This is a genomic window from Deinococcus deserti VCD115 (genome assembly GCF_000020685.1).
In the GTDB taxonomy this organism is placed as follows: Bacteria; Deinococcota; Deinococci; order Deinococcales; family Deinococcaceae; genus Deinococcus; species Deinococcus deserti.
In genome coordinates, this window is sequence record NC_012527.1 from 20,001 (window position 1) to 135,343 (window position 115,343).

Below are 115,343 nucleotides of genomic sequence, written 5' to 3' on the forward strand. Positions count from 1 at the left end.
ACTCCTTCAGCCACGCACTCCAAATTCAGGTGCTGCGCGAGTCCTACAATGGCCTGCACCACGGAGCGGGAGGTAGCGTTCACGCCGAGATTCTGGATGAATGTCCGGTCAATCTTAAGGACGTTGAGTGGCAACCGTTGCAGGTAACTCAGGCTTGAATATCCTGTCCCAAAATCATCCACAGCGACAGAGACGCCTAGCGCACGCAGGCGTTCCATGCGCTCGACGGATTCTTTCACGTCTTCCATGACTGCACTTTCGGTCAATTCGACCTCCAGGCGGCCGGCTTCAAGTCCGGTCGCACGGAGCGTCGCAGACACTGTGTCCACAAAATCTGGGCGGGCAAACTGTAACGCGGAGACATTCACGGCCACCCGCATGGCGCCATGTCCAGCAGCGGCCCACGCAACGGCCTGACGGCACGCTTCTTCCATCACCCAGGTACCCAGCGGCACGATCATTCCGGTGTCTTCAGCGACTGGAATAAACTGGGCGGGAGAGACCATCCCCAGATGCGGATGCCGCCAGCGAACGAGGGCCTCGGCACCCACTACCTGCCCGTCGTGCAGGCGAACCTGCGGCTGGTAGTGAAGTTCCAGGTTAGCGCCCGGTTCACGCAGTGCCTCACGAAGATCCGAGGCAAGCTGCAAGCGCAACTGCGCCTGTTGATTTAACTGCGCTTCAAATACGGCGAAACCAGATTTTTCGCGTTTGGCCCTATACATGGCCAGATCAGCATGCCGGAGGAGTGTCTGCCCGTCGCGGCCTGCCTGTGGAGACACACTGATTCCAATGGACGCCCCCAGATGAAATGCACGCCCCTGCACTACAAATGGACGCGTCAGTTCATTCAGGACACGCCTGGCAACCGTGATCGCATGGGGTTCTTCTGCGAAGGGTAACACCAGCGTAAACTCATCTCCGCCTACCCGAGCCACCACATCACCGCGTCGGGCACATCCCAGCAGACGGTCTGCTACGGCCTGAAGCACATAATCGCCAACATGATGCCCGACCGTGTCATTTACGCCTTTGAATTCGTCGAGATCCACAAAGAGCAGCGCCGTGGACGCGCGGCTGCGCTCTGATTGCTCCAGTATCTCGGCGAGACGTTCGGTGAACAGTGACCGGTTGGGCAGGCCTGTGAGAGCGTCGTGCTGTGCCTGATGCCGCAATTGCGCCGTGAGTTGATGATGTCGCATTGCCAGGGCTGCCAGGTCGCGTGCGCGCACCAACTGATCCATATGGGCTGCGCCACTCATTGCTCCTGAGCGTTCGTACAGGGCGAAGGTGCCCAGAACTTCCCCGTGCTCATCCAAAACCGGCAGTGACATACAGGAGCAGAGCCCATGAATCCCAGCCAGTTCTCTGAACTGTGCCCACGCAGGGCTCGCGGCGATGTCGTGGGTCACAACAGGCTCACGAGAAAATGCCGACGTGCCACAAGAGCCCTGGTCTGGGCCGATCAGCAGTCCATCAATAGCGCGGCTGTACGTATCTGGCAAGGACGGCGCGGCTGCTGTAAATAACCGGTCTTCCTGACGCAACAGCACAGAGCACAGCACACCTGGGCACTGCTGTTCGACCAACAGCGCCACCTCATGAAGTACCTGTTCAAGGGGGGTGCCCTGCACGGTCAGCTCGAGAATTCTGCTGCGTTGCCGTTCGGCGCGCTCTGTCGCTTTGCGCGCACTGATGTCCTGGAACGACACAGACAGGCCCCGCGCAGAAGGGTACAGGTGTGCTTCTGCCCATAACTCCAGGGGCTCATAGTGGACCTCAAATTTCTGAGGCACGCCGGAACGCATGGCTTCGCGGTAATGAATACCGACCAGCGAGTCCACGGATTCCGGAAACACCTCCCATTTCACCTGTCCCAGCAGCTCTTCAGCGGATTTGCCCAGCAGACGCTGCGCGTAGGTGTTGACGTAGACAAAACGCCAGTCGCGATCCAGAACATAAAACGCGTCGGTGATGCTTTCAAGCAGGTCGGTGTACTCCTGGGTGCGAGCCAACAACTCTGCCTTAACGCGAACTGTTTCTGTGACGTCGCGCACAGCCAGGAGGTTTGCGCGGATATCGGGATGCTCCAGGAGGTTGACCACTGTACCTTCCATCCAGCACCAGTGACCGTACGCATGCCTGACGCGGAAGGGCTCAAGAGCCGCGCGGCCACCCGGCCGTGTGTCGTGGATTCGCTTTATTAAAGTTGGCCAGTCTTCCCGATGCACCAGCTGGTAGGCAAATTTGTTTGCCACCGAGTCACACGAATCGTTATAGCCCAGATGCGCGTGTACGGATGGGCTAAGGTACTGAACCTGCCCCTCGGCTCCCAACAGAGCGATAAGGTCAGTGCTGTGCTCAATCAGCAGGCGGTATATAAGCTCACCTGATGGCACAGGCGGTGCCGGCAGAACAGCCGGAGGTGTCCCGGTGGTCATGAAGCCTGCGCTCCTAAGCGTGTGTACGTGACCATATCCTTAGCATTTACAGTACCGGCGCTTCCGTCACATGAAACTGACAGATGCAGGCTGTGTGCCAGATCAGACCGCTCTGGTGGACGGGGGAGTTACCCAAGTACAAGCAACGAAAATTTATGCGGGTACCGCAGCACCTGCTCAAACAGGAAGCCGGGTCCGGCCAGGCAGCAGGGCATCAAAGTCGAGCCCATGGTCCTGGCCGGGTGAGTACTGCCGCGTCCGCATCAGCCCTCTTAGAGCGCCCCTTGTCTGATCTGCCTGCTGTGCCTGTTTACCTGGTCCGTCTCAGCTTGAGGCTGACTCGCGGGGGCTACGAGAACGCTGACTGGTCTCCCTGAAGGTTTTGGCCAGTCAGTGCGGCCGGCGCAGGTAATATGGTCTGGTTGCCCTGTGGATCCGCACCCCGGCAACAAAGGAGCCTATGACCCTGCCTGAATTTTTCACCACCCTGCTGACCGAGCTTGCCTGGAACCTCGCGGTCTGGCTGCCGACCGCCCTGGTCAGCCTGCTGTTTATCCGCGCCGTCTTGGGCGTGCGGATGCGGGAATTGATTGTGGAAATCGAGGAACACCAGACGGCCGCCATCGGTGCCGTGTTCTTCTGGGTATCTCTTGGCTTCAGCCTGCTTCTGAGCCGTACCATTGCCGATCCCGTGGCTGCTGGAGGAGGAACCTGGGCAGAAGCTTTCGCATGGCTTGCCTTGGCCGTCCTGGTGACGATGCTGCTGTTTGCACTGGGCGTGTTCCTGGTGTTCGGTACGCTGGCCCGCCGTAGAAAAGAAAGCCTGCTGGGCTATATCCGGCGCGAAATGCGCCACGAGCATAACCTGGCCTTGTCGTTCATCATGGGAGCACTCTTTCTGGTGCCTGTCGTGGTGACCTACCACCTTACGTTGTCTTCCTGATAGTTCCCAGGCCCGCCCCTCCTCAACCGTTGAGGAGGGGCGGGCCTGGTTCTTACCAGCCCATAAGCACGCCGGACAGCCCAGACGCTAAAACACACCTGCTCATAGTCAGGTAGCGAACCCTACTGAAGCTTCGGCAGGGCCATCCGGATTTATTGAGCAGCCATATTCTTCTTGGGAAGTTGGCATCAGGAAGTCGATATCTCCGTCTCTGGAAGGTAGGTACAACCGCCGGTCAAAACAGACCGCTTTAGAACCCTGATACAGCCAAGAGTACCGCCTTGGGCCCCGCCCGCACCAAGGTGAGAAGGCCCTGGCCATCAGAAAACAGCCATCCCGATAAGAACTGAAAGAAATCTCCTGAGGATCCGGCCATTCTCTCGCAGGCAACCACCTGCTGTTTTGTTGTCACAACTGAGCCAGTTGCACTGAAAATTATCTTGTCAAAGAGCAGGTCGATTCCTTGACTTTCGTAAGGTGTGGTCATGGTGATTCCTGACGACGTGTCATTTTGGCCCGTTATGATCTGGGCACGCTCATCTCAGGAGGCCATGTGAAACACCTCTGCTTCACCGCCGTGCTGTTCACTGTCCTGCTCTCGGGCTGCGACCTGCCCCAGGAGCAGTCCGACCCACAGTCCTCCACCACCCAGACTGCTCCACCTTCTCAGACACCGGAAAATCAGGGATCGTCGCAGGCCGCGTGTGACAACCGCATGGTCCTTCCAGCTGACCAGCGATATATCGCACTCTGTGACGAGATCAGTATTCTGTACGACCCCAAGGCGCGAATTCCTAGAGCGGTCCTTGAAGTCCTGAGCGCTCAGAAGTTAACTGGAGAGGCGACCCGGGAAGACGATCAGTTCCGCGAGGATGACCGCCTGCCAGAAGCAGCCCAGGCCCAGGTTCAGGACTACCGGCGCAGCGGCTATGACCGCGGGCACCTTGCCCCCGCCGCCGATTTCAAGCATTCCGAGGAAGCCATGGCCGCCTCCTTTCTGCTGAGCAACATTGCGCCTCAGCAGGCACAGTTCAACCGCAATGCCTGGGCTGGGCTGGAAAGTGCCACACGCCAGTGCGCCCTCAACCAGCGGCAGCTCAGCGTGGTGACCGGAACCATTGGAGAAGGCGGCACACTCAAAGAGGAGGGCCGGGTGGCCATTCCAAGGCAGTTTTACAAGGTGTGGCTTACATCCCGTGGCTACCGGGCGTGGGTGATGCCCAATGTGGGTGCGGGCGTTCCACAGAAGGAGCTTACCGGCAGCGCATATGCCCGTTTTGAGGTGACTCTTGATCAGCTAAGGCAGGCAACCGGGTTGAACCTCGCCCCTGGTGTTCCTGGAGAGAAAAAGGGTCGCCTGTGCCCAGGGAGCATTCCTCTTTCCCAGTAAACGCTGCCCAAGGAGCCAAGATATGCACGCCGTATCCGGCGGCTTCGTAAAAGCCTGGACATTCTCGTAGGGAGAAGAAACCGGAGGTTGCGTTGTGGCTCCTTTGATACGGCAGCTCTCGCTGATCGACTCACCGGTGCGTCTGTCTGACGGTCAGATATGGCCACAGCCCGCCTAACCACTTTTCCAGGTCACGACTATGGCCGATTTACTGATCTGAGCGTAAGTGATAGCGCCCCTGATTCTCCAGTCGAAACCCTTGAGGCAAAGAAAATAGGAGTCCGTAGGAGGACGAGCCAGGTCAAGAGGGAGACTTTCCGCTGCTGCCTGCCGTATCAAGTTGTAGCGTACCTGCTATCCGCTACCTCACCTCTTCAGGAATTTGCATGCCCACCTGGATTCGCAACCACCGCCGCAAGATTACCGTTCTTAGTGCGGTACTGCTCATTGTCCTGCTCGGCCTGACCGGTGTGCTCACCAAGGGAGTGGCCTTAGTCTTAAGCCTGATGGTTCTGACGTTCCTGTACAAACTCCGTCAGCATGGGACGTATACCGTGAATCAGTGAATCAGTTCACCGCTCCTGCTGAGGTGGCGGTGCAGACCGGCGCGGCCGCGGGGGGCGCATCACACGCGAACCACGTTGGCTCTTGCGGTGATGGAAACTGTTGAAGACCTGCCCTCATCCAGGAGGGCAGGTCTACGCCCATTTTTGACTGGTCGTCAGGCCCGAGGTATTTCTATGAGGAGCGTTTCTAGGCTGTCATCGCTGTAAATCATCGTATAGGTCAGTAAAAGCGCTGCTGCATAGCAGATGCCGTCCGTTCACCTCCACGACCAAGTCGAGAGGGGATTATTTTCTGCTGTTGAAGTCTGGAGTCAAAACGGGGCCATGCCCCATTCACCTGATTTATCCCACACGCGTTCAACGGCTGTCGCTCCAGGAAGTCAGCCGGCGGTCTACTTGTGGCTGTTTTTTGCCCGTACCATCTGCAGGCTGATCACAGTCGTGCGCTACACTTCTCAATCCGCTGACTGCTTCTTCCTGTCTTTCTGCGTCATGGGTCGGCAGCAAGCTCAGCCTTAGGGCCCGATTTGAGCCGCTGGTGTCAGGCGCTTAGTGGCTTGGGGTGAAGCTGACGTAATCGACGAGCATGTACTGGGTGCCTGCTGTGCTTTTGCCCCCCCACAGTGTGGAGTTTGTCGGCCACAGGTTGAACATCAGGTGCGCTTCGGTCGCCGGCACCACGCTGGTGATCGTGCGTTTGAGCACGCCGTCGATATAGAAGTCCACCTTGGTGGGCGCCCAGTCCCAGCGGTACGTGTGGAAGTCCTGCGACAGGTCGGTGCCGGTACCGCCGGTGCCGTAGTCATGACGGTTGGTGGTCTGCCAGGTGCCGATCCAGTCGGTGGTGCGGTTTTGCCCTTCGATTTCGTGGTCGATTTCGGTCTGCGAATCATTGACGAAGTTGAAAAAGGCGGTGATGTTGCCGCTCACACCATGGCCACGCACGGCAGGGTTGGCGCTGCTGCTGGCGGCACGCAGTCGGGCTTCATACCGTCCATAGCCGTATTTGGCGTGGGTGGCGAGTTCGGCAGCGCTGGCGACCAGACCAGGGGTGACATCGAGCTTCATGACAAGGTAGCCGCCGCTGACGGTGACGTTCGCGGGGTTCCAGGTGCCGTTCAGGCCGTCTTTGGCCCAGAAGGGTTTCCAGCCGCTGTTCGACAGGGCCCAGCGGGTGGTGTCGAGAGTGTTGAAGTCGTCTCGCCAGCTGCCAGCAATCTGCACAGAGTCAGCTGGGGTTGGAGCTTGAGCTACCGGAACGCTCGGGATGCGAGCCACAGGGGTCTGAACAGGACTTTCAACCACGGGGGCCTCTGGGGCGCTCGAGCACGAAGCGAGCAGCAGGCCCAGAACGGTTACAGCGGTCAGATTACGAAATGCATTGCGCATGAGAACTCCCTTGTCTTCGGTAACTCGGCCGACCTCGTGGGTCCCGGTAGCTTTGCGTCTCCGTCTCGCGGCGGATTTGCCTTTTTCGGTTTCAGGGAGGAACCCACACCTGGGTTCATCACCGCCTGCAGATTAAGCCCAAACAAATAACAAAGTCCTTACACTACGACTTGCCTCAGAATTCCCACATTTAAGGGCTTAAAGAATTCATAAACATAATCGATCCTTTATGATCAGTCTGCTCAATGATGTTGTAGACGCCATTTAGTCGTCAGCTCGTTTGATGGCGCCTCTCAGAGCTTCGCTCTGCCTTCATGAAGTCCCCATTTGTCTACAAGCCCCCCACCAAATGAAAATCAAACAGGTGCGCTTTGTTGTGCGCGACGGGTAAGCTGGAGACATGAAAGTGCTGTTGACTGCCACCGCCCTGCTTGGCCTGGGAGTCTCGGCGGCACAGCCTACAACTTCCGGTTGGCCGCAAGGAAGCTGCCTGCACGGCACCACCATCAATGAAAGTGGCCGGCCGCTGAACCTGCGTGCGCTGGAAGGCCATATCCGGCAACTGCTTCAGCAGGCCAAAGTGAGCCCAGCTGCTGTCTGCAGCAGTTACCTGAACATTCTGGTCCAAGCCGAGTCCCTCAGTCAGCAGAACACACGCATAACGGCACACTTGATTCTGGCCGAACGCGAGGTGTCCCTGACTGATGTCAAACGCAATGACGCAGTTTCCAGATGCAGCCTCACCGTCACTGACGTCGTCCATCAGGATGAAGATTTCTTCGCCAGCGCTCAGGCCGTACTGACACGCGTGTTTGCCCGCGCTCCCCAGTGCACCCGCTGACCAGACAGGGTAATAGGGCGTTGATCACCCCGTGTCTTGCGGTCCAGCACGCCGAACCTGCATGATGACGCGGTGATCCGCCGCATCAAACGTGTTGAATTCACCCTGCGAGGCGCCGACGTGGATGGCCCCACAGACAACCCGTATACACAGAGCACAGACGCTTCAGGCGGGCCGGCTCATTTCATCCGGGTGATACCTGTGGCCGTGCGACCTTCAGGCGTTTCTTGACTGCCCTGTTGATCGACAGCAGCAACGCAATCTGCCGGGCGTATTACGGCAGGGCAGGAGGCCAGGCGCACGCCGTGCCGCAGGTCCTGTGCGAAGTGGTGTGGTCATTGCAGCACCGCTTTCAGGCTGAACATGTCATCGCTGCGCTCGATGACACCCGGAATTTCAGACAGAGCCTGTACGAAAGCTACAAAGGGCACCGGACACCCAAGCCAGCGGATCTCACGCACCTGCTGACACAGGCCGCTGAACTGATGGGCGCAGCCGGAGCGATTCCAGCGCTGGCTCCTAACCATGAAGCGGATGATGTGATGGGCACTCTTGCCAGGCGTGCACCCGGACGGGCCGTGATTGTTACCAGTGACCGGGACCTGTTCTCTGCGGTCACCGAGACCGTGCAGGTCTACGAGCCGCGCTCTCGGACGGTCATTACGGTCGCTGACGTACAGGCACGCTTTGGGGTGTCGCCGGAGCGCATCCCGCTGTTTAAATCCCTTTGTGGAGACAGCAGCGACAATATCCCCGGTGTACGCGGCCTTGGGGAAAAAGCCGCGAGTGTCCTGGCTGCGCAGTGCGGTACGGTCGATGAGATTTTCGAACGCGTGAGCACATTTGACCGGCGGTACCAGAAGGCACTCCTGGCGGCTGACCCTATGGAAATCCGCCTGTTTCATCAATTGGCGACCGTTCGCACGGACGCTCCGGTCGCCCGCGTCCCACTTCGCCGCTGACCATGAGCAGGACACGCCGTGGAGGAGCTTTGCGCCGTGTTTTCGGCGGGTCGGCTCACTGGCTTCTTGTTCCATTGGCGAGCGTACTACAGCCAGGGCCAGGTCAGGCAACCGTGTTGTTTCGCCCAACGCCACACGCAGGCCTGATAGCTTCCTCGGGGCACTTTTGTTTGCTCTGGGCGGAGATTTCTAACGCTGAGAGCGGCTGAGCACCCTTCCCAAGGTCTGCCAGCCGACCTTCACCATGAGTTTCACTCTGCCGCTTCGCGATGAGGCGGCTGCACTTGACCACCTGCCGCGTTGTGGTCATGATGGCGGGCATGCTCGAACAACTCCGCCGCCGCCTACGGGAACTGTGCGATGTAGACGCCATTTCTGGCGATGAACGGCCCATGCTGCGTGCCCTGCGCGACATTCTCGCCGGGCAGGTGGATGAATTCACTGTGGACGTTGCCGGGAACGGGTTCGCTATCAGGCGTGGTGCGCAGCCAGGGCCGACCGTACTGATCGCAGCACACACCGACGAGATTGGCCTGATGGTCAAGAGCATCGAGCCGAGTGGCTTTGTCCGCTTCGAAAAGATCGGAGGTGTCATCGACAACCTCCTGCCTGCCCGGGCCGTGCGCGTACGTGGAGTCAACGGCGTGATCGGCATGAAAGCCGGGCACTATCAGACCGAACAGGAGCGCACCCAGGGGCGCAAAGCGGGTGAACTGTATATCGATCTGGGCTGCGCCAGCGCCGCTGAAGTCGAAGCGCTGGGGATCCGCATCGGAGATCCGGTCGCGTTTGTCAGCCCCCTGCTGGAGATTGGCGGGCAAGGCCATCTCGTCGCCGGGAAAGCCGTCGACAACCGGCTGGGCTGCGCAGTGCTGCTTGAACTTGCCCTGGGAACCGCGCCGCCCTGCGGAACGCTGGTGCTGGCCTTCACTGCCCAGGAGGAAGTCGGGCTCAAGGGTGCGAGGATTGCAGCCGAGCGTTACCGCCCTGACCTCGCGCTTGCGCTGGATACCATGCCGACCGGGGACACACCCGATATGCACGAGTACCGCGACCTGAATATCCGGCTCGGTGCAGGCCCGGCCATGCAGGTGATGGCCGGGCCCGGGGGCCGGTCCAACCTGTTACATCCCCTTGTCAAGGATTACCTCCTGGCGATGTCTCGGGAGAAAAATGTGCCCCTGCAGCTGTGCACATTCAATGGCGGCTCGAATGACTCCGCGGCGATGGCCTGGGCCCATCAGGGCGTCGCTGCCGGCTCGCTGACCATCCCCCGCCGGTACTCACACTCGCCGATGGAGCTCGCGGACCTGCGTGACGCGGTCGGGGCGCTGGAGGTCCTGCGTGGCGTGATTGAGGGCATGGACAGTCTGCCCGACTTTACGTTTCTGGCCGACGAGTAAGGTGCGCGAGGTCTCCCGGGCATGGCTAGGGCACTCCGGTGTGCTTTGCCTGGACATTGCGCCCGCAGTCAGCAGTCAAAGAGAGAGGTTGACCGCGGCACTCCGGCACTGCCCATCTGGGCAGTGCCGGAGTGCCTGACGCTTTCGGGGCCTCGTCACGCGTAATGGCCTGAATAAGCCTGAACTGATCCGCGCGGAGTCCCCGGGCTGACCGCTGCCAGGGAGCGTTGATCGACAACCCCATTTATGCCTCGACTCCAGGGACAGGGCACAACACCGTGTGTTTCAGGAAGTGCCCGGTGTCTCAAGCCAGAATTCCTGGCCAGCCTTTAACCGGAGTGCTCCTGGGCAGAATGATCGGAGTTTTCGCTGGCCGTTTGTGTCCACTCCTGGGTGGCCGCAAGGTCTGTCTGGTCACCAGCAATGTCATGCGGGTGTGGCTCTCAGGGCGATGACCTCCTGAACCGCCCTGATCCAGGAGCAGGGGCCCGTGCCCGTTATCCAGGGCTCAGGCCTCCCGCGGGTGCCGCAGAAGCAGTTGCTGACGCTCCCTGGGGCATAAACCGACACTGGCGTAAATATCCTTCGCGAAATAGTGATCATCTGCCACAATAACCAGCTCACCCGCTCCGAGAGCCTGCTGTGCATGCGTACCAGCAAAGTGCGTCAGGGTGCCGCACAGGCCCTGGCGGCGGTAATCGGGATGGGTGCCTACCGACTGGAACCGCGCGAGGGTTCCGTCCGTGAACACGCCGAGATCGGCAGCAAGGACATCATCGACGAAGGCGCCGTACCAGAATCCCAGGCCGGCTTTCGCCATGGCCCGGTAGCGGCGGAACTGCCCTTCCTTAAACGTCCGGTAAGACGCTTCCGACTCGTTGAGATGAGCCTCACGGCCAGCGACCTGCTGATCAACCACGGCTGCCCAGGCCTCGTCGGTGTTCTCGATCACGCGCAGCTCAGCTTCGCGGTTCGGCCGGGCCGGAGCATGAAGGGCAGCCGCAGACATGATGACGTTTTCTTCCAGCACGTATCCAGCGTCAAGAAACGGCTGCACGTGTGCTTCTCCACGTGGCGGCACGTCCCAGCCGAACAGCGTATGCCGGACGGTGGGGGGCGTGCCGATTAGTTCCGCGAAGCGCGCCTCCCACTCAGGGAGGTCTCCAGGCTTCGAAGGCGAATCGAAAATCAGAAAGTTGCCGAAGTAATGTGTGGGATTGTCAGGGTTCGTGACACGCACAACGTCACCGAGGTCCTCGACAATGCCCTGGAATCGGGCGAAGATCAGGTCAGTCCGGTACCCAAGTGACTGCAGGTGCATCTTCCGACTGTACTGGAGGCGTGCCGCCCAGCCATGCGCCTTACGGCGTAATGCCGCGTGGTGATATTTCCGTCGGGCGTTCCACACCGCCGAAGGGGGAAGCTCTGGGAGCATCACGGCCGGTCACAGCAGTGCCCTGGGCCGACACAGAAGCCGCCTGCCAGCCGTTAAGGTCAGGGTATGACCCAGAACACAGCTGGCCCTGAGCAGGTCCACCGGGACGTCATCGTGATCGGCGCAGGACAGGCCGGCGGTCCGCTTGCCGGTGCTCTGGCCAGAAGCGGCCGATGTGTCTCCCTGATTGAGAGGCTTCACGTGGGCGGCACCTGTGTCAACGAGGGCTGCACCCCGACCAAGACGATTATTGCCAGCGCACGCGTGGCCCATCTGGCACGTCAGGCAGAACAATACGGCGTGAATACCGGGGCCGTGAGCGTGGATTTTGGACGTGTCCAGGCCCGCAAGAACGCGGTGGTTGAAAGCTTCCGGTCTGGAAGTGTCAGCGGACTGCAGGAGGCTGGAGTCGAGGTCATCATGGGCCACGCGCGTTTTGCCAGTTCACACAGCGTGGTCGTGACCAACAGGGCCGGGACTCCGCAGGAGATTCACGCGCCTCTGGTGTTCATTAATACCGGCACCCGGCCGCGCTGGCCCGACATTCCCGGGCTGCGGGACTGCGGGGCGCTGGACTCGACCGGGCTGCTCAACCTTGGCGTGCAGCCTGAACACCTCGTGATCCTCGGCGGCGGCTATATCGGTCTGGAGTTCGGTCAGGTGTACGCACGTCTTGGAAGCCGGGTCACCATCGTGGAGCAGGCAGAGCGTCTGGCCATCAAAGAGGACCTGGACGTGGTCGCGGCACTCACAGATGCCCTTTGTGAAGACGGAGTCGAATTTCATTTCGGCCAGAAAGCAGCGGGGGTCCGCCGGACTCCAGCGGGCATCGAACTGACCCTGGCAGGCCCCCAGGGCAAGCAGATCCTGGCAGGGTCGCATCTGCTGGTAGCCGCAGGCCGCACGGCAAATACAGATGACCTGAACCTCGCGGCTGCTGGCGTGGAGACCGACGATCACGGAAACATTGTCGTTGATGAACACCTGCGGACCAACGTCGACGGCATTTATGCGCTGGGCGACGTGAAAGGTGGGCCAGCGTTCACGCATATCTCCTATGACGATTTCCGCATCGTGCGTGACGCTCTGCTGCACGGGCGGCACAGATCAGTCCACGACCGCCTGGTACCCTACACGGTGTTTACCGACCCGCAGCTGGCCCGGGTAGGGCTGAATGAGACCCAGGCGCGTGAGAAGGGCCTCCGGGCGCAGGTCTATACCCTGCCTATGTCGCGTGTGGCACGGGCCATCGAGACCGGCGAAATCCGTGGCCTGATGAAAGCCATCGTGGACGAGGAGACTGACCTGATCCTGGGCGCCACTGTCCTGGGTGTGGATGGCGGAGAAGTGCTCAGCGTGCTTCAGATGGCCATGATGGGGGGGGTCAGCGCAAGTGCTGTACGCGACGGCGTGTTCTCCCACCCCACCCTGAGTGAATCCCTGAACAACCTGTTCATGGGAACGCCGGTTTCCGTCGAGCCAGAGCAGGCCGCGCGCTGAGCGCAGGTCACGTTCACATCATCGGCGCGCTACCCAGGCGGGAATGTTAGGCAAAGAATGTTGCAAACCATCTGGCTGATGACTCCGGCAGGGATCGTCCGCCACGTCAGGGAAAGCTGCGGCTGTCGTGCAGGACAACCGGTGCCTTTTAGGATGAGACGCTCAGAAGAGCGGGGGGACCGGCTCTGATCCATTAGCGTCGTGGGCTAAAAAGCGGCGCAAAAGCACAGCGGCGTTACACTCCAAGGATGACCAGTTCCCGTCAGCCGTCCCGGGGAATGTGCCGCGCCTGTGGTTACGTCGGCACTAAAGCCAGCATGACCAAACATCAAGCCGGGTGTGCCTCCAGGCAGGCACCAGGCGGGACAACCCACGACGTGTTCCGGTGCCGCATCAGCGGAGCTGACCTTCCAGCGTACTGGCTGGATGTCGAACTGACGCCCAAGGCCACTCTGGATGACCTGGACCGTTTTCTGCGCGACATCTGGCTGGAATGCTGCGGTCACCTGAGCAGCTTCACCATCGGTCCGCACGACAACGGCGACTTTGGCTCGTTCAGAGCATCCAGGCGGACCAGGCAGCCTTCGCTGGCCGAACTTGACCTGCACCCTGGCGATAAGTTCGGTTACACCTACGATTTCGGCAGCAGTACCAACCTGACTGTGCAGGTTCAAGCTTACGAGTCAGTAAGCGGCGAGGCGACCGACAGGATCAAGTTGCTTGCGCGGAACCTGCCTCCAATCAGCGTATGTTCTCTCTGTTCGAAACCGGCCAAATGGGTCCACACCTGGGAGTCTGACGACGCCACAGGTGGCCCGCTGTTGTACTGCGGCTCGCATGGCAAGAAGACCCGTGATGAGCAATTACCGGTCGTCAACTCACCGCGCATGGGAGTGTGCGGCTATGAAGGTGGGAGTGACGAGAGCTGGCCGCCCCATCCATCGAAGCTGACCGCCGAGCACTCACCCTCAGAAGCGGAGCTGCCAGCCCACACCACGAGTCAGGACACCACGCCCGCCGGGAACAGGAGCCTTCTGGAACAGGATGGCCTTGATGAGGCCTTGCTGGCCTACGTCGAGACGCTGCCATTGCAGACTGAAACAGTCTGGCTGGTGGCCATTCAGGAGATGCCTGCCATCCTGCCTCCAGAAGAGGGTAGAGCGGCAGTGGTTCTGGTGGTCGATGCTGCGAGTGGGCAGATCTTGACCAGCGAGGTGATGACCGACATCACGACGCAGGCGGTACAGGAGGCAGTGCTCGAGACGATGCTGGCACCTGAAGCAGATGATATTAAGCCGCAACGTCCCGGCCAGATTTTTACTCTGGACGCAGAGCTGGCATTCTCGCTGCACACCACGCTGGCAGCACTGGGGATCAGGGTCGAGCGGCGGGACAGTCCCGAGCTTGAGGAATTGCTCGCCCACTTAAGAGATGAAGTCGGATCCGGGATGCGGGCCCTGGTCGAAGGTCAGCGTCCGCGTGCTTTCCTGCACGGCGTGCCTGATGTGGACGTCAGGAACCTGATAGAAACCTTCGCGCGCTTCATGAAGGCAAAACCGTGGCGGAACTTTGCTCCAGACAAGCCGTTGCGGGCGAGCTGGACCAACCCAGACGGTACGTCCAGCCAGCTGTACGCGATGGTGCTCGGCGGCCTGGGTGAGGTGTACGGCCTGGCGCTGTATCCCGACTGGTTGAGTTACAACAAGCACGTCCTCAATAGCTTTCATCCCGAACTGGTGTTGCTAGCCACCGGCGGCTTGGAGAGCCTGACGTTGAGTCAGCGGGAAGAGATTCACCCGGAAGATTGGGAGAGGCTGCGGACAGCTGGCTTACCGGCCCGTGCTCAAGCTGGCCCAGCGCTGATCCGAATAGGGCTGACAGGGACTCAACCGCCGACCTTTCCTCTGCAGCCCCTGACAGAGGTGTTGAGGATTCTGTCAGAGCGTGCGGAGCGAAAAGCGAGCCCTGTGACGTCTTTGAAAGCTGAACTCGGCGGGGTCAGCGTGAAGTACCCGGCGGATCCGCGCGATGAGCTGAGCGCTCAGGAGCGGAGTGGAAGTGTTCAAGTGCGGGTGAGGAGCAATGCTGGTCACTTCACGTATAACGCAGAGGTCGTCATGACCGGCCCTCCAGAGACGCTGGTGAGAAATGCCTTTGCCCAGGCCCGACGTCTCCTGGATCAGAAGCCAGGAGAAGGCAGAAATGTTTACCTCCCGTACCGCCTGGAGTCTGCTGGTCAGGCTCTAGAGAACAGCGGTTTCTTCGAAGATTTGCATGTTCTGATCTGGGAGAACCGCCCGGGCAGCCCAGCCCTTACTCTGGCGCACCTCGCGAGCATGGGCCCACTGATCGACGGGGAACTCGCAACGATTGAGGTCGCTCCTCAAGCGGCGGATGTTGCAGGCTTAACAGTGGAGTTGCAGGCGGTTGATCCCGGGTCAGGTGTGTCTTGATTTCTTTGCTGCTCTGTACGCGGCTGGAGCAAGCGGTGCCGTTCCACTACGCCGGAAATTGAGTCTGCGGCCTGCTGACCTCCCCTTTATGCCTGAGCTCCCGGACGCGACACTCTCTGGACACGACCCGACACCGGGTATTGTGTCTGTTCACGCGACCATGAATGGTCAGGCGCTGGTGTGGCGCCGCACCCCGGATGGCGTGATTCTGGAACGTGACTCGTTCAGGCCATGGGTCTACGCGCGCAACCTTGACGATCTGCAGCATCTCGGCGAACAGCTTTCCGTTGACGACGCAGCGGCGCCACTGAGCGTCGAGACACTCCAGGGCCCACCCGGCAGTTACCGTTACCTGCTGACTGCGCGCGACGGCCGGACGCTGCATCAGGCCATCCTGTACGGCTCGCGCCTCCGCAGGGCGCCCGCCAGCAGGATTCAGGATCTGGGGTATATCGCTCCAGGCGTCACCGAGCAGTACCTCATGGCGTCAGGCCGGACGTACTTCAAAGGCCTGCAGTACGACGACCTGCATCGCCTGCAGTTTGACCTGGAGACCACCAGCCTGACCCCGGACACCGGGCGCATCTTCATGATCGCCGTGCGCGACACCCGGGGGCTGCGCACTTTGCTCGAAGCGCGCCGCCCGGCGCAGGAAGCCGACATGATCCGCTCCCTGGTGCAGCTCATTCGGGAGCGTGACCCGGACGTGATTGAAAACCACAACATCCACCGCTTTGACCTGCCGTTTCTGCATTACCGCGCGCAGGTGCATGGCATTCCCCTGAACTTCGGCCGCACAGGAGGAACACCGGAAATCTGGCAGGTTTCGGACGGTTCGCGGCAGCAGTGGCTGTGCTCAGGCCGCGAGATTATGGACACGCTTGATGCGGTCCGACGGCTCGGCCTGCCATCGGCGGGTCTCAAAGCTGCCGCGCAGCACTTCGGGCTTGCTCCTGAAGGACGGGTCTATTTGGAAGGCTCAGCCATTGTCGACACTTACCGGGATGATCCGAACACGGTGAGGCGCTATGCACATCAGGATGTCGAGGAGGTCGACGCTCTTTCCAGGAAGGTTCTGGCGTCCTCGTTTGCTCTGGCGCGCATGGCGCCGCGACCCTTTCACCGCCTGCCGACTGCCGGACCTGCCACTGGCGTGCTCGAACCCATGCTGATCCGGGCTTACCTGAGAGCGCGGGCGGCGCTACCGGCCAGGGAAAGCGCGGTTGAAGAACCGCACCGGGGCGGAGCGGTTCACCTGTTCGTCGAAGGCGTCATCAACCATGTCGTCAAGGCGGACGTGGCCAGCATGTATCCCAGCCTGATCCGCTCGGAGCGCATCGGACCGGCCAGGGACCACCTGGGAGTCTTTCTGCACCTGATGGACCGGCTGACTGCCCTCAGGCTCGAGCACAAGGCGGCGGCGCGGCGCGGGGAAAGTGGTGAGCACGACGCCATGCAGAGCGCCATGAAGCTGATTGTGAATGCCGGGTACGGATACCTGGGTGCTGGGCGGCTCTCCCTGTTTGCTGACCGGGCGGCGGCCGACCGCGTGACAAAGAGGGGAAGAGAAGTCCTGGCCACGGTTCTTCGTGGCCTGAAACAGCGCGGGGTGACCCTGATTGAAGCAGACACCGACGGGGTGTACTTTGCTACGCCTTCGGCATGGTCCGAACACGAAGCGCGCGCGCTGATCAGTGAGGTGAGTGGCCTGCTTCCTGCCGGCGTCACCCTGGAATTTGACGGCAGGGCGCAGGCCATGCTCAGTCATGAAGTCAAGAATTATGCCCTGCTCCGGTACGACGGTACTCTGGACGTGAGCGGGGCAGCCTTCGAGTCGAGTCGAAGTGAGGAATACGGGCGGGGCTTTCTTCAGCGTGCCCTGACATACCTGCTGAAAGGAGACGTTGCCGGAGTCCACCGCACTTTCCAGGACACCATGACCGCCTTGGAGACCCGGCAGTTCCGGAATGAGGATGTGGCCCGTCGCGTGCGCATGACCAAAAGCATGGAGGCGTACCGCCTGAGCCGAGAGGCACGGAAAGACAGCGTGTACGAGGCTCTTCTTGCTTCAGGCTATAGCTGGCAGGTCGGGGACCGGATCCGCGTGTATCACCGGTCAGCACAAGGACTCCGGGTCCTGGAGAACCCGCTGGACTGTGACTACGACATCCGGCACTACACGGGACAGCTGCTGACCGGCTATGCTTCGCGCCTGCGCAAGGCGTTCAGACCCGAAGAGTTCACGCAGGTGTTTCCCCAGGGGCATCAGCCAGGACTGTTTGATCTCCCGCTGCATGCGATTCACACCATCTGGAGGCCCGTTGTCGCGCCCGAAGTGGTGCTGGGAGAGCCTGATCCGGACTTTAATCCGAAACAGGGGAGATGAGGTTCAACCCACTCGCTGCTGTGTTCTGCGGGGGACCGACCGGCACTGGTCACGGGGCAGTGGCGAGGCCGTCTCATGTCTGGGGCAGCGTCTACGCTTTCTACCCCTATGGCGCGAGCAGCCACCGCAAATTCCGTGTCCGGAACCTAAATTTTTCGAGTCCCGTGGCCGACGGCTGCGGGCACAGGAAGCGTGATGCACAGCCTTTCTAACTCCTGGGCTGGTGTAAACGGTACCGGGTCGGCCACGATCTCGTGGGCTGATGGCTCGCCATGCTGAAGCGGCGCTGAGACTGCGTCCATGACAAATTCCGGTTGTCCCTGGATTCAGGTATCCGAGAGGTTGAGCTTGCTCCACCAGAAATCAAGGGTGGAGTGCACTGCATCCGTAAATTCGCTCAGGCCCACAGGCTTGGTCAGATAGGCGTTGGCGCCCGCCTGCAGACTGCGTTCGACATCGGCGGGCACACTGGAGCTGCTGAAGACCACCACCGGCAGGTCCAGTGTGCCTGCGTCATGCCGCACTTCATTCAGTACTTCCACCGCACTTTTGCGCGGTGTATTGCCGTCAAGCAGTATCAGATGCGGGCGGGGCGCGTCTGCATACAGGCCCTCCCCTCGCACGAACTGCAGAGCTTCCACCCCGTCGTTGACCACATAGAGGGTGACGTTCGGGCGAAACTCCTCCAGCGCGACTTCCATGAGGACGACATCTGCAGCGTTGTCTTCCACCATCAGGACGTTAAACACCAGCAGCCTCCGTTTCTGTGAGGGGCAGCTGAAGCGTGAAATGGAATGTGGTGCCCTCACCCGGGACGCTGTCGAGCCAGATCTGTCCACCATGGCGCTCGACAATCCGCTTGCAGAGGGCGAGGCCTACACCTGTTCCCTGGTAGCGGTCCCGGGTGTGCAGCCGCTGAAACACTGCAAAGATCCGGTCGAAATATTGCCGCTCAATTCCGATGCCATTGTCCTGAACCTGAAAATGTGCGGACTGGCCCTCAATCCGGGCACTGACATGGACCGCCGGCGCCACGCCGTCCCGGTGGAATTTGAGGCCGTTGCCGATCAGGTTCTGAAGCAGCTGACGGAACTGCACCGCGTCGGCGTGCACTGCAGGCAGGTTGTCCCAGCTGACGGCCGCTCCATTGGCTTCAATGGTCTCCTCCAGGTCGCGGATCAGCGTAACCATCACTTCATTGGGGTCGAGCCTCGAAACCTGATGATTTTCGGCGCGTACCCGCGAAAAATCAAGCAGGTCCTGCACCAGTTGCCCCATACGCCGTGCGGCGGCCACGGTAAATGTCATGTACTTCTCGGCTTTTTCGTCAAGCTGGCCCCCGTAGCGGCGGGCCAGGAGTTCGGTATAGCTCGTGACCGTGCGCAGCGGTTCCTGCAGGTCATGCGACGCGACATAGGCAAACTGTTCCAGGTCGCGGTTGGACCGCTCCAGTTCCTGGGTGCGCTCCCGGACACGCTGCTCGAGCGTCACATTCAGCGCACGCACCTCAGCCTCAGCGCGTTTCAGAACAGTGATGTCACCGACGATGCCCAGCATATGGCGGGCTCTGCCGTGCGGTTGCTTTTGAGCCTGGCCGCGCGTCCAGATCCAGCGCACCTCACCATCTGCGCGGCGGATGCGGCACTCAATATCCCAGGCCTCTTCCTGTTCCATGGCCCAGGTGAATTTGCGGTTCACATCCTCACGGTCCTCGGGAAGGACATGCTCCAGAAAGGTTTCGTAGGTCCAGTGGGGACGCCCCTGCGGATAGCCAAAGATCTCGTCGTGCCGGGGAGACTGTCTGAACGAATGATCGTGCAGGCTCATCTCCCAGTCCCCAAGCTGGGCGGCTTCCAGGGCAAACCGGAGTCGTCCCTGGCTTTCGCGCAGCGCCAGTTCTGCTTCCAGGCGCTCGGTGATGTCCGTGTGGACCCCAATCCACTCGCGCAGCGTACCGTCGTCGTCGCGGAGGGGAATGGCGCGCACATGCATGTGCCGGAACATCCCGTCCGCCCGGCGCAGGCGGTACTTGGTCTCATAGGGCGTGCCGCTGCTGACAGCGTTTTGCCAGCTGTCCGCAGTTCGTGCACGGTCCTCCGGATGGACGGCGTCCAGCCAGCCCATGCCCAGCAGCTCGGGGCTCCGCTGGCCGGTGAACGCTGTCCACTGCGGTTGATCGTGATCAAAGGTGCCCTCAGGCGAACGGGTCCAGACAATCCGGCTGGTGGTTTCCACCAGCGAGCGGTACCGCTGAACGCTAATGCGCGAAACCTCGTACAGCCGCGCGCGCTCGATAGCCTGTGCACACTGGTCTGCCACGGACGTCATGAATGTCTGGTCGGCGCCGCTGAAGAGCCGGTCGTCACTGAAACTGAGCACCAGAACACCTGTGATCTGGTCACCGACACGCAGGGGCAGCCCGGCTCCGCTCCTGAACTGTTCACGCTGCCCCGCGAGGTGCGGGTAGCGTTCCAGGAGCTCCTGACTGGTCAGAAAATAGGGCTCGCCGGTGCGGGCAGTGTCTGTAACAGGGAGGGACATGGTCAGCGGAACCCGGCTGAACCGGCGTTCCATTTCCTCGCTATATCCGGCATGACCGAGCGCCTCCAGATAATCTTCAGAGTCGTCGATCAGCAAAGCCCCTCCAGCAGCGGCGCCCATAGCTGGCATCACTTCCGCCAGAGTGACGTCCAGCACAGCCTCCGGCGTCAGTGCACGTGCAAGGTCAGCAGTGACCCGGTGCAGCCGCTCGGTGTACTCCTCGGCGCGTTTGCGGTCGGTGATGTCATGAATGACCGCCACCGTTGACCGGTATCCGGTCACCGGATCGACCACTGGAGAGACCGTCACACTGCCCCAGACCACCACGCCGTCTTTGCGGATGTACCGCTTCTCCAGGGTAAACGTACCGCCCTCACCGTTGACGAGCCTCGAAAAGAGGCCCACATTGTGCTGACTCAGGTCGTCCGGGTGGCTGACATCTCTGAATGTCAGGCCCCGCAGTTCAGCCTCGCTATATCCAAGGAAGCGCTCGATTGCTGGATTGACCTCCAGCCAACGGCCCTCGATGTCAACGCGCGCGACCCCCACGGCTGTGTTCTCGATAAGGGTCCGGTGGTCTGCCTCACGCTTGCGAAGTGCTGTTTCCGCGCGTACCTGTTCGGTCAGGTCGCGCAGTGACGCAATGAATGATCTTGCACCCTGGATCTGGACTTCATGGATGACCAGTTCGCAGGGAAAGATCTCGCCATCACGGCGCTGCGCCTCAAGCCGCAGACGCTGATACAGCACTTTCGCTAATCCTGTTTCCAGATACCGGGCCATGCCGTGCTGATGGGCCGCCTGGAAAGCGGGTGGAATGATGAGCTCATTCATCGCCTGGCCCAGCGCTTCCTGACGTGTATAACCGAACGTCCGCTCTGCCGCAGGATTCCACTCGATCACCCGGCCATGCTGATCAATGCCGATAAACGCATCCAGCGCGACCGAGAGCAGGTCGCTGGTCAGCAGGTCGTTACCCTGGGAATTTGAGACGGTCATACAACCACAGGGCATTGTAGGTCACGCAGCCAGCCTGATGACGCAGTCAGGCTCCTTGCCAGGCGAGAGGAAGACTGCCCCCGAACCTATCCAGACACCTTGAGTCCTTCTTTCTCCAACCGGTAGTGGCTGAGCTTCATTCCACTCAGGTTGCATCGCTGACGGGACTGCGTTTCCGCATCGTCCTGAAGACGGTGGAGGCAGCAGGGCCACAATGGCACCAAAGCCCTGATCCTTCTTCGAATAACGTTGGATCGTGGACGGTCTTCTGCGTGGCTGCCGCGCTTCAGGCCGTCAAGGGAATCAAAGTCAGGTCCTTCTGCACGGCGTAACCATCCAGTACCAGAATGAAGACCATAATAAAGGGGTCATGCCCCCTCAACTTCATCTCCTGCTTGTGGACGACAATCCGGCAGACATGTTCCTGGCACGTGAAGCCCTTCAGGGGTACTCCGACGTTCTCATTCTTACAACCTGCCGGTCAGGCCATGAGGCCCTGGCCCGCTTGCGCGATCCTCAAGGTCCGCGTTTGGATCTTGTTGTGCTGGACATCAACATGCCCGGTCTGGACGGCTTTGAGGTCCTTGCAGCGCTGAAAGCGGACCCGGAGCTCGCCCCCGTTCCCGTAGTCATGCTGTCGGCATCCTGCGCGCCGCAGGACGTAGAGCGGGCGTATGGCATGCGCGCCAGCGCATATGTCGTAAAAGCAGACACCTATCCCGTCTTCCTGAAGCAGATCGAAGCCCTGGTGGGCTTCTGGAGTCAGTGCCGCGTGATTGGTAAGCCGGTCCGGCCGACCCGTGCCGGGCTTCTCCAGTAGCCCGGCACAGCCGCCGCACATGATGGGTCGTGGCTTCCTGACGACACGGCTGGCAGCGCTTTGAGAACCACCCCTCAGTACAGGGCCGCCTCTCGGGGTAGGGTGGAGGCGATGATCGGTGTCCCTTCGCACTACATGAGGGACGTATGACGCGTCCCGCCCGTTCCCGTCCCCGCGCACCAGCCCGCGCCGTCGCCCATGCCCCTGGAGAAAATGAGGCTGGTGGAGTCGCTGTCATGACTCCTGAAGTCCAGGATGATCCTTTTCTGGATCATCTCGACCCTGCTGAGGACCTTGAAAGCCTCGATGAGCCTGAAGAGGAACTTACTGGAGAAGAGCCGGCCGCCGAAGCCGAGGACTCACCCAGTGAAGAGACCTGGTCTGAACTTGTTGATCACCCGGTGATCGTCAGCAATGACCCGGTGCGGCAGTACCTGCATGAGATCGGCCGGGTGCCCCTGCTGACGGTGACGGAGGAGATTGATCTGGCCCGCCGCATGGAAGCGGGCCAGGAAGCACGCACTCAGCTTGAGACGGAGCACGAGCTGGGCGAACGCGAACGGCGCCGGCTCCAGCGAACCGTTGAAGACGGCGAACACGCCAAACAGCAGCTGATCGAGGCGAACCTCCGTCTGGTGGTCAGCATCGCCAAAAAGTATGCCAACCGGGGGATGGGCCTGCTGGACCTGATCCAGGAAGGAAATCAGGGCCTGATCCGTGGTGCGGAAAAGTTCGAGTACCGGCGCGGGTTCAAGTTTTCCACCTACGCCACTTGGTGGATCCGGCAGGCGGTCAACCGGGCGATTGCCGATCAGGCCAGGAACATCCGTATCCCGGTGCACATGGTCGAGACCATCAATAAACTCAACCGCACGACGCGGCAACTGCAGATGGAACTGAGCCGCGAGCCCAGCCACGCAGAGACTGCCGAAGCGATGGGCCCCGGATGGGACGAGGTCAAGGTCGAAGAGACCCTTCGTCTGACGCGCGATACCATCAGCCTGGCCACCCCGGTGGGGGACGAAGGAGACTCGTCAATCGCCGACTTCCTTCCGGACGACCGGCGCGAGTCGCCGCTGAGCCGCGTGAGCAGTGTGCTGATGAGTGAGGCCCTCGACCGGACTCTGGCGACCCTCGAACCGCGGGAAGCCCTGGTGATCCGGCTGCGCAATGGGCTGGAGGATGGCCGGGAGCACACCCTGGAAGAAGTGGGCAAGCATTTTGGGGTCACGCGCGAACGCATCCGCCAGATCGAGAACAAGGCGCTGCGGAAAATCAAGTACGAGCAGAGCAAGCGCGGCAGCCTGCGGGATTACCTGGAGGACTAGAAAGGGCTGGAGATCAGGCCTGAAGGTCACCCTGGGCCTTGCCTCTCCTGGATTCCTCGGGACAGCCTAGATATGCTGCTGCGACATCCCTGATGGTTAAAAGATGTGGATAAGCGACAGCTGGCTGGATGCTCCGGCCAGCTGTACGCGCCGCAGGTTCTGACCGCCGCTGGTCGGGCTGGCCGCCGTACGGCCCAGCTCTGCCAGGCGGCTTTGGTTTACAAATCTGCCCTCAGCCGACCTGCGCTCAGCTTGTGGAGGAGGTCAGGCCTGTGACGGTCAATCACAAGCACCGGACGCCGCCGAGCTAAGGCGGCGTCCGGTGCTTTCTTCGTGGCTCAGGGTTCGAAAGTGGACTCGAACTTGAAACGGTCGCTTCTGACCCAGTACATCACGTAACTGACGCGGCGCTCGCCGCTGAAAGTGGTCCGGCGCATCAGGAGTGCCGCCGTACCGGGCTGCACCTGTAGCAGACTGGCTTCTTCGGGACGCAAATTCACTGCCTCCAGGTACTGATCCACCCGGGTCAGCGGGACCTCGGCGCGGCGAGCCAGCAGGTCGTGCACGCTGACCCGCGTCAGGTCGTGCGACAGCAGGTCCGGTAAGGCCTGGGCGTCGATATAGCGCTTCTCGATCACGATGGGCGTCTCACCGTCCCAGCGCAGGCGGTGCACGAACGCAAAGTCGTCACCTACTGCAAGGTTCAGCACTCCCGCGATTTCAGGTGTTGCCGGAAACAGGCCGGCACCAATGACCTGTGTGCGTTTGCTGGGGTGGGCCGACCAGTCCGCAAACGGGGAAACCATGAAGCCGCCCTGCTGAAACCGTTTCCCTGTGGAGAACGTACCGGCTCCCTGAACGCGGTAGACGTATCCTTCGCGTTCCAGTTCGTCAATGGCCCGCCTGACCGTCATGCGCGAGACATCGAACTCGCGGGCCAGTTGCGGTTCGCTGGGCAGGGCGTGGCCATCGAGGTACTCGCTCCCCAGCAGGCGTTCTTTTAGTGAGGCTTTGATGGCTGGGTACTTCGACATGTCTCAGCATGCTACAGGTGATTCGGGATTTCAGTTATTGTCTTCCGCTCCTCAGCCAAAAGCATGTGGGCGGATTCCAGCGCCTGAAATGAAATCAGCGCCAGGGCGGCTCAGCTAAGAGCCTGCACCAGAGGTCAGGAGTAGTGAATGAAACCCCGGAAAGGACGATCCATTCATTGCTGAAGCTGAGGCTGCGTACTCTTCCTGATAGCAGTGCCGTTTACATGCCATCACCGGCTCACCAGTGCGGTGGCTCTGCTGCGGGATCAGCACACGCCTGCGCGGTTGAGGCAGTTACACCCATTACAATCTACGGGTGTCCCGCCCGCAGGAAGAATTGATTGGAGAAGCGTTCACTGCCCCACCTGGCCTGTTTGAGGCTGTTTTTACCCATTCTTCCTGCGCAATGGGCGTCCTTGACCGGTCCCTCCAGATTGTGTCGGGCAATCCGGCGCTGGCAGCACTGATTGGCCAACCACTCCATGCGTTCGTGGGCAGACCCCTTGCAGAAGTCTTCGGCCCTCTTCCTGCTCATGTCCTTGAGGCCTATGACCAGGTACTGCAAGGGGGGTCTTCGCAGAAGGAGCTGACTTTCCCGACCAGCCAGAATCCGCACCAGCTGTTGTCAACCATTGCCTATCCCGTTGCCGAGACACCCGCAGGCATTACCGGATTGATCGCGACGTTCGCCCTGGCGCATAAAGATACCTGGCAGACTCCAGAGCACAGCTGCCAGCTTGCGAAACTGGGCCATTCGCTTGCTACGGCCTTGACGGGCAACGACGTGAGCCGCGTCATCCTCGAGCAGGCGGGGCCGATCCTGGGAGCCTATGGCGGTACGCTGATTCGGGTGCTGGACAAGCACATGCTTTATATGGAGGGATCATTCGGCTATGGCACTCAGGTGGAGGATACCTGGCAGCCGTTTCCCACGGAGTCGGGTTATCCCGTAGTGCAGGCGGTCGAGAACAGGGACGCTGTCTTCGTGACTGTGTCGGAGCTTCCGCAGCGGTTTCCTGCCATCGTGCCCCTGCTGCTGCCTGAGACCCGCGCTATCGCTGTCCTTCCACTTCTCAGTGAGCAGGGCGTTCCCTCGGTCCTTTCATTGTCCTTTCGGGACGAGCAGGACATTGCCGCAGACCGGCGGGACTTCATGCTTGAGCTGGCCGCGCTGTGTGCCCGAGCCTTGGAACGTGCGCGCCGCTATGACGCTGACCTGCTGGCTCGCGAACGCGCCACACTGCTGGCCAACGCCAGTTCCCTGCTGTCTGCATCACTTGACGTCCAGGAGACGCTGCAGCGCATTACTTCGCTGGCCATCGAGCACGTCGCAGACTGGTGCGCGGTCTACCAGCCCGACGACACCGGGCGAATATGCCCGGTCGTGGTCGCTCACAAGGATGCGCAGAAAGAGGAGTTGCTCCGCTCTCTCCTCAACCACTTTCCGTCTGATCCGGAAATTTACGGGACCAGTGGCTGGGTCGTGCGCACCGGAGAATCAGTACTGATACCGGTGATTCCCGCTGCCATGGTGGAATCACTTCCCACAGAAGTGCATCGCGATGCCATGCGTAATTTAGGTTTTCACTCGCTGATTCTGGTCCCGATGACTGTGCGTGGTCGGCGCACCGGAGTTCTGGGGGTGGCGACCACGCACCCGTCCCGGACCTTCGTGCACGATGACCTCGAGCTTGCCCGGCAGCTGTCCGAGCGTGCGGCGCTGGCGCTGGACAATGCCAGGCGCTACGCGACGGTGCGCACAGGCGAAGAGCGCTACCGTTCACTGGTCGACGCAACCCGTCAGACGGTGTGGACCAACACTCCGGATGGACGTCTCCTTGGCGATCAGCCGGGTTGGGCACGGCTGACCGGTCAGACGCGCGAAGAGTATGAGGGATTTGGCTGGGCAGCAGTCCTGCACCCTGATGATCAGGAACGCTCGGTCGCCGCGTGGCATCAGGCCGTCGCCTCTGCATCCCCATACGAGATCAATCAGCGCGTTCGGGTCGCAGATGGAAGCTACAGGCACTTTCACGTGCGCGTGGTGCCTGCCCTGGGTCAGGACGGCAGTGTCCGGGAGTGGACAGGGGTACATACCGACATCACCGAGCGGGTCCGCGCCGAGCAGGAACTGCGCGACCGCGAGGAGCGTTACCGGGTTCTGGTCGAGTACGCTGCCGTTGGGGTGGCCCGTGTCTTGCCAGATGGGCGTTGGCTGGATATCAACCCCGCAGGGGAAGCGCTGCTGGGGTACACCCGCGAAGAACTGCTTGGCCGGACGCTGCTGGATGTAACGCATCCTGACGACCGTGGCCCTGAAGGAACCAGACCATTTCGGCGTCTCGTTGCAGGAGAAGTTGACGCTTTTTCCCAGGAAAAGCGGTACGTCCGCAAGGATGGCCAGCTGGTCTGGACGAAAGTCACCGTTTCTGCGGTGCGGGATGAAGCAGGGGCCACACAGTACGTCGTTGCCATCCTGAACGATATCAGCGAGCAGAAGAAGGCCGAGGACCTGTTGCGGGCGAGCGAGGAGCGTTTCCGTCAGCTGGTCGGCTCCAGTCCAACTGGGATCGCAGTCGGGTCCATAGATGGAACCCTCAGATTTCCCAACGCGGCCTACCTGGAGATGCTGGGGTTCACGCTCGAGGACTTTGATGCAGGCCTGGTGAACTGGGCCGCACTGACTCCCCCCGAGTACCGGAGCGCCGATGAGAATGCCTTTCGGCAGGCGTTTGAATCCGGCGTCTCCCGACCCTACGAGAAAGAGATGCTCGACCGATATGGACGCCGCGTCCCGGTGGGACTGGTGCTGACCCGCTACGAGCAGCACGACGAGACATTCGTGGTGGGCTACGTGCAGGACTTAACCCTGCACAAGGCGGCTCAGCGGACCTTGCGCGAGCATGGGGAGGAGTTGGAGCGGCGCGTTGCAGAACGCACCCATGCGCTTGAGGAGCAGCGAGCAGCCCTGGATGCATTTGTGCGGTTTACGGAGCTGGCCGCGGCTGCAACGGGACTGGCGGAACTGACCCGGCATGCTGTAGATGTCTTGCGGGCGACCATCGGGCCGGTCAGTGTGGCCTATTACGAACGTCACGACATGCTCTGGAAGGCCGTGACATGGTCCGAGGATATTCCTGAAGTCGCGCTGGCTATGATCCGCGGGGGCGTGCCGCTGGACCAGCCCAGCTTTGCGCAGGTTGTGCAGGATCAGCAGGCGTTTTACATGGAAGAGTGGGACGCGCAGGGTGAACAGCTCGGGGGCTTCAGGATGTATGGCGCCGGAGCACTGTATCCCTTCTTCATAGACGGTCAGGCTCACGGACTGCTCAATATGGCTTCGTTCAGCCAGCGGACCTGGACGCCCCGGGACAAGGCAATCTTCAGGGCAGTAGGACGCAGCTTTGCTCTGGCACTGGAGCGCCGGGAGCAGACGGCACAACTCGAAGCCCAGAAGGCTGAGCTTGATATGCGAACACAGGCTCTCGAGCAGGATCAGGGCTTCCTCAGAACGTTGCTTGAAAGCCTGACCGAGGGCATCGTTGCCTGTGACGCTCAGGGCCATCTCACGGTCTTTAATGATGTCACGCGGGCGTTTCACGGTCTGGGCCCGGAGCCTCTTCCGCCGGCTGCCTGGGCCGAGCGCTTTGACCTTTACCGCGAGGACGGCGTGACTCCCCTGCCCACCGAGGAGATTCCTCTCTTCCGCGCATTTCAGGGCCAGCGGGTCCGGGACCAGGGGATGGTCATAGCGCCGAAAAATGGCCCGAGACGATGGATCAATGCGAACGGGAACCCCATGTACAGCCTGACCGGAGAAAAACTTGGCGCCGTGATTGCCATGCAGGACGTCACGGCGCGGCGACAGGCCGAACAGGAACTTCAGCGGGTGAATGTCGAGCTCCAGCGCAGCAACGCTGACCTAGAACATTTTGCGGCCGTCGCGTCCCACGACCTGAAGTCGCCCCTGCGTACCATCAGGAGTTACCTGGAGCTCATTGAACGGCGTCTCACTGGTCAACTCGACGAGAGATCCATGCGGTACATGGGCTTTGCTACTGAAGCCGCCGCTCGTATGGACACGTTGATTGATGATCTCCTGGCCTATGCGCGGGTGGGGCGACAGCGGAACATCACAAGAGTTGAGCCGCAGCGGGTGGTTCAGGAGGTGCTGGGAGGCCTGACCGCCAGTATTCAGGAGCGGGGCGCCCAGATCAGGGTCGGCGACCTGATGCCGGTTCAGGCTGACGAGTCGCAGCTCAGACAGGTTTTCCAGAACCTGGTGGGCAACGCGTTGAAGTTTCAGCCTGAGGGACGCGTCCCGGAAGTGATGATAGATGCCACCAGGGACGGAAGATATGTGCTGTTCCAGGTACGTGACAACGGCATTGGAATTTCGGAAGAGTACTACGAGCGGGTGTTTGCTCTCTTTCAGCAACTCCATGGGAAAAGCGAGTTCCCTGGCAGTGGACTTGGCCTAGCTATCGTGCGAAAAATTATCGAAGAACACGACGGCCGCATCTGGTTGACTTCAGTGGTAGGGGAGGGGACCACCTTTCATTTCACGTTGCCGTCCAGTGACACGTGAGATTTAAGGAGTGTGGCGCTCACCGGCTGAGCAGGTGGAATGTAGGGGAGTTCTGCCTGTCATGAGATGTGCTGGAAGCTAAAGCAGGAGAAGCAGAGCCTGTACTCTGGGTAACAATTTTTTTTCGCCAAATGTCTACACTCTGGCCGGACGTCTGAGGACGTACCTTCATAACGTAAGGTCCGCCTGCATCTCTATCTGGTGCAGGCGGACCTTATTTAGAGTCTGCACGGTGACGAGGCTGACCTGAACAGAGATCATGAGGACCGCGTGTGCAGCGCAGGGAAAAATTCATGTGGTTGAAAGTGCCCTGAGAGGGTGTCAAATGGGACTGTTCGCAGACCCCGTCTTGCCGCTTTAGTCAGCCTCCTGTGAGGTGAGCGTCAGAAGAGGGCGCCCACAATAGCATGTGAAATGAGCGTCACGTAATCATGGCTCAATTGCGCACAGACGGCGCGGCTCCGCATGGACACAGCCCCTCAGCGGATCACCTCCAGACTGTCAGGGTCACGCTCCCTATTGCCGCATTGGCGACCTTGGTCGCCTATTTCGTGGAACGGTCCGACCTTCGTTACGACCCGTTCGACGAACTTGCGTATCCGCTGATTCTGGCCGGCGTGCTGCTTCTTGAAGGTCTGCTGCTTATCCGGCCGCAGGCATATACGCTGGTGACGCGGAGCACCTTGTTGGGGTTCAGTGCGTTTTTTCTGCTTAAGTTGGCTTACCTGCTGTTTTTCTCGAGAAATCCAACAGACCTGCCATCTGAGCTGAACGAGAGCTTCTTCTGGACTCCGGCCATTTTCCTGTTTGCTTTCATCACTCCTCAGGCACGTCTGGGCCAGGCCGTCAGCGTGAGCTTTATGGCCTTGATGATCATGATCTCAGTCATCTATGCCGCCGCCTCCTGGGGCACATCGGACCTGCATGTCCTGAATGCCCTGGTGCAGTTGAACCTGGCCAACCTGACCTGTCTCATGCTGGCTGGAGTTGTGGTCCGCCTGACGGCACGTCATGAGGCAACTGTCGTTCATGCCAGAACCTTCGAGCAGCTGGCGTATACCGATGCGTTGACCGGACTTCCCAATCGGCGTTATTTCGAGCAGGAACTGGACTCAGCGCTTGCGGCTGCCGGGGAAGTGACGCCGCCTCAACCCCTGAGCGTCATCTTTATGGACCTCGATGGCTTTAAGCAGGTGAATGACACCTATGGACACGATGTTGGTGATCAGGTCCTGAAAGTTGTTGCCGAGCGCCTGCGCTCCACTTTCCGGGGTGGAGAACTGATCGTACGCCTGAGTGGAGATGAATTTGCAGCCCTGATCCCGACGGCCACGCCCGAGGGCATGCAGGCGATCCGCAGCCGTGTAGCAGAGGCGCTGGGCAAGCCGATTGCCCTGGGGGGCCAGGAGCTTCATATTGCCGCGAGCCTCGGTTTCAGCGTGTTTCCTGAGCATGGAACCGATGTACGAACGCTGCTGCACCATGCGGACACAGCGATGTATGGCATGAAAAGCCACCGGACTGTCAAGCAAGATGAAGATGGTCAGGTCTAGTTCGTGCTTTACCCGGTACACCTCTGCAATCAGGATAGAGATTTGCCCCGACTGCGAAGAGCAAGGGAACACTGGTCACTCCCATCCGGTTCTTTCGTGACCTGTAGTGCACAAAGAATGGGAGCGGGCCCCTATTTCTAGCAGGTCATAAAGGTCCCCACCCCCAGATTTTGGCAATGCCGAGGACTGCGGCTGTCGTCTACCGTAAGGCATAGGCCCAGACCTAAATCTGCTGGCCGAGATCCCAACTCACTTCCCGTACTGATCACACTTCACCGCGCATACCCACAGACCATATGGGCTTACACGGCAGCAATCGCCTGCCAAGGAGGAATGCTGATGGACTCGACTCGGCGCACATCTCGACTCCTCGTGTGGACTACGCTGCTGCTGGGCGGTGTGCTGGCGCAGCAGGACAACGCCCTCAGCAGCCGGCTTGCGGCCCTGGCCGGCACCGGTCTGTCCATAGCGGAATGCCGCGAGCGCATGCAGAACATGGGAACTATGCTGGATGGCGCGGGATATGGCACGGCCCGCACGCATCACCTGAGTGATGGGACGCTGGCTGCGCGCTGGTACAACCCGGCAACCGAGCGGACGGCCGTGGCGTTCGCCGGTCAGCAGGCGACCGACAACGCTTTCAGCACCGCAGAACTTGACGGTCAGGTCAGATGGAATGAGTTCATCGCCATGCCCTGAGCCCGGTAGAGCATATGAAGGGCAGCGGAGGGAGAGGATTGCAGTCCTCTACCTCCTACCGCACGCCGTGCCGGTCCGTGTGCGGCATCCCCTGATTTCATCCGCATAAGGCGGCTGTTATTACACTGAAGCATGAGCGATCTGCCAGGACCGGTGCGCGGTCTGGCTGGGCGAGCACTGACACGACTCGTCGGCCGGGCACGTGAGCTTGAGCTCGCGCTGGACCTATTGCGGGGCGGCCAGGTCCGGCTGCTCACGCTGAGAGGTCCAGGCGGCATTGGCAAGACCCGGCTGGCCCAGGAGCTCGTCTGGACACTGGTCCCGGAGTACGAACTGGGAGCAGCATTTGTCGAACTCGCCAATGTCCACGACGCAGCACAGGTGATGCCGGCCATCGCGCTGACGCTGGGGGTCAGGCCAGGGCCGGCCGGGGCGGCCACCGCGATCAACGATTACGTCGATGGCCGGACGCTGCTGGTCGTCCTCGATAACGCCGAACATCTGCTTGGATGCGGCCCGGAGCTTTCCCGGTTGCTACAGCACAGTGCCGGGCTGACGATGATCGTCACCAGCAGGCGCGCTCTGCACGTTACTGGCGAATACGAACTTCCTGTCGGTCCTCTGCCTTGGGAAGACGGGACGGGCAGTCAGAACGAGGCTATGACGCTCTTTCTAGAACGCGCACAAGCGGTCGATCCGCAGTGGCGTCCTGACGCGCACACCCACCTTCTTGTTCGGCGAATCTGCAAGTTGCTCGAAGGCGTGCCGCTGTCACTGGAGCTGGCGGCGGCACGCCTGAGAGCCCTCTCGCTGCCGGAAGTCCTGAACTGGCTTGGGCACCCCCTCGAAGCGCTAGCCGACGGGGCACGGGATCAGCCTGAGCGGCTCCGGTCGCTCCGGGGCACGCTGGAGTGGAGTTTCCTGCTGCTCGAAGAAGAGGACCGCGAGCTGTTCCTGGCCTGCGGAATGTTTTTCGGCAGTTTCACGCTGGAGGCGCTCCAGGCGGTGACCATGTGCACTGACGTGCGCGGGAGGTTGGCATCTCTGGTGGAGCAGAGCCTGGTCTACCGCATGAATCACGCGCCGGATAGGTACGCTATGCTCCAGCCTCTGCGTGAACTTGCCGCTGAAAAACTTGGCAGGGGCGCGACATGGGAAATCTGGCGAGAACGGCAGGCCGCCTACTTTACTGAGCAGGCCGTGTCGATCGATCAGGCTCATGAGTCGAGCGGGTGGTTCCTGACTGCACCCTTTCTGGCTCAGGTCCAGCTGGAGCACGCAAACTTCACGGCTGCCCTGGCGTGGTGGGTGGACAAGCAGGAGACATATCAGGCGCTACGGCTGGCGGCAGCATTGTCGCGTTTCTGGTACAGTCACGGTTCTTCTGCTGAGGGCTGCTTCTGGCTTCAACGGGTCGTGGCGATGCCGCGCGCAGACCTGGAGCCGCACCTGCTGATTCGTGCCTTGGACTGGTTGGGCAATCTCACGTGCGAGGAAGCGGACTATATTCAGGCCCAGCAGCATTACCTGTCGGCCATTGATCTCCAGAACCATCTGGATGATCAGTCGTTCATGCCCGTTCTGACCAATGATCTTGGTTTCGCTCTGATTGGAATGGAGTGTTTTGCCGAAGCAGAAACTCTTTTCCTGGACCTGGCGCAGTCACAGAGAGAGACTAATCCTCTGCTGGCCGGCGTTGCGACCCATGCCCTGGCCAGGATCATGCTGGCCACTGACCGACCTGGTGAAGGACTGGTCTTCGCGGGGCAGGCGATCGCCCTTCATCGGGCCAGTGGCAACTGGCGTGGGCTCACGCATGCTCATGGCTGGAAAGGCGCCGCGCACCGCGCCCTGGGAGAGCAGCAGGAAGCGTGGAAGGAAGCCGTCGAGACCCTGGAGCTCGGTGGACGCCTCCAGCTCGGCACTCCCCATATGGCCCACCTGCGCTTGGTCGCTGAATGGCTGGCCGAGGACCACCACGGGGAACTCGCCGTGAAGTTTATGGCTGCCAGCGTGGCCCTCCGGGACCACCACAACAACGCGTGGTCGGTCCGTGAGCAACAGAGCCTGGAGTCGTTCCGTCAGACCTGGCGTTCCTCGCTGGGGGATTCAGCGTTTGAGCGGGCATGGGAAGGTGGCGCGGCAGCATCACCAGACGAGCTGCTTCAGATGCTGCGCATGGTGGCCACGAACACGACCGTCCCTGCATACCTCGATGCGGCGCACAACGTGGATCAAAGTGCGGCTCTCCTGACTCCACGCGAACTGGAGGTCCTTGCTTACCTGCGCAGCGGCGCGCCGGACAAGCGGATCGCGCAGTCGCTGCAGATCAGTGCCGGGACCGTCAGCAAGCACGTGGCGAGCATGCTGGGGAAGCTGGGGCTGCATAACCGGGTCGAGCTGGCGCACTGGGCTCACGAGCATCAGGTGAACCCGACGCATAGATCGCCGGCTACGGAGAGCTAAAGGCTACGTCAGGCCAGAACATGCACCTCGGTTCCTGATAACGGCACAGCTTTGCCGTACTTCCGTGGAAATTCAGCCGCAGTCAGGATCATCATGATTCCCGCAGGTTTACGACCTTCTGCGTGCTCCGTCATCCAGCCACGCCTGCACGGCGTCCTGATGCATGCCCGACACCCGCTGTAAGGCGAATACGAGCGCCTGATCCGCCGCGTACCGTCCGTTGATGGCATCCCATGTCAGGGCCGCAGACTCATTCCCGAGGCCTTCCGGCGACTGCACCATCCAGAACGAACCGAAACGCATACAGCGGTACACATTCCTACCCACCCCACACACTTCCAGGTCCGTCGGGTCCAGGCGCAGCCCGCGCAGGAAGCCGTCACTGAAAATCATGGTGGAGTGATACGTCACCCACGGCACCGGGTCCCACTCGCTCCTGAAGCTCAGCGCGTCTTCAGATGTACTCCAGGCGAAGGTCACTCCCAGGGCTTCCACCACCTGCCGTGCGACGTCCCATGACCGGGGAGGAGGCCTGACGCACCCCGTCAAGGAGGTCGACAAGGTACACCGCAACAGTACATGGCCGGGCAATGGCACGAATTTCTGGTCGTACGCGAGGTGTGTGACAGACACCAGGGGCGCGTCCTCACTCCTCCGTTCCGCCCGGCGCCAACGCTCGAGATCCTCAGGCTCGCCCTGAAACACTTCCCAGGATTCCTCTCCGGCCTCATCGTCCACGCTGCGGACCCAGTGAAGGCTTCCTGGTGCTGCCGGGGGAAGCTCAGCCCGTTCTTGCGGAACGAGCAGCATCAGTGAAAAAGGTGCACCAGTCATCCTGGCCTCCGTTCTGACTTTGTGTTGGTCAGGCTCAGCCTACCGTCACCCTGCCGGCGCGCAGGGCACATCTGCCACACCCAGTGAAGGTGTGCCAACGGGCAGACCACATCTGAGCCTGAACGGCCGACAGACGTGCAGGAAAGCGTACCGACACCCAGCCTCAAGCAGGGCTCAGGTCTGAGGAACGGCCGCCTGGTGTGCTGACCTCCATGCCACTGCCCAGTTCTGGTTCACGAAGCCTCTCTGACCTCGTACCCTGGAACTACCCATGACCCAGTCCTCCACTCCCGCCGAGCGCCACGCCTGGCTCACGCAAAAAGTCGCTGAACACAACCGCCGGTACTACGAAGAAGATGCCCCCACCATCCCCGACTTCGAGTACGACGCTCTGGTGCGCGAACTCCGCGAGCTCGAAGCACGCCACCCTGAATTTGCTGCCCCCACCTCACCCGCCCAGACTGTCGGCGGCCGGCCCAGTACCCTGTTCGAAAAAGTCCGTCACCCCACGCCCATGACCAGCCTCGACAACGCGTTCTCCGACGCGGAACTCGCGCACTTTGACGATAAGGTTGCCCGCGCCCTGAATCTCCCGCCGGGAAGCCGGACCTTCACGTACACCTGCGAGCTCAAGATTGACGGGCTGAGCATCAACCTGTATTACGTCGACGGCATCCTCCAGTGGGCCGCGACGCGGGGTGACGGAGAAGTGGGCGAAAAGGTCACCGCCAACATCGAAGGTATCCCCGGTATTCCTACTCAACTTCCCGGCCTTCAGGGAGAACTGGAAGTCCGCGGGGAGGTGTACATGAGCAAGGCCACCTTCCTCGCGTATAACCTCAAGGCAGAAGAAGAGGGCCGCCCGCTTCTAAAAAACCCCCGCAATGGAGCGGCGGGTGCCCTGAGGCAGAAGGACCCGGCTGAAACCCGTCGTCGGGGCCTGGAAGTCATCCTGTACGCTCTCGGGAAACGTGACGGGGTCCCGGTGCGCACGCAGTGGGACATCCTGGAGTGGCTGCGCGCTCAGGGCTTCGCCACCAGCGAATATGCCCGCCGCGTGACGGGCAGTGAGGCGGCTGCGGCCTACCACGCTGAAATGACCGCGCAACGCCCACAACTGCCTTTCGATGCGGACGGCAGCGTGGTTAAACTTGACGACCTGCGGTTACAGGAAGACGCCGGGTACACCAGCCGCGCGCCCAAATGGGCGGTCGCGTACAAGTTCCCGGCGGATGTCGCCCAGACCGTCATCGAAGCCATTACCATCCAGACGGGGCGCACCGGGAAGCTCACACCGGTGGCCGAACTGCGTCCCGTGCTGCTGGAGGGCACCACGGTAGCGCGGGCCACCCTTCACAACGAAGACTTTATCCGTGGTCTGGACCTGCATGTGGGGGATACCGTGCGGGTGCACAAGTCGGGGGGCATCATTCCGGAAGTGTTGGGAGTCGTGCTTGAGCAACGCCCCGAAGGCAGCACGCCGTATGCCTTTCCTACCCACTGCCCGGTGTGCGGTCATGAAGCCGTGCGGCACGAGGGCGCTGCGGGCACCTTCTGCACCAACCCTGCCTGCCCGGCCAAGAGTACCCTGCGGGTCCGGTATTTCGCTTCCCGGGATGTGATGGATATCAAAGGCCTCGGCGAGCGGCTTGTCGAGCAGCTGGTGGACGCCGGGCTGGTCCGGGACCCCGCGGACCTGTATGCCCTCACGGCCGAGCAGATCGAGCACCTGGAAATGGGCGAGACCACCACCGGAGGCGTGCGGCGGGTTGGACGGAAAAACGCGGAGAAGCTGGTCGCGGAAATCGAAGCCAGCAAGACGCGGGAGCTGTGGCGCGTGTTCCGCTCCCTGGGACTGCCGTACGTCGGAGAGGGCACGGCGACCCGGATTGCGCGCGTGTACAGGAGCCTGGAAGATATCCGGCAGGCGTCGGTGGACGATCTGGCGCGGATTCCTGATGTGGGCCGGCAGGTGGCAGAAGGCATCGTGCAGGGGCTGCGGGACGCAGACATGTGTGCGTACCTGGACCGTCTGACGGCTGCAGGCGTTCAACCCACGCCGAGTGTGGATGTTCGCGTCGGGGAACAGCTCGCGGGGCTGACGTTCGTGGTGACGGGAACGCTGAGCGTGCCGCGGGACGTCATTAAGCTTCACCTGGGGCAGTACGGCGCACGCGTAAGCGGCAGTGTGACGAAAAAGACCAGTTATCTGATTGCGGGGGAGGACGCCGGCAGCAAACTGGAGAAGGCCACAGAGCTGAAGGTGCCGGTACTGGACGAGGCAGGGTTGCAGAAGCTGCTCGCGGAAAAGGGCGCGCCGCCCCTTCCCTGAGCAGGAACGGGGCAGCGCGGCCGTCATGATGTAAGTGCCTGGGCGAATACCTTTTTTGCATTCCCGCACGCGGGCCTGAGTCGCGACGACGCGGCCTCAGGCCGCGGTCAGTCACTTTATTGGCGGTGTTAAGAGGCGACACCGTTGCTACGTGGCTGGTCACCAGCACGCTGCAGCCCGGAATCGCCACGCTGCTCTTGAGTGTGCCGAACAACGCTAAAATGCTTGTGCCAGACACATTCTTCCAGGCGGTGGTACCGGTGTCCGGAGCGGCCTGGTCGTCGTGCGCCACGGATCGCAAGTCGAAGCCCAGTTTCTTGAACTACGTGCGGTTCTCGTTGACCGCTAGCCGGGCTCCGTGCTTGAGCTGCAGGCCTATGTCTGGCTGCGGGGGCCAGACAGCGGTGACATTGTGGCGATCTTGAGGGTGATCTGAGCACCAGTGGAGCCGGGCAGCAGATACGGTGACCAGGGCGGCACGGTTCAAGAGGTGACCTCCGGAGTGGCGAGTTCTTCCTTCGTTCGGACGCCGTCTACCAGCCGCCAGATACCCAAGGGATTGGCGCTGTGCAATTCGGCAGGCAGCAGTGAATCGGGAAAGTCCTGGTAGGCGCACAGGCGGCTGAAGCGCTCGATGGCGCGGGTGCCCACACTGGTGCTGGCGCCGTCACTGGTGGCCGGGAAGGGGCCACCATGAACCATCGCGTGGCCGACCTCCACTCCTGTAGGAAAGCCGTTCAGGATGAGCCGGCCTGCCTTTTCGCGCATCACGTCAAGCACGTCCTGCCACGCAGGCAGTTCGCTGGGCAGCGCGTGCAGCGTAGCGGTCAGCTGGCCCTCAAGCTCGCGCAGGACGCCAGGCAGTTCCGAGTGGGTGCTGTACCGCACCGCCAGACTGACTGGACCAAACACCTCATGGGCCAGCTCCGGGGAGGCGGACAGGGCAGCCAGAGGCACCGAGTACAGCTGACTATGAATGTCGGCATCCTCTCCGGTGGCCCTCTGAAGCGTCATCACCTCCGGGTGACCGGCAAGGGCGGTGGTTCCGGCCACGTACGCGTCACGGATGCCCGCCGAGAGCAAGGTGCAGGCAGGACCCTCCCGCAGGCGCCCGGCCACTTCTTCCAGCAGCGCGTCCCCGGCCTGACCCTCCGGCACGAACAGCAGGCCTGGCTGGGTGCAGAGCTGTCCTCCCGAGCCGCTGATGCTGGCGGTCAGGCCTGTGACCAGGGCCGTACCTCCAACCTCGAGAGCGGCCTCGCTCAGCACCACCGGGTTGACGCTGCTCATTTCGGCGAACACGGGAATCGGCACCGGTCGGGCCTGGGCAGCGGCCATCAGCGCCAGACCTCCGCCGCGCGACCCAGTGAAGCCCACCGCCCGGATGGACGGGTGACGCACCAGGGCCAGGCCGATCTCGAATCCGTCGTCATAGATCACACTGAACACGCCGGGGGGCATTCCGGTCTGCTCAGCGGCCCTTTTCAAGGCGCGGGCCGCGACCTCTGAGGTCGCAGGATGAGCTGGGTGGGCCTTGGCAACCACCGGACAGCCCGCCGCCAGTGCCGAGGCAGTGTCGCCCCCTGCCACGCTGAAGGCCAGCGGAAAATTGCTGGCACCGAAAACTGCCACAGGCCCCAGGGGAACGCGCAGGCTGCGCACGTCAGGCTTGGCGGGGACGCGGGCCGGGTTGGGCCGGTCAAGGCGGGCGTCCACCCAGGATCCTTCCCGCACGAGGTCCGCAAACAGCCGCAGTTGGTTGGCGGTACGGGCGAGCTCACCACGCAGGCGAACCTCGGGCAACGCAGTTTCCTCCCCGGCCCGCGCAACCAGTTCATCCCCGTGTATGACGACCTGGTCGGCGGCGGCGCTCAGGAACTCGGCCCGCCGCTGTCCCGGCAGCCTGCCGTAAGGCAGAGCAGCCTGCTGCGCCAATTCCACCGCCTGATGCAGTTCCTCCAGCGAGGTGACGGGGAAGCGCCCGGGGAGTGGCTTGCCTGTGGCTGGATTGACGGCCTGAAACGTCCGGGGCATGCTCATACCAGCGCAGGCTGCCGCGCGGCGGCCTGCTGGACGATCTGGCGCACCTCGCCAATCTCCTCAGGGGCCAGAGACAGACGTGGGGCGCGCACCTGAGCGCTGCCATGCCCGGTTTCCTCCTGCACCTGCTTGATAAGCTGCACGAACTTGATCCCGGTGTCGAGCCTCAGCAGCGGCAGGAACCAGCGGTAGAGTTCAGTTGCCTCTGCCAGCCGCCCTGCGCGGGCCAGATCGAACAGGCGCACGCTCTCGGCAGGGTACGCGTTGACCAGCCCGGCAATCCAGCCGGTCGCTCCTGCGAGCACCCCTTCAAGCAGCAGGTCATCCACGCCCACCATCAGCTCCACGTGTGCAGGTAGGGCGGCGGCCAGCGCTGTCGCGCGGCGCACGTCGGCGCTGGACTCCTTCACGGCACGGACGTTGGGGTGGTCGCCGGCCAGTTCCAGAATGTGGGCCGGCAGGAAGTCGGTGCGGTAGGCGATGGGATTGTTGTAGAGGATGACCGGCAGTTCGGTGGCGCTGATGACGGCTGCCATGTGCGCCTTCATCTCGCGCCAGTCACTGGTATAGACGTAGGGCGGCAGAACCATCAGGCCCTGGCACCCCACGTCGCGGGCTGCCCTCGCGAGGCGGACGGCACCCTGCGTGCTGAGGCTGCCGATGCCGGGAATGACCGGCGCGTCGCCCAGCGCGTCCACCAGGGTTTCCAGAATGGCAATCTTTTCGGATTCCTCCAGGGTATTGCCCTCGCCCAGCGAGCCGAGCGGCACGATGCCGCGGCTGCCTTCGCGCATCATCCACCGGGCGTGATCGCGCAGGAAGGCGTGGTCCACACTGCCATCCTGATGAAACGGGGTCGTGATGGCGGGAAAGACCCCTTCAAAAAATTTCGGTTGCGTCATGCTGTTTCCTCCTTGAATAAGGGAATAGGGGCGGGTGATGGTGGGCCTCGGAGGGGCCGGGGCGGGTCGGTGTGCGGTTGGGCACGCGGCTCGGCGGCCTGCAGGAGCTCAGAGATGGGCACAGGGGTAAGCGGCGGGCGAAGGCCGGTCACCGTCCAGCCGTGCAGCGTGGTGGTGGCTGGACCGCAGACCCGGCCCTGGCAGGCGCCCATCCCACAGCGCGTCTGCAACTTTGCGTCTGCCCAGGAGGTGCATCCTTGAAGGTCACGCTGGCGCACGTCCTCGCAGCGGCAGACCACGGTGTCGGGACCAGGCAGGTCACGCAACTCGGGACGCAGGGCAAAGGACTGTTCAAGCGCTGCCTGGAAGGCGCGCTGACGCTCTACCTGCCCGGCCACATCGCCCAGCCGCCTGACCTGTCCGGTAGCCGCGCAGCCGGCCACAAAGCCTTCGAGCAGCGCCTTGTCCACGCCACCGACCCCCGTTACCTCTCCCGCCGCGTAAATTCCCGGGCGACTGGTTTGTTGCCAGGCGCTCACCTGCACCGCCCCAGTCCTGTTCAGTGCGCACCCCAGCAGTTGGGCCACGCGCGTATCAGGCACCAGCCCGAAGCCTGCCGCCAGCCAGTCGCACGCCAGAGTCAGGTCGCGCCCCGCACGGCGCAAGGTCACCGCTTCCAGGCGGCTGTTCCCGCTCGCGCGCAGCGGGTAGGTGCCGGGCCAGTACGGCACACCGCGCAGGCTGGCCGCCAGCTTCAGGGCTTCTGCGCTTTTACCGGGAAGGCGGCTGGCGCTCAGGCCGAAGCGGATCAGGCCGGACCAGCGGGCCTGCTCAGCAACGGCGACGACACGCGCGGCTCTCTCCTGCAGACTGGCCGCCACTGCCAGCAGCAGTGGCCCGGAACCGGCCACCACCACCCGCTGACCGCGGACGTCCAGACCGCACTTGGTCATCGCCTGCAGGCCGCCTGCTCCGACCACGCCCGGCAGGGTCCAGCCCGGAAAGGGCAGGAAGCGTTCGGTGGCCCCAGTGGCCAGGATGACCGTGTTTGCCCGCACCCAGCACAGATTCTCCGGCGTGGACACGACCAGCGTGTGCCGGCTTCCGTTCAGTGGCTCTGCGAAACTCACCTGCGCCTGGCTCAGGATCTGGACCCCCAGGCCGCGCACCTCGCGCAGCAGAGCCGCCGCGTGGCCGGGCTGCTCTTCCCTGAGGCCGCGCCAGATCTGCCCGCCCGGACCCGGAGAGGCGTCGAGCACCAGGACTTCCGCTCCACCCTCGGCGGCGCAGCGGGCAGCAGTCAGCCCGGCGGGACCGGCACCCACCACCACCACGTCGGCGGAGCGTTCAGCCCTCACCGCGCACCTCCGGCAGACGTTCGACCAGCATGTTGTCCCTGGCCGGGGTCAGGCACGTGTAGACCAGAACGCCGTTCACGAGGGCGCGGCACTCCGAGCAGATGCCCATTCCGCACAGCGCCCCGCGGACCTCGCCGCTGAGGCTGCGCCGCGTGACGTGCAGTCCCAGGTTCTGCAGGACGGAAAGAACGCTGGTTCCTTCGCCTACAGTGACCCGCTGGGCCTCTACGGTCAGTTCAGGCATGGTGACCCCCCGCCGCGAACCGTTCCAGGCCGAGCGCGGCCCCCGGCAGCGGCGAAGGCTGTCCAGCCAGGTGTGCCCTGAGCAGTTCCGCTGTCGCCAGTGCGGTCGTGATGCCCAGACCCTCGTGCCCCACAGCGAGGTAGACGCCTGGCCGGTCCGGATGAGGTCCCACGATGGGCAGATGGTCAGGCGACGCGCTGCGCTGCCCGGTCCAGATCCGCAGGGCATTGACCTGCGGAAGATCAGGAAGAAATTCAGCGGCCTGGCCCAGCATCCGGCGCAGCAGCGGCCAGTCGATCTGTTTGTCCATCTGCCCGAACTGGCGGCTGGAGCCGATCAGCAGTTGACCGGTTGGGCGCGGCTGGACGTTAAAGGCCACACTGTCGGTCTCGGTGCCGTGCGCACTTTTCAGGTAGCCCAGTTCGACGAGCTGATGGTTGACCTTCAGGGAGGTGCGCTCGGTGATCAGCAAATGTCCTTTGCGGGGCCGCAGGGGCAGTTCGGGCAGCAGGGCCGAGGCGTCTGCGCCGCCCGCGACAACCACCAGGTCGGCACTCAGTGTCCTGCCATCTGTCAGACGCACGCCGCGCCCATCCAGTGCGACGACCTCACCCTGCACGACTTCGGCCCCCGCCCGCTCGATCAGGAAGCGGGCAACCACCGGGGCATAGACCACGGCGTCGTCCGGCACGCGCAGACCACCTGCCAGACCCGGCCGCAGGGACGGCTCGTGGCGGGCGAGTTCTGCGGCGTCCAGCATGGTGGCCTCGCGCCCCGCCGAGAGATACTGCTGCTGCTTGGGCCGCACGCCCAGCAGTTCCTCTTCGTCGCTCGCCACCCACAGGGTGCCGCAACGCCGGTAGTCGGCCTGGGGTGGAAGCTGCGGCGCCAGGGCCTCCCACAGCTGCAGACTGAGGCTGGTCAGCGCGAGTTGGGTCGGGCTGTCATCCATCACAACCAGGTGGCCCATCCCCGCTGCTGTGGAGCCCCCGCCAACGGTCCCCGCTTCGATCACGGTCACCTGCCAGTTCTGGCGGGCCAGGGCGCCGGCGCAGGCCGCTCCAACCATGCCAGCGCCAACCACGACGCCGTGCGGCTGCTTCACCCTCTCACCACATCCGGCGCGTCCGCGCGGATGCCCCACGCAAAGGGATCGCCCGGCTGGACGATCAATTCCCCTTCCGCCGTGATAAAAGCCTGGCCGGTGATGGTGGGGCACAGGGCGCCGCCGTGCCAGTGGTACTGGCCCTCGAACTCTGTGCCAATAACGCTTTGCTGCACCCAGCGCTGTCCCGGCGCCAGGAGTCCGTCCGCTGCCAGACAGGCCATCTTGGCGCTGGTGCCGGTGCCGCATGGGCTGCGGTCATATGCCTTCCCAGGGCACAGCACGAAATTACGTGACACGCCGTCCACGTGACCGAACAGCTCGATATGGTCGATCTCGGCTCCGTCTGCACCGGTGATCCCCGCCGCCTCCAGCGCCTGACGGACGCGCCAGGCATGGTCGGTCAAGGCTTCCACATTGGCGACGGTGAGGTCCTGATCCCCCGAGTCCGTCAGGAAAAACCAGTTGCCACCCCAGGCCACGTCTCCCCGCACCTCGCCGATGCCGGGCACCACAACGGTGACTCCCTGGCTGTGGCGGTAGGCAGGGACATTCTGCACGCTGACCCGTCCGTCTTCGTGCAACGTGGCTGAAACGACCCCTACAGGGGTGTCGATGCGGTGTTCTCCGGGTTCGATGCGGCCCAGGTAGGCCAGGGTAGAGACCAGGCCAATGGTGCCGTGGCCGCACATATTGAGCGGTCCGACGTTGTTGAAGAAGATCACGCCCGCGGCGCAGTCGGGCGCACGGGGGGGAAGCAGCAGGGCACTGACCAGCACGTCGTTGCCGCGCGGCTCGTTGTTGATCAGACTGCGCCAGGCGTCGAAGTCCCTGGACAGAGCCTGGCGCTGCTCGGCCAGCGTCGCGCCGGGAATCGCAGGAAAACCGTCCAGGACGATGCGCGTGGGTTCACCCGCGGTATGCGAATCGATGAATTTCAAGCGCCGCTGTACGCGCACCGGGCTGGATTGAGACATGACTCCACCATAGGCAAGCGGGGTGCAGGTGTCTTGTACAGATTCGTAGTGCGGCGTGACGCTTTCTGCACAGTGCAGTGGGCCCAGGCGACCCGGATCTCCTGCGGTGTCCTGCGCGCATTGGGCACGAGACCCGAAAGTCAGGAGGATTGCGGCATAGTAATTACGGAGGACGACGTGCGGCCATCCCCCCTGCCTGAAGAATTCAGCACACCGGGCCTCCTGACTCTGCTGGAGCTGCTTCATTTCCTTCCGGATACGGTCGCCTTCATCAAAGACATTCAGGGCCGGTACCTGTATGGCAACGATACTCTGCTTCGCCGGCTGCGCCTCAGCGACCCAGGTGCCTTAACTGGCAAACAGGCCAGTGACGTTTTCCCGGCCGCTCTGGGCCAGAGTTACACCCAGCAGGATCTGGTGGTTCTGACTGGAAAGACACTCACGGAGCACCTCGAACTGCACCTTTACATGGGGGGACGGTCGGGCTGGTGCCTGACCACCAAGCGCGTACTGACCACGCCCGGTGGTCAGGTGATCGGACTCATGGGCATCTCTCGGGACCTCCCGGTGTCTCCCAGCAGCGGGTCGGCACTGTCTGAAGCGGTGACCTTTATCCATGACCACTACGCTCAGCCGCTTCAGATCGCGGCGTTGGCACAGCGGACCCAGATGAGCCTGCTGACCTTCGAACGCCAGATTAAGCGGGTATACGGTGTGACTCCCAGTCAACTGCTGATTCGTGCCCGGGTCGAGGCCGCGACCAGACTGTTACAGACCACGGACTTGCCTGTAGCCCGGATTGCTGTCGAGTGCGGATACTTTGACCACAGTGCCTTTACCCGGATCTTCCGGGCAACAGTTGGTGTCACTCCGCGCCAGTATCGCCTGCTCTTTCACCAGGAAGGCCTGAATTCAGGAGCCTGACTGACGGTCCTTTTTCCAAGGAGCCGGCGTACGGGCTGGCTGCGCGTCTATCTCAGGCAGAGCATAGGCGGCACCGCCGCGGGCTGGGATGCCTCAGGAGTATCCAGCGTTCTGGCGACCAACCATTGTCGTCGCCGGGAGGACAGCTGTGAAATGCGCGTTGTGGAGCGCTGAAACGCAGATGCTGCCTGGCTGACGAGACTATTCCCGGAACGCGGCCTGACTTTCGGAGGTGTGACCTCCTGCAACTGGAGCCGGACATGCTGAGGTCTACGCCCAGGGATGCATACACATGGCACTCAAGGAAAGGGAAAAGTAGCGTGTGAGACGGAATATCAGGAATCCGTGCGGCGGGTTTGACATAGGGTGAATACCGTTCTATATTAAAGAAATCAAGGCGGCCTTCGGGCCGCCTTCTTCTTGTAAATCTGGCCCAGCGAGATGTAGAGCATGGAAGTGTACGGTCAGGTGAAGGTGCCCAGGGGGCCGACGTTACCGTGTTCTTGGGAAGCCACCCACCTCTGCGCTCACAGGTGCAAAGGGTGTTGCCGGCACGCAGAAGTTATACGCGTACCTGCGCACGAACCTTTCCCTCTTTCTCGCTTGGCGGGAAGAGTACCGTGAACAACACCGCAAATGGCAGCGTGACCACCGGCCAGATCATCAGCGTCAGCACGATCGCGCTCAGGTGGGTGGCCGCATGCTCACTGTCCTCGTAGGTGTGGCCGGTCCATGCTGACGGGGAAGGTAATGAACACGAGCGGCAAGGTCAGGCAGGCGTACACGTGCAGACCATGCGTAATCTGCTGACGCCACCGCACCGGGCAGCGGAGCCACGAGGCCCGGGTGGTGAGGTACATGCTGAGAGGGCCTAAGAAAAGCCGTATCAGGGGGTACAGCACGTCGGTGACGTCGGGTGGCATGATTCCAGACTCCATGCGTCGGAAAGTTATCGCCTCCGCATATGGCACCCTCAAACGCGGAGTCTCAGAGCGTGACGCCATTCCTGTACGATCCTCAGTTCTGCGCGCGCTTTTTCCAGTAGGGCTTCTGTGAATTGCACATCCAGCCGGTATTTAGCCTCAACCTGATCCAGCCCGGTCATCTCAAGGTCCATATGCCACCCGCGTCTCAGGCTTGCGGGTGACAGGTCAGCCAGGCGCAGGCAGACCTCGCGTTACAAATCTTCTGCTCCCCGCCGTCTCCCTATGTCGCCGTGGTGCATCCTCAAACCGGGCAGATCGTGCGGGGTCTCAGAATGTACATCTCTGCCACCAACAGGAAACTTTCTCGGCAAAGGCAAGAGCTGCCCTGGACCCGGCACGAACAGGAATGGAATTGGGGAAATACCCTCTCGGGACCGCGTACACCCGGTGACTCTACGACGGCCTAAACCCTGTCGCATGGCGTCGCGTAGCCTCACCTGTCTTAAGGCGGGCAAATGAGGCATCGGTGGGGAGAAGACCATGGAAACATGACTCGTGCCCTGGGAAACCGTTGATATCAGTAGCGTCTGGGAAGGAGATACCGTCCGAGTGGATGGAGGCGAGCCGTTCATCGTGCGGGAGCTCATCGCCCGAAGGTTCTCTACCCTCCTGGTCATCGACGAACACCACCGCCGACGGGATATTCACGAGCCGCGCATCCTGGAACGCCGGAAAGTCGAGGCTGTCCAGGGCGCCCTTCTGCTCTCCTGATGGGGCAGCAGATACCCTGGGCCGGTTCTGATCCGTGAATGCAGGCGTCAACGGTTCTGGCGGCCCTTCATTACATTCAGGTTGACCTGGTCCCGGGAACCTGGAGCGAGAGGATCGGCATAAACACAGATTAGTAGCGACAGCGGTTCATAGCGTGACTCAGCGTTCACGCACGGATTACAGTTGAGGTCAGCCCCAGGCTCACTTAAGGAGGTCGCATGAAACACCGTCAGCTCGCTGGACTTGTTCTTGCTGCAAGTGTTGCTCTGGGCAGCGGTGCGGTCGCCCAGAACGGCAATCCAAGGAACATGGGGACCTGTTCCCGTGCCTTTGCGCACGTGGGCCTCCGGCCCCTGTTGAATGACTTCATGCGCGATATCGCAACCCTGAACAGGGTACTCATGGGCGCTGTCGTGTTGTACCTGGCTCATGGCGGCGGCAATTGTCGCAACTGATCTGGTCTTGAACCCTCGTCCAGGGTTGCCTGGTGTCTCGCTCAAATAGTGTGCAACTTGCCTGGATGATGTCTGGGTGGCCACCCACTCACGCCTGGATCAATAAAGTGCGTCTGATAACCGTCAAGGTCAGCCTTTTGCCAGGCGACGCACCATCAGGCGGATCATCACTTCATAGATGAGGTTCTCCGCTGTTTCGGCCAGCGCTTCGTACTCCTTGGCCACGCTTCTGGACTCCCTCAGCCAGGCAGAGGTGCGCTCTACGACCCAGCGGCGCTTCAGCATCACGAATTCCTTGGGCATCTCCACGACCCATGGAGGTCCGTCTTTGGGCACTCAGAGGCGCTGCCAGCCCAGCCCGGGCTGCTTCACGATCTCCAGGGTCCAACCCAGGTGTGTCGTGCTTCATACCGAGTTTTCCGGTGTACCCCGGGTCGGCCTGTTGGTGCTGCATGCGGGGAAACACGTTGTGCAGTATCCGCGGGGGGAGGACCGCGCCCGCGCCTCCTTTGAATGTCCGCCCCGTGCACTTTGACGGCCATGACGAGCTCCGGCGCGTTGCCAGGAAGATGACGCTTGCGTCCCTTCACCTTTTTGCCCCCGTCAGGCACACAGGGTCCGCCGGCTTTGGCGGTTTTGACGCATAGACTGTCGAGGATCACAGTGCCATGTGAGGCTGTGCGTCCTTCCCGGAGCCTCCATATTCGCTGAGAGTGGCAGACCGTCTGCCACGGTGGAAAATCATGCGGCATTGTCTGTCAGGCTACGGCCGCCATGTACAACAGAGAAGATGCCGTCCAGGATCTCTCGCACAGACTACAAACGGAAGCGGCCGGCTGGAGCCTCAGGAGGGAGAAGTGCTTGAATCATGTTCCACCCGGCATCGGTGTGAGGATGACCCGATATGGCGTAGATGGAGATAAGCCCTCACGATAGGAGGCACCATCATGACTGATCGCAGAATCCACACCGCCGAGTTCAAGCGAGACGCAGTGCAGCTTGCTCGAACGAGCGGCAACCTGTCGGGCACCGCGCGTGACCTGGGCATCAACAGCTCCCTGCTGCGCAAATGGATGAATGCTGAGCAGGAGAAGGGCGAGTTGGCATTCCCTGGTCAGGGCAAACAGCTCCTCACTCCAGAGCAACAGGAGATACAACGGCTTCGCAAGGAGAACGAAATCCTGCGACAGGAGCGCGAGATCCTAAAAAAGGCGGCAGCCTTCTTCGCCAAAGAAACCACACGCTGAGGTATGAATTCATCCAAGATCAACGCCCCGAGTACCGCCTGGACCTGCTGTGCCGGGTGCTGGAGGTCTCGGTGAGCGGGTACCACAGCTGGCGAAGAAGGCCGATCTGCGACCGCAAGGAAGAGGATGCGCTGCTCGAGCAGCGCATCCAGGAAGTGCATCAACGTAGTAAACGCCGCTATGGGGCGCCACGCATTCACGCGGAGTTGCACGCTGGAGGAGTGCGCGTGTCCCGCAAGCGGGTGGCGCGTCTGATGCGTGCCAGTGGTCTGCGGGCCAAGGGAAAGCGCCGCTGGGTGCGGACCACGGAGAGCAGTCACACCATGGCCGTCTGCCCGAACCTGCTTGAGCGGCGGTTCGAGGTCTCGCAGCCGAACCAGGTCTGGGCGTTGGACCTGACGTATCTGCCCACGAAAGAGGGCTGGCTGTATCTCGCAGTCACCTTAGACCTGCATTCGCGAGCCGTGGTGGGTTACGCGATGGACATGCAGATGCCAGCCACCTTGCCACTGGCGGCCCTTCAGATGGCTGCTGGCCGACGTCTTCCGCCACCAGGCCTCCTTCATCACAGCGACAGGGGCAGTCAATACGCGAGTGGCATCTTTCAGGCAGAACTGGCCCGCATGCGGGCCAGGGGCAGTATGAGTCGTAAGGGGGATTGTTGGGACAACGCCGTGGTGGAAAGCTTCTTCAGCTCCCTGAAAAGGGAGTTGCTGGAGGACACCATCTTTGAGACCCGGGACGTGGCCCGACAAGCCGTATTTGAATTCATCGAGGTCTTCTACAACCGTCAGCGTCGTCACTCGTCTCTTGGGTACTTGACGCCCCTGGAGTTCGAACGCCAAGCTACAGCTGCTTAACTTCAGCTACGCAATATCGGGCCAGGCCCAGTGAGACCATCTGGGCATGCAGTCCGGGCTATGGACGTACCAACTCCAACTGATCGTGCGCCATGTTCTACCTGGGCAGAACATACGCCAGCATGTTCTTCGGACGCACTTTAACGGACCACGGCTTTTATCCCCGCTGGTCGTTGTTCAACCTCCGTTGATGACTGATCAGCTTCATTGGAACAGTCAATATTTAAATCTTCTGTCGCTCTAAGAAGTTGGTGTGCGCATATTCATGAAGACAACATACTCACGTCTAACTTCCAACTACGATGCTAAATAACCTCTTGCTCTGGCCGTTGCGCAAGGTGCGAGCGTTGATCTGAGAACGAGGTTCGGGGGCTGTATGTCAGCGTTGGATTATTCGTTGACACTTTGGGAACTAGAGTCGGAGCATGGAGAGAACAGCACGTATTACCGGATGCATCAGGACATTGTTGAAGTCACCACATGGGAGACGTTAGTTAAGCTCTGGCGTGCTGTTGGTTTCAGGATCAAGACTGCCTATTCCTGGACTGCTTCACACCTTCACATCGGACAGTCACACATCTGATAATCAAAATAAGGTTTTGGTACCGCACAGGCAGCACCCAGGCGGTTATGGAGTTCTCCATGACCGCAAGAGACGCGCCCGTGACGGGAGTTGCCGTGAGTTCGGTGCTTCTAACCCTGAAACTCCTGGTGACTGTCCGGCTTCTGAATGGCCTCGTCAGCACCGGAGCCCCGAACCCGGACCAGGTGACCCGTGTGCAGCTCACACGGGAGCTTCGCGCCCTGTCGGAATCGTCCACGATGGGCGCACAAGCTGCAGACCACATCAGCACACGGCTGACCGCGGCCCTGTCACGCGCTGATCAGGACGAGAACGCTCGCATATCCCCTTTGGGAACGCCAGGAAAGGAGAGGGATCGTCTTCACCTGACCAAGACTGTTCCGCCCAAAAGTGGGTCGCAGGGCGGGCCGAACCATGCTGGTCGGGAGATTCGTACCGCCACTCCCCCGCAGGATCAGGCGACCGGTTGAAGATTTCTCTGACATTGAAGCGGTCTTTCTGGGGCAGATGGTGCCGCCAGGTAAACGCGCTGAGCGTGTCGTGTGGTCCGGGAGGCGAGAGTGCTGGCGCCTCCCGATCAAGAAATTAAAAGAGGAGCTCAGCGTCTGAGCGCGTCTGGTGCTGACCGTCACCCGGCTGGCTACCCCACCGGCAACCATGGCTCCAGCACGGCGGACCAAGATTCGTTTATTCAATTCGTTGGTGGATGCCGGTCGGCCTTAAGCGCCTTTGGCACGATGCCCACCAGACACCGGCAACATCGCTTTACGGTCGTTCTTATCGCAGCACCTCTCTGGGAGACACAATGACAAACAACACGCCCGGTGCCGGTGAACCCATGCTTCCAGGAGGAGCCTTTACTCCACTACGAGTGATCGAAAAGCAGATCTACCGCGGCCCGAATGTGTACGGGCATGAGCACATGATCCGTGTCCAACTCGATCTGGGCGCTCTGAATGACACGGCGCCGGCAGCCATTCCTGGTTTTGTGGACCGCTTGATCGAATTGATGCCGTCCCTTGAGGACGGCGGGGCTGCATCTGACGGTGCGGTGCAGAACGATCCGGGCCTCGGGGCTGTGGCTGAACGCGTGGCCCGCGTCCTGCAGACCCTGGCTGGTCGGCCCATCGGCGTTGCGGAGCGTCGCCCCGCAAGAGCTCAACCGGGCGAGTACAACATGCTCTACCCCTACCACGAGGAGCGGGTCGGCCTCGTTGCCGGGGCGATTGCCCTGCGCCTGGTGGACAGCCTTCTGCCTGCGGACATGCAGGGCATCAAGGACGTGGAGGTGCTGCTCCCGAGAAGTATCAGCTCTATTGACCCAGACACGCCTTTTGATTTCATGGCAGAACTTGACGTTCTGCGCCGCCTCACGAAGCGTTTTACGCTGGGGCCAACTACCCAGTCACTCGTCAGTGAAGCGGAGCGCCGCGGCATTCCCTTTCTGCGGTTGGATGACGACAGCCTCGTGCAGCTTGGGTACGGCAAATACCAGCAGCAGGTGCGCGCCAGCATCACAAGCAAAACGTCATTTATTGCGACCGGCACCGCAAGCGACAAGGACCTCACCAAGCGGTTGCTTGACCGGGCGGGCCTGCCCGTCCCACAGGGCGCCGTGGTGCGTACGGTAGACGAGGCGGTGCGGGTCGCCCGGCGCCTGGGTACGCCGGTCGTGACCAAACCGCTCGATGGCAACCATGGGCGGGGGGTATCGCTGAACCTCTCCACCCCGGAGCAGGTGCGTCACGGTTTCGAAGAAGCGCGGCAGCACAGCCGGGAGGTCGTGGTTGAGCAGTTTTTCACGGGAAATGACCACCGCGTTCTGGTGATCAATGGGGACGTGGCCGCCGTGGCTGAGCGCATCCCCGCGCACGTGGTGGGTGACGGGCAGCGCAGCATCGCGGAACTGGTGGAAGCCGTCAACCTTGATCCCCGCCGCGGCACCGGCCATGAGAATGTGATGACCCGCATCACCATCGACCCGCACGTGCTGGAACTGCTTGCCCGCAGCGGCCTGACGCCGGAGAGCGTGCCGGCAGCGCATGAACGCGTTTTCCTGCGTGACACGGCCAACATCTCCACCGGCGGCACTGCTGTGGACCGCACGGACGTGATTCACCCGGACAACCGTACGATCGCCCGGCGCGCCGCGCAGGTTATTGGCCTGGACGTGGCCGGCATTGACCTGATCAGCCCCGACATCTCACAGTCGGTGCACGAGACAGGTGGCGCGATCGTGGAAGTCAACGCGGCGCCCGGGTTCAGGATGCACCTGCAGCCTTCGGAAGGTCAGCCGCGGAATGTGGCGTCACCCGTTCTGAGCATGTTGTTTCCCAAAGGCACCCCTTGCCGCATGCCGATCATTTCGATCACCGGCACCAACGGGAAAAGCACCACCGCACGCATGGTCGCGCACATCATGCGGCACGCCGGGAAAGTGACGGGCCTGACCACCTCGAACGGCATCTACGTGGATGGTGAGCAGATCCTCACCGGCGACACCACTGGCCCCAAAAGCGCGAAGGTGATCCTGAGTGACCGGAACGTGGAGGTGGCCGTTCTGGAAACGGCGCGCGGCGGGATCCTGCGTGAAGGCCTGGGGTTTGACCGCTGCGATGTGGGCGCGGTCCTGAACATCCAGCCGGACCACCTGGGCGTCAAAGGAATCGACACGGTCGAGGACCTCGCGTGGGTGAAGTCGCTCATTGTGGAGGTTGTGACAGATTCCGGCACCAGCGTGCTGAATGCTGACGATCCTTTGACGTGGGCCATGCGTCACCAGGCCCGCGGACGGCTGGCGCTGTTCTCCATGCAGGGTGGACCAACCGCGCCGGAACATCTCCGGGCACACATCGCTGACGGTGGCCTGGCCCTTGTCCGGGAAGGCACCGTGGTGGGCGACGAACTTGTCCTGTACGAGGATGGTCAGCGCACGCCCCTTATGCGCGCCCGGGACATTCCTGCGACGCTGGGGGGTTTTGCGAAAGTCAACATTCAGAACGCGCTTGCGGCCGCGGCCATGGCGGTGGCCCAGCACATCGAACTGCCTGTGATCCGCGCGGCGCTGAGTAGCTTCTCAACGTCATTCGAGCAAAGCCCCGGACGGTTGAACCTGTACGACGGTCACCCCTTCCGGGTGCTGCTGGACTACGCGCATAACCCGTCGGGCCTGGAATACCTGGGGGATCTGGTGGCGCACCTGCGTCCCGCACGCGGCCGCGTGATTGGTGTGCTGGGTGTGGCTGGGGACCGCCGGGACGCAGACATGCGGCAGATGGGCGAACTGGCTGCCCGGGCCTTTGATGAGCTGATCATTCGTGAGGACGACCTGCGCCGGGGCCGCCCGGCAGGAGAAGGCGCCCGTCACGTGGCCGAAGGGGCCCTCGCCTCGGGTTTTCCCGCGGAACGGCTGCACACGATCCTGCCTGAACCTGAAGCAGTCAGTGCTGCGCTGAGCATGGCGCGGCAGGGGGACCTTGTGGTGATTCTCGTGACGGAAGTCGAGGCGACGTGGCAGCAGATTCGCGATTACCAGCTGTCGCCGGCCCAGGCTGGAGGCCTCACCCAGGGCACACTGCACTAGACAGTCAGCCCTGACTGAAGCAGGTGACCTTGGCAGGCAAACCGGCAAGGCCCTGCCGTCCGGTCAAGCACGGGGCATGGGGTTCGGCCGGCATCTAGACTGTTCAGGTGATAACGCTTGAGGACGTTCGTGGAGCCGCCGGGAGGCTTGCGCCGCACATCCACCGCACGCCGGTCCTGTCGTCGGGATCGCTTGACCGCCTGCTGGGCCGCGAACTGCTCTTCAAGAGCGAGCACCTGCAGAAAACCGGCAGTTTCAAAGTGCGAGGGGCGCTGAACGCTGCGCTCCAGCTCGGGGGCCCGCGCGGCCTGGTGACCCTGTCGAGCGGGAATCATGCACAGGGCGTGGCTTTCGCTTCACGCGTCCTGGGTGTTCCGTGCGTCGTGGTGATGTATGAAGACGCCAGCGAGACGAAAAAGGCGGCGGTGCGTTCCTACGGCGCAGTGGTCGTGGACGAGGGCGTCAGCCGCCTCAACGGCGAGGAGCGCGTGCGTACCATTGCCGAAGAACGGGGCTTTCACTACATCCACGCTTACGACGACCCACACGTGATGGCGGGCCAGGGAACGCAGGCCCTGGAATTCACGGAGCAGACGGGCGCGCCGGACGCGGTTCTTGTCGCAGTGGGCGGTGGAGGCATGATCAGTGGCATCGCGACCGTCATTAAGACGGTTTGGCCAGAAACGCGCGTCATCGGCGTGGAGCCCGAGGCAGGCGACGATACGCGCCGCAGCCTCCTCGCAGGTGAGCGGATCCGGCTGGAAGCGCCGCCCCGCACGGTCGCGGACGGCGTACAGACCATGATGCCCGGCGCGCTGACATTCCCCGTTGTCCAGAAGCACGTGGACGAGGTGCTCGCCGTGCGCGAGGAGAGCATCGTGGAGGCGCAGCGCCTGATGATGCGCCACCTCAAGCAGGTCGTGGAGCCCACTGCAGGCCTGCCTCTTGCGCCACTGCTGGAAGGCGCCGAGCTCCCGCAGCGGCTGGGCCTGTTTGTCTGCGGCGGTAACTGGCTGCCCTGACAGACGAGGCGTGGTAGAACCTCCTTCATGTCACGCCAGAGCTTCACTCCCGAGCATGCCCCGGCAGCCGCGGGACCCTACTCGCATGCCGTCCGCATTGGTCCCTTTGTTCACACGGCGGGTCAGGTGGGGGTTGACCCGGAGACCCGCCAGCCCCGCGAGGGTGTGGAAGCGCAGACCCGCCAGGCGCTCGAGAACGTGCGCGCCGCCCTCGCGGCAGCCGGCGCCGGCATGGATGACGTGTTGCGCGTGGGCGTCTATCTCACCCGCGCCGAAGATTTCCCAGCGATGAACGCCGTATACCGCGAGTTTTTTGACGCGCCCTATCCGGCTCGCAGCACCGTATACGTGGGTCTCAACCCAGGTCTGCTCGTGGAAATTGACGCACTGGCCGTTCTCGAGTCCTGACGCCGCTCAGAACCGGCCCGGCCGAGGAGGCCCAGAGCCGAGAGGAGGCAGCTCCTGGCCACAGAGAGCACCCCCGCCAAGGTTCAGGCAGAAAGCGCCGCCGGTAGAGCCAGCGATGCTTCCTGCCTGAGCACGCGGTTTGACCTGCCTGCACCTTTTTGCTTGGAACACGCCGGGGCGATCTGATGTCCTGTGCACTTCACCTGACCCCGTTGCAAAGCCCATCGCTGCATCACCATAGCCGGGACATGTTCACGCCGGCCACGTTCCAGCGGCGCCAGGCACGCCTGCTGGTGCCACACTGAAAGGACCTATGCCTGACGCCCCCCTGCCCACCGTCCGCCTCGTCACCGACGGCGCCTGCTCCGGCAACCCTGGCCCTGGCGGCTGGGCCTGTATCCTCACGGCAGACACCCACACGAAGGAGTTGTCAGGTGGTGAAGGCCGGACCACCAACAACCGTATGGAACTTACTGCTCTGCTCGAAGGGCTGCGCGCGCTGAAAAAGCCTTGCGCCGTCCACGTGGTCAGTGACTCCCGCTATGTCATCGATGCCTTCGAGAAAGACTGGCTGAGCAACTGGCAGCGCAAGAACTGGAAGAACGTCAAAAACCCCGACCTCTGGCAGGCCCTCCTTCAGGCCGCCCAGGGGCACCGGTTGACCTTTGAGTGGGTTCAGGGGCATGCTGGTCACCCCGAGAACGAACGTGCCGATCAGCTCGCTGTGCAGGCTCGGGACGCGGCCGCGAAGTCACCCGGGCAACCTCGTTCGGGACCGGCGGGCGGTCTGTTCTGACAAGAAATCAGTGGCCGGCGGCTCTGAGGCCCTCATCTGTGCCATTCGCCCACGGCACTGACCGGCGGCCTGTCCGACTCTAGCCACCGCTCCGACGTACCCGTGAAGTGTGCCGCAGAGAACTTGTGCCCGCACAAGTCACGCGATGTGCGCCTGTTCGGGCAGAGTCTGCAGATCATCAGGGTCCAGGCCGGCGTCGGCTGCATGGCGAGCTGGCGGCACCGTTCCACACCATCGACTGACCGGCTGGCACAGGGGGCCTGCCGGGAATGTGGAGAACGGGGGGCAATTGACCCTGCATTCCTTAACGGGTGTTGGAAACATGCCATTGGTCCACACTTTTCCTGAGCTCCACCCTGAACGGTCCTTGTAAGAGCGCAGCCGCTATGCTGCGGCCGGTACGGAATCCCACCTGCTCTGGCCTGGGACCTGGCACTTCCTTACGGGAACCATGCCGGGAAACATTCCGCTGGACACTCTGCCCTATTTATTCATTAATGCATCCGCGTGAAACTGCGCGGACTGCCTGCCTCAACTGCACGCTAATGGAGCTTGATGTCCCCTACCCACGAAGACGCCCGCCTTGATGAATTGCACCGCTTCGGCATCCTCGATACTCTTCCCGAGCCGCAGTTCGACCGGATTGTCGCGCTCGCCGCCCGGTATCTGGATATGCCAGTCGCGGCAGTGTCGTTCGTGGACAAAGATCGTCAGTGGTTCAAGGCCCGGTTGGGGCTGGATGTCACCGAAACGCCGAAAAGCGAGTCGATCTGCGCTATCGCCATCCAGCAGGACAATGTGCTGGTCATTCCTGACGCCCGCAAAGACCCGCGCGTGAATGGTATGAAGTGCGTCATTGTTGACCAGCAGGTAGGCTTCTACGCTGGCGCACCGCTTCGCACCCCGGACGGGCATCACCTGGGAACCGTGTGCGTCATGGACGCCGTTCCCCGCTCGTTTACCCTGGAAGAGGAAGGCATCCTCCAGGACTTCGCGGCGCTGGTGATGGATGAACTGCGCCTGCATATCACGTTGCAGCAATTGGGTGATCTCGCGCTGCTCGATACCCTCACCAGCCTGCCCAACCGAACCAATTTCCGTCAGCGCCTCACGCAGGCCATGCGCCGAGCGACCCTGGACAGCTCAAAAGTGGTGCTGGGTCTGATGGACCTGGACCGGTTCAAGCTCATCAACGATACGCTCGGCCACGCCGCCGGTGACGAACTGTTGTGCCTGACGGCCAAGCGCCTGAGTGAATGCCTGGCGTCCAGTGACACGGTCGCGCGTATGGGCGGCGACGAGTTCGCACTGATTTTCAGCGATGTGGCCGTGCCGGCCGGCACAGAACGCATTCTGGCGCGCATTCGTGAGGCCTTCAGCACCCCGTTTGTGCTCGAGGATCAGGAGATCTACGTTCACTGGAGCCTGGGTCTGACCATCTTTCCGGACGACGCAGACCAGGTCGAAACTCTGCTGACTCAGGCTGACACCGCCATGTACCGTGCCAAGCGCGCAGGAGGCGGCCACGCATTTTTCAACGCTGAGCATGACCGGCGAACCCTGGCTGAGATGGCGCTGCTGTCCGGAATGCACCGCGCCCTGGAACGCAACGAGTTCCGGCTGCACTTTCAGCCGATTATCCACCCCATCAGCGGAGAGGTGACGGCTCATGAGGCCCTGATCCGCTGGGAAAGCCCGGGCGGCCTGGTGAGCCCCGCCGAATTCATCCCGCTTGCCGAAGTGTCGGGTCTGATCATCCCAATCGGACAGTGGGTTCTCCGTGAAGCGGTTCGTGCTGCTGCACGGACGCTTCGTGGGCATATTGCCGTGAATATCAGTCCTCTGGAATTTGCCCAACCGCAGTTCGTGGAGAACGTCACGCGGGTGCTGTGCGAGGAAGGTCTTGAACCGGGCCGGCTGATGCTGGAACTTACCGAAAACAGCCTGATTGACGCCCACCGTGGCCGTGACGTGCTTCGCGACCTGCGCGCGCTGGGAGTACGGGTGGCCTTGGATGATTTCGGGACGGGCTACAGCAGTTTTTCCGCCCTGGCAGGACTGCCGGTCGAAGTGCTGAAAATCGACCGTTCTTTCACCCTGCACCTTGGCACTGCCGGGCCAGAGGGCGTGAGGGCCGCTGAACTGGTGCGCGCCATCGTTGCGCTCGCACGCGCCTTTGGTCTGGACACTGTGGCCGAAGGCGTCGAGACACCCATCCAGGCCCAGCTTCTCACCGACCTGGGTTGCACGTTCCTTCAGGGCTACCTCTTTGGCCGCCCCAGCCCGCTGCCTGCTGCTGCGGGGGAGGAAGCGGTCATGCCAGCCATGTTCCGTACCACTGACCTGTAGGCCACACCCGAGCCTGTTTGTCGTGGCTGGCAGCGGTGTACTGGCCCCGGCACACCGCCAGGCGGCACCCTCATGACTAGAACGGCCGCACAGTTTCTCGTGGCGCCTTGACCCGTGCTTCCGAAGCGTCGAGCCCAACGGCCCATGCGCTTAGCCTCGCCACGCTCAATTGCCGGAGCTGGGTGTAGATCACGTTATGTCCTCCGAACTGTACGGGGACCGCTGACAAGGTGGATCCTCAGTCAGGGCAGAGACGTGATGTTCACGCGTGGGCTTTCCGGGAGTGCATGACGGCAGCATGATCGCCCAGAGTCCCGCAGATATGCCCCTGACACGTTGAGCAGCGTTACGGCGCTCGCGTTCGTCTCCACCGGTGTTTTCCGCAACTCAGGGTGCCGGTTGGCGCCTCCTTTTCAACACAGATGCCCAACAGGGGAGACCGAAGGGCATGCTTGCGCCGAAGTGATGAAGACACAGTGAACTGCCGGGCGCCTTGCGTTTTTGCGTGCAGGACAGCAATCCTGTGCGTGGGAGGTTCGATGACCTACACGTTGCGAGAGCTGCTTACCGACCCTGGCCTCTTTTCCACTCCACTGGAAGCCCGGCCTTCAGTGGAATGGGAAGAGCAGGAATGGTGTTGCGAATGCGAGCAGTATGTTCCAGAACTGGTGATGGACGTGTGTCTGGCGTGTCTGGAGATTCCGAGCCCGTGAGCCAGAGGATCAAACCGCGTCGCTGAGCCTGTGGAAGCACAAACAACTCGGAATCTGACCTGCCTTTGTGGAACATGATCAGCCGGACAAAAACGACAGGCGCTCGTCGCTTCTGGCGCGGATAGACGCGCTGAAACAGACAACAAAGCTTAAATAGAAGATGGAAAATTTTGACGCCAAATGATATTTAAATGAACTTGTATTTAGTGGAGTTTGGCAATGCAAATAATATTACTAACACTCTTTTCACAGAATTGATGAGGCGGCGTTTCATAGCGTAACCATGATAGGGGCAGTATGTTGACTCTTCTCCTGGCCAGAGCATTGTCTGCCACCAGATCTTTGGCTAAGGATCTGGGCGACCACGACGCCATGAAGCGCCTGACAGAGCTCAGCACCCAGCCTCAGCCGTTCCTGGTCAATGAGCAAGGCCAGCTTCTCCAGGAAATCACAGCAATTCACGGTCGCCTTAAAGCACAGATGCATGACAGCTGTCACGTCGCCCATTAAGACGTTCCCGATGAGGAAGCACAGGCGTCCGAGCTGGCCTGCATTTGTGAAACATGCGGTCGCCGAGGTGTGAACGGAAGTCATTCCGCCAGGGAAACCGGTGTCAGGAGAAGCGTCCTCTTGTGAAGTTCTCTCAACGTTTCAGGTGTTGCTCAGCAGGGGAGATCCCCATTGGACGACCATAGCGCGCAAGGGGAGCACCTACGGCCTATTCTGGCGCGCCGACCGCAGGCTCGCATGGGAGTTCCGTGTTTCAGCCTGTGCACCAATTAAAAACCAGCGTGATGCTTGATACCGGATGACGTTTGGAGTGACTGGCAAAGGACCCTGGTCAATGCCCTGGGCAAATAAGCTGGTCTCATTGGCCTGGACGCACCCAAGTCCATAGACAAGTAAAGGCTTCCCTGGACACTCTCATTCCAAATGATGTCATCAAACACTATGCCCGACCACGAGCACCACATAGCATCCGAGATCCAGGCGCTTCAGCAACAAATCAACACTCTGGAAGCCGACCTTCAGGCTTGCCAGCACCAGGGGATGACGCTGTTCAGCGAAGCGCCGGCACCCTACGTGCTGCTGAATTCTCAGGGCCGGATTCAGGATGTCAATCGTGCGGCCACAGGGTTGCTTGGTCGTCACCGTGAGGTTCTGCTGGGAAGACATTTCAGTCAGTTTCTGACTCCTGCGTCACAGGGATCGTTTGAACTGCTGCTCGGTCAGGCAGTTGGGCACGGACTCAGCCGCCGGGGCGAAGCGCAGCTGAATCATGCCGATGGGTCCATGTTTGATGTTCTGCTGGATCTCGACGCGGAACATATCGACGGTGAATTTCAGCGCTTCCGCCTCGTGATCACAGACATCACCGCGTATAAGCAGGCGCATGCCGGGCTGCTGGATAATACGGCGGCTCAGCAGGAGCAGCTGGAAGTACACAGCGCCCGGATCCGTGAGCTGAACCAGGAACTCGAGCAGATCGTTACCGTTTTTATTCAGCAACTCCACCTGCCGTTGACGCGCGCCCTGAATTTTCTTGGCCTGACGCGACGTGCGCTGGGAGAGGTGGCGGACGAAGTCAACCAGCCGCTGCTGAATACGGAACGAGCCGTCCAGCAGATAATCGCCCTGATGGCGTCTATAGAACGCTTCATGCAGATGCGCTCCATGCGTGTGCGTCTGCGGTCCGTCGACCTCAACAGCGTGCTGCGTGAAGTACGGAAACATTCCAGGCCGCTGATGGCCGACCGGAACATCGATATTACGAGCGAGCCGCTGCCGACGGTGCAGGGCGACTCCCGGGCGCTGTATCTGATTCTCGACGAGTACATCTCAAACGCACTCAAATTCACCAAGGAGAAGGACCCCGCCCGGATTCATGTCCGTGTGCAGGAGTCCGAATCGGAGTATCACATTGGCGTGGAGGACAATGGCGCCGGCTTTAACATGCGGCAGAAGGACCAGCTGTTCCGGCTCTTCGGCCGGCTGCATTCTTCAAAGGTCTACGAGGGCTCGGGCGTTGGTCTTATGACGGTGCGCCGAGCCTGTATGCGCTTCGGTGGCCGGGTGTGGGCTGAAGGCAAGGTAAATCAGGGCGCGACGTTCTGGTTCGCCTGGCCCAAGCAGCCTGTTATCCGTGATTAACGAGTACTCAGCACGCTTCCGTCAGATGAAGCCCCATCGTGGAAGCGTGCCAGCAAGCAGGGTCTTGCAACGCTGCTTCTTCATAAAATTGATCCAGCTCAGTATTTTGCAGCGCATACGGCGGGATACTAATTCAAGATGACGGACTTTCCCCTGGTGGTCATTGGGGCCTCAGCTGGTGGTGTCTCGGCCCTGATGAAACTCTGTGCCCAACTTCCCAGCTCCTTTCCGGCCGCAGTGCTGGTGGTCCAGCACGTCTCCCCGGCCCATCCCAGCATGCTCCCCAGAATCCTCAGTGCCGCTGGCACCCTGCACGCCATCCATCCCCGTGATGGCCAGACGCTGCATCCTGGAATGATCTACGTCGCTCCGCCTGACCATCACCTGCTGGTGGATGGTGAAACCGTCCTGCTGTCCCGGGGCCCCAGAGAAAACCGCTCCCGTCCCGCCATTGACGTTCTGTTCCGCTCGGCGGCAGTCGAGGCAGGGAGCCGCGTGATCGGGGTGGTCCTGACTGGAAACCTGGATGATGGCACGTCCGGCCTTCATGTCATCAAACAGGCCGGCGGTCTGGCCGTGGTGCAGGACCCGGATGACGCAGAGTTCGCCTCGATGCCACGTAGCGCTCTGAATGCTGTGAAGGTTGACCACGTTGCGCCGCTCTCGGAACTGGGAGCGCTGCTGGCTAGCCTGGTGGATGACCGAGCCAGGAACCACAGACCTACACCGCTGGCCTCTGAGGACGTACGCCGCCTTGAAGTTGAGCTGGGGGTTGCCCGGGAAGAGCATGCCCTGAGCAAAGGGGTGACCCGGCTGGGCGCACCGTCGCCGCTGACCTGTCCGGAGTGTCACGGCACCTTGATCGAGATTCGGGAAGGCACCCTTGTGAGGTTCCGGTGCCACTCTGGTCATGCCTACACGGCAGGCACCCTGCTGACCGAAGTCAGTGAGTCGGTTGAGTCCAAGGCTTATCAGGCGTTGCGGGCACTGGGAGAAACGGTGATTCTGCTCCGGCAACTGAGCGATCAGCGCCAGAAGCAGGGCGACCCGGCGGGAGCAGAAGCATTTCTGGCGCGGGCCCGTGAGGTGGAGGCCAGCAGTGAAGGCATCCGCGCCCTGGTGCGGACAACCAGAGCCCTGAGTGTCGAGAAGGTAGAGCGGCCGGACTTCGACGGCTGAGCTGGGGCGGTGTTTTTCCGGCGTTGGACCGCGCGTCTTCGGTGACGCTCTCCATCGTTGCCTGCGCTTCCGCCCGGTAGACCTGGCACCACTTGGTCTACGCTAGGTGTTGAAGCCTCATGCCGGTTGTGTGCTGTGGTCCAGGCGATCCTATGAAAACCGTGCCCCAACCCAAGCGCTCATTGCAAGCCAGTGAATGGTCCGCAGATTGATGTTGAGCGTTGGCAGCGCAGCAGACTCCCTCCGGCGATGTGTTGACCTTTGGGATGCTCCCGACTTCCGCCGGGGTCAGTAGGGGTGCGCGCGATGTCAATTTGGGCGGTCCCTGCGTGTCAAGCGTGCAAAATGAAGATGGCTGCATGTGAGGTAAAATCTGGACCACCGACCCGAAGAAGCGTAATTCAGCAGTTCAGTTTGCGGTTCCTGGTATCACCGTCGTGCCCATGCCGTTCCCGAAGCTTTTCCGATGGCAAGCAGCAAGGAGGGTTTTATGGCGAAGCTCCTGGTCCACGTTACCTGCGGTCCCAATGATCCCACGCGCGCAGCGCTTGCTTTTCTCGTTGCGCGTACTGCGCAGGAGGAAGGCCACCCGGTCACGCTCTTCCTGGCCGGTGACGCCGTACACCTCCTTCGCCCTGCAACTCTGGATGCCCTGCAGGGCCTGGGGACCGGCAGGCTCCGTGAACATTACGACGCGCTCAGGGCCGGATCCGCGCAGTTTTACCTGTCGGGAATGTCCAGTGCTGCGCGCGGTCTGGCGGTCAGCGACCTGGTGCAGGGTTCGTTCGAGCTTGTGAAACCTGACGTTCTGGTTCGCCTGACGTTTGAGAACGACCGCGTCCTCTCGTACTGAATCCGCATGAGCAGGCAGGCACGCCGGACAAGGGACGACTGCTCCGTGACGTGAGCCGGAGCGCGGTCGCTGCACTGCCCACGCTCCTGGGGAGTCCTTTGGCCTCCGGAGAGCCTCTAACGTACGCTCAGATTCAGCTGGTCTGCCCGCATGGCCCTCAAAAAAGTCCATGTATAGGAAGATCACGTCCCCATTGAGGGAGTCGGGGTCCTGTTCCCGGTGGTGGCCCAACTGCGCGTAGCGAATCAGGCGCAGCTGCATTCAGATGGGCGCACACACCAGCGTTGAACCTGCCAGGATGCATGGTCTCCCCGACCTTGTGCCAGAGAAGAAACGCGTCCATGCTCCTGAACCCGGACCCCGTCAGGCGTAGATACAGACCGGAGGTGTCTGACCAAGAAGCACGGCAGGATGATCAGCTGCCTGGATGGTGACGCACAATGCGGCCATGGAACAGCGGCAATTTGGAACGACAGGCCTCAAGGTCAGCGTGCTGGGGCTGGGGGCTGGGCAGGTGGGCGCCGAGAGCCTCAGTGAAAGCGCTGCGGGCACCCTGCTCAATCGCGCGCTTGACGGCGGGATCACACTCGTGGACACGGCCCGGGGCTACGGCCTGAGTGAAGAACGGATCGGCCGCCATCTTGCGCACCGCCGGAACGACTTCATCCTGAGCAGCAAAGGAGGCTACGGCGTCGAGGGAGTTGAGGACTGGACGCCGCTGGTGATCCGCCGTGGAATTGAACAGGCCCTGCAACGCATGCGGGTGGACTGGATCGATATCTTTCACCTGCACTCCTGTCCCCTGGATGTCCTGAAGCAGGAGGACCTGCTCGGCGCTCTGGATGATGCCCGCGAAGCGGGTCACATCCGGGTTGCGGCGTACAGCGGCGAGAACGAGGCGCTTGCCTGGGCGGTGGACTCCGGCCGCTTCGGGTCGGTGGAAACCAGTGTCAACCTTGCAGACCAGTGGAGCCGTCACCGTGTCCTGCCGCACGCTATTGAGCGCGGGCTGGGCGTGATTGCCAAGCGCCCGATCGCCAATGCTGCGTGGCGTTTCACACAGCGCCCGGTCGGCGAGTACGCAGAGATCTACTGGGAGCGCCTGCGGACCATGGACCTTGAAGCAGTCCGTGATCAGGCCGGCCTCGAGTGGACCGGACTGGCCCTCCGGTTCAGTGCCTACGCACCGGGAGTCCACAGCGTGATCGTCGGGACCGCCAGCCTTGGGAATCTGGATCAGAACCTTCGTCTGGTCGAGCAGGGTCCTCTGCCTCTGGACGTGCTGACCTGGATCGAATCCGCGTGGTCGCAGCATGGTCAGGAGTGGCCAGGCGAGGTGTGACTGGTGGGCTGACTGGGCCCGCCGTCAACCTCGCGTTGACAGGAGTTGGGCCGGTCCCGGGTAGAGTATGGAATGGACGAGCATCAGGTGCAGCCTTACGTCGAAGCCCTTCAGGAACGTGGATGCCTGGTCACCCAGCACCCTGATGGGCGGTATTCGGTGACCCTGCCAGATGGTGAAACCATCGAACCAGGAGCACCCTCGGTGCACCCCCAGACCCCCTGGAGTGCACTGATTGAGGCCTGTAGCCGCCTGAACGTGACGGTTCCCTTTGGGGAATAATTCGGCGGCGGCCAGTTGCCTCTGACATGGCCAGCATGGGTAGGAGCTGGTCCGAATCTGATCTGACGTGCCGGCGCTGTCGCGTGGAGTGGTCCGGCACAGCTACTGTTCCCTTCTTTTGGCAGACGACCGGGCACACCGTTGGTCCACAGGTTGGGCAAACCAGCGGTCACCCCCTCATTCTCTGGCGCCCCGGTCGCGTCACTCAAAATGCTCTGTCAACCACGCGCCACCATTCAGGAACTGCACGATCCGGTCGAGCAGTTCCGCCTCACGCCCTCCGATATGTCCGTCCTGCTGGGCCCGTTGGAGCGCGGCCTGGTAGATCTCTGCGCGCAGACTTCTGACCTCTTCCGGAGACAGGTCCAGCGCGTTACGCGTGCGGATCAGCAGACGCAGTTCCTCGTCTGTCAGCTGCCCATCGGAGATCAGGCGCAACAACATGGCGCGCAGGGCGTCCTTGCGCGCCTGATCGGAGAGGTCATTGTTCTTGCTGGCGTTCATCGGGCCTCCTGAGCCTTTTTAGCTCATGTCAGGCAGAGTCTCAATTCACTCCGCAGTTCATGAGTGTGCGGTAGGTCCCCTGGACGCCACGGAAGGTTCCAGCAAACCTACCGTGGGCGTCCAGCGTGCCATTCAGGTTCCCGTTGGACCCCAGACGGCCGGTCAGGCCCACACCCGTGCGTACCGCGCCCATGGAAGCAGTGATGCCCGCTCGCCCTTCCACCGTGCTGTCGAGTGAAAGACTCAGCTGGCTGACGACCAGGGTGCGCTGGTCTTCCCGCACGGCAGCTTTTCCCTGAGCGGCAAAGACCGTGCCGTTGTTGGTAAAGCTGCCGCTGACTTCACCAGCCCTGTTGACCACCAGCGACAGCTCGGAATCAGCGCGGGTCAGGGTGCCCATGCTGCTTCCGGTACAGACCAGTCCAATTGACGCCGGAATAGACGGCACACTGTTGGCTGGAGCGCATGAGGGCAGCGCCAGAGTGAGAAGAAGGCAGGACAGCATGGGCTTCATTGCCTGCTATTGTGGCGCACCCGCAGGCGTTTTTCTGGCTGCTCCCGGTGATGGGCTTCTTGCAACCGGGAGCATCTCAGACGTCAACACCCTGGTCAGGTGTAGAGAATGCCGGTGGTGCGCCCTGCACGGAGATGTGACTTCAGGAACTGATCCGGTGTCCTCTGGACGGCACAAGTCGGTGCCGGGTGAGGAAGACAACCGCAGGAAGCCAATTTCTCAGCAGGGAGCCTCCCTTTGCCGAATGTCCGGCACAACATCGGGATCCGCGCGTCTTCAATCCAGCTCCTCTATTAGAAAGCAGCAAGGAATGCCTGCGATCTTCTGGTTTCACAGCGGGAGCGATGTGAGACCAGCACATGCCGTAAGGTAAATGAGAGAGATGTTGTGGAATTATAAAGAGATGCAGTATTGCAAGGCCTTGAGGCGTCTCGCGCGCCTTCACATGACCTGGATCGTGGCACTGGGGATTGCGCTGTCTTTACCCTGGAGCACGGCGCAGGCCAGACCTGTCGTCATGGTGTTCCACCAGGTGGGAACTGGCACGGGTCTTTCCTTATCTGTGAGTCCGGAAACCCTGAGACAACGTGTGATGACCCTGCGGTCTTTGGGGTACCGGTTTGTGACATCTACCGAAGCTGCGTCGGCGTCCCGTGCAGACCGCGTCGCTGTGATTCAGTTCGATGACGGGTTTGAGAGCGTGTATCAGCTGGCCTTTCCAGTCCTTCGGGAGTTGGGCGTGCCCGGAACAGCCTATGTGATCTGGTCACGATTGAACCAGCCGGGAAGCATGACCACCGCTCAGTTGGCCGAACTGCGGGCTGCCGGCTGGGAAATCGGGAATCACTCGCACTCGCATGCCACGCTGTCCGATCTGGCGCCCCGGGGACTGCAACGCGAACTGATGCCCCCGTCCTCACAGGCAGGTGAACGTCCGGCCCGGTGCGTGGCGTACCCCCTCAACCGTCATGATGCCCGGGTCCGTCGCGAAGCGAAACGGCAGGGGATGCAGTGCGGCGTAGCTGGCGGACCGCCCGCGTTGGGCCGCACCGATCCCATGGCCCTGCCCGCACCTGCCATCACCGCCTGGGATGACACCCTGCTCCCCCTGCGTGCGCGTTGGGGTATTGACGCCCGTGCACCCCTGCTGACCGCGGGGTTCATCTACGCGGCAGCAGACGGCCTGGGCAGTGACCATCCGCCGGTAAGTCCGCCCCTGACCTGGAACCCGGCGCACTATGAGCTGCTGGGAAACGGCGCATTCAGCGCCATGTGGCGTGGCGAACGGGAACTGCGGCTCGCGTGGCGAGAGGGAGCATGGAGTCTGAACCTCGCCGCCCGCCGCGGAGTGGGAACTTCGCAGGGACGGTACACAGGAGGCGCTGTGGCCCTCAATCTGGCCCCTTTGACGGTCGCTGCCGGCGTGGACACCAACGGACCTCTGCTTGGCGCAGCGCTGGCACTTGGTGGATACGGCGAGGTGTGGGGCCGCACCAGTCATGTGAATGGAAGCTGGGGATGGGCCTGGGGCGGCACGCTGATTCCAGCCGACTACTGGCAGGTGACTGGAGCTCATGATCATTCCAGCACGCACCTGGGCCTGCGTGTCGCGGTGCCCTGGCAAAACAGCGAGGGCCGGCCCCTCCGCGTTGGAGGCGGCTACCGGTGGGGAGTGGACCAGGGAGCCTACGCTGAGGTCGAATATCACGTCGGCAGCTACGGCATGGCGGCGGAAGTAACGGCCACAGGCCGGTTTGGCGTGCGGTTTACGTCCGTCTGGTGAGGGGAGGCGCTTGTCATTCGCGTCGCTCTGTATCCCCACGTCAGAGAGCCACTGACTTCCCACGGACAACCAGTTAATAAGACATCAAAGTTCCGTGACCGAAGCGATGGGTGTGACTGGACGCCACCGCAGTTCTGCGCGCCTGACCTGAGGCGCGCAGCTTTGATTTCAGCGTCCGGAAGGGGGGAAATGGATAAGCACCCCTTGGTCGCCCGGCCCTGCGGGACGACCAACGTTCGCACGGCACTATTTTGTGATCCAAAGCAGGTCCCTGGTAGCGGTGTCATGCCTATGGTCACGCCCCCTGACCTACACACCTGGTGGCCCGGTAAAAGCAGGAGAGACGGGTCAGAATCATACTGTCCGCTTATCCAGGCGTTCTGGTCCCGGCTCTTTGCTCCTTGATGAGCGTCCTGTGTGCACGGGCGAACGAGACACCTGCCTTTTGTGACCTACGCGAAGTCTCCTGGAAGAAAAACCTGGCGCTCACGCGTGGTCGTCACGTAAGCGCTGCGGCCCAGGTAAACGGCAGCTTCACCCGCGAACAGGCCCTCGGCGTCATAGTGCGCCGGGTCGAAGTGAACGTCGCTGACCCGACCGACGAACAGATCGTGGTCCCCGGTCCGCACGACATCAACCACCTCGCAGCGGTAGTGCAGATAGGCCTGCGTGACCGCCAGCGGGCTTCCGGGCAGGGTCGTGAGTCCAAGCCGGGCGAGCTTATCGAACTGCGGAGCGTCATGCAGGCTGAGCACGCCCGCTCCCTGCACCGCCTGCGCCGCCGCAAAAGGAAGAAAGTTCACGCCAAAGTGACCGCTCTGCACGATGAGGGGATGACTTCCGCGCTCGCGCCCCACGGCCACGCCGTAGAGAGGAGGATCCGCACTTAAGGCGGTGTGCCACCCCACGCTGAGGACGTTGCGCGTTCCGGAATGCTCGGCGGTCACCAGAGCGACGGTGCCTGGGTAGTAGCCGAAGAAGCGGGCGGTTCTGGCGCTGAGCATCCCCCCGAGAATAGAGGAGTTGCCGCCGGGGTCTCAGGCACTCCTTGTTCATGGACCCTCCAGCGCGACAACGAGGTATTCAATACGTAAGGCCCGCGTTGCAGACCAGATACACATACGCCCTGTGCCTGGCCAGTTGCACAGCTGTTTCGTCCTGCTCGGGATCGCTGGGCTGCTGCTTACCGTGGCACTCTGATGGCATAGCCGATTCCACGCACAGTGCGAATGAAGCCGTATCCGCCCAAATCACGTATTTTCCCGCGCAGGTTGGCGATATGAACATCGAGGGAACTGTTGTTTCTGGGCTGCTCAGTGTTCCACAGTTCACGCTCAATCTCATCCCGCCGGTAGACACGGCCCGGCTGTTGAACAAGCACACTCAGCAATTCAAACTCAGTGGCTGTCAGCTTCAGGTGCTGTCCTGAGTAAAGACAAATCCGGTCCTGCAGGGAAATATCAAGCGCACCCACTGAAGTCACGTCACAGCCGCTGCTTCGTCTCAGCTGGACATTGACCCGTGCGAGCAGTTCCTGGGGATGGAATGGCTTGGTCATGTACGCCTCGACGCCCGAGTCAAACAGGTCAAACAGGTTGATTTTGTGGTCCACGTCGTCTGGAGCTCTCAGGCCCATAATGCGGACATGACTGGTCAACGTCAGGCGGCGCGCCACCTGCGCCCCATCAATGTCAGGGAGTCCAAGGTCCAGCAGGATGAGGTCGGGATTCTGCTCATGGGCAACGCAGAGGCCGGACGCCCCATCGGGAGCACTGAAGACCCGGTGGCCGGCCTCTTCCAGCACGAACTTCACCACTTGAGTGATATCCGGGTCGTCTTCGATAACAAGAATCCTGGCTGACACATGTACTCCTGCAGGTCGTCAGGATTTCGGTTCTGTCCGGGCAATGAAAGGAAATGCCAGCAGCTCTCGTCTGGAAACGTGGGTCTGATACCGGCCCTTGAGGTACAGGGCGTTCAGGGCTTCCCGACCATAACGGTTGGCGACATCACGAATGTGCCAGACCTCATCGTGCTGAGCGCATGTTACCCGGATACGATCCAGAGTCCCGGGAACCCAGCTGCACGTAACGGAAACGGAAGCAGTCATAAAAACCTCGATGTCAGGAGTGTGGAAGTGATGCATCGAGGCTATCTGTGCTTCGCAGAAATCATCGGCCAAAGGAATTAAGGTCGGCTTAACGATTCACAGCTTAGTAGTATTTTTTGATGAAGAGATCTTTATTTTCAGAAAACCGTGTCAAGGCAGCAGTATAGCTACGAGTTTGTCTTCATAACACTGCCAGCTGAGTGTGGCTGTCCGCTGTTCCTCAGCGAATAAGTTATGACGCACAACACTGGCTTTTCCAGGGCTGAGACCGGAGGGTCTCCTTTAAAGCAATACTGCGCGGTAGCGCAGTTGGACCCACTGGCGCCCGCTCCACCCAAACTGGGCAGCGGACTGGTTCTATCCAGATTTATAGTAGGCAAAGTACATTCAATTGTTTGGTTCGATGCCTGAAGCGCGGCTGATTTGAGCTCAGGCGCAGCAATTCAGTAGGAGAAATGCGTGACAAAGTGAGCGTTGCAAGCGGCAACAACAGTGTTAGGGCTCGTGCCGCTCATGACCGCACAGAGGTTGGCAAGTAAATTCACTCGGATTGCGGCTCCCCGTATAACTCCAATTTCCGCTTCACACGGCGATCAAGTTCTAAGGACTGCTGGTCCTTCACTGCGCTAATCCATGTCCTTCACTGCTGAACCTGACGCTGGCGCTTCACGGAGAGTCACCACCCGGAAGGGCGCGTACGCCCACTGCTCCTGGATAGTCCCCATGCGCTCCTCAAGAAAGTTTGCGGCTGTCCAATTCTGTACGCCGTGCATGACAACTTTCAGGTCACCACGCGATCCGTGTGCCTCGTACAGACGCAGTACCAGCTCATCGGTATCTTCAGCCAGCTTAAGGGCGCCGAGGTGGATGCCAGACCCAGCCTCTACGGTCAGCAGGGAACCCGTCTGGGGCCACTGTCCTGTGGAACTGCCGGACGTGCTGATCACATTTACCGGCGCGTTCAGATCGGTACTCTGCCCGACCGTACCGGTCATCCCCTGGCCGCGCCAGTCGCCGGCGTGCGGAAACAGGCTGTAGGTGAAGTGATGCTCTCCCTCATCGGCCGCAGGATCAGGGTAGACCGGCGCGCGCAGCAATGAGAGGCCCAGGACGTCACCCTGCACGCTGTAGCCGTATTTGTTGTCGTTCAGCAGGCTCAGGCCGAAGTCCCCCTCGCTGATGTCAGCCCACCGGTGACCGGGCGATTCGAAATGGGCGGCGTCCCAGCTGGTATTCATGTGCGTGGTCCGCTCGACGGCTCCGTAGGCCGATTCGAAGGTCGCGTGCATGGCCCGGACATTTGCGCGTGTGAGGGAACGCAGAAAAGTTCGGCGCCCGGTCCACTGGGCTCGCGTCACGACATCCAACCGCCGCATCCCAGGGCGCAGAACATAGGCCTGCTTCAGCCGGCTGTTGCCGAGCGTCCTGAGCACCTCGATGCGGTGTTCGTCAATCCGGCGTGGTGTCTCACTGGCCAGCACCTCCTCGCCCTGATTCGGATAGCTGGCATCGACGTCCCAGGCTTCCCAGGCGCGCGGGACATCCACGTAAGCCCACAGCTGGTTGCCCCGGATGCGTCCGTCGGCTTCCGTGCCCAGCGCTTCCCGGCGCTCAGTTTTGTGCCATACGCTTCCCAGGGTGCCGTCCTGATTGACCGTCACCCGCAGGTATTCGTTTTCCAGAGTCAGCCCCGAGGCTGCGGGTGCAGGGTGTTCAGTCGGTACACGCGCGTAACCCAGAGCAGGAACCCGGACTCCCCGGCAGGCACGTTCGGTCAGTGAAAGGTTCCAGGCAATCTCTCCCTTTCCACTGACCTGCTCGCTCAGCACCTGAAGGGCAGAACGCCTGAGGGCTTCCCCGCGTTCCAGAGCTTCGTGCAGTTCATGGTGAGCCGTGTCATAGACCGCTTTGACACTGCTGCCGGGCAGGATGTCGTGGAACTGGTTGCGAAGCAGCACTTTCCACAGGCCGTACAGATCATCACGGGGGTACTCGGCGCCGGTCAACTTGAAAGCCAGCGCGCAGGCGGCTTCGGCCTCAGGCAGGATATGCTCGAGCTTCCGGTTCAGTGCCTTGATGCGCCCCTGACTCGTGTAGGTTCCACGGTGCAGTTCCAGGTACTGTTCGCCGACCCAGACCGGCAGCCGCGCCGGGTCAACCCGTGAATAGAAGTCCTCGATGCGGGTCATGTGCAGCGTGGGCAGGCCGGGAAAGTCCTTCAGACGCTCGTAGCGTTCGAGCATTCCGCGTGTCGGGCCGCCGCCGCCGTCTCCATAGCCGAACGAGAGCAGCGACTCGTCGTGCCAGCGCTTGCCTCTGAAGGATTTCCACGTTTCGGCCAGGTCGAGGGCCTTGATATCGCCGTTGTACCCCTCGGCCGGGTTATAGAACTGATGCGCGAGCACGCGTGTGCCGTCAATCGCTTCCCACTGGTACAGGTCGTAGGGAAAAGCATTGGTTTCCGACCAATACAGCTTGGTGGTGAAAAAGTACGGGATCTCACCCTGCCGGAGGAACTGCGGCAGATTGGCGGAGTAACCGAAGGTATCAGGAAGCCAGCACACCGAAGCGCGCTTGCCGAAATGCCTCTCAAAAAACCGCTGACCGTGCAGCAGCTGCCGGGCCCAGCTCTCGCCGCTGATCAGGTTGCCGTCGGGCTCGACCCACATGCCGCCCACGAGATCCCACCGGCCTTCCTTGACGCGGTCCTGGATTCTTCTGAAAAGATCAGGGGCTTCTTCCAGCACGAACTCGTACAGCTGACCCATACTCTGGTTGAACGTGAAATCCGGGTACTCGTCCATCAGGGACAGGACAGTCGAAAAGGTCCGTTGAACCTTCTGGCGGGTTTCCGAAAGCGGCCACAACCAGGCCAGATCAATATGAGCGTGGCCCGAAAGGGCCAGTCTTCCCTCCGCTGGATAGCTGCGCAGCAATTCTTTGTGTGCGTTACGAAGCAGCTCACGCGCCGCCTCCAGCTGGCCCCGCCACCCGTCCGGATACGGTGCGGGATCAGTCATTTCGAAGTTGTACTCGTCCCACAATCCGTTGAGCCTGGAGCGCTCGGCAGCCCCCCAGCTCAGGCGCGCGAGGTAGGTTTCAGAGTCCTGACGCTCAAGCGGAATGAGGGCGAAGGCTTCGTCCGCGATGTCCAGCACTCGGGCGGCAATGGGCTCGCGGTTCATCGTCATCAGCTGCGCCGCGCCGTCAAGATAAGAAAGCAGATCCTCATATACAGCCTGCACGTCCTGATCCGGCACATACAGTCTCAAAGCCCCCAGGTGGGGTGTGCGCTCAGGGGTACCGAACAGACCTTTCGGGCTGGCACGGATGCGCAGTTCCAGTGTTTCGCCGCCCGCGGCCCGGGGCAACAGCAGCTGCTCGCGGTGGAATGGATTCAGTCCGCCGGTGGCACGGCCACCAAGCTCCACCAGGGCCTCGCCGCCCGGCTCGGCGTGCAGCATGACGCGCTGTCCCGCCCATTCGGAAGGAACGGTGGCCTCGAACGTCATGGTGACCGGAAATGTTCGCGATGGCCAGGGCTGTCCGGCGGGAAGGGTGCTGGTCTTTCCCTCTGCATCGGCAAACTGCACGGTGCGGATGGGAAGCCGTGCGCGGTCCCGCCAGCCGGCCAGCTCATGGAGTCGGTTGGTCAGCCGGTCAAGCTGTTGCTTCAGGGTCAGGGCAGAGTTTCTGGACGTCATGGTTCTCCTCGGGCTGAAAGCAAAGGATAGGGGCGTGCATGCACCTGCGACTGCTCAGGGGGCAGGGCCACCGCTCCCGGTGTCAAAGTTCCTCAACAGTAACAAGTCGTGGTGGGCCCCTTCTGTGGAGCACGCCTGCCGCCGTCCACAATGGGGGTGAACTCCGTGCCAGGAGTTGCTCTGGAGATGCGGGACAGGCCTTGAGTTCACCCGTGACCATCCCCTTCGGGTCCTCACGCAGCTTCGGTTCTTCTCCCCTTATGCACGGCTGCTGACGCCTCAAGACATCGGCAAGGCCAGAGGTCGGCGCAACCAGTGCGGCAGCGCGGTGTCACTTCTACACGGCACGCGTCCAGTCCGTACCCGGGGTACAGGTGCAGCTCTGTCGGTTCGCCGGCCTGCTCACAAAGCAAGCGCGTACCCGCATCAGGAAGAACCTCATCTGCACTGCCGTGAAGCAGCAGCGATCCTGGGCTCGGCTTACGCACTCAGCCCCATAGGCCGGGCTAAGCGACCACGCCTCCCAACGCGTCACTGTTAACCGCTGCCTTGATCACGACCACGCCACCAAACGAATGCCCCTCGAGGCGTGCAGGGCCCAATGTTTCCAGGTACGTTGCTCTGGTCAGCACATCAAGAGTGCATTCCGCCACTTCACGAGGCTGCCGGTCATCGAGATGCAGGGACATGAGACCCCAACGCAAGCAGCGGATAACAGTGACACACGCAGCCACCGGCGACCTCAAGGAAAAACAATTCACTTCTTCATCAGCTGGCTGGTCTCCAAAAATCTCTGGGCAGCAGTCCGGATCTGCTGGAACGTGCCAGCCCTCAGCAGTTCCGAATCCAGGCCCCCCCCTCGGTCTTCAAGCTGCACGACTACAGTTCAGTCAAAACTGGTCTGCGCCGCAACGCCCTCCCCTCAGGGAGCCAGCCTTCATCCAGCCCTGCGGTGAAACCCGGTAGACTCTCCACACGTGAGCCGGCGAGAGGACCTCGTTCATCAGATCAGCAGGCGTCTGGCGGCCCTGAGCACGAGGCGCGGTGGACTGGCCGTGGCCTTATGGGGGGATCCGGGTGTTGGGAAGTCATGGACCGCTGCAGAAGTGCTCCGGGCGCTCCCATTACGTTCCGCCGAGGTGCAGGCCAGTGCGCCTCTGAGCAGCGTGATCGTCAGCCTGCCGCGCCCGGCACGCCTTCCAGTCTGGACAGAAGAAGCCCTGCGGCGTCTGGAGCGCCGGGAAGTCATCGCGCCAGACGACATGGGCGACGTCCTGACTTCACTGCTGAGCGAGCTGGCTCCCTTTGTTCTGTACGTCAAGGACCTCCACGAAGCGTCGGCGGAACAGCTTCGGCTCTGGCAGGCCGTGGCTGGCGGCGTCACTCGCAGCCGCGGGGTCGGCCTGATGGCGACAAGCCGGCAACCACCTCCCGCTCCATTTGAAGTGCAGGCGCTCGGTCTTCTTGATCAGGAGGAAACCGCCGTCCTTCTGAACCAGACCCTGGGCGCCTGCCTTCCTGCAGAGGCCGCTGAGTGGATTGGACAGCATGCAGCAGGAAACCCGCTGTTCAGCATCGAGTACCTGCGCTTCCTGATCCGGCAGGGATGTCTCTGGAACGACGGCGAGCGCTGGCACTGGCGCGCGCCCCGGGAGAGCCGCATTCCGACCAGTGTCGAGGCGCTGATTTCGCATCTGTGCCATACCCCTCCACTGTCGGCGCCGGCCCAAGCGGCCCTGGAGGCGCGCGCCATGCTGACGGCCGGGATGGCGCCGGCAGTCTGGGCACAGGTTGCCGGACTTGAGGCGACCCAGCTGCAACACGCGTGTGAGGAGCTTGATCACCGGGGCATCCTTCGGGAAGGTCAGTTCGTTCACCGTTTGTATCAGGATGTGGAACTACACCACCTGACGCCTGCCAGACGTCGGCTGATTTCACGCCGCGCTGTGAGCGCGCTGCTGGAGACGGATGTGGAAGCCGCCGCAACCTTCGTGGTTCACGCGGAGCTTCCCGGTAACGATGCGCTGCCGCTGCTGCGCCGCGCTGCCGGGTCTGCGCAGTCAGGTGGCCGGCACCGGCAGGCCGCCGAGTATCTTTCCCAGGCGGTACAGCATGCCCATGGGGGAGAGCGTGCACAGCTGGCACTGGCAGCAGCGCGCCTGTGGCGGGACCACGAGCCGCGCCGGGTCATTGCCCTGGCCGAGGAGGTTCTCGAGATAGAGCCCAGAAACCTGGACGCTGCATTCCTGCTGGCAGGAGCACTGGTTCTTCAGGGCGAGGAGGAGCGCGCCACCCGGCTGATCCGGAGCCTGCAGGACAGCGCCGAGCTCGAACCGCTGTGGTTGTTTCAGCTGATCTCGCTTCACGCGGACAGGAACGACTACGTCGGGGTCATGACGCTGTGGCAGGAACACCCGGGCCTTCACCATCTGGCTCCGCCTTCCGTGCTGGCCCAGGTGGTGCGCGCCCTGGATTTCGTCGGACAGCCCACGGAAGCGTGCACACTGGCAGCCCAGGCCCTCGAACACAGGGGCCTCACGGGCCCTGAGCGCACAGCGTTGCTGTTTGCCCGGTGCCGGGCCCTGTACAGCGCAGGAAATCTCGAAGCCGCCGAAGCGGACGCAAGTGAAGTGGTGACGCTGACTGAGGCAGGCCAACGGGTGCACGAGTGTGCCCGCGGGCTCTCGACCCGGGCGACAATTCGTGACACGTTGGGCCGCTACCCTGAAGCCCTTGCAGACGCGCAGACCTCGCTGAAACTGTTTGCCAGCCTGGGTGTCGCGCGCGACTATGCCCAGCAGCAGAGCCGTCTGGCGTGCCTGCTGCTGGAATATGGCGACTATGAGCAGGCCGAGACGCTGCTGCACGAGGGCCACGAGGTCATGAAGCGTGCTGGGGTCTCGCATTTCCTGGCGCTGTGCGAGTACAACCTTGCCTACCTGTACCTTGAGCAGAATCCGCCGTTCGGAGGCACGCTGGCCCTGAAATACGCTCATGCCGGACTCCAGCATGCCCGCCAGGCCGGGAGCCCCCTGATTGTCGCGCAGACAGCCGCCATGGCAGCGCGGGCAGAGGCGATCCACGGCACCCCCCAGCATGCGCTGGAACTTGCAGACGAGGCCCTGGACCTCACGCAGCAGCTTGGCACTTCGCATGACACCGCGTGGGCCATCTGGGCCCGGGGCTTTGCGCTGGAAGCGTGTGGCCGGCCGGCCGAGGCGCTGGCGTCGTTCCAGGCGGCGGCTGATGAACTCGCAGGCCGGGGGTTGACCCTCTGGGCGCACCGGCTGGGGCTGGAAGCGGACCGGCTGGCTGGTGACGCCACTGCAGCAGGCGCGAAACTGGCGTTTTTCCGGGAGCACGAGCTGCGCAACTGGGTCAATGTCACGGGCCGCTACTTTCCTGGCCTCGCGGGTGAGCACCCGGTCCAGGCTCCGGCACCCGCCTCCGTCCGGCTCAGCGTTCTTGGGTCCGTCCAGCTTCATCGCGGAGCGGAAGCGCTGCGCTACAAGGGCCAGAAGGGGAAGGAACTGCTGGCCTGCCTGCTTGAGGCCCGCCTGGCGGGCCAACATGAAGTCAGACAACTGACGCTGCAGGAAACCCTCTACCCGGAATTGCAGGACGGGGCCGCGGTCTCGGCCCTGCAGCAGCTGGTCTACCGTCTGCGCCAGGTGCTTGGACCGGAGGTTATTCAGCGCACCGACGGCGGGTACCGCCTGGGCGCTGCCGAGTCTGACGCCGAAGATTTTCTCAGGACCAACGATGCGAGGCTGTGGCGTGGGCCCTACCTGGAAGATCTGGGGGCCGGGCAGGACGCGGCTGTGGAAGAAGCGCTCTATCACGCGCTGGAGCGGCAGGCGCACGAGTTGCTGGCCAGCGACGCGCGGGAAGCGGCCCGGGTGGGCCGGATCCTGCTGGAACACGACCCGTACGACCAGCGCATGCTGGCTCTGACACTGCGCGCGCTTCAGAGCAGCGGCAACCGCCGGGGAGGGCAGAAGCTGTATCAGGAGATCGCAGCACGCTTCGCTGAGGTCGGCGAGGTGCTTGTGCCGCTGCAGGCCCTCCTGGAAAGGCCCTTATCGAACTCCCGCAGCACCTGACACGTTCGTTTCTTCTGGTCGCCGCAATGGGGCGTGAAGTGAACATCCCCCAGGTGCAGTCGGGCGCTATGAGGCTGCTACGAACGAATGGAATTGGTCGTGAAGATTGCACTCAATGTTAAGAAGAGTTGAACGTGTAAAGCGATGCTCAGCTCTAGAGTGCGTTTATCAACCTCATGGAGTTCCCGTAAGTCTCAAGCAGCTTGCGACAAACCGCTTTGTTCCCTTAGTACTTACTCTTATGGTAAGACTGCCTTGCCCTTGTTGGAGTCCCGATGAAGAGAATCCTGTCCCTCCTGGCCGTTACGGCTGCACTTAGCGCTTCCGCCAGCGCGAGCTCCGTCATGAACGTCAGCATTGCTTCCAAGGAATTGGGGCGTGACTGGTCGTACAACGTGTACCTGCCCACCGGGTACAACCCCAGTAAAGCCAACTACCCCGTGCTGTACCTGCTGCACGGCAACGGCGGCAATGAAAATGATTAGGTGGTCAATGGCAACGTCAAACAGCACGCCGACCGCCTGATTGGCAAAGGCGAAATGCCACCCACCATCATCGTCATGCCCAGTGCGAATACCACCTGGTACGTCGACCGTAAAAAAAAAATGGAGAGCGCGTTCATCAATGAACTCATCCCGCACGTAGACAGGACCTACAGCACCATTGCGAAACGCGACGGCCGCATGATCGGTGGTCTGTCCATGGGTGGATACGGCACCGTCCGCTTCGTCATGAAGTACCCGGAGCTCTTCCGCTCTGCCGCGGCGCTTTCCCCAGCCATCTACGATCCGGAAGTACCCAGCAGTTCCAGCGCCCGCCGCGTCGGTGTGTTCGGCGCAAGCGAGTTCGACCCTGCCGTGTGGACGGAACTCAACTACCCCAAACTTCTGCCTGGCTTCCTCTCGAAGAAAATCCAGGTACCGATGTACATCAACTCCGGCGACGATGACGTCTTCCTTATCCACAAGGACGCGACCAACCTGTACGAGCGCCTACGCATGAATGGTCAGCCCGCGCAGCTTCGCATAGTCGAAGGCGGGCATGCGTGGGACGTCTGGGAGTCCACGATCAGCGACGCCATGAAGTACATGGCCAGCTTCGTCAGTCGCCCTACGCCAAAGTAACCCAACGAAACGCAGGCAGGCTCCCTGTACGGGGAGGCTGCCTGCGCTTCGTTGCTGCCTGACGCGGGACTTCTGTCGGCGCCACAGCGCGTACGAAAGAAGTCAGACGGAAAAACCGCCGCGAGGCTTATCTTCTGCCAGCACTGTAGTAGGGAACCTCCGGTGGAGATCCGCGCCCTGTGCTCTGAGGTTACCGCCTCAATTCGGCGTGGCCACCCCACGGAATGCACCACGCCGGATATTTGTCGGCGCCCCCCGCACTTCCTGGAGCAGCCGTCCAGCTGGTCGCAGTAGCCTCAGACTGTGTGATCGTTGGAATCCAGACGTCAATGGCGGGCGTTCGCGTTAGTCAGGTGTTACCTCTTCCTGCTTACGGTAAGCACCAGGAAGGAGGAATCGTGACCACGAACGCCGTGTCGTACCACATTTGCCCCAAATGCTCCCGGGCCGTGCCTGCCGAATCCCAGGAGCTGTTCTGCCCCAACGACGGAACAAAACTTCTAACGATATGCCCAGGCTGCTCCGGGCTCATCCTGTCACCGTATTCACAGTTTTGTTCGCGATGCGGCCATCCGTATATTAGCTCGCTTCATGACGCGGGCGACTGAGGCTGGCGCAAGTTCGCTTTGACTTTGGTCCTTGGCTGCGTGGTGTTACTTGCCTATCCCGCACGCATCAATTCCTTTCACGGGCACGAGATTCATTGGTACACCGCTGGCGCCATGAGGTCCGAAGTTTCGATTTCCGTTAGTAGAACGTGAGCAGGTATAGCTCATGGTGGCTGAAAGGAGGAAAAGCATGTTCTGTGGTCTGGTGCGCTCCGCTTGGCACCAGGAACGAGACATCGGCTTGATATCCCTGTTCCAGCAAGCCGGACCAAAACGTATTCCCGTATCTAGCCCCACCATTTTTCACGGCACGTAACGGTGCCCATGTCGCACAGCGAAGTTGAATGCGGGCTTCCTTTGCCCTGCGGTTGATCCGCTCAAGAGGTCATCATGATGCGAACAATGTTGTCCCTGGTTCCCCTTTTGGTGGTGCTTGCCGCCTGTAATCCCCAAACCTCCACCATCCCAAACCCACAGGATCCCTACGCTGGACTGCCGGCCCCACTGCCCAGCGCGCGGACGGAAGGAATATTCGCCGCTCAGACAAACGCGGCCGTGCGCGTCGGAGGGGTAACGCTGCAAAGAGGAGCCGTCGCCACCTACGTGGACCTGCAGGAGACCGACGGGCGTGTGCAGGGATTTGCACTGTTCCGGGGCCTCGATAAGCGCGAGCAGCGCGTCGAACTCTCGGGAACAAGCCAGGACGGAAAGGTCACCGTCCCTCTTTCAGTGAACGTCTGCGGAGAGAATATTGACCTCACGCTGTACGGCACCATCAATCCCGCCACCACCGTCAACTTTGCGGGAGGCTCCAGGACCGTGAAGTGCTATGGCGTAAACGTCACGGCTACGGTTGATCCCTTCAAGGTTGACCGCGTGCCTACTGGCGGTGCCCAGTGAATCGCCGCCTGAAGCTTGCCGCGCTGCTGCTGTCCCCATTGATTGGGGCGTGCAGCATGCCCAATATCGAATCTGCTGGGATCTCAGTCGCTCCTGGAAGCCTGCAACTCAGTGCTCCCGAAGTGAACGTGCCGCTGGGTGGCAGCGGCAAAGTTTCTGTCAAAGTCATCAAAAATTGCATCAGCCCAGAAGAGCAGGCCACCGCCGATATCATCCTTGCCAAGGTGACGCCTGACGGCTGTCACTACGTCGATGAAAACGGCGAACAGAGGGATCACAAAGAGAACGTTTGGGTCGGCACACAATTCTCAAGCACGCCTGAGCCCTCAATCTACGACAGCAATCCGAAACCGGAAATCTGGTACACGGGAAAAATACCAGACGGTCTTTCCATTCAGTGGGCTAATCAGCCTGCTGAGGAGCAACGGGGTGAGGTTATTCTTGCCGGAAAGCAGGGGGACATCTCCTCAACGGAACTCACGGTCCGGACTACTTCCACTGTGAAACCAGGAAGCTACGTCCTGCATGTGACCGACAATTCATCAGGCCGACATAACTCGGCTCACAACGTCAAGCTGACCGTAAACGTGACGGCACCGGTGCCCAAATCAATTACGGGCATTAGCGCAAGCGCCCAGCCCACGACGATCACGGCAGGCCAGACCGCCCTGATGAGTGCCTCCCTGACCGGGACAGGGGATTTCGACCGGACAGTACGGTGGAGCGTCATGAGCGGCGGCGGAAGCCTGAGTGCGTCTACTGGAGCCTCTGTGACCTACACCTCTCCTTCACAGGCCACGACAGCCATCATCCGCGCGGCCAGCGCCGCCAATCCAAGCGTGTACAAGGACCTGACTGTGACGGTCAAGCCCCCGCCACCGACCATCACCGGCGTAAGTGTCACGGCAACGCCGACAACCATTCCGAGTGGCGGCAGCAGCACTCTGCGGGCCACCGTCAGCGGCACCAACAACTTCAACCCGGCGGTGACCTGGAGTATCGTGAGCGGCGGCGGCACATTGAGCAGCACCAGCGGAGATACGGTCACGCTGACGGCTCCAGCTGGCCCAGCAAATATTACGGTGCGTGCCAGCAGCGTAGCTGATATGAGCAAGAACGACACCGTTACGGTAGAGGTAGCGGCGCCTGATCCCCAGCCCGGTACGGCGCAGCTTGAGGGGACCATCACGAACTGGAACGCGAGCTCGACCGGTGGGCAGGTAAGCATTGAAACATCAAACGCTGACCACACGGCACTAACGGTGCTGAGCAGCGCCCCTGTAAACCAGAACGGCACGTTTACCCTGACCCTGCCCGTACCGTCGACCCTGGACCCCTACACCATTGATTTTGGGCAGAGCTGCACCAAGAACGTTCAACCTGCCGATCTGCGGGTGGCCGGGGGCAGCCTCTACGTCACGCGGGACAATGTCAAACGGTATCTCGACAGTGACGCCAGTGTCCGCCTGTCATTCCTGATCTACGTAGATCGCGCGGGCAGCGTAGACGCTCAGTGCACCAGTACCTACACAAAGCCTGACGGAACGGTCATGACCGAGCGTGTGGAATACAAGTACACCTTCGCGGCCGCCGGTTGGTACCCGGTGTACCTCACGGTGTCGCAGACTAACGCCACCACCACTGTGTACACCCACACCAGCGGGCCCCTCAGCGGAGCCCCCAGCAGCTACATCGAGTCGGATCCCGTCGCTACCCCCTGAAGTTCCATAACACATCACTCTGCAGCCGCGAGACTTTGTCCTTTGGGATCTCGCGGCTGCGAGTGTCGTGACGGGAGCAAAAGCCATTGCTGACGTTATCCAAAGCCTTTCTGTACTCCATCGCGGGTCGCCATGAAAAAAGCTGGACAGTCCAGAGCCAGTGGCCCGACGCTGCAGCAGATCCTCGGAACTCCCCCGTGGCCAGCAACAACAAGGGGCTTCGGGCACTGTCACATACCCGAACCGACTCTTCCAACACCGGACTGACTGATTAAGAAGCACCATCGCACGGTCCTGGGTTTGACCGACCTCTAGCAAGACATACTGTGCAGGTGAGCCAGCAAAGCCCTGATCATCATTCCAAACGGGACCTGTTCAGTGACCTGATCGGCCGCACGCGTTTTGTTGTTCTGATTGCGGTTATTGCGGTGCTGCTGGTTTCTTTCAGTCTATTTTTGCAGGGCACGTTCCTGGCCCTGCACACCATCTATGAGACCTGGCACGACATGTTGACCAAAGGCATCTCAAGCCAGTCGGGAACACTGGCCGTCGAGTTCCTGGAGGTCGTGGGCACCATGCTCAAGGCGGTCGTGTTCTATCTGATTGGTGTGGGTCTGTACTCGCTGTTCATCAAGCCTCTGAATCTGACTTCAGCTCTGGGTGTGGAAAGCCTGAGTGACCTTGAACAGAAAGTCGTTTCCGTCATTATCGTTATTCTCGGCGTGACGTTTCTGGAGCATTTCATCCGCTGGCAGAATCCACTCGAAACCCTTTATTTCGCGGGTTCACTGGCGCTGGCGGGTGGGGCGCTGGTGTTTTTTCAGACGGTGCATCGGGGAAAGGGCAGCGACCTGCAACAGCCGGAAGCAAAACTTCGTGCCCGCCGTGAGTTGTTTGAGCATGATACGGAGCAGCTTGTGATCAGTGAACGGGACGTCAAACGGGCCGAACATGCCACCCAAGCCAAAATAGAGGGCAAAGTAGAGGCTGAGGCCGGCTCCGAGTAGGAGACACTTGAACGAAACAGAGCTTCAGGAGCGAGCCTGTTCGCTCCTGAAGCTCTGTCTTTGCGGGTCGGAAGCAGCCGTTGTGGCATGCAGTCAATGTCCTTTGTGTAGTCCTGCCACTCTTCAGATCAATCAGGAATGGTGGTTGTCATACAAGGCCCCCAAGCTGGGGTTCCCGGTCTATGGCCGGGCTCCTATAGCTGTGGTTTGGCTGCCGGTCCTGGGGTACGGTTCTTCCACAGGCTTGTCAGGATACCGCCCGCCAGGATACTGAGCGTGATCCCCAGGCTCAGTGCCGGGTCCATCTTGCCGAAAAGCTGAGTGTAGAAAATCTTGCCGCCAATAAACATCAGGACCAGGGCAAGCGCTGGCTTCAAGGCTTCGAAGCGGTGAATCAGTGCGTCCAGGGCAAAGTACAGGGCACGCAGGCCAAGGATGGCAAAGATGTTGCTGGTGTAGACCAGAAAAGGGTCTTGTGTAATGGCGAAGATAGCTGGGATCGAATCAACTGCGAACACCAGGTCCGCTGCTTCCACCAGAACCAGGGCCAGAAGCAGGGGCGTGGCGTGCAGACGCCGCCGACCGCCGGCCTCCGGCAGCCGGGTCAGGAACTTCTGGCCGTCAAGCTCGGAACTCACGGGAATGATGCGTTTGAGCAGCCGCACCACCGGATGACGTTCGAGATCGGGCGCGTCCGAATGGCCACCTCTGGCCAGCAGCAATTTGATGCCGGTCAGCAGGAGGAAGGCGCCGAACACCCACATGATCCAGTCGAACTGGGTCACCAGAGCCGTACCGAGCCCAATCATCAGCCCACGCAGGACGATGACACCGAGAATGCCCCACACCAGAACCCGGTGTTGCAGGTGTCTGGGAATGGCCAGTGCTCCAAAAATCACACTGATGACAAAGACGTTGTCGAGCGCCAGTGCCTTCTCGACAGCGAAGCCAGTCAGGTACTCGATACCGCTCTGGGGGCCAAGCGTCGACCAGACCCACACCCCGAACAGCAGGGCAACGCTAATGTAGAAGAGACTCAGTTTGAGGCTCGCTTTCACCCCAATCTCGTGGGGCTGCCCTGCACCTGAAGCAGCCTGGGCCTCGCGGCGCTTTCCAAGGACGCCCAGGTCAAAAGCCAGCAGGGCCATGACCAGGGTGATAAACATCAGCCACATCCAGGCGGGTTTGCCCAACCAGAGGTCAAGAAGGAATTCCATGAGTACGCTCCTTTTCAACGGAGCGCCGCACAGATGTGTCCAGGGGCCAGCTGCTGGCCAACGGGAGCCAGACCTGGACAGGCACCGTGAGGCGGTCCTGTCCGGGTCTGGCCCTTGCTGTGCGGAACGGGGCAGCATTGCCGCCCGAAATGACGTCCTCGCACTCCCTGTCCATCAGCAGACAGGGCAGCGTACTCCCCCGGAATTGTGAAAATTAAATCAAGAATATGAAGGCAGCACTGTGCAATCGTCACAAACAGGAAATTGATCGCATCTTCTGAATATTTTTGCAGGGCAGTTGTTCAGTGCTGTAGCTGAGAGCCGTGTCTGGTGTCTCTGATAAACACTGCTGCTGAGCAGGGGGCATAGACCCTAGAGGGAAGGTGCCTCAGGAAAGAACCTGTATTGGTAGGTACTTCTGAATCACGTCCTGCACGGTGAACAGATACTAGTCAAGCCATACTTTCCATAAAAGATTGACGGAATCCCTATTTCTGCTTATGGTTGTTAGCGTTCACAAGAAATTTGACCCGTCCACTCTCTAGCTGGGACATGGATCAATAGCTTTATTGCCAACAGCCATCTCACGAGCTCATTATCTTAACAAGGGTGCTTTATGCAGCGTTGGGTTGCTTAGTTGTTGCCGTTCACGCTTCTCCTTGCGTCTTACAGCATTGAGTCGCGGAGCGCCACGCATCCCTTACCGGTTCTACAGACGTAGTCACTGGTAAGCATGTCGGGCGATCTGGGGAGCCATGATCCTGGGCTGTTGAAAGCAGGGAGCACGTACTGTTCGATGTCGACCGGTATCAAGGATTCGGCCAATCCGGAAGATGTCCTTGTTCACCGCTCCAGGGGCGGGATTGGTGGCAGCTGGAGCACCCTTGGCGCTGTTCCTCCACCAGCCTGGGCCATGCGTGAATACGGAAGAATATATGGGCTCCAGAAGTGGTCTATAACGGGAATGACTGCCGGTACTACATGTACTACGCTGCTTCTCCGTTCGGCACCAGAAACTCTGCTATCGGTGTGGCCAGCAGCACCAACCCGTGTGCCACCGGCACCTGGACCGACCACGGGCCCATTCTGAGGTCCAGCAGCACGACCACGGATGACAACGCCATCGATCCCAATGTGCACTGGGATAGCACCAGCGGCTGGTGGAAGTCATGGGGATCGTTTTTTGGCGGCATCAAAATTCAGCACATGAGCAGCATGACCACCTTCGACGGGCCGACCTGCACCATCGCGTCCCGGCCAGGAGTGGCCAATAACCCGGTCGAGGCACCTTCGACCTTCAAACGGGGCAAATACCACTACCTGTTCGCGTCATGGGACAGCTGCTGCAAAGGCCTGGACAGCACCTATAAAACCGTGGTCGGGCGCGCAACCAGTATCACTGGCCCGTACTCCGACAAGAACGGCGTCCGCCTGGACCAGGGCGGGGAACCCCTGTACTTAACCACCGGGCCAACAAAGTCGGCCAGGGCGGCAGGAAAACGGCAACTTCTACTTCACACACCATTACTACGACCGCAACAGCGGAGGCAGCCCCAAAATGGATGTCAAGCTGCTGGAGTGGAATGGCAGCTGGCCCTATACCAGCGAAACGACCAACGGGTACAACCTCGTCAGCGGTGGAACCTACCGGCTCGTTAACCAGACGAGCGGCATGTGTATGGATGTGCAGAATGGTGTAGCGACTTCCACCGCCCAGATTCAGCAGTGGGGCTGCAATGGTCTTCCGGCGCAGAACTTCACGTTGGAGCAGACGGCAGAAGGCTTCTACCGCCTGAGAAGCGTGTTGGGTGCCCAGGATATGTGTCTGGATAATGCTAACGGGAACAGCACGCCGGGTACGGACGTCCGCCTGTGGAGCTGCAACAATGCCTTCGCTCAGAACTGGCACCTGGAAGACATGGGTCACGGTTATCACCGGCTGATTGGCCAGCAGACCAAACTGGCCCTCGACAACCCTAACGGCAGCACCACGGCAGGTACGGAAATCCGCACCTGGTCCATCAACGGCGCCGCCGCGCAGAACTGGCGGCTCGAACGCCGCTAAGCGCAGAACACGACAGACGGCCCGTGACTGTCTGTCGTGTCTGCTCTCGCTTAAGCCAGGAACTGGGTCTGAAGGCAGTGCCGCCAAGAGCGGCAGCGCGGCTGACCCCAGCAGTTACTCAGGATCCGGGCTGAACCGGCGGGGCATGGTCGAAATGGCGTTTGACGCGATGTGCACCGCGTACGCGAGAGCTTGATCCAAGTGCGCTCCATCCAGGGTGGCATGCAGGAACGCCGCGTTCCAGGTGTCACCCGCGCCGACCGAATCGATCACCCTGACCTCGGGAGCCGGCTGCCGGAAGACCCGGCCATGCTGAGAGGCAAGGACGCCGGCAGCCCCGAGTTTGACCGCCACCACTCCGTCCGGCCTGATCTGATCCGCCAGTTGGTGCACGGCGGCGATCAGATCAGGAAGGTTGGTAAGGCCAAGGGCTTCAATTTCATTGATCAGGAGGAAGCTGACCTCAGGCAGCCAGTGATGGACTTCCGCCCGGACGTCAGGCGTAAAGCCCCAGGCAGGCCAGCCGAAATCCAAGGCGACCTGCGAGCCACGCGAAGTCAGCTCGCTCAGGACGGCCGGATATTGTGCCCGCAAAGCAGGAGTGAGAAAAGCTCCGGCGAGCAGGGTCACGCGCGCGTGCGGAACACGCGGGTGCAGATCGTCCCAGCTGAGCGTTGCCAGGTGCCCGAGGCAGGTAATAAAACTCCGCTCAGTGGAGGGGTGATGAAAAGCGGTCGTGATGGAGGTGTCCTGCGGGACCGGGATCCAGTCCACGGTGGAGGGCGCAAACTGCTGGCGAAGCCACTCACCGGCCAGATCGGTCCCAACGGTGCTGACCGTCAGCGCGCCGGTCCCAAGTTCAGCGCAGGCCACGGCGACATGGCCTGCACTGCCACCCACTCTCCACACCAGCTCCGGAACAAGCACCTCCGTGCCGTGTTCCGGCCAGTCTGCCAGCGGCCCCAGAATCAGGTCCACGTTCACGTTTCCGACGATCGCCAGCGGCATCAGGTCCTGCACAGCTGCTCCTGGTGGAACGTCACATCCAGGCCCTCGAACAGGTCCTCGACCGGATAGCGCGACAGGGGGCCGCGTAAGCCACCCAGGCTAAACGTCTCCTGCTCCAGCAGCGGCCCTATCTGCGCATCTGACAGGTTTCCGAGGGTACTCAGTGGGCCGGTCTGCGTCCGGTGAGAACGCAGCGCAGCGCGCTTCTGTCCCGCGTGCGCACGGACGTCAATCCGGGCTGCAACCGTGGCTTCACACACCGCGTACGTCTGCGGGGCAAGCCCGCTGAGCACGCCAAGCGCCTGCCCGCTTTGGAGGCGCCGCATCTCCTCACCTGTCTGCACCACGTAAAACAGACGGTGCACCGCATGCCCGTGAATCCCGGCGCTAGTGAATGCTGCTGTGGCCGCCCGGTGGGCGACGAGATGATCCGGATGGCCATAGATACCGTGCGGATCGAAGGTCAGCATCACCTGAGGCCGCACCAGGGCAATCACTTCCAGAATCCGCGCCTCGATTTCCAGAGGGTCGGCATTGATGGTCGCGAGGGGGTCGTCCCGCCGGAGCCGTTCGCCGCGGCAGCTGTCGTGGTACCCGAGAAAAATCGGGGGTGCCACGCCGAGTTGTGCGCAGGAGTCCCGAAGCTCCTGTTCGCGCTGAGCGGCGAGATCCGTCACTAACAGTTCAGGGTCGGTATTTTTCCCGGCTTCCCCGCGCGTCAGGCAGATCAGAGTGACAGCTGCGCCCTGTGCAGCGTATCTGGCGAGGGTTCCACCGCACCGCAGCGCTTCATCGTCGGGGTGAGCAAAGACAGCCAGCAGCGATGCCTGCATGTCTTATCCCTTGAGCCCGGTCAGGACAATGCCGTCGATAATCTGCTTCTGAAAGATGGAAAAGACAAGCAGGACCGGTATCACAGCGAGGCTGCTGGCGGCCATGATCAGCCCCCACTGGGTGCCGGCCTCTCCGTTGAACAGAGCCGTGCCGACCGGCAGCGTCCTGAACTGAGGCTGCTGAATGACAATCAGCGGCCACAGGAAAGCGTTCCAGTTGCCCAGAAAAGTGAAGATCGCCAGGCTGGCCAGGGCAGGTTTTACCAGGGGCATGGCAATTGTGGTAAAGATGCCGAATTCGCTCATGCCGTCAATGCGCGCCGCTTCAAGAAGATCGGTCGGCAGACTTTCGAAGAATTGCCGCATCAGAAATACCCCGAACGCGCTGATCAGACCTGGGAACATGATGGCGAAGTACGCGCCAGGCACGCTTTTCGTCAGTTCAAGATCGCTGACCCCCACGAACCAGGGGATGACCAGCATTTCCGTGGGAATCATCAGGGTCGAAAGGATCAGCAAAAAGATCAGGTTCTTGCCCGGAAACTCGAATTTGGCCAGCGTATAGCCGACGAGCGAATCGAAAAACAACACGCTGACCGTGGTGATGGCGGCAATCAGCAGGCTGTTGGCAAACCAGATCAGGAACTTGGTTTCGGTCAGCACCTGCCGGTAGTTGTCGAGCGTAGGCTGCGACGGCAGAAACGTCAGGTTGAACAGTTCCTGGAAGCTTTTCAGGCTGGTCAGGAGCATCCATACAAAAGGGAAAAGCGTGATGACGATTCCGACGGTCAGCGCGGCGTAGGCCAGCCCTGTCTTGAGGTCGGGTTTGCGGCGGGGCGTGGAGGCCAGGATCATGCTTCGTACCTCCGCGTGAGGAATTTCAGCTGGATCACGGTAATCAGCAGAATCAGCACGAACAGCACGACTGTGACAGCTGAGGCATACCCCATCTCGAACCGGCCGAACGCCATCTGATAGATGTACAGCGCCACTGTCATGGTGCTGCCGAGCGGTCCGCCCTGATCCGTGAAATTGAGGTTCACGACCTGGGTAAAGAGCTGCAGGTAGGAGATGGTGCCGGTCACGACGCTGAAGACGATGGTGGGGTTGAGCAGAGGCAGGGTGATCCCCCGGAAGGCCTGAAGGCCGGTCGCGCCGTCTATTTCGGCCGCCTCATAGTAGGTGCGGGGGATGGCCGCCAACCCTGCCAGAAACAGCACGATCTGAAAGCCGAGATTCTGCCAGACCACAAGTCCGGCGGTCGTGGCCAGTGCCTGCGACGGTGACGTCAGGAACTGCTGCGGGGGAATGTGCAGCCACATCAGCACCGTGTTGACCGGTCCGAACTGCGGACTGAACAGCCACTGCCAGACCCAGGCCGCCGCCACGATCGGCGTGACGAAGGGAGCAAAATACAGCGCCCGGTACAGCCCGCGGAATGCCTTGATGCGGCTGAGCATCAGCGCCAGCACCAGCCCCAGTCCGATCTGGGCGGGAACGCCAATCAGGGTGTACAGGGCCGTGTTTCTCAGGGCGGTCTTAAACTTTTCGTCCTGGGCGAGCCGCTCATAGTTCTCGAATCCCACGAAGGGCTGCTGTTCTTTCAGGATGTTCCAGTCGAACAGACTCATCTGCAGCGCCATAAACGTCGGCAGGAAGCGCACGATCAGAAAAAAGAGCAGCGGGAGCCCTAGGAACAGGTAAGCGGTGCGGGTCTGATGCCGTTTGAGGGAGCTGCGGGCGGGTGTCACCGCCCGCGGCACCGCTTTACTTGTAATGTCCATCCAGGATCTTCTGTTCTTCTGCGGCGGCCCTCTTCACGGCGTTGGCAGGCGTGCCGCCTTGCAGCAGCACCGTGTTGATGGCGTCGACCCAGGCCTTGCGCTGGCCCGCCTCGTCAACGAACAGCGTTGAGGACGCAAATGGCAGGGCGTACACGAAGGGGCCGTACACGGGGTCCTTGCGCAGCGCCGGATCGTTGACCAGCTTCTTGCTGGCGGGAATCTCACCGACGCTCCGCAGCCAGGTCTGCTGCGTTTCTGCGCTGGTCAGAAACTTGATGAACTTCACGGCCGCCTCGAGCTTCTCGCCCTTGGCGTTCTTGGTAATGCCATTGACCCAGTACGAGCCGAAGTTGCCGCGCACATTGCTGTTTTTGAAGGTCGGCAGCGGCATCACGCCCCAATTGAACTTGGCGCCTTTGCTGATGGTGGCGACAGCGAACGATCCATCGATGATCATGCCGACCTTCCCGGCAATGAAAGCGTCGCGGTAGCTGTTGTTGCCAGGGAAAAAGTTGGGTGTTCCAAGTTTATGCTTGGTGAACAGCTCAGTGTAAAAAGTCATCGCTTTCACGCCGGCGGGGCTGTCGTAGTTCACTTTTTTCCCGCCGTCGCTGTACGGCGTACCACCGAACTGCCGGATCAGTACTTCCCGCACCATGTGGAAGTCCTGACCATCCGGCTGAATTCCGAAACCAAGCTGCGTGAAGCGTGGGGGCGAGCCCTTCACAATCTTTTTCGACGCGGCGATAAAGTCTTCCCAGGTCCGTGGGGGCGTCAGCACCCCCGAGGCCTTCAGCAGGTCTTTGTTGTAAAACACCGCCAGGGTTCGGACTGAGGTGGGCAGCGCATAATACTTGCCGTTCATCTTGCTTGTCTTGATCATGGGTACGAACCCACTCTCGATCGCGCGGATAGGGAACTCCTTCTCGGGAAGAGGCTGGAGGTACCCACTGTCGACGTATTGCGGAAGCCAGCCGTAGAACAGGTTCACCACGTCCGGACCCTGGCCTGCGGGCACGCTGGAGGCGACTTTCTGGTTGTAGGCGTCGTACGGGAACGTTTCCTGCTTGATCTTGATGTCGGGATTCTGCGCTTCGAACTTCTTGATCAGTTCGTTCATCGTGCTGACCTTGCTGGCAAAGTCATATTGCCAGTACGTCAGCGTGACAGGCGCGGCAGAGGCCGTGACACTCAGGGCAAGGGCGAGCGTAAGCAACTTTTTCATAGGGTCTCCTTAAACAGGGGTAGGGCGTGTGCTGAAGGGTGAGGAGGTGCTAAGAACATGCAGCCGTCGGGAACCTTGCTGCCGGTCAGGAACGCGCGTAGACACCGGCGCGGTGAAACCGGTGGCCATCCGGAAGATGTGGCCAGCGGCTGATGGACGTGGTGGACCATCATCGACGACTCCGGTGTGGTGTGCGGCGTCCGGAACGAAAGAAGACAGAAGCTGGGTGGCAGGTCATTGTTCTCCTTCTTCAAGGTGAGTGCGCGCGTTCATAAAGCGACTGGTGGCTGCGGCATGCTGTGCGGTGTCCTGTTCCAGGCGACCTTGCGCCTGCCGCAACTCCCCGCGCATCACCTGCGGCGCGGGACCGCCCAGGGTGGTGCGCCGGGCAATAAAGGCAGCAGGGTCCAGGGCGCTGCGGAGTTCTGCCTCACTCAGGTCAATGCCGTGCTTCTCCAGATCGTTGATTGTGACGGTATACAAGGGTCGTTCCTCGGCGTGCAGGTCCGAGAGCAGCCGTTTGATGCGGGCGTGGGCATCACGGAAACCATTCCCGGAATGACGTGTCATGGCGTCGGCAAGTTCGGTCACAGCGGATTCGCCGTGCTGAGCTTCCAATAACCAGAGGTCGCGGTTGAGCCGGGGACTGGCAAGCGAGACCGTCATAAGTTCCACGCCTTCGCGAAACTCCTGCCACATGCTGTGCAGGGAAGGCTGCATGTCCGGCCCTGGATCGTTGATGTCTCCGAACGGAACGTTGTGGCTGCTGAGGATGATGCTCTGGGTCATCCCAATGGCCTTGCTGAACTTCGTGCGGGCATGTTCCAGTGCGACCGGGTTGCGTTTTTGAGGCATGACGCTGCTGCCCTGAACCAGGCCGTCCGGCAACACGATCAGACCGCGTGATGCCCAGAACAGCAGATCGTACAGGACCCTCGACAGGGTTGTGGAGGTGATCGTGATGATGCTGGCCAGTTCCACCTGCCAGTCGCTGGCACTCACCGCGTCGTAGGTGTTCTCGATCGGCCGGTCAAAGGCCAGCAGTTCGGCTGTCATCGTGCGGTTGATAGGAAAGCTCGTTCCGCCCAGAGCCACGGCACCCATTGGGCTGAGGTTGAGCCGCCCAAGTGCGCCGAACATGCGTTCGGTATCGCGTGCGAGATTGTTCTCCACCGCAGTCAGGTAGTGCGCAAAAGTGGTGGGCTGTGCGGGCTGGTGATGCGTGTAGGCCACGATGATGGTTTCTACTTCGCGTTCGGCCAGTGTCAGGATGGTCTGGCGCAGGGTCAGGATCCGGGAGATCGCACGCATAAGGCGCATCCGGGCGCTCAGGCGGTAGATCGTCATGTCGAGGTCGTTCCGCGACAAAGCGGTGCGCAGGGCGCCGGCAGCCGCAGGGTCACGGTCGGTGAGGGCGGCGTCGAGCGTGAAGAACACGTCCTCAATGCGCGGATCATAGGGTGGGAAAGGCTTCTTTCTGAGGTTCCGCAGATGACCGGCAGCCTCCGCGGCATGTTCGACCTCACACTGGCTCAGCATCAGGGCGTGGGCCGTGAGTGCGTCGAACAGATGCGGGAGCAGATGCTCACTGGCATAGACGTAATCCGGCTGAAGAACAGCCTGCAGGTAGGTGCTATGCCACATGGGTTACCTCGAAGCCGCCGCTGAGAATGAGCTGCCGGGCGCGTTTCAGAGCGCACAGGCCTGCGCCGTGAAGAGCCGACCCTGGGACGTCCGTTTCAGTTGCAATGGTGACGCATGGGGCCAGCAGGCCTGGAAGCCGCTCCTGAAGCTGAGAGATCCGCTCGGGGTGTACGCCGAGCACAAGATGCTCGAGGTCCAGGGTGTGGCTCAGCGCCGCGAGAGTAAAAGCGAGCGCATCCAGCCGCACTGCAGGGGGCAGCTGCTCTAGCGGCTCCCAGGTCCGCATTTCCGGGGCATACCAGGGCGAGCGGCCCATTTCTCCGGCTCGTCCGTGTACGCCCCGGTACAGTTGCCCTCCAAGGATCAGTCCCATTCCGGTGCCACTCGGCCGTTCAATAAGTGCAGCAAGGTGGGTAAACTCCGGGTAACGGTCCTGCAGGGAAAGGGTCACGAGATTGGCGTCGTTCTCGTACCAGACGGGTAACCCAAGTTTTTTTACGGCTGTGTTCATGGCTGGAATGTCGAGCGCAGTCAGTGCGTTGGGTTCGCCGACCTGACCGCGTTGGTCCACTGGAGCAGGAAGGCCGACCAGCACAGCCCGCAAGGGACCGAAAGGCGCTGACCGGTGCACGGCTTGCACAAGCGCGGCCGTTTGCTCAGTCAGCTGTCCACTGGAGGGCCGAAGCTCCTCACTTCTGTGAGGGTGCGGCGCCAGGCTATGAATATGGGCATTGACGCAGCCAGGTTGAAGGTCGATCGCCAGGACCGTTCCCAGGCGCGGATGCAGCGTGACCGCCTGGGGAACACGGCCAGAGGTATGACTGATGCCCGGGCCCAGATGCACGACGTTCTGATCAACGAGGTCCTGCACGACAGCATTGACGGTGACCTTGGACAGGCCGGTCAGATCGGCCAGTTGAGGGCGGGTCAGCTTCCTGTGCTCAAAGAGAATAGTGAGAATCTGACATCGATTCAGATGCCGCAGACGCTGGGGCTGACTCATCAGGAACCTCTGTTAAGAAACTTTATTTACTATTGCCGCAGCGTACTCCTCCTGAACCTAATCAGCAAGTCTGGAGCCTCGCAGCTGTGCGCAGGGCTACTGCCTCATTGCAAATGTCGTCTTGCGCGAGCTCAGTTGGGTGCGACTCGGAGGTGTGGCCGTCACACCATCACGATCATCACGGTCCCAGTCGTACAGAAACGGAAGGCTACGACGCGGCTGGAGGATAAGCGGCGGATCCGTGCTGACCACACTTTCCTTCCACCTACCCAGCGCTCTGGGAACAGGGCCATAGGGCTTCTCTGGGTCAGGAAATCAGAGTGAGGTAGCTCTTGAGCACTTCCCTGCACGACTCTGCGAGAAGATGGCTGGGCAGCGCGGGGCAGATTTTTCTGGACCGCGCGTCCATTCGCTGGCACCACGCAGGGCTCTTGACACCGCGCTGGCGAGTAGCTTTCGTCTTCTGCTAGCCGCATCAGAAATTGGTGACATGAATTGGTCCAGTAAAGGTCGTCTTATAGCCTCACTGGGTCCGCGTCACTTTCGGCTCCTGGTCTCGAAGGAAATCCGCCTGCTCCTGCTCTGCACTGGACTGATGCCAGCGTAAACGGTGTGCGGGCGCGCTCTGTACCTGATCCCCGGTGGGGTCTGCCGCAGCGGGAACGCTCTGCTCACGAAGGCGAAGGAAGCGTGCGGACGAGCCTTCTTCTGAGGTCATGCAACTACCGTAGTCGTTCCACCTCGGCGCTGCTTTGGCCGAATCCAGAGTATTGGGCAGACGTCATTGAGCGTTGCCTTGCCTGACGCCGCTGAAGTGGAGGCGAACACCCCGGAACGGTGATGCGGACTTTAGCGCAGAGGCGCATGCCCAGGACCTGGCAATCGTCTCCAAGCCCTATCACTCGTCCAGTTCGATACGCGTGGAGGTAACATTCGTATTTTCTGGCCAACTCTGGGCTCTATCTGTACTCTGCCACTTCTTTTCTGTGTCCGCTGCGGATTTAAGCTTGGTACTCCTCAAAACTAATTTCTGCTGTACAGGAGCTGGCTTTTTGATGCCCCTCAGTGATTTTGATGGAAAGTAAGCTGTGCGCCATCGGGTTGTCCATGTGTGCGGACTGTTACCACAATGATGACTGTGTACACGGCTATCACCAAAGCAGCGCCACGAGAAAATATCACCGCGTTGTGGTGATCACCCCATGCCATGGCGATATTGGGGGCATCATTGGCATATTCGGTTTGTACCCGGTGGAGTGTCTCCAGATAGCTGTGCGCGACCAGGGGGAAGTACACAGTGGTGAAGGCGTGCAGGAAGCGGAGAGGAAGGAAGCGTGCGGTTTTCGGTGAACGGATCTGCCAGACACGCAGGGTCAGCCAGGAGAAGGCCGCGACGCTGGCCGTGACGAGTACGGTCCCCATAAATTGCATGTCCACACCTCAGCCTAAAGGTGAGCGGGCCTATCAGCAATCCACTTTTAATCAGCCGTTTTGGGCCTGGAACGAGCCAGCAAGCCTTGGTTACTCCCGGCACCAGTTCCGCTGTGCTTTGTGGCGCAGCTCGGTCTGAAAGAAGTCGCAGAGTACAGCTATAGGTAACCCGGAAATTCGGCGCTCAGATCGCGAGAGCTTTAATCAGTGATCTGCAAGAGCGGTTGTGAGAGTTCCCCAGTAGATGTGAGCTCCTGGATCGTCGTTTTTGAACGTTTCCAATGAAAATTTTGGAGAGATTGCGCACTTGACGTTGTTGGCGAAGAATCCGCAGGGTCCCATCGTGGACAGCTCCATATCGGACCTGGATGGGGTATGGGCACACGATCCTGAACGGGGATCATGCCCGTACCCTCCCGGCACGGCGCTGAATGGCCTGGTGATTTTCGCGCTGGTGCTGGATGAACTCCTGGACCTGAACGATCACGTGCAGATGCCGGAATTGCGTTTTTATCCAGTGGTTCCGTTGACAGTTGAAGAAATGGATTTCAAGCTCACGCTGGGCCTGGACGCGTTACTGGAACGCCTGGACAAGGGTGAGGTGAGAGAGCTGGTGGACACCCGAGCGTGGTTGCACCTCCACACAAGCCTTGGTGGAGGCGGAAGTAACGTTCGCAGCAGTAACTGATCGAACGAAAACCCCCCACGCTGGAGTGAATCAGCAGGGAGGGTGTCGGGTGCGTGACGCCAGCCGGCCACGACCGACAAGGAGAGCAACCGATGACGTCAGAGAAGAAGGGGTTGACTGGGATCCTCAAAAGATCAAGCCAGACGGCACGTATCGAGTGGCCATGTGGTTGACCTCTGAAGGCCAAAGATATTTCGACGTCGTCTCCGAAGATGATGACGATTTCCTTGAGCAGATCGACGAAGCATCTGTCTATTCGCCAATCGTTCCGAACTCCCTTCTGTCAGGCCGCAGATACGGAGATTTCATTCGACACCTCGTTATGGCGGGCGAGGCCAGCATCGTTATTGACGCACATCTGATGTGGATGACCGGAGATGAGCCGGACGCTCGCGGCGAGGAGCGGTGCGTTACCTCTCGACCACCACTCAGGGCACCGCGGCAGATTGGCCAGTCAAGGACACCCCGCCAGTTTCTGGCCCTTTGCGCGGTCAAAGGCCCCGCGTCTGCTCAAATAGGTCGTGGTCCAGCTCCAACCGCAACAGAGCCGGTACGGAGGATCTACAGACGGAATGCAATCCCGACTCCACCAAAAAAGGCCATTAAAGCTTCCGGCTTCGGCTGACGGTCAGAGTCCACAGCGTCAGTCCCGCCAGCAGTACAAGAGACAGGTCTTTCCAGGCATGGTTGGTGTCCAGCAGATGACTGAGTGAGCCGCTGATCTGCCAATGGTCATACATGTGATTCAGCGCGTGCCATAGCGAAGCCGCAGCACCTATGACCACAACAGGGCCGAGTGCCCGGACCTGACGGGCGGCCACCAAAAGAATGCCTCCAAGGGCAGCACTGAAAATTCCTGCGTCGCCGGCAAAATGACGGTTGAACGGAGCGAATGGCGCCAGATGCGTGTAGAACCATTCGGGAACCACAGCGAGGGTGAGGCCTGTCAGCAGCAGCACGAGACCGTTCAGAGCGACGACCACGCTCAGAAACCGCTCCTGCCTGCTCATGGCTGCCGATCTGGCAGGGCGCAGAAGCCCTGACTCTCGATGTTCAGTGGTCCCGTCAGCCGGTTAAAGAAGTTTTCGGTGGCGACAGCTACGGTCAGCTCGATGATTTCGCGTTCTGAGTAGAAACTGCTCAGCGTGGCGTACGTCTCGTCGCTCACTTTTGCTGTGACCTGCGTCGCTTCCCACGCGTACTCCAGCGCTGCTCGTTCAGCAGGACTGTACTCAGGCCGCTCACGGAATGCCAGGACCCACTGCAGTTTGCTGGTGTCCAGGCCCTTGTCCCGCGCGACCCGCTGGCCCAGATCAATACAGAACGCGCACCCGTTGAGCTGAGCCACCAGGTGGGACACGAGGGCTTTCGTCGTGGGATTCAGTTTCGTTGAGCCATTGCCGTAAATGCCTGCCATAAACAGATACGGCACCGGATATGCGGGGTGATGGCTGAGAAGCGCGACAGTCGGAAACGGCTTTCCGAACCGCCAGGTCAGCGCGCGGGAAGCCAACCTGGCCATCCAGGGCAGACGTGATGGAGCAGTGACGCGGGACATGCAATGAACCTCCTGAAGGATCAGCGAGAGGCGGAAAGCAGCAGACGTTTCAGGTGGGAGCGGCGCTCGGTCTGGAATTCAGGGTCGTCCACGTTGAGGTTCAGAGCTGCTGCGAGCGTCTGCCCGAAGATCAGGTGGGCGTAGCAGACGCCCAGCACGGACAGCACCATCTGCCGTACGTCCTCCTGCTCCAGTGCACCGTCACGCAATACGGCATCAACAGCATGTACAGCAGTCGCCACCGCGACGTGATGGGCCTGAACTTCATTGATCAGCGTATTTCCCTGAAGTTCGGACCATTGCACCAGACGCAGAAACTCTGGGTGTGCGGCGTGGAAGTCCAGGGTGACATCCACCAGTGCAGCAATCAGCGTTGCGCGGTCTGGCTGCTGCCCAGCGAGCTGAAACGCGGTCGGAGCAATTTGTGCAGCCAGCTGGTTTTGTTCTTCCAGCACTGCTTTCCACAGGCCTGCCTTCGAACGAAAAAAATAGCTGGGCGTGGCACGGGCTACACCCGCAGCGTCCGCGATCTGCTGGAGCCCTGTGGCGGCATAGCCAGATTCGGCGAACAGCTGTGTAGCGGCGCGAAGAATTGCTTCTCTGGTGCGCTGGGCGTCCCGAGGACGAGCTTCGATGTGTTCCAAGAGAGCTCCCTCCTAGCTGAGCGTTCGTTCAGTTTAAATGGCACTAAAGGGACAATTGACTCGGTCCGTGCTTTCTGGGGGACCCTGTGCGAACAAGACATGCATTCCACAGTCATTCAACGATGCCTCGGCCGACCCTGTCGTATGAAGCACCCAGGTTCAGTTGAGCCCGGCATGAGATCTGCTGAGGATTTCACTGGTTGCGAGGTGTAAAGGTCTACGGCAATCTGGAAAGACTGCTCGCACTGCTCGGCACACACAGCTTGTGCCCTTCTGATGGCCTCATCACGTTCCATAGCCGCCTCGATTCGTATTCTTTCCGCTGCTCCCAGAAGGGTGGACAGGGCCCTTTGATCGCTGAGATCAACGGCGTGTTTCTGGGTGGAAGGAACCGTCAACTCAACGATAAATTTCCTGTTGGAGGTATAAGACCGTGCGGTGCCTCGTATACCGACCTGAAGGTGGCCACCTTCAGGTCGAGGCGGGCTTCGGCCAGATGATTAAATTTGCGGGTAAGGGATACGACTCGGTCTGCTGAACCTGAGAGCGTGTGTATCCTGTCCGCTGTGCCGGACATTTCCCCGTTGGAGTCCCATGGCCAGCCCTTTTCTGCCTGACGCCTTCACCTTCGATAGCCCGGCGCGCTTCCTCCGCTTTCCGGCACCTGGGATCAGCCTACAGATCATCCGCAAATTTGGCGGAGCAGGATGATGGAGTAGGCCAGTTGAACCGTCCCCAGGAAGTTCTGAGCCGTGACTTCATTCTGTGTCCGTACTCGTCGAAAGCTCTGAAATCTTGCAATGGTCCGTTCGACCTCTCAGGGCCGCTTGTGGCGGCGTAGTGGTCTGCCATCCCGCGTCTTTCGTTGATTGTGCCGGTTCGCTGCAATCATCAGGTTGACGGGGACGACCACGCCTGGTGCGCGTGACGGGCCTTGGGAGACGTCGCGCCAGAACGGTTCATTGCTGAGCGGTGAGGCGCCTCTTGGGGCGGCACACTGTCACCGAACTTCCGGATCACTTCTAAGCTCTCGAAAGCTCCGCGTTGTCCTGGTTATCCGTGCTCGTCCCTTGATGCAGCTGTACATGGGGTCTGGTAATACAGGTAAGGTGCGGACGAAGCCGTCCGCACCCTTGAATACCTGCGTTGGAGACCTTACTTAATCCTGTTGAGGAACGCTTCGGCGTCGAGCAGACCGAAGCCGAGGGTCTTCTTGCCTAGCAGGCGCAGCAGGTCCTGGTTCTCGATATCGACATTCTTCTGTGAGAGCCGCAGCTTCTCGGTCAGCTGACCGGCATTGTCGGCGCTGTACCCTTCTCCGAGGGCCAGGGCCAGGACACCTGAGACGACGGGCGTGGCGAACGACGTGCCTTTCACAGCCCTCATCTCGCCGTTGGGGAAGGTCGTGACGATGTCTGTCGCGGGTGCCATGACTTCCAGGCCGTCGCCGAAGTTGGAGTAGCGCGACTTCCGGTTGTCGAGCTCAATGCCGCCCACCGACAGCGAGAGGAAGCCCGGGATGTTGGTCTGAGCTGACTTTGCGGCGGGGAACTGCACAGGGTTCAGGCCCTGGTTCCCGGCAGCCATGATCACGTACGCGCCGTTGTTGGTGGCGTACTCAATGGATTTGGAGATGCTGCTGTCCTTGTCGGTGACGGCGCTGACGTTGATGACTTTGGCGCCCTGATTCACCGCGTGAATGATGGCGTTGCCGATGGTAGTGGAATTGCCTTCGCCGTTAGAACCCATCACGCGGATCGGCAGGATCCTGGCGTTGGGCGCCACCTGCAGGATGATGCCCGCCACCGCGGTGCCGTGCCCGTAGGCTCTGTCGGCCGTGGTGCCTTCCTCGCTGGGATCGAGGTCCGTGCGGCCGCCAACGAAGTCACGCCAGGTGGTGTTCGGCGTGAGGGTGCCGGAGAAGGCCGGGTGTTTGAGGTCGATGCCGGTGTCGATCACGGCGACGATGACGTCCTTCCCGAGGTTGGGTGCAAGGGTCTGCGCGCCGGCGAGGCGGATCTGGTGCCATTCGTTGACGTTATTGTGCAGCGGGTTGGGCGTGCCATCAGCGAAAGTGGCGGCCCAGGCACCAAACGATCCACTGGCCCACGCACCGAACGATCCAACGGCCCAGACGCCGAACGAACCGCTGGCCCACGCACCGAAGGAGCCTGCAGTTTCGGACAAGACCATTTTGGTGTCGGTGAAGTTGGTCGTGCTGATCTGGTTGGCTTGGGCGGAGAGGTGAGGTGTGGAGGCGCTGGGTTCAGCTGTCGTCCCGCACGCGGCCAGCAGGGCGGTTAAACCGGCCAGCAGGTAGGTCTGTCCAATGAGGCGTCTCATGATCAGTGCTCCTTAGCGGTAGAGATCAGCGAACTTGAACGCGTTCAGCGTGCCCTTGCCCAGCTGCGTCCCGTAGGTGGGATCCGTGGACGGTGTGGCGGTAGCGGCCATGTTGTTCAGGAAGACCTTGAGGTTGTCGTCATTTCTGATGGGAACGCCTGTGGAAAGCACCAGCGCTGCGGTGGCGGCAACGATCGGGGTCGCGAAGGAGGTGCCGGAGGCGGCCACCACACGGTTGCCGGGGAAGGCCGTGAGGATCCGCTCGCCGGGGGCGGTGAACTCCAGGTTGGCGCCGTAGGTGCTGAAGCTGGACTTATGGGTCAGCAGGTTGACGCTGCCGATCCCGATGCTGCCGTTGCCGAGACCGTTCGTGTCCTGTGAGCGCGCGGCTGGATACAGAACGTTGGCATCCCCGGTGTTGCCCGCAGCAAAAAAGACAGCGACCTCTTTGCTCACGGCGGTTCTGATGGCCTGGTTGACGGCGGTGGAGTCGCTGGTGCTGCCCAGGCTCAGGTTGATGACCTGGGCACCCGAAGCGACCGCGTAGTGAATCGCGGAGGCGATAGTGGCGGTATCACCGCCGCCGGTTGCGTCCAGCACGCGGATAGGCAGGATGGTGGCGTTCGGGGCGATCTGGGTGATGATGCCCGCCACGGCCGTGCCGTGCCCATAGGCGGCAGAGAAGGTGCCGTCGGTGTTGAGGTTGACTTCCTGCGGCACATTGTCGCCGTCGAGGTAGTCCTTGGCGTAGGCGGTATCGATTTTGCCGGTGAAGGCGGGGTGATTCATGTCGATGCCGGTGTCGATCACCGCGACCTTGACGCCCTTACCCAGTTCGGGAATCAGGGCCTGGGCACCGCCGATGCCGGCAAAGTCCCAGGTGGGGATGTTCTTGGTGAAGGTGGTGGCAGTGCTGGTGGTGCCGCTGCTCCAGGCGTTGTAGCCGCTGGACCAGGCGTTGTAGCCACTGCTCCAGGCGTTGTACCCGCTGCTCCAGGCGTTGTAGCCCTGAGCAGTAACCCCGGCACTGAATTTGCGCTCGTTGAGCTCGACGGCGAGAGCGCTGTCATAGGGGCCCTTGCTCAACGTGTTGTTTGCGACGGTCGCGGTGCCGGCGGTGACGTCACGGGTGAGGACGATGCCGGAGTACAGTTTTTCCAGGTTGGCAGTTGAGGTTTTGGCCGGAACGCCCACAAGATCGTGCAGGTACTTGAAGGTACTGGGGTTGGCGCTCTTGACGGCCTGTGGCTGTAGGGTCGCGTCGGGGCTGCTGGGTGTCACCGAGTTGCAGCCTGCCAGCAGGAGTGCAGTCAGCAGGGCGAGAGTGTGGGGTGACCTATTGGGTCCGCGTTTCAGAATTTCCATCATTGCTCTCCTTTCCAGGGCGCGTACAGCAAGCGCACAGCCGGGGGTCCGGAGCCACGACTGTAAGAGCCTTATGTGTACGCCCTGTGAACATCGGAAACTCTTAAAATGAACTAAAGCGGACATTTCTATCTAATGAAGACCTGCCTAGAGCACAGGTACAAGTAAAAATGAGCTTATGAGTATAAGAGTGCAAAATTGCCTGCTACCATCTCCTGATTTACGTGTTGATTTCCCGTGATAGTCGTTCAGAACTGCTCCTCAAAAAGATTGCCAGGGCGTCCGGTAATCTATAAATTTACGTTCAGATCAGTAAGCATTCCAAGCATCTTAGACATCTCTCAGAGTTTGCTCACAAGGTGTGAAGCTGTCATCCAACAAACACAGAGGAAAATTTCAGAAACGTCTGCGGAATAAAGCATGAGAAAAACAGAGTATGTGAAGTACAAGTCCAATGGTTCACGGGGTGTCGCATTTCAAAAGGGCCGATCTTGAATGATTACAAGGAGGTATGGGCTTTAGGCTCGCTTGGTTCTGGCTATCAAACCCAGCACCTCAGGCATTTTTCCAAGTCTGCCGCTAAATTGATATGACCGAATTGGGTGTAAGAGCCTAACGCTCCTCATTTCCTGGTGATCACTGTGTCAGGCGGATGTGGGCTACCACCGCTGCGAATCGACGCACAAATCAACAAGCGACCCCTCTACATCAATTAAACACTCCTCGAAACTCCTACGTCATTGAGGCGTGGCTTCCTCCGACCGCCGCACCTCCGGCATATTAAATCTGTAACGCTGCTCTACACGAATAGAAGGAACCCACTCTCGGGGTTCCTCCTGTTTGAGGTTGCGCGCGGTTTGGGTCAACAAGAACTTCGGGCTGCTGAGCTGGAACGTGACCGTACTGTCAAGGCACAAACTTCTTTCGGTCTTTTTTGGATATGGCGCGACTGATCTTGCCTTCGTAACTACTACGGACGGAATTTCCGAAGTCACCACGCTCCCCGATCCACTGATTGCGCCTTGACCCATCGTCACGCCCGGATTGAGGTGCACACCGGCGCCCACCCATACACGATTCCAGTTCTCACAGGCTGAGCAAAGCGCGCCCCAGCTGTCCGTATTGCCGGGTCAAAGGCGTGATGGGAGGTGTAAATGCTCACACGAGAAGCGAACAGCACATCATCGCCACCCAGATGCCACCATCGGAGAGCAGACGCAGCCGATGTTCGCATAGAACGAAGGGCGGTCGATTGGGTGTCCACATTCTGGCTTGCGTGATTCGAACAACCCAGAGTCCATAAGTAGCTTGGAGGCGAGGATTCCCCCAAGCAGCATGTTCGTCGACTGTCCTGCAGCTACAGGACTGGAGTGAGTTTCCAGAGGTTGGTCATGTGACAACAGAATTCCGCTCGGACACCAGACCAGCGGGACTACCCATACAGGAACCCGACGGAACGTTTAGTCAGAACCTCGGGAAGCGCGTGAGTCGGAATGGCGTCTCGGGCGTGCCGTCCTGCAATTTGTCCAGCTGACTCTGCGGGACCACCAAGTTATTCCCGACACGGGCCAGGGTGGTCGGAAAGCGCAGTCCCATCAAGGGCTCCTCGGCCACCAGAGTGCCGCTGATGTAATCAGCAGACAGACTGACTTTGCTGATCACCTGCATGCCATTACGAACGACATACAGCGTCCGTCCCTCCAGCAGGAGGCCGTCTCCATGCGTCAGCCCGCCCATGATCTTCCTCACGTCCCGGGTGCGAAGGTCGATTCGCCACAGGTCTCCCGTATTGAGCTGAACGGTCAGCAGATACCGGCCGTCAGGCGTAGCCGTAATCCCGTTCAGGTTGATTCCAGGCCCGTATTTGATGGGTGTGGTGCTCAGGTCAAGCCAGGCTTTCAGGTTCATCATGCGGTCAATCTGGTAGATGACCGGCCTGGTGCTGTCGGTGACATACACAGTGCCGTCCGGCGTGATGGTCAGGTCGTTGACGAAAGCTACGGGGCTCTTCGGGGTTTCCAGCACTTTCAGCGTCATACCGTCCGGACTCAGGACGCTGACCGTGCCCTGCGCGCCACCAGCCACCCACAGGCGGCCCTGCGCGTCAACCTTCATGCCCAGGGCCGATTGGCGGCCCACCGCGCCACCTTCGCTGAACTTACTCACGGCTCCGGTGTCCGTGTTTACCGCATAGATCGTGCCGTCCTGAGCACTTCCGGTGTAGATGACGCCTTTCCTCGCGTTGTAGGCGATTCCTTCGGGAAAGTCCTGCGGGCCGGGTAGGAAGTAATCACGGACCGTGAAGTTGTTCCGGGTGATGACGCCGCAGCGCTGCCGGGGACCGGACATCCCAGACGGATCAGATTTGTAGTCGTCAGGGTTGGCATGAATGACCAGCGACCGGTTCAGGATGCCCGTCATGCCGGTGAGACTGACTTTCTCCGTGGTGAATGACGCCCGGCCCACGCCGTCGGCACCCACCATCAGCATGGGCAGGTCACCGCCGTGCCCATACCTGTTGGGCGCCTGTGGATCATCGTGATTTCTGCTCATTGCCGGGTCGAAGTGACCTCCAGCGCCACCAAAAGGCACCACGGTATTGGTGGCTGGATCGATGCCTGGGGTACACCGGCCGTATTCATGAATGTGCATGCCGTGCCGGCCCGGCGTCAGGCCCCGGACTTCTACAGTGACCTGCATGCCCGGCCCCACCTGCCGGAAGGTGGCGGTGCCCAGACTCTGCCCGGCCGGGTCCCTCAGCGCGGCGGTTGCGGTCAGCGGCGAACTGGACGGCATGGTCATGGGCGCCTGACTTCCTCCCGCCGCCGCAAAGCCCAGCGCCAGCGTGCCCAACATCAGCAGCTGCTTCATTCAGTTCCCTCCGGTGTGACGCACGCGGTAGATCACGCCGCTCTGGTCGTCGGTGAACAGCAGGCTGCCGTCCGTATACGTCGCGATGCCCGCCAGGCGGCCGAACTGCTTCCACTGCCCACCCTCCTCAAACACGAACCCAGTAATGAACGGCGTGATGGAGGTGGGTTTGTTGTTGGCGTCGAAGTTCACGCGTGCAATCTCATACCCGCTGGGTTTCAAGCGGTTCCATGAGCCCCGAAAGGCCACGAATGCGTCGTTGCGGTACTCCGCAGGAAAGGCTGCGCCGGTGTAGAAGGTCAGCCCGATGGGAGCCGCGTGAGCGGTGTACGTCAGCGTGCTGCCCTGGGTCCGCGCGCAGTATTCCGGCTTGGTGATCAGCCCCGGGATCTGACCCACGTTCACGTACGGGTCCGGCTGGCGGTCACCGTAACAGAAGGGCCAGCCGTAGTTCTTCCCCCGCTGGATGACGTTCAGTTCTTCCGGTGGGATGTCGTCGCCATGCCAGTCACTGCCATGGTCAAAGCCGTACAGCGTCTTGCTGACAGGATGCCAGCCGAAGCCGATGGTGTGCCGCAGGCCGCGCGCGTACACTTCCCGCCATTGGCCGTCCGGACGGATGCGCAGCATGGTGGCTTCCTCAGGATTCGGCGTTGGTACGTCGTTGTTGGTGGAGCCGAACGAGGCGTACAGGAACCCGTCCGGTCCCCATTTCAGGCTGCGTCCGGAGTGCTGCCCGGCATCGGGAAACCCGTCCGCGAACACGCGAGGCGCGCCGAGGGTACCGTCGCTGGCCATGTCCATCACCCAGATGGTCTTTTCGCCGACCACGTACAGTTTGTTGTTCCTGACGTCCATGCCGTGAACGAGGCTCAGGTTCGAGGCGACCTGCCGCCGTTCTCCAGCATCGAATTTGCCGTCTTTGTTAACGTCTTTGAGGTACCAGACGTCACCCTGCTTGCGCCGGGAGAGGTAAACGCCACCATCAGGCATCACGTGAAGCATCCGTGCGTTGCCAAGGTCGGTGGCCATGACAGTGAGTGCGAACCCAGCCGGTACCTTCAGGCGGGCGAGTTTATCGGGCGTAAAGGCCAGTGCGGCTGGCTCGTTGCGGGTGGCGGTGACGGTTGCGGGCGGTTCGGGGGCTGGAAGGGGCCGCGCAGTGGGAGCCGGCCCCTGAGCCATCAGACCATTTGTGGAGAGTGCTTGGGCAGACAGCGCGCCAAGACATGCCGTGAGAACAGCGAAGAGAGGTATACGCATATAGATTTCTCCAGGAGATAGGGGGACGTCAGACTGCCAGGTCCTGCACCATCGCAATGACCCAGATTCGTGGCTGCAATGATGTCCTGGCAAAGCATCCGGCGTGGCGCATGATGCGCACGAACGCGTCCCGAACCCACCGATCGGGATTCGGGACCCTCTTCTTTTGAGCGAACGCGTACAGGAGCCGGGCGTACCGTCGGTGCAGTTCCCGCAGGGCGCTGAGGTCCTGCCCGGCAAGCGCCTGAAGCACCTCAGCGTCAGGCTGTCCTTCCCAACCTGTCATGTCATTGTTCGCCGTCATAACTCACCACATCAGGTTGAGAAGGTGAAGGGAAGGCATTCTCAGCGCAGGTTGTTGGTGCGGGCCCAGGTGAGGATCGCCTGATTGGCGGCCGCCGCCTTCTCGTAGATGGCCGCGTGCGCCGCACCCGGGATGATGACCAGCGCGCTCCCGGGGATGTTCTGCTGCATCTTCAGGCTGTATTCCGGTGGATACACCGTGTCCTCGCGCCCCTCGAGAATCAGGGTCGGCACCGTGATGGTCTTCAGGGTGGGAATCGAATCCGGGCGGGTCGCCAGGACAGTCGCTCCAGCGACATCCGCAGCCACACTGGCCTGCTTGACGATGGTGGTCAGGAACGCCACGTCCGCCGGACGAGTCGCGCGGGTCTGCCCGGTGAGCATGTCCTTGAGCAGTTCCGGTGCCAGGGACTGGGGTCCGAAGGTGCTGGCCTTCTGGGCCATGCCCTTCCAGATATTCTGTTCGACGATCCCAGCGGGGTTGGCGATGGTGTTGATCAGGATCAGGCCGCTAAAGCGCTCTGGTGCGGTGCGCCACATCTCGAAGGCAATCGGGCCGCCCATGCTCATGCCGCCAACAATGGCTTTGGGGACGTTCAGCTGGTCCATGACGGCGAGGGCGTCCGCAGCGTAGGTCTGGAGGTTGCCGGGATTGCTGGCTGGCGCGGTGCTCTGGCCGTACCCGCGGTGGTCGATGGTGATCACGCGGAAGCCAGCGGCAGCAAGGGCGTCGCGGTTGCGGGCGAAGAGTTCACCCGAGAGCGGGTAGCCATGCAGAAGCAGCATAGGGGTGCCTGCGCCCTGGGACACGTAGTGAATGCGCGCGCCATTGACGTCCAACATGCCTTCCTGACGTCCCGCTTCTGCTCCTCCAGCTTGAACCGTCCCGACGGACACCACCATCGCCAGGGCCATCATCGTCCAGTTCTTCATAGTGCTCCTTGTTCCGGCCTTCAACATGAATCACCGGGATGTTTCCAGCACTGAGTTGGTTGCCTGACTGAGGGTACGTCCAGGGGAGGCGTACCAAGTACGACCAGACTTCATGCCATCTTGAGACCGTAGGAGGCGAAACCATGCCAGGTAAACGGGAGCAGACCGTGAGGGACGCTTTGAAGCAGTACCGCACGCCCGACCTCCCTTAAGGACATCGCTATTAAGTTGTACCCGGCAACGATGACAGAAGTGTCCATTTAGACCAGAGGAACGCCCCCGATGTAAGACATCCAGGTCGTCAGCGGATCGCTCCGTTGACCTCGGCAGGGAAGAACCCGCCTCTTGGAGCCAGGGACACGATGTTCAACTCACGCGGCAGCCGACTGAAAACCACCGTATTCGCGTCGGACAGCACGATGTTCGTATCGCCCGTACGGACCGGTTGCCTCATGCCCTGGTCTCGCATAATCCAAAAAAATTTGTATGCCGATTTCACTTAGTAGTCACTGTCCCCCTCTGTAATGAGGGACAGGGGACGGCCCCGGCTTCGGGTCTCCCCTCAAGGGGTGAGCGCACCTGACTCACCCCAGATGGACCGCCACCACCAGAAGGTTCCTTCCACCTCGGGACGTCCCGTGACTGGCTGGAGACGCACTGCCTCCACCGGCGCGGCAGGCAGCAGCAGATCCGTCAGGACCACCCGGCCACCCGCCGCGAAGACCTCCACGGAACTCGTGTCGAGCAGCAGCGTGAACTCGATAACCTCCCGCCCATCCGGCAGCGGAGCGACATGCGTCCCGCCAAACCCCGGCACGTCCGGGTGTTCGGGCCGCGTGACCCGAAGGTCCGCCCGGGAAACCTGAACGCTCGCCTCAACGCCCTCAGCAGACAGAAACTCGACCTGTAGGGCGGAGTCACCGGGAAGGTGCACCATCAGATTGAATTCATGCGCCGCCCCGGCACGTAGAGCGAACGTTCGCGCCTCCAGCAGTGGCCGACGCTCAATCCGCGTGATGTCCTGACGCAAGGCCTGCAATTCCGGCACGGGACGCTGAACCAGATGCCACGACGCTCCCAGGGACACTTCGCGCGGCACCGTGAACGCCCCCCGCCAGGGAGAGGTGGGCAGCACCGTGGCGTACTCCCAGTTGTTCATCCACGCCAGCCACACCCGCCGCGCCGGCAGGTCACTCCACGACAGGGCCGCGTAGAAGTCCTTGCCGGAATCCAGGGTCCGTGACGGCGTGAGCGGCGAGAAGGTCGTACCGTCAAAGTCTCCCACCCAGTACTGCGCGCCGCTTCCTCCGTACGGTCCGCCCGGATTGAAGTCCACCTTCAGCACCCAGCGTTCCACGCGCGCCTCGTCCGTCAGCGGGAAGAACTCCGGAACTTCCCAGATCCCGTCCACTTCCCCGGCTGGTCCGAACGTGCTCAGGGGAAGCCAGACGTGCAGGTCAGAGGAAGCGTAGAACTCCACCTGCCGCTCGTCTGGATGCACCACGACCATCACCCAGCGGCCGCGCGCCTCGTCCCGGAAGACCTTCGGGTCACGGAAGTCTGACCGGTCCAGGTCCAGCACTGCCATGTCCCCGCCGTACTGCCACGTGTGTCCCTGGTCGGCACTGAACGCCAGGTACTGCGCTTCGTGGTGCCGCTTTTCCAGATGTGTTCGTTGGGGGTGGACGTCGGTATGCCCGGTGTACAGCGCCACCAGAGGCGGATGCTCGGCGTTCCCGAGTCCAGAGGTGTTGTGCCAATCCACGACGGCGCTTCCGGAGTAGATGACGTGCGTTTCACGCGCGGGCAACGCAACGGGGTGTTCCGTCCAGTGGAGCAGGTCGGTGCTGGTGGCGTGTCCCCAACTGAGGTTGCCAGGGGTGAGGCCAAGGGGGTTATGTTGGTAGAACAGATGGAATATTCCGTCGACGAACACGAGGCCGTTCGGGTCGTTGACCCAGTGTTGGCGCGGGGAGTAATGCACCTGCGGGCGGTGGCGCTCACGGTAGGTTCGGTGTTCGTCGGACATAACTCAAGCTACCCGCGAACGGTGAGGGCCGCAGACTGCTGTTCGGACCACTGGAAGACAGGGTCCTGGCGACCTGCCTTGAGATAAGCGAGTGCAAGAACCCGGCACCATCCTTGAGGGCAGACTGAGCGGACCCCACAATCAGCACGCTGGCCAGGTGTGCGTCACATGATCCTTCCCGGTGTTCTCATCAATGGGACCGGCTGAAGAAGGTGGCCCCCTCCCCGGGTCTGGGCGTCAGCCAAGCCCGCCCTCCCTGCTTCTCGGTCACGCGTTTGACGTTCGCCAGGCCCACGCCGGTGTCCTCGAACTTGTGCTGATGGTGCAAGCGAGAAGCACAAGACAAAGACCCACCTGGCCCGCCGACTCATCAGGACGGGGCGTACCATACGCACGGTGACTGAAAGCATGACCCCACCTTCCACCTGTGCGCAAGGAGTGCAGCCAGCCTCTGGTGTGGCCACCGTGCTGGCACTCCCGTGGTGTTGATGCGCCGCACCTCTCCACCAGACGGCGCGGACAGCGACTTGGCGCACCTTCCCTCCACACACTGCTCCTCGGTCTCTTCGTCCGCGAACCAGGACACGAGCCGCCGTCCAGGAGTCCGCGAACCACTTTCCCGCTCTTGGACGTACCTCTCCCTCAAAGGACACCTATGATCCCACTCTCCATACTTGAACTTGGGCGCGTGCGCCAGGGCTCCGACCGCCGCACTGCGCTGGATGAAGCCAGAACACTGGCGCAGCATGCCGAACGGCTGGGCTACCGCCGCATCTGGGTAGCCGAGCATCACAATTCACCCGGCGTCGTCACGGCCGCCACCTCTATCGTGATTGCCCATCTTGCTGCGGCCACCACCACCATTCGCGTGGGCGCCGGTGGCATCATGTTGCCGAACCATGCGCCCTACGTGATCGCTGAGCAGTTCGGCACCCTCGACACCCTCTTTCCTGGACGAATTGACCTGGGCCTGGGCCGCGCGCCCGGAACCGACCAGTTGACCCTGGGGGCCTTGCGCCGGAATCCAGCCAGCGCAGAGACGTTCCCTCAGGATGTGCGCGAGCTTCAGTCCTTTCTTACCCCGAAAGGCCCCACCCAGCGCATCGAGGCGGTCCCGGGCTCAGGCACGGAAGTGCCGCTCTGGATTCTCGGATCCAGCCTCTTTGGTGCACAACTGGCAGCAGCCCTGGGCCTGCCGTACAGTTTCGCGTCTCATTTTGCGCCGCAGGCGCTGCACCAGGCGCTGAGACTTTACCGGGAGGGGTTTGTGCCCTCGCAGCAGCTGAACAGACCCTACACCTTGATCGGCGTCAACGTGATCGCAGCCGATACGGATGAGGAAGCGCGCCACCTGGCAACGTCACAGCAGATGTCGTTCACGGCGCTCGTCCGGGGGACTCCGGGACTCATGCAGCCGCCCATCGAAGACATTGACACGCACTGGACCCCTCAGGAAAAAGTCCACGCCGGGCAGATGTTGCGGTGCAGCGTTACTGGCAACCGTGAAACCGTGCGCAGTGGATTGATGAGCCTGCTGGAGGAGACCGGCGCAGATGAGCTGATGATCGTTTCCGACGTTTTCGATTTCGAAAAGCGACTCCGGTCGGTGGAGATCATCGCTCAGGCCATGAGCTGACCCTGACCCGCAAGGGACTCGCGTCTACATCCGGTGAAGTCACGATTGACTCCAAAACGTGTTCCTGTGTGGTCAGGACGCCCCGTCGTGGTGAAGCGTCCAATTCTGGTGTTGCCGGCCCTCTGGATCCTGAGTACCGCGTCAGCTCAGCGGGTGACCCTCCCGAACGGCGTGTGCGAACTCCGGTCTTGCTCACGCATCACTCAGGGCGTGCTGTACGACCCTTTTTACTGGCCTTAGCAGCAGCAGTTCATGTCTCTCCTGACGAGTTGGGTCGTGCCGTGGGCCCCCGCATGGCCGGAACATTCCCGCGAGCAGCCTGAGCTTCGCCGATTCAAACTGGCAGGCCTGTCCAGCACCTCGAAGACCTTCGAAGCCATCCCTATGAAGGTCAGGGCGCTGATCTCTGTTGAAACTACGGCATGTCCAGTGCTGACGGTCGCCGACCAGGCCATCGGCAGCTCCGTGGGAAGTGCAGGTGCTGCAGCGCCAGCCAGGACCTCCAGCAACCACGGGTATACGGCGGGACCCGCCAGAATGCAAAACGCAGCGCGGGAAGCAAGCGGGTGTGCAGCCGCGTGAGGGACACGCCCAGCATCATCGCGCCGTAGTCCACAGTGTCCCGGTTGGACAGTCCGCTGAGGTGCAGCAGGGGAGACGGTCCCGATGTGGGCAGGAGAGGCAGCCCCTTCCGGAAGTTCATAGGACTTCATACCTCACTGACAGAGACCGTACCGACCTTGCAGGCACCAGCGCCATTCAATCGCTGTGACAGCTGTCGCACACTTCCCGCAGGTGCTGGGCACCACGTCCTTTGCCGCCTTGTACATCGCCCTCCCTGCGATGGGTGCAGTGGCGCTGCTGATGGTGTATTGGGAATGTGCCTATACCCTCACTGTCAACGATATGGGGGGTTTCACGGTCTGGCAGCTCAGGAAATTGTCAGAACCAGGGCCCTACAGTGGCTGGTGAGATGAGTACGTCGCACGTGGTTTCAAGATGGATGGTGACCCCAGCCCCTCCTGGTTGGGCGCGCCCTTCAGGCAGAGGCACGCCGTGACGGCTACGCCATGCATCACCGCGTTGCAGGACACGGTAAGGACGCTTCAGGCGCAGATTGCGGCGGCAGAGGACGGCCCCGAAGCTCTGGCCCTGCTGCACCGGGATGCAGCCTACGCGGCGCTGGATGTCGGCGACACGGCGGCTGCCATGACGCACGCGCTGAGCTGCCTGGACCTGGCCCGCGCCGTGGGCGAGGCGTCCCTCAAAGCCAAAGCGCATGTGGCGCTCGCATTGGTGCAGGCCGAGGTGTACGACGATATGGGAGCGTCACAGCACTTCGCGCAGGCGGACGCCCTTGTCCGTGAGGCGGGCGATGACCGCGGCGTGGCCCTGGTGGCAGTGAACGCCGCGCATTACGAAATGGAACGCGAGCAGTCTCTCGCCGCCGTCACCCGGCTCCAGGCGCTGCTGGATTCGCCACAGGCGCGGGGCGTGGACCTCGGCCCGACCGAGGATCTGAAACAGGTTCTGCACATCAACTACCTGGTCAGCGCCGCGGGAGCACAACTGGGGGGCGAGGTCCTCCCGGGCGCCGTGACGCGTCAGGTGGGGACATCCCGGGCGTTGCTGGAAACCTGGCTCATGAATCGCCAGCACCTGGGCCAACCATTACGGGTGCTCGAAATACTCGAGGCGCTCACGCTGGTCGCCCTGATGGACGGGCAGCATGAACGGGCCGCTCACCTGGCCGACGAGCGGGTGAGGCTGGCCGTTCAGGCAGACGGACCCCTGCTGGTGGGCCGGGCCCTGCTGGACCGGGTCCGGGTGCACGAGGCGGCGGGGGCGTGGGGCGCGGTGGAAGCGGACGCCCGGCAGGCGGCGATCGCCTTCACGTCGGCGGGGCACGAGCTGTTCGCGACGCGTGCACGCGAGCGGCTGGCCGAAGCCCTGGCACGCCAGGGCCAGTTTCAGGCGGCCTTCAACGTGCAACGTGAGGCGACGCGGCAGGTGTATGCCCTGTACCACGGCTTCTATCAGCAACGGGCTCTGGTTGGGCAGATCGAACAACAGGCCCGCGACGCCGAGGTGCGGGCCACCGCGTTTGCCGAAGCGGCCCTGCGCGACTCGTTGACCGGTGCGCCGAACCGCGCCCATGCGATGCAGGTGCTGGCCGGGTTGCACGCCCAGGCACGGCAGGGACGCGGGAGCGCCGTGGTGCTGATGGATCTCGACCATTTCAAGCGTGTGAACGACACTTACGGTCACGCGGCCGGGGACGACGTGCTGACCCGGGTCGTCCAGGTTCTTGGCGCGGAGGTTCGGGGGATGGACTGCGTGGCCCGCTTCGGGGGCGAGGAGTTCATCATCATTCTGCCGGGCGTGTCTCTGAACGCCGCGGAGCAGGTGTGTCTGCGCCTCAGTCAGGTGCTCGCCGAACTCGAGTGGCCGGCCATTGACCCGGATCTGCGGGTCACCGGCAGTTTTGGCGTGGCGTGTTTGCGTGACGGGGCCACCCTCACGGAGACCCTGAGAGAGGCTGACGTCGCGCTGTACCGGGCGAAAGCCGCCGGCCGGCATACGGTTCGCGTATTGGGCCCCTGAGCCGGTTCACGAGTGCGTGGTCGGAGCCAGTCGGACCCGCACACCCTATCGTCCATTCCGGCGACAGCCCGGTGGTCCTAGTGGGTCACGGTGATTGAGCGAATGGATTTGGTTTCATTGAGAACCGATTTCCGAGACTGCCTGGGAAGCGTGTCTTTATCTGAGCGGCTCCTTACACCCTGTGACAAGCCGGTCATCCCTAAGGACCTACAGTGGGCCTCCGGGCCTCGCGGCTTGCCTCCATGACTCAACTTCTGAACGAAACCGAATTTGCGTCCTGGCACCACCTGGTGGACAGCCTGCCGGAGCGGTCGTTTGACCAGGTGGCGGTGCTGGCGGCCGTCGCTCTGGCCGCTCCGGCCGTGGTGATCAGCCTGTGGGGCAACCAGGGCTGGGTTGTGAAGGGCGCCTCCGGTCTCAGTCCAGCACAGGGCAAATGGGGTGACCCGTTTGGCCTGCCGACCCTCCCACAGGCCGCCTGGGTGGTCCCGGACACTATGCTTGATCCCCGGTTTAAACAGGAAGCGTCGGTGGCCGGGCCCCCCCACCTGCGCTTTTATGCGGGAGTACCGCTTACCCTCGAAAGCGGCCTGACCGTCGGCACACTCGCGGTGATGGACACGTCGCCGCGCGACGGGCTCACCGAGCACCAGGCGCACCTGCTGGGTCATGTGGCCAGTCTGATCGTCGAGCAGCTGCATGCCCGGCGCGAAACTGCCCGGCAGCAGGGCCTGGAGCGCCTGCACCATGACGTCATCCATAACGTTCAGGACGTCGTGTTCCAGACCGATAGCCGGGGCTGTTGGTCGTTTCTGAACAGTGCCTGGTCGCGCCTGACCGGACACGACACGCAGTCGTCCCTCGGTCGGTCGGCGCTGGAGTTTATACACCCGGACGATCAGGCTCAGGTGCAGCAGGCCTTCGGCACGGTGTTGACCGGACAGGCGGCCACCTGTCGGCAGCACGTGCGGCACGTGACCGCCGGCGGCGCCTTCGCGTGGTTCGACGTCTATGCCCGCGCGGTGCACGACTCCCAGGGCCGCGTCACGGGTGCGGCCGGCACCCTGCGGGATATCACCGGGGCGAAACAGGCCGAACTGCACCTGCGGGCTGAGAAGGCGGACCTGGAACGGCGTGTGCGTGAACATACCCACGAACTGGCCCAGCTCAGCGCGCAGGCCCAGCACGACGCCCTGCGCGACCCCCTCACCGGTCTGGGCAACCGTACGATGTTCCAGCATCGGCTGCGCGGGCTGCTGGAGGACGGCTGGCCCGCGCGCCGCGCGGCAGTCGTGCTGCTGGACTGCGACCGCTTTAAACAGTTGAACGACACCTTCGGTCACAGCGCTGGCGACGAGCTGTTGCGACTCGTGGCTGGCCGCTTGGCCAGAGAAGTGCGGGGACCCGACACCCTCAGCCGTCTCGGCGGTGATGAATTCGGCCTGCTGCTGGGTGGCGTGGACACTCCGGAGATGGCTCTCGGGGTGATGCAGCGGGTTCTGCGGGTGGTTCAGCAGACAGCCACGGTGCAGGGGCGTGAGTGGCCCGTGCAGGTGAGTGCCGGTGTGGTGCTGCTGCACGACCAGGACCACGCTGTGGATGAGGTGCTGCGGAACGCGGACATCGCCCTGTGCCATGCAAAGCGGCGCACGCGGGACAAGGTCGAGGTGTTCAAAGTGAGCATGCACACTGCGTTGCTGGCCCGCACCGAACTGGAAGACGACCTGCGTCAGGCCCTGCGCAACGGGGACCTGCACCCGCACTACCAGCCACTGGTGCGGGTGCAGGACGGACACCTGGTTGGTTTCGAGGCGCTGGCCCGCTGGAATCACCCTGAACGTGGCCCGATCAGCCCGGCCGAATTCATCCCCGTGGCGGAAGATAGCGGCCTGATCATCGACCTGGACCGGGCCATCTTCGAACAGGCCTGCGCGCAGTATCAGCAGTGGCAGGCGGCTGGCCTGATGTCAGCGCCCCTGACGCTGAGCTCGAACGCCAGTGCCCGGCAGTTTCTGCTGCCGGATTTCGCGCCATTTGTGCAGGCGACGCTGGCGCGCACTGGCCTGAGCGCGAACCTGGTGCACCTGGAAATTACGGAGAGTCTTATCCTGGAGCAGAGCCATGTCGTGACGGCCAACCTGGCGGCCCTGCAGGCCCTTGGAGTGCATCTGCACATCGACGACTTTGGCACGGGGTACTCCAGCCTGGCCTACGTGCAGCGGTTGGCGGCCTCAGCCCTGAAAATTGACCGGTCGTTTACGAACCGGATCGGCCAGGCCGAGGCCGGTGAGGAACTGGTCCGGGCCATTCTGGGCATGGCCCGTGCCCTGGGAATGCATGTCGTGGCCGAAGGGGTCGAGACGGACGAGCAGTGGGTGTGGCTGCGTGAGGTGGGCTGTGACCTGGCGCAGGGCTTCCACTTCTCCCGGCCATTGGCCGCACTGGACGCCGAAGCGCTTGTGCAGCGCGCTGCCCTTGAGGCTGTCAAAGCGTTCAGCCCTGCCTGAGGGGCCGTTCTGACAAAGGACGAGTGGAGTGCTGCCTCAATCACAGTTCTCTCGCCTCCTGTTCCCTTCCCCGAAGGACCGTGGCGCTCAGGCGGCGGCAAGGGGACGCGCTGCTTCCGATCTGGCGATGACTCCAGGTACCCGGCTGACAGAGCTGTTGACCAGGTGGCGTCGCCAGGGAACCGGGCCAGTTCACGCCCTGACTTCTTGTGCTTGAGGACCGGCACAGTCCAGGAATATTGGCTTGGGTAACGCCAGGCCGCAGTACCTGGTCGTGGGGGGCAGCCCGAGAAGCTTTGCACTCCTGCGTAATAAACGATATTAAATTATCATTATCA

The 115,343-nt window shown here is 61.4% G+C and carries 86 protein-coding genes, 3 pseudogenes and 1 riboswitch (1 of these 90 only partly in view); of the genes and pseudogenes, 45 read left to right on the plus strand and 44 right to left on the minus strand.

Annotation, left to right across the window (positions count from 1 at the left end; genetic code table 11):
* Positions 1-2,441: the 5' portion of a sensor domain-containing protein gene (locus DEIDE_RS13510; protein ID WP_012694528.1), read on the minus strand. The gene continues 130 nt to the left of window position 1, outside the view; only the first 2,441 of its 2,571 coding nucleotides appear in the window; its start codon is at positions 2,439-2,441; its stop codon lies off the left edge, out of view.
* Between the two features lie 460 nt (positions 2,442-2,901).
* On the opposite strand from DEIDE_RS13510, the gene DEIDE_RS13515 reads away from it, so the two are divergent.
* Positions 2,902-3,384, plus strand: coding sequence for a hypothetical protein (locus DEIDE_RS13515; RefSeq protein WP_012694529.1), 483 nt, complete (start codon positions 2,902-2,904; stop codon positions 3,382-3,384).
* 250 nt (positions 3,385-3,634) lie between these two features.
* Here DEIDE_RS13515 and DEIDE_RS13520 read toward each other — a convergent pair whose 3' ends face one another.
* Entirely contained in the window at positions 3,635-3,871 is a 237-nt protein-coding gene (locus DEIDE_RS13520; protein ID WP_041227659.1) for a hypothetical protein, read from the minus strand.
* 66 nt (positions 3,872-3,937) lie between these two features.
* Here DEIDE_RS13520 and DEIDE_RS18115 point away from each other — a divergent pair, with 66 nt between their 5' ends.
* Together DEIDE_RS18115 and DEIDE_RS19125 are read left to right on the plus strand one after the other, a co-directional pair.
* Complete coding sequence (locus DEIDE_RS18115; RefSeq protein ID WP_049760536.1) at positions 3,938-4,774, plus strand: DNA/RNA non-specific endonuclease; 837 nt, start codon at positions 3,938-3,940, stop codon at positions 4,772-4,774.
* Between the two features lie 386 nt (positions 4,775-5,160).
* Entirely contained in the window at positions 5,161-5,340 is a 180-nt protein-coding gene (locus tag DEIDE_RS19125) for a hypothetical protein (RefSeq protein WP_041227661.1), read from the plus strand.
* Between the two features lie 549 nt (positions 5,341-5,889).
* On the opposite strand, the gene DEIDE_RS13535 is transcribed toward DEIDE_RS19125, so the two are convergent.
* Positions 5,890-6,564, minus strand: a complete 675-nt coding sequence (locus DEIDE_RS13535; protein WP_012694532.1) for a family 16 glycosylhydrolase — start codon at positions 6,562-6,564, stop codon at positions 5,890-5,892.
* A gap of 180 nt (positions 6,565-6,744) precedes the next feature.
* Positions 6,745-6,820, minus strand: a riboswitch (cyclic di-GMP riboswitch).
* Between the two features lie 309 nt (positions 6,821-7,129).
* Here DEIDE_RS13535 and DEIDE_RS13540 point away from each other — a divergent pair.
* The 3 genes from DEIDE_RS13540 to DEIDE_RS13550 all read left to right on the plus strand — a co-directional run bounded on the left by DEIDE_RS13540 (position 7,130) and on the right by DEIDE_RS13550 (position 9,935).
* The gene (locus DEIDE_RS13540; RefSeq protein WP_012694533.1) at positions 7,130-7,570 is read left to right on the plus strand and encodes a hypothetical protein; all 441 of its coding nucleotides are present in this window, start codon (positions 7,130-7,132) and stop codon (positions 7,568-7,570) included.
* 227 nt (positions 7,571-7,797) lie between these two features.
* On the plus strand, positions 7,798-8,532 hold the full coding sequence (locus DEIDE_RS13545; RefSeq protein WP_012694534.1) for a 5'-3' exonuclease: 735 nt from the start codon (positions 7,798-7,800) through the stop codon (positions 8,530-8,532).
* A 284-nt stretch (positions 8,533-8,816) separates the two neighbouring features.
* Positions 8,817-9,935: a M42 family metallopeptidase gene (locus tag DEIDE_RS13550; RefSeq protein WP_012694535.1), complete on the plus strand. Its 1,119-nt coding sequence runs from the start codon at positions 8,817-8,819 to the stop codon at positions 9,933-9,935.
* Positions 9,936-10,443: 508 nt separating this feature from the next.
* Here the strand turns inward: DEIDE_RS13550 and DEIDE_RS13555 are convergent.
* Positions 10,444-11,256, minus strand: a complete 813-nt coding sequence (locus tag DEIDE_RS13555) for a GNAT family N-acetyltransferase (protein WP_012694536.1) — start codon at positions 11,254-11,256, stop codon at positions 10,444-10,446.
* A 180-nt stretch (positions 11,257-11,436) separates the two neighbouring features.
* Between DEIDE_RS13555 and DEIDE_RS13560 the strand changes: the two genes are divergently transcribed.
* The 3 genes from DEIDE_RS13560 to DEIDE_RS13570 all read left to right on the plus strand — a co-directional run bounded on the left by DEIDE_RS13560 (position 11,437) and on the right by DEIDE_RS13570 (position 17,709).
* The gene (locus DEIDE_RS13560; RefSeq protein ID WP_012694537.1) at positions 11,437-12,870 is read left to right on the plus strand and encodes a mercuric reductase; all 1,434 of its coding nucleotides are present in this window, start codon (positions 11,437-11,439) and stop codon (positions 12,868-12,870) included.
* 248 nt (positions 12,871-13,118) lie between these two features.
* Positions 13,119-15,323, plus strand: coding sequence for a DUF6930 domain-containing protein (locus tag DEIDE_RS13565; protein WP_162485629.1), 2,205 nt, complete (start codon positions 13,119-13,121; stop codon positions 15,321-15,323).
* Between the two features lie 88 nt (positions 15,324-15,411).
* On the plus strand, positions 15,412-17,709 hold the full coding sequence (locus DEIDE_RS13570) for a 3'-5' exonuclease (protein WP_012694539.1): 2,298 nt from the start codon (positions 15,412-15,414) through the stop codon (positions 17,707-17,709).
* A gap of 326 nt (positions 17,710-18,035) precedes the next feature.
* Here DEIDE_RS13570 and DEIDE_RS13575 read toward each other — a convergent pair whose 3' ends face one another.
* Positions 18,036-18,458 (minus strand): response regulator, encoded by a 423-nt coding sequence (locus DEIDE_RS13575; RefSeq protein WP_012694540.1) that lies wholly within the window; start codon positions 18,456-18,458, stop codon positions 18,036-18,038.
* Positions 18,451-21,249, minus strand: a complete 2,799-nt coding sequence (locus DEIDE_RS18120) for a PAS domain S-box protein (protein ID WP_012694541.1) — start codon at positions 21,247-21,249, stop codon at positions 18,451-18,453. Before DEIDE_RS18120 ends, DEIDE_RS13575 begins: the two co-directional genes overlap by 8 nt.
* A gap of 256 nt (positions 21,250-21,505) precedes the next feature.
* Between DEIDE_RS18120 and DEIDE_RS13585 the strand changes: the two genes are divergently transcribed.
* Both DEIDE_RS13585 and DEIDE_RS13590 read left to right on the plus strand, forming a co-directional pair.
* The gene (locus DEIDE_RS13585; protein WP_242402998.1) at positions 21,506-22,069 is read left to right on the plus strand and encodes a response regulator; all 564 of its coding nucleotides are present in this window, start codon (positions 21,506-21,508) and stop codon (positions 22,067-22,069) included.
* Between the two features lie 146 nt (positions 22,070-22,215).
* A complete protein-coding gene (locus DEIDE_RS13590) occupies positions 22,216-23,397 on the plus strand; it encodes an RNA polymerase sigma factor (RefSeq protein ID WP_162485630.1) in 1,182 nt (393 codons plus the stop codon).
* A 338-nt stretch (positions 23,398-23,735) separates the two neighbouring features.
* Here DEIDE_RS13590 and DEIDE_RS13595 read toward each other — a convergent pair whose 3' ends face one another.
* Positions 23,736-24,431: a GntR family transcriptional regulator gene (locus tag DEIDE_RS13595; protein ID WP_012694544.1), complete on the minus strand. Its 696-nt coding sequence runs from the start codon at positions 24,429-24,431 to the stop codon at positions 23,736-23,738.
* 316 nt (positions 24,432-24,747) lie between these two features.
* Between DEIDE_RS13595 and DEIDE_RS18125 the strand changes: the two genes are divergently transcribed.
* The 4 genes from DEIDE_RS18125 (at position 24,748) to DEIDE_RS13615 (ending at position 33,737) form a co-directional block, all read left to right on the plus strand.
* Complete coding sequence (locus tag DEIDE_RS18125; protein WP_162485631.1) at positions 24,748-29,019, plus strand: PAS domain S-box protein; 4,272 nt, start codon at positions 24,748-24,750, stop codon at positions 29,017-29,019.
* Positions 29,020-29,450: 431 nt separating this feature from the next.
* A complete protein-coding gene (locus DEIDE_RS13605) occupies positions 29,451-30,572 on the plus strand; it encodes a GGDEF domain-containing protein (RefSeq protein ID WP_012694546.1) in 1,122 nt (373 codons plus the stop codon).
* 339 nt (positions 30,573-30,911) lie between these two features.
* The gene (locus tag DEIDE_RS13610) at positions 30,912-31,271 is read left to right on the plus strand and encodes a hypothetical protein (protein WP_242402999.1); all 360 of its coding nucleotides are present in this window, start codon (positions 30,912-30,914) and stop codon (positions 31,269-31,271) included.
* Between the two features lie 132 nt (positions 31,272-31,403).
* Positions 31,404-33,737: a helix-turn-helix transcriptional regulator gene (locus tag DEIDE_RS13615; RefSeq protein WP_041227666.1), complete on the plus strand. Its 2,334-nt coding sequence runs from the start codon at positions 31,404-31,406 to the stop codon at positions 33,735-33,737.
* A 108-nt stretch (positions 33,738-33,845) separates the two neighbouring features.
* On the opposite strand, the gene DEIDE_RS19130 is transcribed toward DEIDE_RS13615, so the two are convergent.
* On the minus strand, positions 33,846-34,571 hold the full coding sequence (locus DEIDE_RS19130; protein WP_162485632.1) for a hypothetical protein: 726 nt from the start codon (positions 34,569-34,571) through the stop codon (positions 33,846-33,848).
* Positions 34,572-34,842: 271 nt separating this feature from the next.
* On the opposite strand from DEIDE_RS19130, the gene ligA reads away from it, so the two are divergent.
* Entirely contained in the window at positions 34,843-36,903 is a 2,061-nt protein-coding gene (gene ligA, locus DEIDE_RS13625; protein ID WP_012694550.1) for an NAD-dependent DNA ligase LigA, read from the plus strand.
* Between the two features lie 483 nt (positions 36,904-37,386).
* Here the strand turns inward: ligA and DEIDE_RS13630 are convergent, their stop codons facing one another.
* Genes DEIDE_RS13630 through DEIDE_RS13655 form a run of 6 tightly spaced genes read right to left on the minus strand, consistent with a single transcriptional unit; the run spans position 37,387 to position 43,529 of the window.
* Complete coding sequence (locus tag DEIDE_RS13630) at positions 37,387-38,943, minus strand: aldehyde dehydrogenase (NADP(+)) (protein WP_012694551.1); 1,557 nt, start codon at positions 38,941-38,943, stop codon at positions 37,387-37,389.
* Positions 38,940-39,845, minus strand: coding sequence for a dihydrodipicolinate synthase family protein (locus DEIDE_RS13635; protein WP_012694552.1), 906 nt, complete (start codon positions 39,843-39,845; stop codon positions 38,940-38,942). Before DEIDE_RS13635 ends, DEIDE_RS13630 begins: the two co-directional genes overlap by 4 nt.
* Complete coding sequence (locus tag DEIDE_RS13640; RefSeq protein ID WP_012694553.1) at positions 39,842-41,203, minus strand: FAD-dependent oxidoreductase; 1,362 nt, start codon at positions 41,201-41,203, stop codon at positions 39,842-39,844. Before DEIDE_RS13640 ends, DEIDE_RS13635 begins: the two co-directional genes overlap by 4 nt.
* A complete protein-coding gene (locus DEIDE_RS13645; protein ID WP_012694554.1) occupies positions 41,193-41,447 on the minus strand; it encodes a 2Fe-2S iron-sulfur cluster-binding protein in 255 nt (84 codons plus the stop codon). Before DEIDE_RS13645 ends, DEIDE_RS13640 begins: the two co-directional genes overlap by 11 nt.
* Entirely contained in the window at positions 41,440-42,552 is a 1,113-nt protein-coding gene (locus DEIDE_RS13650; protein WP_012694555.1) for an NAD(P)/FAD-dependent oxidoreductase, read from the minus strand. The genes DEIDE_RS13645 and DEIDE_RS13650 overlap by 8 nt, the downstream gene beginning before the upstream one ends.
* Positions 42,549-43,529 carry a proline racemase family protein gene (locus tag DEIDE_RS13655; protein WP_012694556.1) on the minus strand — a complete coding sequence of 327 codons (981 nt, stop codon included), beginning with the start codon at positions 43,527-43,529 and terminating at the stop codon, positions 42,549-42,551. The genes DEIDE_RS13650 and DEIDE_RS13655 overlap by 4 nt, the downstream gene beginning before the upstream one ends.
* Before the next feature lie 177 nt (positions 43,530-43,706).
* On the opposite strand from DEIDE_RS13655, the gene DEIDE_RS13660 reads away from it, so the two are divergent.
* Positions 43,707-44,453, plus strand: coding sequence for an AraC family transcriptional regulator (locus tag DEIDE_RS13660; protein ID WP_041227669.1), 747 nt, complete (start codon positions 43,707-43,709; stop codon positions 44,451-44,453).
* A gap of 704 nt (positions 44,454-45,157) precedes the next feature.
* On the opposite strand, the gene DEIDE_RS13665 is transcribed toward DEIDE_RS13660, so the two are convergent.
* Entirely contained in the window at positions 45,158-45,376 is a 219-nt protein-coding gene (locus DEIDE_RS13665) for a hypothetical protein (protein WP_162485633.1), read from the minus strand.
* A gap of 636 nt (positions 45,377-46,012) precedes the next feature.
* Here DEIDE_RS13665 and DEIDE_RS19135 point away from each other — a divergent pair.
* Both DEIDE_RS19135 and DEIDE_RS13670 read left to right on the plus strand, forming a co-directional pair.
* Entirely contained in the window at positions 46,013-46,150 is a 138-nt protein-coding gene (locus DEIDE_RS19135) for a hypothetical protein (RefSeq protein WP_162485634.1), read from the plus strand.
* A 218-nt stretch (positions 46,151-46,368) separates the two neighbouring features.
* Positions 46,369-46,605 (plus strand): hypothetical protein, encoded by a 237-nt coding sequence (locus tag DEIDE_RS13670; protein WP_041227673.1) that lies wholly within the window; start codon positions 46,369-46,371, stop codon positions 46,603-46,605.
* Positions 46,606-46,734: 129 nt separating this feature from the next.
* Here DEIDE_RS13670 and DEIDE_RS19605 read toward each other — a convergent pair.
* Positions 46,735-46,920, minus strand: a pseudogene (locus DEIDE_RS19605) (transposase); the annotation flags it as partial.
* A 632-nt stretch (positions 46,921-47,552) separates the two neighbouring features.
* Between DEIDE_RS19605 and DEIDE_RS13685 the strand changes: the two are divergent.
* The 13 genes from DEIDE_RS13685 (at position 47,553) to DEIDE_RS13745 (ending at position 63,973) form a co-directional block, all read left to right on the plus strand.
* Positions 47,553-48,712, plus strand: a protein-coding gene (locus tag DEIDE_RS13685; protein WP_162485635.1) for an IS3-like element ISDds1 family transposase whose coding sequence is annotated in 2 segments (ribosomal slippage) — positions 47,553-47,808 and positions 47,808-48,712 — 1,161 coding nt in all. Because the reading frame shifts where the segments join, the coding sequence is not laid out codon by codon here.
* Between the two features lie 642 nt (positions 48,713-49,354).
* Positions 49,355-49,765, plus strand: coding sequence for a hypothetical protein (locus DEIDE_RS13690; RefSeq protein WP_162485636.1), 411 nt, complete (start codon positions 49,355-49,357; stop codon positions 49,763-49,765).
* 335 nt (positions 49,766-50,100) lie between these two features.
* On the plus strand, positions 50,101-52,878 hold the full coding sequence (cphA, locus tag DEIDE_RS13695; protein WP_049760537.1) for a cyanophycin synthetase: 2,778 nt from the start codon (positions 50,101-50,103) through the stop codon (positions 52,876-52,878).
* Between the two features lie 107 nt (positions 52,879-52,985).
* Positions 52,986-53,900: a threonine ammonia-lyase gene (locus DEIDE_RS13700; RefSeq protein WP_012694564.1), complete on the plus strand. Its 915-nt coding sequence runs from the start codon at positions 52,986-52,988 to the stop codon at positions 53,898-53,900.
* A gap of 27 nt (positions 53,901-53,927) precedes the next feature.
* Positions 53,928-54,308, plus strand: a complete 381-nt coding sequence (locus tag DEIDE_RS13705; RefSeq protein ID WP_012694565.1) for a RidA family protein — start codon at positions 53,928-53,930, stop codon at positions 54,306-54,308.
* A 313-nt stretch (positions 54,309-54,621) separates the two neighbouring features.
* Positions 54,622-55,104, plus strand: a complete 483-nt coding sequence (gene rnhA, locus DEIDE_RS13710; protein WP_012694567.1) for a ribonuclease HI — start codon at positions 54,622-54,624, stop codon at positions 55,102-55,104.
* Between the two features lie 555 nt (positions 55,105-55,659).
* Entirely contained in the window at positions 55,660-57,453 is a 1,794-nt protein-coding gene (locus tag DEIDE_RS13715; RefSeq protein ID WP_012694568.1) for a sensor domain-containing phosphodiesterase, read from the plus strand.
* A gap of 539 nt (positions 57,454-57,992) precedes the next feature.
* Entirely contained in the window at positions 57,993-58,166 is a 174-nt protein-coding gene (locus tag DEIDE_RS19140) for a hypothetical protein (RefSeq protein WP_162485637.1), read from the plus strand.
* Between the two features lie 951 nt (positions 58,167-59,117).
* Entirely contained in the window at positions 59,118-60,317 is a 1,200-nt protein-coding gene (locus tag DEIDE_RS13725; RefSeq protein WP_041227680.1) for a sensor histidine kinase, read from the plus strand.
* Between the two features lie 138 nt (positions 60,318-60,455).
* A complete protein-coding gene (locus DEIDE_RS13730; protein ID WP_012694570.1) occupies positions 60,456-61,496 on the plus strand; it encodes a chemotaxis protein CheB in 1,041 nt (346 codons plus the stop codon).
* Positions 61,497-61,986: 490 nt separating this feature from the next.
* Positions 61,987-62,349 carry a DsrE family protein gene (locus DEIDE_RS13735; protein ID WP_012694571.1) on the plus strand — a complete coding sequence of 121 codons (363 nt, stop codon included), beginning with the start codon at positions 61,987-61,989 and terminating at the stop codon, positions 62,347-62,349.
* Positions 62,350-62,797: 448 nt separating this feature from the next.
* Positions 62,798-63,691 (plus strand): aldo/keto reductase, encoded by an 894-nt coding sequence (locus DEIDE_RS13740; RefSeq protein WP_041227780.1) that lies wholly within the window; start codon positions 62,798-62,800, stop codon positions 63,689-63,691.
* Between the two features lie 72 nt (positions 63,692-63,763).
* Positions 63,764-63,973 (plus strand): hypothetical protein, encoded by a 210-nt coding sequence (locus DEIDE_RS13745; protein WP_041227681.1) that lies wholly within the window; start codon positions 63,764-63,766, stop codon positions 63,971-63,973.
* Positions 63,974-64,174: 201 nt separating this feature from the next.
* On the opposite strand, the gene DEIDE_RS13750 is transcribed toward DEIDE_RS13745, so the two are convergent.
* Complete coding sequence (locus DEIDE_RS13750; RefSeq protein ID WP_012694573.1) at positions 64,175-64,477, minus strand: hypothetical protein; 303 nt, start codon at positions 64,475-64,477, stop codon at positions 64,175-64,177.
* Between the two features lie 40 nt (positions 64,478-64,517).
* Positions 64,518-64,991, minus strand: coding sequence for a hypothetical protein (locus DEIDE_RS13755; protein WP_012694574.1), 474 nt, complete (start codon positions 64,989-64,991; stop codon positions 64,518-64,520).
* Between the two features lie 592 nt (positions 64,992-65,583).
* On the opposite strand from DEIDE_RS13755, the gene DEIDE_RS13760 reads away from it, so the two are divergent.
* Entirely contained in the window at positions 65,584-66,774 is a 1,191-nt protein-coding gene (locus DEIDE_RS13760; RefSeq protein ID WP_162485638.1) for a polysaccharide deacetylase family protein, read from the plus strand.
* 452 nt (positions 66,775-67,226) lie between these two features.
* On the opposite strand, the gene DEIDE_RS13765 is transcribed toward DEIDE_RS13760, so the two are convergent.
* From DEIDE_RS13765 to DEIDE_RS18130, 4 genes are all read right to left on the minus strand, one after another.
* Positions 67,227-67,778 carry a flavin reductase family protein gene (locus tag DEIDE_RS13765; protein ID WP_012694578.1) on the minus strand — a complete coding sequence of 184 codons (552 nt, stop codon included), beginning with the start codon at positions 67,776-67,778 and terminating at the stop codon, positions 67,227-67,229.
* 179 nt (positions 67,779-67,957) lie between these two features.
* Positions 67,958-68,638: a response regulator transcription factor gene (locus tag DEIDE_RS13770; protein ID WP_012694579.1), complete on the minus strand. Its 681-nt coding sequence runs from the start codon at positions 68,636-68,638 to the stop codon at positions 67,958-67,960.
* Between the two features lie 872 nt (positions 68,639-69,510).
* On the minus strand, positions 69,511-72,588 hold the full coding sequence (locus DEIDE_RS13775) for an alpha-mannosidase (protein WP_012694580.1): 3,078 nt from the start codon (positions 72,586-72,588) through the stop codon (positions 69,511-69,513).
* 506 nt (positions 72,589-73,094) lie between these two features.
* Positions 73,095-73,277, minus strand: coding sequence for a hypothetical protein (locus tag DEIDE_RS18130; RefSeq protein ID WP_049760538.1), 183 nt, complete (start codon positions 73,275-73,277; stop codon positions 73,095-73,097).
* Between the two features lie 288 nt (positions 73,278-73,565).
* Between DEIDE_RS18130 and DEIDE_RS13785 the strand changes: the two genes are divergently transcribed.
* From DEIDE_RS13785 to DEIDE_RS13805, 6 genes and pseudogenes are all read left to right on the plus strand, one after another.
* Entirely contained in the window at positions 73,566-76,691 is a 3,126-nt protein-coding gene (locus tag DEIDE_RS13785; protein WP_162485639.1) for an AAA family ATPase, read from the plus strand.
* Between the two features lie 275 nt (positions 76,692-76,966).
* A pseudogene (locus DEIDE_RS13790) lies at positions 76,967-77,815 on the plus strand (alpha/beta hydrolase).
* Positions 77,816-78,144: 329 nt separating this feature from the next.
* A complete protein-coding gene (locus DEIDE_RS19905) occupies positions 78,145-78,423 on the plus strand; it encodes a double zinc ribbon domain-containing protein (protein WP_415543521.1) in 279 nt (92 codons plus the stop codon).
* Between the two features lie 390 nt (positions 78,424-78,813).
* On the plus strand, positions 78,814-79,323 hold the full coding sequence (locus tag DEIDE_RS13795) for a hypothetical protein (protein WP_162485641.1): 510 nt from the start codon (positions 78,814-78,816) through the stop codon (positions 79,321-79,323).
* 527 nt (positions 79,324-79,850) lie between these two features.
* A complete protein-coding gene (locus DEIDE_RS13800) occupies positions 79,851-81,044 on the plus strand; it encodes a hypothetical protein (RefSeq protein WP_162485642.1) in 1,194 nt (397 codons plus the stop codon).
* 332 nt (positions 81,045-81,376) lie between these two features.
* Complete coding sequence (locus DEIDE_RS13805; RefSeq protein WP_012694584.1) at positions 81,377-82,051, plus strand: YqhA family protein; 675 nt, start codon at positions 81,377-81,379, stop codon at positions 82,049-82,051.
* Between the two features lie 194 nt (positions 82,052-82,245).
* On the opposite strand, the gene DEIDE_RS13810 is transcribed toward DEIDE_RS13805, so the two are convergent.
* Positions 82,246-83,268: a TerC/Alx family metal homeostasis membrane protein gene (locus DEIDE_RS13810; protein ID WP_012694585.1), complete on the minus strand. Its 1,023-nt coding sequence runs from the start codon at positions 83,266-83,268 to the stop codon at positions 82,246-82,248.
* A 981-nt stretch (positions 83,269-84,249) separates the two neighbouring features.
* Here DEIDE_RS13810 and DEIDE_RS19910 point away from each other — a divergent pair.
* Together DEIDE_RS19910 and DEIDE_RS13820 are read left to right on the plus strand one after the other, a co-directional pair.
* Positions 84,250-84,927 (plus strand): arabinan endo-1,5-alpha-L-arabinosidase, encoded by a 678-nt coding sequence (locus DEIDE_RS19910; RefSeq protein WP_415543523.1) that lies wholly within the window; start codon positions 84,250-84,252, stop codon positions 84,925-84,927.
* A complete protein-coding gene (locus DEIDE_RS13820) occupies positions 84,827-85,333 on the plus strand; it encodes an RICIN domain-containing protein (protein ID WP_041227690.1) in 507 nt (168 codons plus the stop codon). The genes DEIDE_RS19910 and DEIDE_RS13820 overlap by 101 nt, the downstream gene beginning before the upstream one ends.
* Positions 85,334-85,447: 114 nt before the next feature.
* On the opposite strand, the gene DEIDE_RS13825 is transcribed toward DEIDE_RS13820, so the two are convergent.
* The 8 genes from DEIDE_RS13825 to DEIDE_RS13860 all read right to left on the minus strand — a co-directional run bounded on the left by DEIDE_RS13825 (position 85,448) and on the right by DEIDE_RS13860 (position 94,261).
* Positions 85,448-86,353, minus strand: a complete 906-nt coding sequence (locus DEIDE_RS13825) for a carbohydrate kinase family protein (protein ID WP_012694588.1) — start codon at positions 86,351-86,353, stop codon at positions 85,448-85,450.
* Complete coding sequence (locus tag DEIDE_RS13830) at positions 86,341-87,174, minus strand: PIG-L deacetylase family protein (RefSeq protein ID WP_012694589.1); 834 nt, start codon at positions 87,172-87,174, stop codon at positions 86,341-86,343. The genes DEIDE_RS13825 and DEIDE_RS13830 overlap by 13 nt, the downstream gene beginning before the upstream one ends.
* 3 nt (positions 87,175-87,177) lie before the next feature.
* Positions 87,178-88,029 carry a carbohydrate ABC transporter permease gene (locus tag DEIDE_RS13835; RefSeq protein ID WP_012694590.1) on the minus strand — a complete coding sequence of 284 codons (852 nt, stop codon included), beginning with the start codon at positions 88,027-88,029 and terminating at the stop codon, positions 87,178-87,180.
* Positions 88,026-88,958: a carbohydrate ABC transporter permease gene (locus DEIDE_RS13840; protein WP_041227691.1), complete on the minus strand. Its 933-nt coding sequence runs from the start codon at positions 88,956-88,958 to the stop codon at positions 88,026-88,028. The genes DEIDE_RS13835 and DEIDE_RS13840 overlap by 4 nt, the downstream gene beginning before the upstream one ends.
* Positions 88,942-90,183, minus strand: coding sequence for an extracellular solute-binding protein (locus DEIDE_RS13845; protein ID WP_012694592.1), 1,242 nt, complete (start codon positions 90,181-90,183; stop codon positions 88,942-88,944). Before DEIDE_RS13845 ends, DEIDE_RS13840 begins: the two co-directional genes overlap by 17 nt.
* Positions 90,184-90,417: 234 nt before the next feature.
* Positions 90,418-91,827, minus strand: coding sequence for an argininosuccinate lyase (locus DEIDE_RS13850; RefSeq protein ID WP_012694593.1), 1,410 nt, complete (start codon positions 91,825-91,827; stop codon positions 90,418-90,420).
* The gene (locus tag DEIDE_RS13855; protein ID WP_012694776.1) at positions 91,817-92,830 is read right to left on the minus strand and encodes an ROK family transcriptional regulator; all 1,014 of its coding nucleotides are present in this window, start codon (positions 92,828-92,830) and stop codon (positions 91,817-91,819) included. Before DEIDE_RS13855 ends, DEIDE_RS13850 begins: the two co-directional genes overlap by 11 nt.
* A gap of 1,062 nt (positions 92,831-93,892) precedes the next feature.
* Complete coding sequence (locus DEIDE_RS13860) at positions 93,893-94,261, minus strand: hypothetical protein (RefSeq protein WP_415543524.1); 369 nt, start codon at positions 94,259-94,261, stop codon at positions 93,893-93,895.
* A 307-nt stretch (positions 94,262-94,568) separates the two neighbouring features.
* Between DEIDE_RS13860 and DEIDE_RS13865 the strand changes: the two genes are divergently transcribed.
* Positions 94,569-94,949, plus strand: a complete 381-nt coding sequence (locus DEIDE_RS13865; protein WP_012694596.1) for a suppressor of fused domain protein — start codon at positions 94,569-94,571, stop codon at positions 94,947-94,949.
* Positions 94,950-95,551: 602 nt separating this feature from the next.
* Here DEIDE_RS13865 and DEIDE_RS13870 read toward each other — a convergent pair.
* The 13 genes and pseudogenes from DEIDE_RS13870 to DEIDE_RS19915 form a co-directional block, all read right to left on the minus strand.
* Complete coding sequence (locus tag DEIDE_RS13870) at positions 95,552-95,959, minus strand: hypothetical protein (protein WP_041227694.1); 408 nt, start codon at positions 95,957-95,959, stop codon at positions 95,552-95,554.
* Positions 95,956-96,507, minus strand: a complete 552-nt coding sequence (locus DEIDE_RS18135) for a carboxymuconolactone decarboxylase family protein (RefSeq protein ID WP_049760539.1) — start codon at positions 96,505-96,507, stop codon at positions 95,956-95,958. The genes DEIDE_RS13870 and DEIDE_RS18135 overlap by 4 nt, the downstream gene beginning before the upstream one ends.
* A gap of 20 nt (positions 96,508-96,527) precedes the next feature.
* Positions 96,528-97,151, minus strand: coding sequence for a TetR/AcrR family transcriptional regulator (locus tag DEIDE_RS13880; RefSeq protein WP_012694598.1), 624 nt, complete (start codon positions 97,149-97,151; stop codon positions 96,528-96,530).
* 682 nt (positions 97,152-97,833) lie between these two features.
* Positions 97,834-98,043: pseudogene (locus DEIDE_RS19615) on the minus strand (IS5-like element ISDds9 family transposase); the annotation flags it as partial.
* A 263-nt stretch (positions 98,044-98,306) separates the two neighbouring features.
* On the minus strand, positions 98,307-99,494 hold the full coding sequence (locus DEIDE_RS13885; protein WP_012694599.1) for a S8 family serine peptidase: 1,188 nt from the start codon (positions 99,492-99,494) through the stop codon (positions 98,307-98,309).
* A gap of 12 nt (positions 99,495-99,506) precedes the next feature.
* A complete protein-coding gene (locus DEIDE_RS13890) occupies positions 99,507-100,862 on the minus strand; it encodes a S8 family serine peptidase (RefSeq protein WP_049760540.1) in 1,356 nt (451 codons plus the stop codon).
* A gap of 1,461 nt (positions 100,863-102,323) precedes the next feature.
* Entirely contained in the window at positions 102,324-103,730 is a 1,407-nt protein-coding gene (locus DEIDE_RS13895) for a superoxide dismutase family protein (protein ID WP_012694601.1), read from the minus strand.
* A complete protein-coding gene (locus tag DEIDE_RS13900; protein WP_012694602.1) occupies positions 103,731-104,993 on the minus strand; it encodes a PQQ-dependent sugar dehydrogenase in 1,263 nt (420 codons plus the stop codon).
* A gap of 28 nt (positions 104,994-105,021) precedes the next feature.
* Positions 105,022-105,297, minus strand: coding sequence for a hypothetical protein (locus DEIDE_RS13905; protein ID WP_049760541.1), 276 nt, complete (start codon positions 105,295-105,297; stop codon positions 105,022-105,024).
* Between the two features lie 41 nt (positions 105,298-105,338).
* Entirely contained in the window at positions 105,339-106,229 is an 891-nt protein-coding gene (locus tag DEIDE_RS13910; RefSeq protein WP_012694603.1) for an alpha/beta fold hydrolase, read from the minus strand.
* 301 nt (positions 106,230-106,530) lie between these two features.
* On the minus strand, positions 106,531-106,683 hold the full coding sequence (locus DEIDE_RS19150) for a hypothetical protein (protein ID WP_193589577.1): 153 nt from the start codon (positions 106,681-106,683) through the stop codon (positions 106,531-106,533).
* 108 nt (positions 106,684-106,791) lie between these two features.
* Entirely contained in the window at positions 106,792-108,258 is a 1,467-nt protein-coding gene (locus DEIDE_RS13915; RefSeq protein WP_083764283.1) for a glycoside hydrolase family 32 protein, read from the minus strand.
* A 190-nt stretch (positions 108,259-108,448) separates the two neighbouring features.
* Positions 108,449-108,553 carry a hypothetical protein gene (locus DEIDE_RS19915; RefSeq protein WP_415543526.1) on the minus strand — a complete coding sequence of 35 codons (105 nt, stop codon included), beginning with the start codon at positions 108,551-108,553 and terminating at the stop codon, positions 108,449-108,451.
* Positions 108,554-108,913: 360 nt separating this feature from the next.
* Between DEIDE_RS19915 and DEIDE_RS13920 the strand changes: the two genes are divergently transcribed.
* From DEIDE_RS13920 to DEIDE_RS13935, 3 genes are all read left to right on the plus strand, one after another.
* Entirely contained in the window at positions 108,914-109,894 is a 981-nt protein-coding gene (locus DEIDE_RS13920; protein ID WP_012694606.1) for an LLM class flavin-dependent oxidoreductase, read from the plus strand.
* 1,056 nt (positions 109,895-110,950) lie between these two features.
* Positions 110,951-112,498 (plus strand): GGDEF domain-containing protein, encoded by a 1,548-nt coding sequence (locus DEIDE_RS13930; RefSeq protein ID WP_012694607.1) that lies wholly within the window; start codon positions 110,951-110,953, stop codon positions 112,496-112,498.
* A 242-nt stretch (positions 112,499-112,740) separates the two neighbouring features.
* The gene (locus tag DEIDE_RS13935) at positions 112,741-115,005 is read left to right on the plus strand and encodes a putative bifunctional diguanylate cyclase/phosphodiesterase (protein ID WP_162485646.1); all 2,265 of its coding nucleotides are present in this window, start codon (positions 112,741-112,743) and stop codon (positions 115,003-115,005) included.
* Positions 115,006-115,343: the final 338 nt, after the last annotated feature.

Excerpts from the sequence above, each read along its gene's own strand:
- DEIDE_RS13515 (WP_012694529.1), top strand. The coding sequence starts at position 2,902 with ATGACCCTGCCTGAATTTTTCACCACCCTGCTGACCGAGCTTGCCTGG.
- DEIDE_RS13520 (WP_041227659.1), bottom strand. The coding sequence starts at position 3,871 with ATGACCACACCTTACGAAAGTCAAGGAATCGACCTGCTCTTTGACAAG.
- DEIDE_RS19125 (WP_041227661.1), top strand. The coding sequence starts at position 5,161 with ATGCCCACCTGGATTCGCAACCACCGCCGCAAGATTACCGTTCTTAGT.
- DEIDE_RS13540 (WP_012694533.1), top strand. The coding sequence starts at position 7,130 with ATGAAAGTGCTGTTGACTGCCACCGCCCTGCTTGGCCTGGGAGTCTCG.
- DEIDE_RS13555 (WP_012694536.1), bottom strand. The coding sequence starts at position 11,256 with ATGCACCTGCAGTCACTTGGGTACCGGACTGACCTGATCTTCGCCCGA.
- DEIDE_RS13560 (WP_012694537.1), top strand. The coding sequence starts at position 11,437 with ATGACCCAGAACACAGCTGGCCCTGAGCAGGTCCACCGGGACGTCATC.
- DEIDE_RS13565 (WP_162485629.1), top strand. The coding sequence starts at position 13,119 with ATGACCAGTTCCCGTCAGCCGTCCCGGGGAATGTGCCGCGCCTGTGGT.
- DEIDE_RS13570 (WP_012694539.1), top strand. The coding sequence starts at position 15,412 with ATGCCTGAGCTCCCGGACGCGACACTCTCTGGACACGACCCGACACCG.
- DEIDE_RS18120 (WP_012694541.1), bottom strand. The coding sequence starts at position 21,249 with ATGACCGTCTCAAATTCCCAGGGTAACGACCTGCTGACCAGCGACCTG.
- DEIDE_RS13590 (WP_162485630.1), top strand. The coding sequence starts at position 22,216 with ATGACGCGTCCCGCCCGTTCCCGTCCCCGCGCACCAGCCCGCGCCGTC.
- DEIDE_RS13595 (WP_012694544.1), bottom strand. The coding sequence starts at position 24,431 with ATGTCGAAGTACCCAGCCATCAAAGCCTCACTAAAAGAACGCCTGCTG.
- DEIDE_RS13605 (WP_012694546.1), top strand. The coding sequence starts at position 29,451 with ATGGCTCAATTGCGCACAGACGGCGCGGCTCCGCATGGACACAGCCCC.
- DEIDE_RS13610 (WP_242402999.1), top strand. The coding sequence starts at position 30,912 with ATGGACTCGACTCGGCGCACATCTCGACTCCTCGTGTGGACTACGCTG.
- DEIDE_RS13615 (WP_041227666.1), top strand. The coding sequence starts at position 31,404 with ATGAGCGATCTGCCAGGACCGGTGCGCGGTCTGGCTGGGCGAGCACTG.
- DEIDE_RS19130 (WP_162485632.1), bottom strand. The coding sequence starts at position 34,571 with ATGACTGGTGCACCTTTTTCACTGATGCTGCTCGTTCCGCAAGAACGG.
- ligA (WP_012694550.1), top strand. The coding sequence starts at position 34,843 with ATGACCCAGTCCTCCACTCCCGCCGAGCGCCACGCCTGGCTCACGCAA.
- DEIDE_RS13630 (WP_012694551.1), bottom strand. The coding sequence starts at position 38,943 with ATGAGCATGCCCCGGACGTTTCAGGCCGTCAATCCAGCCACAGGCAAG.
- DEIDE_RS13635 (WP_012694552.1), bottom strand. The coding sequence starts at position 39,845 with ATGACGCAACCGAAATTTTTTGAAGGGGTCTTTCCCGCCATCACGACC.
- DEIDE_RS13645 (WP_012694554.1), bottom strand. The coding sequence starts at position 41,447 with ATGCCTGAACTGACCGTAGAGGCCCAGCGGGTCACTGTAGGCGAAGGA.
- DEIDE_RS13655 (WP_012694556.1), bottom strand. The coding sequence starts at position 43,529 with ATGTCTCAATCCAGCCCGGTGCGCGTACAGCGGCGCTTGAAATTCATC.
- DEIDE_RS13665 (WP_162485633.1), bottom strand. The coding sequence starts at position 45,376 with ATGCCACCCGACGTCACCGACGTGCTGTACCCCCTGATACGGCTTTTC.
- DEIDE_RS13670 (WP_041227673.1), top strand. The coding sequence starts at position 46,369 with ATGAAACACCGTCAGCTCGCTGGACTTGTTCTTGCTGCAAGTGTTGCT.
- DEIDE_RS13690 (WP_162485636.1), top strand. The coding sequence starts at position 49,355 with ATGACCGCAAGAGACGCGCCCGTGACGGGAGTTGCCGTGAGTTCGGTG.
- cphA (WP_049760537.1), top strand. The coding sequence starts at position 50,101 with ATGACAAACAACACGCCCGGTGCCGGTGAACCCATGCTTCCAGGAGGA.
- DEIDE_RS13705 (WP_012694565.1), top strand. The coding sequence starts at position 53,928 with ATGTCACGCCAGAGCTTCACTCCCGAGCATGCCCCGGCAGCCGCGGGA.
- rnhA (WP_012694567.1), top strand. The coding sequence starts at position 54,622 with ATGCCTGACGCCCCCCTGCCCACCGTCCGCCTCGTCACCGACGGCGCC.
- DEIDE_RS13715 (WP_012694568.1), top strand. The coding sequence starts at position 55,660 with ATGTCCCCTACCCACGAAGACGCCCGCCTTGATGAATTGCACCGCTTC.
- DEIDE_RS19140 (WP_162485637.1), top strand. The coding sequence starts at position 57,993 with ATGACCTACACGTTGCGAGAGCTGCTTACCGACCCTGGCCTCTTTTCC.
- DEIDE_RS13725 (WP_041227680.1), top strand. The coding sequence starts at position 59,118 with ATGCCCGACCACGAGCACCACATAGCATCCGAGATCCAGGCGCTTCAG.
- DEIDE_RS13730 (WP_012694570.1), top strand. The coding sequence starts at position 60,456 with ATGACGGACTTTCCCCTGGTGGTCATTGGGGCCTCAGCTGGTGGTGTC.
- DEIDE_RS13735 (WP_012694571.1), top strand. The coding sequence starts at position 61,987 with ATGGCGAAGCTCCTGGTCCACGTTACCTGCGGTCCCAATGATCCCACG.
- DEIDE_RS13740 (WP_041227780.1), top strand. The coding sequence starts at position 62,798 with ATGGAACAGCGGCAATTTGGAACGACAGGCCTCAAGGTCAGCGTGCTG.
- DEIDE_RS13745 (WP_041227681.1), top strand. The coding sequence starts at position 63,764 with ATGGACGAGCATCAGGTGCAGCCTTACGTCGAAGCCCTTCAGGAACGT.
- DEIDE_RS13750 (WP_012694573.1), bottom strand. The coding sequence starts at position 64,477 with ATGAACGCCAGCAAGAACAATGACCTCTCCGATCAGGCGCGCAAGGAC.
- DEIDE_RS13755 (WP_012694574.1), bottom strand. The coding sequence starts at position 64,991 with ATGAAGCCCATGCTGTCCTGCCTTCTTCTCACTCTGGCGCTGCCCTCA.
- DEIDE_RS13760 (WP_162485638.1), top strand. The coding sequence starts at position 65,584 with ATGACCCTGCGGTCTTTGGGGTACCGGTTTGTGACATCTACCGAAGCT.
- DEIDE_RS13765 (WP_012694578.1), bottom strand. The coding sequence starts at position 67,778 with ATGCTCAGCGCCAGAACCGCCCGCTTCTTCGGCTACTACCCAGGCACC.
- DEIDE_RS13775 (WP_012694580.1), bottom strand. The coding sequence starts at position 72,588 with ATGACGTCCAGAAACTCTGCCCTGACCCTGAAGCAACAGCTTGACCGG.
- DEIDE_RS18130 (WP_049760538.1), bottom strand. The coding sequence starts at position 73,277 with ATGTCCCTGCATCTCGATGACCGGCAGCCTCGTGAAGTGGCGGAATGC.
- DEIDE_RS19905 (WP_415543521.1), top strand. The coding sequence starts at position 78,145 with ATGGCGGGCGTTCGCGTTAGTCAGGTGTTACCTCTTCCTGCTTACGGT.
- DEIDE_RS13795 (WP_162485641.1), top strand. The coding sequence starts at position 78,814 with ATGATGCGAACAATGTTGTCCCTGGTTCCCCTTTTGGTGGTGCTTGCC.
- DEIDE_RS13810 (WP_012694585.1), bottom strand. The coding sequence starts at position 83,268 with ATGGAATTCCTTCTTGACCTCTGGTTGGGCAAACCCGCCTGGATGTGG.
- DEIDE_RS19910 (WP_415543523.1), top strand. The coding sequence starts at position 84,250 with ATGTACTACGCTGCTTCTCCGTTCGGCACCAGAAACTCTGCTATCGGT.
- DEIDE_RS13820 (WP_041227690.1), top strand. The coding sequence starts at position 84,827 with ATGGATGTCAAGCTGCTGGAGTGGAATGGCAGCTGGCCCTATACCAGC.
- DEIDE_RS13830 (WP_012694589.1), bottom strand. The coding sequence starts at position 87,174 with ATGCAGGCATCGCTGCTGGCTGTCTTTGCTCACCCCGACGATGAAGCG.
- DEIDE_RS13835 (WP_012694590.1), bottom strand. The coding sequence starts at position 88,029 with ATGATCCTGGCCTCCACGCCCCGCCGCAAACCCGACCTCAAGACAGGG.
- DEIDE_RS13840 (WP_041227691.1), bottom strand. The coding sequence starts at position 88,958 with ATGGACATTACAAGTAAAGCGGTGCCGCGGGCGGTGACACCCGCCCGC.
- DEIDE_RS13845 (WP_012694592.1), bottom strand. The coding sequence starts at position 90,183 with ATGAAAAAGTTGCTTACGCTCGCCCTTGCCCTGAGTGTCACGGCCTCT.
- DEIDE_RS13850 (WP_012694593.1), bottom strand. The coding sequence starts at position 91,827 with ATGTGGCATAGCACCTACCTGCAGGCTGTTCTTCAGCCGGATTACGTC.
- DEIDE_RS13855 (WP_012694776.1), bottom strand. The coding sequence starts at position 92,830 with ATGAGTCAGCCCCAGCGTCTGCGGCATCTGAATCGATGTCAGATTCTC.
- DEIDE_RS13860 (WP_415543524.1), bottom strand. The coding sequence starts at position 94,261 with ATGCAATTTATGGGGACCGTACTCGTCACGGCCAGCGTCGCGGCCTTC.
- DEIDE_RS13870 (WP_041227694.1), bottom strand. The coding sequence starts at position 95,959 with ATGAGCAGGCAGGAGCGGTTTCTGAGCGTGGTCGTCGCTCTGAACGGT.
- DEIDE_RS18135 (WP_049760539.1), bottom strand. The coding sequence starts at position 96,507 with ATGTCCCGCGTCACTGCTCCATCACGTCTGCCCTGGATGGCCAGGTTG.
- DEIDE_RS13885 (WP_012694599.1), bottom strand. The coding sequence starts at position 99,494 with ATGAGACGCCTCATTGGACAGACCTACCTGCTGGCCGGTTTAACCGCC.
- DEIDE_RS13890 (WP_049760540.1), bottom strand. The coding sequence starts at position 100,862 with ATGATGGAAATTCTGAAACGCGGACCCAATAGGTCACCCCACACTCTC.
- DEIDE_RS13895 (WP_012694601.1), bottom strand. The coding sequence starts at position 103,730 with ATGAAGCAGCTGCTGATGTTGGGCACGCTGGCGCTGGGCTTTGCGGCG.
- DEIDE_RS13900 (WP_012694602.1), bottom strand. The coding sequence starts at position 104,993 with ATGCGTATACCTCTCTTCGCTGTTCTCACGGCATGTCTTGGCGCGCTG.
- DEIDE_RS13905 (WP_049760541.1), bottom strand. The coding sequence starts at position 105,297 with ATGACGGCGAACAATGACATGACAGGTTGGGAAGGACAGCCTGACGCT.
- DEIDE_RS13910 (WP_012694603.1), bottom strand. The coding sequence starts at position 106,229 with ATGAAGAACTGGACGATGATGGCCCTGGCGATGGTGGTGTCCGTCGGG.
- DEIDE_RS19150 (WP_193589577.1), bottom strand. The coding sequence starts at position 106,683 with ATGAGGCAACCGGTCCGTACGGGCGATACGAACATCGTGCTGTCCGAC.
- DEIDE_RS13915 (WP_083764283.1), bottom strand. The coding sequence starts at position 108,258 with ATGTCCGACGAACACCGAACCTACCGTGAGCGCCACCGCCCGCAGGTG.
- DEIDE_RS13920 (WP_012694606.1), top strand. The coding sequence starts at position 108,914 with ATGATCCCACTCTCCATACTTGAACTTGGGCGCGTGCGCCAGGGCTCC.
- DEIDE_RS13935 (WP_162485646.1), top strand. The coding sequence starts at position 112,741 with ATGACTCAACTTCTGAACGAAACCGAATTTGCGTCCTGGCACCACCTG.